Raw genomic sequence first — 115,343 nt, 5'->3', positions numbered from 1 at the left:
ATTAGGTGCAGAATATTGCTGTTTATCGAGAGGATCTGTCTTGGATGTTAATTTAACCAGCTCATCAGGTATGGTTGTAGAAACATAGGTGCCAGAGCCTTGACGAGTAACTAAATAACCCTCGTCGATTAATCGTTCAAAACCAGCAATGACTGAATTGCGAGATATCGACATCATTTCAGCAAAAGCACGACTCGAGGGCAGTTTGATCCCCGCAGATAATCGCCCATCAAGAATGGCATTTCTGATGGTGTGATAAACATTTTCTTTAATACAACCTGCTTCTAAGAGTAAATGAGGGAAGAGAGCTTGCGGTTTACGTTTCATTAGAAGTGGATCCTAAATAAATAGCAAAAGTGTATCTTATTTAGTACCAGATTGATATGTAATATAGCGCCATTGTTTTATATGTCGAATCGTTAAAGGATATATCATGAATAACAATATGTTACCTGTTACTGTTGAGTTTGTGTCACCTGAGCATTATCCGCAATGGCTAGTTTATTGGTTGCAGTATCAAGAATTTTATAAAGTGGATTTAAGCGAAGAAATCACATTAAAAACATGGGAGCGCTTTTTCGATGAAAATGAGCCTATGTATTGCGCCGTTGCACTTGAAGGTGAAAAAGTGGTTGGTTTTGTCAATTACCTCTACCATCGCTCCACATGGGCGGAAAATAATTTCTGCTATTTGGAAGATTTATTTGTTTCGCCAGACGTAAGGGGGCGTCAGGTAGGAAAACATCTGATTGAATTCGTGCATGAACAAGCAAAAAAACAAGCTTGTGGACGTCTGTATTGGCATACGCAGGAAACCAATTTACGAGGGCAGCGCTTATATGATTGGGTTGCTGAAAAACCAGGTGTGATTGAATATAGAATGCCGTTGTAATCTTTTAGTGATTTATTCATGAGATAGGTTACATACCCACTCATCATCCGAAGATTTTTTATCCTACTTGTGATCTCTTGGCGATTTCTGCCATCCCCACTGTTTTTGCGAGCGGTGGGGCTTTTATCTCCTTTGCTATGCTCATTGTTTTAATTTCAGACAAAGTTCAAAGTAGCTTTTTGTTAAGTTATATCCGACTGTTATTGAAAAATAACAGTAAACAATCACTACATGTGATATTCAAAGGAAAACACCTTGTTGACACCCGTCAACGAAGTAACTACAGTACGGATACAGGAGGGAAATGAAGAGACATCCAAACAAACACATTCAATCAGCGATTGAATATGCTGTCTCTAAAGGCTGGGTTTTGGTATCAGCGGGTCATAGTTCGCATGCCTTTTGCCGTTTACGCTGTGGTGACGCGAATGATGCACATCAAAACCATCAAATGAGCGTGTGGTCCACACCAAGCCGTCCTGAGGATCATGCTAAACAGATCAAACGGAAAGTTGATAGTTGTTATCGGTCTGGAAATTAATTTAAGGCGGCATTGCCGCCTGTTTCAAGCGAATAATCTAGGGGATGAGAAAGGTCACCTAGAACGGTATAGATAATAAAATGGTCTCAGTTAAAGGTATCTATTAACGAATCCATTAATGTATGGCGAGTATCAAGGAGAATACAGTGTCACTATACAATTTCACGTTGGTGCTTTCAGGTGTTAATGCTGATACCCCAGGACTCGAAGATGCGCTGTATGAAAGTGGTTGCGGTGATGCGCTAATCTGTTTTTATGGTAAATCGGTCTATCTAGAATTTGATAGAGAGGCTAAATCATTAGATGATGCAATTGAGTCAGCTATCCATCATGTTGAAACATCTGGGTTAGGGGCAAGAGTAGAATCGGTTGATTCAGTGCTCGTCGGCTTGAGTGATATTGCTGATTTAACACATCTATCAAGGCAAGCGGTTGCAATGCTGAAAGATGGTAAGCGGGGTGCAGGGGATTTTCCAAACCCAATACAGCGTATTAAAGGCCAATCCCCTTTATGGGATTGGGCTGAGGTTGCTAATTGGTTACAAATTAATGGCAGGTTAAATCACCATCCTGAATTAGTGACGAATGCGAAGGCATTAAGTAAATGGAACTTGGCATTACGATCAAGTGTATGTGATGATTTGCTTGAAGTTGAAGCGATAACGAAAAAAATCGTCGATAATAGGCAAAAAAGAGCAGCATACGCCGATAAAACGAATGTTAAATAACCAATCTTAAAATACTCCCTTATTGACATAAGGGGGTAATTTTAATGTTCATGATATCTAAGCCGCCAGCTACAACTCGAATACTCAATGCTTGTGGTAGCAGGGAAGCCAATTTTCTTGGTTCAATGTTAGAGTGAGTAAGGAATGTTTTAAGTTGCCAGTTGTTTACGTACTTCCATAAGCGCAAAACCTAATAAATTGAGCCCTTTCCAAGTGAGAGGGTTCTCGATATTTTCACTATCTTCAGCAAGGCCGATCCCCCATATTTTATCAACAGGGCTTGCCTCCACTAATATTCTTTCATTGGTATTTAATAAAAATGTTTTTAACTCTTCATTTTGTGAAAACTTAGCAAGATTTGCTGCGACAACAATATTAAATCTATGTTCATCCCATATGCTCTGTTGAAAGCCTCGTACCTCTCTACCGAATGCTTTTGCAGCGCCAGGATTTGGGGCATGGATAATTTTCTCGAAACTTTCATTGTCATCAAATAATCGTGCTTTTTCTGCCATCATAAAATGTTCAGCACTGGCAAAGCGATTGCCTTCAACCATAAAAGTAGCTGGATACCATTGGCTCAGGCAACTCTTGGTAACTTGTTTTTGTTTTGATTGATGACCCCAGAAAAAGAGGTATTTCAATTTTTTACCTGTTCGGTATTGTTTGCAAAGGGTTTGGATATCCATAATAAATTGTTCTAATAAATTTCTATTGGGGTAGCGTATCGATAAATTCTTCGAAATACCATAAGAAAGGCCTGTAGTTATAGCATAAATAGATTGATTAAAAAGTAACTGGCAAGTGTTGAAAATTAAATAAAACGTGAGGCATCAGACATTTTTTATAAATGATATAAAAAGTCGCATTTTCACGTGTGAATAGAGCCATTTTTACCTAACTATTACATTTTGTTAACGATACAGTAAGCCCTCTTATTGGGTAAGGTTATTAACGAAAGTAAAGTATAAAAATATGGAACAAATATTGTTAGTTTTATGGCCTTTATTTGCACTGATAGCAATGGGTTTTATATTACGTCGTTCATCGCTGTTTTCGGTTGATTTTTGGCCTAGCGCTGAAAAACTGAACTATTTTATTTTGTTTCCTGCTTTATTGATTAACAGTTTAGCGAGTGCCCCACTTGATAGCCCTAAACTGCCTTATCTCGCAGGTGCGATATTTTTTGTGCTTATTATTAGCAGTGTATTAGTTCTAATTTTTAAATTACTTTTTAAAATGCCAATACCACGGTTTGGTGCTCATATTCAAGGTATTACCCGCTTTAATACTTATTTAGGGCTTGCAATCATAGCCGATTTATTTGGTACTGATGGTATAGCGATTGCTGCCGTCATTATGGCGATACTGGTGCCAAGTTGTAATGTTATTGCGGTCTTAGCATTAACCGCTGGCTCTAAAGTTTCTATCAAACAGTTATTTTTACCGATCATTAAAAACCCGTTAATCCTCTCTTGTATTATTGGTATTTTGCTGAACTTATCTCCAATAGGATTACCTTTTGGTTCAGGACAACTATTAAAGCTACTTGCGGCAGCGAGTTTACCATTAGGGTTAATTTGTATTGGCGCGGCATTGCAAACATCGACGCTCAGGAAAGAATTTAAGCCGCTAATGACCTCTACGCTGTTACGTTTATTAGCGATGCCGGTATTAGCGCTTTTAACAGCAAAATTATTCTCATTACCGGAGTTTGAAACCGCGTTATTTGTGATTTTCTTTGCAATACCGACGGCGCCGACGGCTTATATTTTAACTCGTCAACTAAATGGTGATAGTCAGCTTATGGCAGGCATCATCACTTTGCAGACCGTAATTGCTGTCGTGACATTACCATTCATTCTTACCCAGATAATACATTAACTCATTGCTGCTATCGTTATTTAGCTTAAGTGAGGTAATGGGTTTGATAGAGAATCGCTTTGTTAAAATATGGGGTTAATTTTGGGGATAAAATGGTTGTAGGAATAACGCATTATGACAGTTTTAGATAAAATATGTCTAATGGCTATATCTACATTCAAAATTCTGTTTATTGAGAACGCTAATGCCATTTTGTATTAATCAACAACCCCAAATAAACCAAACACTCTCCATTCCCAGTTCACGCGCGATAGAGGCTATTTTTAGTTCACCCGAGAAGCTCACAACCAAAGAATCTGAGTTGATGGGGATAAAAATTAAAGGTATTAAAAATAATACGCTATTTGTCGTTGAAAGTAATACTGGGCAGCCATTAAGCCTCAGCAAAGCAGAATTTCAATGGTTTTTTGAAACCAAGGTTGTAAGGCGTTTACAACCTGAAAAGACGAATTTTTTATCCCCAACGCAAATGTATAAAGGCTTGTTTGAATAATATTAAAGACATACACTGCTGCTTGATAAGGTAATAACATCATTTGATGATAAGGGGTCATGTGTGTCTTTAGAAAAATGTCAAAATAATGAAAATCTATCTATTGATGAGGTATTAGATAAACTTTCATTGCTGTACACAAATGCCATTGATTCTTTAAGAAGTGCCATTGCAGCTTATGTGACTGATGGGCAATTACCTGATGCGGATGCCCGCAAAAAGGGATTATTTGCCTATCCTGAACTATGTGTTGAGTGGCATGGTCAAATTGATCATTGCGTAAAAACGAGGGCATATGCACGTTTTGTTAAGCCCGGACAGTATCGTATTACGGTGACCCAGCCGGATCTATTTCGTCAATATTTAACCGAGCAACTGAGTATTTTACAGCAAGATTATGATGTCACTTTTTCTGTTTATCCCTCACAAACTGAAGTGCCATACCCGTTTGTGATTGATGGTTCTGATTTAGCTTTAGATAGAAGTATGAGTAGCAGTCTAGCGGCTCATTTTCCTATTACAGATCTTGCAGATATTAGTGATGATATTACCGACGGTTTATTTCAATCCGCAGAGGAGATGCCCCTTTCTCACTTTGATGCTTTGCGTGTCGATTTTTCCTTAGCGAGACTGAAACATTATACGGGAACGCCGCCAGAACATGTGCAACCTTATATTTTGTTTACAAACTACAATCGTTATGTCGATGAGTTTGTAAGCTGGGCTTGCGAGCAAGTTAGGGATCCGAATAGTCGTTATGTTGCATTATCCTGTGTAGGGCACAATTATTTAACGGCTGAAAACGCTGACCCACAAATTGCCACGTCTGATCTCACATGGAAAAAATTCCAAATGCCAGCGTATCATCTGATCGCGAAAGAGGGTGTAGGAATAACATTAGTTAATATTGGTGTTGGTCCATCGAATGCAAAAAATATTTGTGATCACTTGGCGGTATTACGGCCACACGCATGGTTAATGATAGGCCATTGCGGCGGCTTACGTGAAAGTCAAAAAATTGGTGACTATGTATTAGCTCATGCCTACTTACGTGATGATCATATTTTAGATGATGTTTTACCCCCTGATATTCCCATCCCAAGTATCGCAGAGGTACAAAGGGCACTGTACGATGCAACGAAACAAGTCAGTAATATGCCAGGTGAATTAGTTAAGCAACGGCTAAGAACAGGTACGGTGGTGACAACGGATGATCGTAACTGGGAATTACGCTTTTTTGCAACGGCCCGCCGTTTCAGCTTAAGCCGTGCTGTTGCTGTAGATATGGAAAGTGCGACTATTGCGGCTCAAGGTTATCGTTTTAGGGTGCCATATGGGACGCTATTATGCGTTTCTGATAAACCGTTACATGGTGAAATCAAATTACCAGGGCAAGCAAATAGCTTTTATGAAGGGGCAATTTCAGAACATTTGCAGATTGGTATTCGAGCGATTGATCTTTTGCGACAAGAAGGCGATAAGCTGCATTCAAGAAAATTAAGAACCTTTGATGAGCCTCCTTTTAGGTAATAAAAAAGTATAGATACCGAATCAATGACATTTGCAGTGGCAAATGAAAAAATGAGGTATGGGTGAATTAAGCGAGTTATTAACGCCATGGTTGATGAACTAGATATTTCTGAGGTGAGTGAGCTATCGTGCTTACCGCCATCGACGTTGCGCTATTACGAAGAAAAGGGGTTAATTACCCCGATTGGTCGTAAAGGTTTGAAGCGTGTTTATCATGGTAAAGATGTGATGACTCGCTTATCACTTATTGCTTTAGGGAGAGAAGCAAAATTTTCACTTGATGAAATAAGCACCATGTTGAATCAAAGAAATGGACCAACGATTGATCGTGGCTATTTAATAACAAAAGCAGAGGAAATTCAAAAAGTCATTGATGATTTGTCGGCGTTAAAAAAAGGTATTTTGCATATCGTCAATTGCCCTGAAGAAAATCATTTAGCCTGCCCTAAATTTCAAAAAATAATGTCGATAGGCCTACGAAATAGCCGAAAATTCAGCCAATAAGGCATAATCTAGTGGGTATAACCGCGTGATTATCCCACTTTTGATAACAATTTATCCCATTTTCCTTCATAGAAAGCCTTTTAGATCTTAACTACACTTTAGGTATTGCTACACTGATTTAAAGGGTCCTATGTCTACTCACTTCTTAGCATTTGAAAAACCTATCGTCGAACTTAATGAAAGAATCGACGCCTTAGTGGCTTTTAAACAAAATAGCCAACAGCCTGATATTGATTTCGATGAAGAGATCAAGTTGCTGGAGAAAAAATGTTTAACACTGACAAAGAAAATTTTTTCTCAGCTTGGTGCTTGGGAAATAGTTCAACTTGCAAGGCATCCATTGAGGCCCTATACCCTAGATTATATTTCGCTGATTTTTACGGAATTTCAGGAGTTGGCTGGAGATAGGGTATTTGCGGATGATAAGGCGCTTGTTGGTGGTCTAGCACGCCTTGACGGGCAACCTGTTATGGTTATAGGTCAACAGAAAGGGCGTACCACAAAAGAAAAAGTGATGAGAAATTTCGGTATGCCTTCCCCGGAAGGTTACCGTAAGGCACTAAGGTTAATGAAGATGGCTGAGCGTTTTCATTTACCTGTGGTGATATTCATTGATTCTGCGGGGGCATATCCCGGTATTGGTGCAGAAGAGAGAGGGCAAGCTGAAGCGATAGCACGAAATATTATGGAGATGTCTTGCCTAAAAACACCTATCATTTGCGTGATAACAGGGGAAGGTTGCTCTGGTGGTGCACTGGCAATAGGGGTTGGCGACCGTATTAATATGTTGGAGTACAGCACATATGCGGCAATATCACCGGAAGGTTGTGCTTCAATCCTTTGGAAAGATGCACAAAAAGCACAAGTTGCTGCGGAAACAATGGGAATGACAGCCAAAAGGCTCAAGGAGCTAGGTATTATTGACACTATTATCCCTGAACCGCTCGGTGGCGCACATCGCGATTATGTATTAGCGAGTGAAAATTTAAAACGGCAGTTGCTTATTGATTTAGAGGCCCTCAAAAAACGGGATGTTGATCTATTATTGGCCGAAAGATATCAGAAAATTATGGCGTTTGGTTACTGTTAAGCATGATATAGTCATTTTTATCTGAAGTCGTTTGGTGATAGAAATGAATATAGAGCAATGGGCGAATGAGTTTGATAATTACCTGCTAAAAAACTGGGTTAATGATGATAATGCCCATGATATTTTTCATCTTAGGCGAGTTTGGCGTACGGCACAAAAAATTATGGAGCCAATAGAACAAGTTAATCCTTTGGTTGTATTGGCTGCCTGTTATTTTCACGATTTTGTCTCATTGCCGAAAAATCACCTCCAAAGACACCAAGCATCTTCTTTAAGTGCTGATAAAGCGGTGAGTGTTTTTCAGTCTCATTTTCCAAGCCTACCTGAACATTACTATGAACCGATTGCTCACTGTATTATCACCCATAGTTTTAGTGCTCAGCTCGAACCAAAAACGATTGAAGCGAAAATTGTTCAAGATGCGGATAGGTTAGAAGCACTTGGCGCAATTGGCTTAGCGCGTGTTTTTGCCGTTAGTGGCCAATTGAATAGGGCATTATTTGATGCAAATGATCCTTTTGCACAAAATAGGCCACTGGATGATACTCAATGGGCTTTAGATCACTTTCAGCAAAAATTACTTAAATTACCGAGTACTATGCAAACTTCAATGGGAAGATTGCTCGCCACTCAAAATGCGAATTATTTAGTACAGTTTATGGCGAAATTAAGTGCTGAATTAAAGGGGAATAGTGTCCAGTTTGATGATCATATCATCGAACAGTTTTGGCTCTAATTAAGGTAGTGGCTTGATGTATTCAATAGGGATAGGCGATAAATGTCGGTTGATCTGAATTTATTAAGAGTTTTTGTTTCTGTGGCATCTCAGGGCAATTTTGCTCGTGCCGCACAACAACTGTCTATGCCGACATCGAATGTTAGCCGGAGTATTAAGCAATTAGAAACTCAGCTCAATTGTCGGTTAATTGAGAGAACAACGCGGAATATGAGGCTGACAGAGCAAGGTGAAATATTATGGAAGCATAGTCAAAATCTCTATGCAGAGCTTGATGATATATTGAGCCAAATAAGCCATCGTGAGAGATTAACAGGAACATTACGGCTCACTATTCCTAGTGAGACGGGAAGCCTACTATTAGCCGACATAATCACCGATTTTGCTCTGTTGCATCCACAATTAACGCTTCATTGTGATACTCAGCTTATGCCTTTAGATGTGATTAATGATGATATCGATTTATTATTAACGTTCCATCGGGGTGAATTAGGCGATAGCAGCTATCATTCGAAATTAATAAAAGCTTGGCCGAGCGTTGTTGTGGCGGCTCCTCATCTTATTGAACAAACGGGCAAGCCGAAAAACCTCACGGAGCTAGCTAATATGCCTTGTATTTCAAGTTTAAGTGCAATAGCCGGTCAGCCATGGATATTTATCGACCAACAAGAACGCCCTCAAAAACTCAATATTAATAGTCGATACCGAGTTAATAGCGGTATTTTAGCTAAAGTTGCTGCATTAAAAGGGATTGGCTATGCCATTTTAGCGATGGAATCTTGCCAACCAGATATTGAGCAAGGTTTACTTGAAGTTATTGAGTTTGCTGAGCGACCCGCTCCGATTGAATTACGTGCAGTTTATGCGAGTCGACGTTCATTATCACCGAAGATTGATGCTTTTTTGCAATATTTAATCCCATTATTTGCCAATAAGAAGGTGTAATTGCCAGACTCAATCATGCTGAAGTATGGCGTAATTTCAGGGTGAGTCCTTTTAGAAAATAGCGCAGTAATTGGTCACCACATTCACGGTAGTTTTTATGTTCGGGGTGACGAAATAGGGCGTTAATTTCGGGTTTAGATACTCGAAAATCGGCTTTTTGGTAGATTTCTATCATATCGGTATCTTTTAATGCAAAAGCGATACGGAGTTTTTTAAGGATAATATTATTGTTGATATGTGTTTCAACTGTCGGAGCAGGGTGGTTATCGCTTTTACCTCGACGAAAATAGACTAAACCGTTAAGGAAGTGAACCAAGGTTTTATCATTACACTCCCTATATTCGGGGGAATCATCTTTCTTTAGCCAACTTACTATTTCTGCTTTGGTCACCGTTAAACCAGAGAGCTGCATAATTTCCACCATCTGGTTATCACTAAGGTCTAGTATGTAGCGAATACGACGTAAAACATAATTATTAAGCATGGCTATTGATTTTCCATAAATTAAGTTTTCTAAATCAATCACTAATGATAGTTATCAATGTTGAGATTCAAAAATATTGAGGCGTTTTAAGAAAGGCATACTAGAGAGTAATTTTGTTTTTATCAATATAAGAATGCGTAAAATAGACGATTTTAGCCTACCTTACGCATATTGTGTCTGACGTTGAATTAGCCGATAAAATAGATGAGACTATAAAAAAAGACTAAGGTTAACCCAACAGTTAATAGCATATTTTTCAGTAAAGCCGCGGTAACGACGCAAAATAAAGCTCCCCATAAATAGGGGTTATCAGGGAAATCCCGCAACGCATGATTATCTAACAGGATCACCGGAGCACAAATTGCGGTTAATAAGCAAGGCGCTGAATAACCGAGAGCCTGTTTAATAAACAGTGGCAACCTAACAGGAAGCTGTGGGATCAGAAAAACGTAACGTAAAGAGAAAACAATAACCGTCAGTGTCAGGATCAATACCCAAATCATTTTTCTTCCTTAAGTAATCGAGAAACCATAACTGAAACACACATCCCCCCAACACCCGCGATGACAATCGCACTACTTATTGAATATAGTGAGAGGGTAACGGCCACAACTAATGAAAATATCACGCCACAAATTGTGCTTATTTTCTTTGTCAGTGGAACAACAATCGCTAATAGTGTCGCAACCACAGAAAAGTCTAAATGTAAGCGGCTTAGGTCAGTAATGAAATTGGCCATCATAATGCCAAGAAGGCTGGTGATTAACCAAACAATATAAAAACTGAATCCAGCACCAAATAAATAAGGAAAACTGAGTGGCTGCCGTTTAGCAGCACTAATAGCAAATAGTTCGTCTGTTAATAAAAAGCCAATGCTTAAACGTTGAGTGGCAGTAAAATCCTTAACATGAGGCCGCATTGTTAGGCCGTATAGCAAATGCTGTGAAGTAATAAAGAAGACAGATATAATAATAGTGATATAACCCGCCCCAGAATTAAGTAAACCTAAAGTAACAAGTTGTGCTGCGCCAGCAAATATCATCGCTGACATAGAAATACTTTGCCAAAATGAAAGTCCGGCTTCAACAGCCATTGAACCTGCTAAAACACCCCATGGGATCACTGCTAAATTCAATGGAGTCATGTGCAGAGCCCCATGAGTAAAAGCACGTTGCCATTGGCTACGTTGTTGTGAATACATTGATTTAATACCTTTTTTGCTTCGTTATTTTTATCATACTGTCGAGTTGAGATGGCTGATAGAATAAAATTGCTCTTGATATGAGTGTATTATCACCAATGCCATGGCATAAAAGTAAATAACTAGCCTTTAATTTACACAATGTGGACAATTTGCACGCAATATCCCCAGCTATCTTTTAAGCAATAATAAAAGCGGTTATTCAGCCGATAACGGAAATAAGGGCTAGCATAAATGAATGCCGCCACTGGTAATATGCCGCGTATATTGGCTAGGTGTGACCCCAATGGATTTCTTAAAATGCCGTGTGAAATGGCTCTGATCAGAAAAACCACACTGGTTTGAAACATCAGCAGGTTTCTCCCCTTGTAATAGCAATTTTTTAGCTTTGTATAATCTTGCTTGGATTAAAAATGTATGGGGGGTTGTGCCTGTATGTAATTTAAACTGACGTAGAAAATGCCACTGACTTACCCCAGCAATTGCTGCTAACTCACTTAGGGAATGATCCTGCTCTGCGGTGCTCATGATTAGGTCACAAATATCCTGCATACGTTGTTTTGCAGGGGGAATATCATTGGGTTGTACTCGGCTTTTGTTGTATTTCAAAATAAGCCAGCTCATTGATGAGAGTAATAAGGTCTCTTTGAATAAGGTGTTATTGGGTTGTAATAATAAATTAAATAGTAAATTTAACTGAGCTGCTAAACCGGGATCTTGGATCACTGCGTTAGGGAACCAAGGGATCACTCCGTAGTTATCCGTTTTTAAATCTAAGGTTAAGCGTTGAAACATTTCAGGGGTAGGATAAATAGCTTTATAGGCCCAGCCGCCAGCTACAGCAGAAGAGCCTGTATGGATTTCATCCGCATTCACCACAATAATGTCGCCTTTAGGTGCATAATGGTTTTCACCAGTACGAAAAAATTGCTGAGCACCATCTTCAATCACACCAATACAAAAGCCTTCATGGCTATGGCGGGAAAATTTTTGTTGGTGGTACTGGGCTTCTATCATTTCTAAGCCACCCAGTTCTCGCAAATGAAAATAATTGGCACTTTCCATCCCAATACCTACTCTTTACCCATGATAAAAACGGAATATAAACACACAGTTATATTGCATTAAACGTATGCTATTTATACCCTTAATCTTAATTATTTTCACTATCACTACCCAATGACCTATTTTGGGTTATTATTTCAATGATTCTTAATATTGCGGAATAAAAACCTAAGATAAATGTTAGTGTCAATACGATTCTATTTTTAGTTTGTTTAGTGAATTATTGGTTCATAAAATTCAATATTTTTAGATTATTCAACCTGATTTTTGGTCTATATATGGCATATTTGCCCATATTTTTATTTGCGCGTAGTGATATCTTTTATAGTAAGATAACCCCGTGTATCATAGTCAATATTAACTGAATATGTTTATTTTTTGTTATAACTTTTATTAAGTTAGCGGGTTTCTTATGCTTGAAAATCTTGGTATCACAAATTTATGGACGTATTTAATCGGTGTCATTTTTATTACATTGGTGCCAGGCCCAAATTCTTTGTTTGTGTTAACGAGTAGTGCAAAGTATGGCATTAAAAATGGTTATAAAGCCGCGCTAGGCGTATTTACGGGTGACGCGATACTGATTTTTTTATCGTTTTTAGGGGTTGCTTCACTGGTTAAAACATCACCTATCTTTTTTAGTGTAATTAAGTATGTTGGCGCTACCTATTTAGTTTATTTAGGAATAAAAACGCTGTATAGCGTCTTTAATAAAAAAGAGCCGGTTGGGGATGTGGATGCAATAGTATTAGCAGCGAAAGGAACATACCAAAAAGCGGTGTTTTTAAGTTTGCTTAATCCTAAAATGATCATTTTTTATGTGTCATTTTTTATTCAGTTTATTGATCCTGCTTATCCTAATGCAGGCATACCGTTTTTTATTTTAGGCAGCATTCTTGAAGCATGCAGTATGATTTATCTATCAATGCTGATTTTTGGTGCTGTTGCTGTTACTAACATGGTAAAACATAACAAAAAACTGTCTAAATTATCTAATAGCTGCATTGGTGCTATCTTCTTAATGTTTGGGGCTAAATTAGCGTTAGCCGCCTAGTTTTTAGGGGTATATGATGATGCCGGCCATGAGCCGGCTTTTTTATCACTGTAATCTCGAAACAATTCTCAAGTCTCTAATACAACCCGTCGTCCAAAATTGTGCTCTGAATTTCAGTATCATGTGATTTGGAGTGGAATTATTGCGGTACAAATGTGTTCAGAAATAGTCTGGCTAATGGAACGGTGAAAGAGCACGTTTGGCTTCCAACATAGATAAACGACATAATAAAATTAAAATTATTCTGTGAGAAAAGGATGTATACCTGATGAAGCATTTAGTCAAAATTGCCAGCCGTTATGCAAAGCCATCTATTATCAATGATTATATTGAATGTGGTTATGTTGCTGCCGCGCTAGAAGCGGAAGATGGTGAAATTTATACAGGTATTAGCATTGATACGGCGTGCTCTCTGGGTTTTTGTGCAGAGCATGGCGCTGTTGCTGAATTACTCAAAGCAGGAAAGTCGGTCATTAAGTCGATGGTTGCCGTTGATTCCGCTGGAAATGTTGTACCGCCTTGTGGGCGTTGTCGAGAATTAGTCAGTCAATTATCCAATAAAAATAAGCAGACGCTCGTTGGGGTCGATAATGAAACTCAAGTCACCTTAGAGCAATTGATGCCTTATGATTGGAAAGCCACACAAAATAGAGAACAATAGAATGATGACGCAAGAGGATAAACATTTCACGGCAACGGCATTGCTGCGTAATCAAAAAGGGGAGTTTTTATTACATAAGCATCGCAAATTAGGGTGTTGGCTCCCACCGGGAGGGCATTTAGAAGATAATGAAGAGCCTCAAGATGCGGTAATGCGTGAAGTACGGGAAGAAACAGGGTTAGATTGCCGCGTGATTGATTGCGCCTATCCAACAGCAACCAAGGTAACGGGTTGTGAAAAAGTCACTGCTTTGCCCATGCCTTTAGCCATCTTAAAAGAGTTTATAACTGATAAAGAAAAAGGGGATCATTGGCATATTGATATGGTGTATTTATGTGAGCTTGTATCGCCAGATAAAACGCCTGATCCTGCATTTTGTTGGGTGCCTTTTGAAGAGCTAGCCAATCTCAATATCCCACATGATCTACTGCAATTGGCAAGCATGGTAAATGAAACTAACTTGTTGAAATAAAATTTATTTTATATTTAAAAACAACAATGAAACACCGAGCGCCATTAATAACAGACCAATTATTTTATCCACCACGAATTGGTAATTGAGAACTTGGTTGCGTATGACGGGCGCTGCGAAGAATAACGCGATCAAACTGAACCATAGCCAATGAACAAAAGAGATAAAAAACCCATAACTCAAATTAAGCATTAATGAGTGAGAATTTTGGAGCACTTGCGTATATACAGAAACGACAAATAGCATGGTTTTAGGATTTAATGCATTAGTTAAAAAGCCCATTTTAAAGGCGGAAAATCCTGTAGGTTTAGGTGTTTCACCGGTTTCTGTATTGATTTTTTGTTTATTGGTAAATGAGTTAAATCCAATATAAATTAAATATCCCACACCAAATAATTTCACAATAGTAAAAAGTGTCGGTGAGTTCATGATAAGCAGTGTTACACCGAATACAGTATAAAAAACATGAACCTGCACCCCAAAGGCTATACCTAATGCTGCAAGCAACCCAATTTTTGTGCCATAAGCATAACTACTACGTGTCACCATGGCAAAGTCGGGACCTGGACTAATTACCGCTAAAATAGTCATGGCTGCCATAGCAATAAGTTCATTCATGTTAACTGTCCTTAATAGGTAATAAAAACTGATATTAAAAATTGCTGATATAAATCATCTTGTTTATTAATTAACTGTATTATCAATAGATTGTATTTAGTTAAAAAGCGATTTATGCTGACGTAAATCTGTCAGTTTTTGTTACCTATATGATGAAATTACCACCATTATCCTCATTACGTTTCTTTGATGCCGCCGCGCGTCATGGCAGCTTTGTTAAAGCGGCGGATGAACTCCATGTCACGCATAGTGCTATCAGTCGCCAAATACGTTTGCTTGAAGAACAGATTGGTATTGCATTATTTGAGCGGCGTAACCGAGCGGTTTTTTTAACGTTGGCAGGCAAAAAGCTATATCAAACAACGAGTGAAATCTTTGCTCAATTGGATAAGACATTAGCAGAGCTTGGCAGTGTCGTTGATAGTAATGTGGTGAGTATTTCTTGTGAACCCACTATTGCTATGAAATGGCTTATTCCTCGATTAACGCAATTTTATCAGCAATTTCCTCATATTACGGTGCATTTGATTGCGGCAGGAGGGCCTATTGATTTCACTAAAGCAGGTGTTGATCTTGCTTTTAGGCGTAATGATTTTAAGTGGAATAGCCATATTTATGCTGAAGAAGTGTGTCGTGAAAGGATGGGGTTAGTGCAGCGGCCCGATTTACATTGGCACGATGGCTCCAGCGACATTGCGTTACTGTATCCAGCCTCTCGTCCCTCTGTTTGGGAGCAATGGCAACAGCAGATGGGCAATAGTCAGCAAGGTAATCGACAGGTTTCATATGAACATTTTTACCTTTGCATTCAGGCGGCCATTTCTGGTCAAGGGGTTGCGATTGCTTCATTTTTAATGGTTGAAGATGAGTTGCAATCAGGTCAATTAACCACGCCTTATGGTTTTATCGAAGATGGTTCAGCTTATTATTTGTTGGCGCCCAAGCCACCTGTTGTCGGAAGTGCTTTGCACCTATTTATTGAGTGGCTAAAAGATTGCCTTCAAGAAAGCTATACACTAACCCAAAAGGAGTAGCACAGATTTTACTTTACACTCGAATTGTTTATTTTTTCAGCAAAACCATGTGATAAATAAAGATTTTGTCACATAACTATTTTATAGCGTGTTATATTTCCAGACTTGGGTTTGTCGGTTTATTAAGTGGAGTGAGTAATGAGTAAATTACGGGTAGGTGTCATTTTTGGTGGTAAATCAACAGAGCATGAAGTGTCATTGCAGTCAGCGAAGAACATCATTAATGGTCTTGATCGCGATAGATTTGATGTATGCTTAATCGGCATTAACAAACAGGGGCATTGGCATGAATATGATGAAGCTGATTTTTTAATCCATGCAAATGATCCCGCTCGTATTGCACTAAGTACGCCAAAACGCAGTATCGCTATTATCCCTGGTAAAACAACCCAGCAATTTATTTCCCTTGAAGATGCTCAGCCACTCCCTCAAATTGATGTTATTTTCCCCATTGTGCACGGTAATTTGGGTGAAGACGGCTCTTTGCAAGGGTTATTGCGTATGGCTAATTTACCTTTTGTTGGCCCAGGTGTTTTAGGCTCTTCAGCCTGTATGGATAAAGATATCACTAAGCGATTACTACGCGATGCGGGGCTACATGTTGCACCTTTTATTACGCTGACAGCGTCGGATCGCACTGAAGCCAACTATGAAGCGGTTGTTAAACAATTAGGCCTCCCATTATTTATTAAACCGGCTAACCAAGGCTCTTCTGTTGGGATCAGTAAAGTGACTAATGAGTCTGAGTTTAAGGCAGCATTGGATTTCGCTTTCTTGTTCGATATGAAAGTCTTGATCGAAAGTGCAGTGAAAGGCCGTGAGATAGAATGTGCGGTATTAGGGAACGAACAGCCATTGGCAAGTCCATGTGGCGAAATTGTTCTACATGATAGCTTCTACGCTTATCACACCAAATATATCGATGAAAATGGTGCGTCTGTGGTAGCACCAGCGGATTTAGATGTTGAAGTGAGTGATAAAATACGGGAAATTGCATTACAGGCTTATCGTGCACTCAATTGCAGTGGTATGTCTCGCGTTGATGTTTTCTTGACCGAAGATAATCACGTTATTATCAATGAAATTAATACACTACCAGGGTTTACGAATATCAGTATGTACCCTAAATTGTGGCAACAGGGCGGAATGACATATCAAGCGTTGATCAGCCGCCTTATTGAACTAGGCATTGAAAAATATCAACAAACCATTGCTTTAAAAACAGCGTGTGATGTTAATTAATTGACTAATATCGCGGTATTTTATTAGCGTGCGATGTCACGCTAATAAAACATCGGTTAGTTTATGCCTTAATCTCGGTGATGCTGCGCAACATTTTTTTGCAGGTGCGTTAAGAATAACTGGGTTTCTTTTGGCGACGTTAATCGAATAAAACGTATATGTTGATACTGTTTATCCGCCATACTGGCTATCCTAGGCCATTTACTTTTGTGATAGGTCGTTATCATCCATATTAGGATGGAATCACGACTAAAAAAGACATTTTTCCACGACTCATAATTCCCTGTATCCGGCCAAAGCTCTTGTTTGCTTCTGATCCGTGAGAACACTCGACGCACCGATTGATAAAGCGTCCGTAAGAATGAGTAATCAAGCCAAATCACCAGCTCAACCTCTTTCCATTTAATGGGTTGTGTCCGGGTATAGTTACCATCAAGTACCCAGCCGTTTGGTGCATTTTGCAGGGCTTGCGATAATTTCTTATACAATTGCTCATCGGTTGCGGGTTGCCAATTTTTTTGCCAATGAAGAGCATCCATTTCTATATATGGAACAGCGTAAAGTGACGCTAATTGCCGGGCAAAGGTGCTTTTACCACTGCCACTACAGCCAATAACATTAATTTTCATGAGTTAAATCATTTTATGGTAGATATGCCGTTCAGTTTTACTGAAGGGTAAAGTTGCACAAAAACGTTCTGGAAAACGAAGCTTATCAGTGAATTATTCTATTTGATCAAACAAAAAATGCTCAATGTCTTGATGTCACTATTCAGGCAAAACATAAGCAGTACCAACTTATGGTTCAAGAAAAGCGGCATTGGTTTTAACGTAAGAGACTCACAAGGTGCATGGCGATAACGACACCCACACCTTGTTTATTGCGATAAGAGATCAAACTATGCGTGATGTTACTAGTACTTTTGCTGCCGTAGGGGCTAATTGCCAGCCTAATAAATTACTTGCACCAGACATAGTTAATATAACGGAATAAAGGTTCAAATCCGAACTTTTTGTATAGGTCGAAACCGGCTTCTGAGGCATCAAGGAAGCAGTGTTCAACACCTTGTTGATGACAAAATGCTAATGCATAAGCGATTAATTGTGTCGCGTAGCCTTTCCCTTGGTGTGCTGGCTCCGTACCAATATCATCAAAACGTGCAAGGCTACCTTCAATAGTGACGGTCATCGATGTTGCTGGCTCTCCAGCGACTAAGAGGACAAGATGAAATTGTGGCGCACCTTGCAATAAAGCATCTTCATGATAGCGGACATATTCATTGACAACCTTATCGTGTTCATCCGAAATATAAAACGCAGATACTAAAGGCTTAGCCCACAATGAAAGGTCATGGTTCGCAAACACAATATCCACTTGATTTTCAGGCAGTTCTACAGGGAGTTGTTTATCAAGTGATAATGCCATTGCTGTTGTGACGCTGTCACGTTTGTAGCCTAAGGCGAGTGCCTCATTGACAATATCTTGCTGCATTTCTTCAGGAACAACCAGTGTATGATTTTTCTTTTGTGCAACAAAAAGGTGATGAGCCTGCTTAAATGCTTGAATCGATGATTCAGGTTGAAGATAAATAAAGTTAAATACAGGCGAATTTAGAGGGGTAAGGTAACATATAGTATGTTGTTCGATCTGGATACTGTGCTCACAAATCGATGTCCAAAATGTTTTTTCGATGGACTGATAATGCCTTAAGTAGTAGAGCGGAATATTCATGTTTCAGTTACCTGACGCAAAGCGTGTTAATCGATAGGGGCTAAGTGCTGTCTGCTCTATGCCATGTATTATTTCATCTTGTGCCAAATGGCAAATTAATGGTGCAAGTGTGATAGCAGCGTGCATACTAATAATATATAAACCACTGAAATCAGCAACTTTACCGACAATTGGCATCTCATCCTGTGGCATAGGTCGCATTCCTATGAAAGCATTTTCTAAGCGTAATCTATTTGTACCTATAAATGAATTTTGAATAACGGATAGCGCATTTTGTGCGATATTCACTGCACTATGCTCGGGGCGCTCATCGATGTAATCCTCGGTACAACATAATTAGATTGAAATCATCGGATAGAATGATTTTGTATAAGCACCTTAATAGAGATTAAGGTGCATGTTTAATTATTGGGTTAGTCAGGGCGTTTTAAGGTGAAAATCTTATTTAATTGTCAGCTTTAGACTCTCACCAATTTAGAGACAAACGCAATAATGACTAATAATGCGGCGATCGTGAGTAGAGCGGTCGCTAATGTAAACTGAAAGGCAACAAAACCAATGGCGGCGGGGCCTGCTAAAATACCAAGATAACCCAGTGTGGATACAGCAGGAACAGCTAACGCTTCAGGCATCGTATTTTGCTTACCTATCGATGAAAACATCACAGGTACAATATTAGAACAGCCAGCACCAACCAGCGCATAACCTATAATTGCGATGGATAAGTAAGGTGATAATACCGCGATCATAAAGCCTATACAGGCTAAAAGAGCGCCCCAGAACACCACCCGCGCAGAGCCGACACGCATTACTATTTTATCTCCAGTTAAACGGCCAATTGTCATTGTTGTGGCGAAGGCTGCAAAGCCCAATCCACCAAGGGATTCTTCTAGACCGTGGTGCTCGATTAAAAATACGGCACTCCAATCTAGTACCGTACCTTCCGCGAGGAAAATAGCAAAGCAAATAATACCAATGACTAGAACAATACCTTTGGGTATCGCGATAAGAGGGCCGGTTGGTGCATTGGCATAACTTAAAAAACCTTTGAAGCTGATAGACAGCAACAGTAACGAAACCAATGAAATAATAATTGCAGCAGCAATTGGTGGTGTACCCATTAATAAAATGGCACTCATAGCACCAGCCCCTACAATTCCACCTACACTATAGTAACCATGAAAACCCGATATGATGGGCTTCTCAGAAGCTTTGTCTACAATCACTGCTTGTATGTTCATGGCACAATCTGTTAGCCCAATACCGACACCAAAAAGCAATAAGCCAACAATCAATATACCGATATGTGATATTGCAGGGAGTAAAGGGAGTAGCAAGCAAAAGGCGATGGTCGAGGCCACCATCAGTTTACGACAGCCAAATTTTGCAGCAATAGCCCCGGTTAAAGGCATCGCAATCAGCGCACCGACGCCAAAGCAGAGAAGTAATAATCCAAGTGTGGCGTCATTTGCACCCGTATTGGCTTTGACAAAAGGGACAATTGCTGCCCATGAAGCGGTTGCAAAACCTGCAATAAAAAAGATAATCCGTGTTGCCACTTGCTCTTTTTTGGCTGGTGGCGTAGTCGGTGTTGTTTCTAATAATTCAGGAGATAGAGTCATTTTATCAATATATTTAGTTTAGTTATTAAATTATCTATGATGAAGAGTATCTAAAAGTGGATCATCTAATATCGGGTGGCGTATTTCCCTTTTCTGTCCATTTCTTCTTATCAGTGCGATGGCCCATTTGTCAGTCTATATAATAATAAAGGTTAAAGGATCAATATGATAGGGTTCTCATGCGAAACCAAAAAAATATTATCTATGTTAGCTATATTGATTTTGAAAAATAGCACGGTATCTCGAATGAGATAGAGATAATTAGTATGGCATTGTGGTTATATGTATTAAATTTATGACTTAGGGAAGTATATTAGGTATTAATAGCGCCTAGTTAAACAAGATTAATCAATTAATGTGTTCGATTACTGTTAGATACAATACAAGTTGATCATTCAGCGTTAAGGCGTGTTTTTAGAAAAAATAGGACACGACCACTTGCAGCCGTGCCACGAAAATTGTTTCACAATAGAATATCAGAATGCAAAAGTCCCAAGTGCTGACAACAGAATTTAGTCAACAAAATAAAATAATAATATATGATAACGAGTATGCAATATTCAGCATACCTTTATACATTAGCGTTTTCTCAGCATAATGAAATATTAAATTTCATTATGCTTTTACCTAATTTTATTTAGTTGAACTTTATTCAGAAGACAGCATTTTTAGTCCATGTTTAGCGCACTCTGATGTCTATAATCATGTCGTTATATTTTATGATTATAAATACGGTAAAAAATGAAAATAGGCTCTGTTATTTTATTATTAGTGGCTTTTACACTCACGGCTCACGCAGAAAAGGGTCCTGAGTTACAAAAAATTCAGGATAAACAAGGGAAAGAGATACATTACTACATAATAAAGCAAAGCGATAAAACAGCAAAAAACGTATTAGTGTTGATCCAAGGCTCTGATTGCAAAAGTGTTATTAATAACACTAAGATGATAAAAAATTTTGGCGCGGCATTTCCTAATAATGATATTTTACTGGTTGAAAAAACGGGATTAGATAGCCAAGTTGGAAAAAATGAGGATGGAGCATTAGTCGAAAATTGTCCTGTTGATTATATGAAAAATGATTCTCCATTAGAAAGAGCAGAGAATTATTTATTTTTAATTGGGCATTTAAAAAACCATTATCAACATATTATTTTGCTTGGAGGAAGTGAAGGGGCGGTAGTGACAAATTTAATTGTTTCTAACACGGATATGATCCAAGCCTCCATCTCATTGAATGGTGGCGGTCAGTTTTTTATTAACGATGTTATTTATAATATTGAAAAAACATTGCCTAATGAAGAAGTCGCGCAATCTATTGAAGGTTTTAAACAATTCGCTAAATCTGTAATACAAAATAAATTAGATGATAACCAATTTCCGAGTGAACATGGGGAAAAGTGGTGGCGTGAAATGCTAACAGTGAATAACCAAAAACTGCTTCAATCGATAAAAACACCTCACTTAGTGATTCAAACAATGGATGATATCAATGTAGATCCCCATAGTGTTGTGCGAATGATGGGGAAAATTAATAATCCACAGGTATCGTTTAAAACATATCAGGGGTTAGATCACTTTTTCCTCGATCAAGAAGGAAAGTCACAAACAGAATTGATTGTGAAAGATATTAACGAGTGGTATCAAACCATAAACTAACTACTGTTTTAACGCCTCCTCCAAAAAACCTTCCGGGGAGGAGGTTCATTATCAATACGCTAATCAAGATAGTCTGTTAGGCGCTTGCAAAATAAACACCGCCAATCTAATACAGTTTTCACTATTTTTATTTTTTAGTGGCATTGAAACCATGGCAGTTGCTCTTTTCACAGATAAAAAACATAGAAACCTTGTTTTAAATAATGATTAAAAATGGTTGATGTAGGAATGAGTAGCCATCAATCCACTATTCAACAATAACGCTGTGGTAACGAAAAAGGGGGGTAAACCCTAATTTTTTGTAGATAGATAACCCATCGCTTGATGCCTCAAGAAAACAACGTTCGACCCCATTTAGCGTGCAGGTTTTTAAAGCATGTTTAATCAATAAGGTTGCCAACCCTTGACGCTGATATTGTGTATCTGTACCGATATCGTCTAGGCGAGCCATGCTACCGTTTAAGGTTAGAGTTAACGCACTGACAGGGGTATTGCCATGAAATAATACATAGTGTAGAAGTTGCCCCTTTCGCTGTATGGCTCTTTGGTGATAACGGATATATTCGTTGATGACTGTTGGATCATCCTCACTGTCAGGGGCTGCAAACGCAGTAATTAATGGCTGTGCCCATTCGGTCAGCTGTTCATTACTTAAGGCAATCCTATAGCCTTCAGGCAGTAAACAGTCAGTATGATCCACCATCTTTGATGAGGTTAGTACCATTGCCGTTATTTCCCCATCACTTTCATACTGGTTCTTAGTCATAATTGGCGCGAGCTGTGGCAACACTTTTTCATGTACGACAAGGACATAAGGTTTTTTTTGTTCAAAAAACAGTGCATTGCCTGCTTTAAAATCAGCGATTGATGCGCCGGAGTGTAAGTAGATAAAACTAAAGGCGGGAACAGGAAGTTCAGAGAAATATGCGATAGCTGTATCACTGATGCTTACGGTATTTTTGCAAATTCCTGACCAGAAATGACGCTCTTGTTGATAAAAACACAGCTCATTATTTTTCATTCAATTATCTCATTTATCAGTCTTATTATCCTAAAAGCCAGTCTACAAGAAGCGGATTTTCCTTAATAGCGTGCATCACCAATAGCGCATTTTTAGACCTATAATTTTGCTATTCTGTACAGTGGAACTGAAAAATACTATACTCCCCCTATGTATATGATGGATGACTAACGATGCCACATTCACCAAAAGAAAAAAAAGCGGTTCTGACTCGGGTCAGGAAATTAAAAGGACAACTGCTGGCACTGGAATCGGCTCTAGAAGATGAAGTGGAGTGCAGTGCTGTGTTGCAGCAAATTGCGGCAATTAGAGGAGCGGTCAATGGGTTGATGGCGGGGGTTTTAGAGAGCCATCTACGAGAAGGATTACAGGAGTCTGCAACTACGCAGAGCCAAAAAGAGTCAGTTGATGACGCTATTTCTCTTATTCGAACATACCTGCGTTAAAAATAAGGAATCAATATGAAATCACGTGCAGCGGTCGCATTTGGGCCTGGGGAACCACTGAAAATTGTTGAAATTGATGTGATGCCACCTAAGGCGGGAGAAGTATTAGTAAAAATTAGTCATACCGGTGTTTGTCATACTGACGCATTTACTTTATCAGGGGATGATCCTGAAGGCTTATTTCCTGTTGTGTTAGGCCATGAAGGGGCTGGTGTCGTGGTTGAGGTCGGGGAAGGTGTCACAAGTGTAAAACCGGGTGATCACGTGATCCCTTTATATACGGCAGAGTGTGGCGAATGTGTATTTTGTCAATCAGGTAAAACAAACTTGTGTGTATCCGTTCGCGCAACACAAGGTAAAGGTGTTATGCCAGATGGTACCACCCGCTTTTCTTATAATGGCCAACCGCTCTACCATTATATGGGATGCTCTACTTTCAGTGAATATACCGTGGTTGCAGAGGTGTCATTAGCGAAAATTAATCCAGAAGCCAATCACCAAGAGGTATGTCTATTGGGTTGCGGAGTCACAACGGGGATCGGCGCGGTACATAATACAGCTAAAGTTCAAGAAGGCGATTCTGTTGCAGTGTTTGGCCTAGGGGGTATTGGCCTTGCCGTTATCCAAGGAGCAAGGCAAGCAAAAGCAGGGCGTATTATTGCAATTGATACTAATCCTGCAAAATTTGAGTTAGCGCGCCAATTTGGTGCGACAGATTGTTTGAACCCTAACGATTTTGATAAGCCGATTCAGCAAGTCCTTATTGAAATGACAGAATGGGGTGTTGATCATACCTTTGAATGTATTGGTAATGTTAATGTGATGAGAGCGGCGCTAGAGAGTGCTCATCGTGGTTGGGGTCAATCCATTATCATTGGTGTTGCAGGGGCGGGACAAGAAATCTCGACGCGTCCGTTCCAACTGGTAACAGGGCGTTCATGGCGAGGAACGGCATTTGGCGGTGTAAAAGGTCGCAGCCAACTTCCAGGAATGGTCGAAGATGCCATGAAAGGGGATATTGAGTTAGCGCCTTTCGTGACTCATACACTGCCTCTGGAAAAGATTAATGAAGCCTTTGACTTAATGCATGAAGGTAAATCCATTCGTACAGTGATCCATTACGATTAATTGTCCGCAAGCCCGAGATGTCGGGCTTATCTTACATTCAAATTGATAAGGAGATTGTATGGAAAGGATTGAACGTCACGCCTGTTTTGGCGGCTGGCAAGATGTCTATCAGCACCATTCTACCGTATTGAATTGCGATATGAGGTTTGCGGCTTTTTTACCTTCTGAGGCAGCGAACAAACAATACCCGGTTATTTACTGGTTATCGGGTTTAACTTGTAATGAACAAAACTTTATTACAAAAGCTGGCGCACAGCAGTTTGCAGCAGAGCATGGTGTTATTTTGATCGCACCTGATACCAGCCCTCGAGGTGAACAGGTTGCTGATGATGAGGCATATGATTTAGGGCAAGGTGCAGGGTTCTATTTAAATGCAATAAGAGAACCCTGGGTTAGCCATTATAAAATGTATGACTATATTGTCTCCGAACTGCCCGCATTGGTCGAAGCGAACTTACCCGCCAATGGTAAACGTGCCATTTGTGGGCATTCTATGGGGGGACATGGTGCATTGATGATTGGCCTACGTAACTCAGACCGTTACTGTAGTTTATCGGCTTTTGCGCCAATCGTTGCTCCCACACAAGTACCATGGGGGCAAAAGGCATTTTCTGCTTATCTAGGTGAGGATAAATCGCTTTGGTCTCGCTATGATACCATCAATTTATTGAATGAGGCGCAATCGACACCACCGATGTTGGTTGATGTGGGAACGGCAGATCCTTTTTACCAAGAACAATTACAACCTGAATTATTTGATGAAGTGTGCAAGCGTAAACGCCATAATTTCACATTGAATTTACGTGAAGGCTATGACCACAGCTATTATTTTATTGCTAGCTTTATTGGTGATCATATTGCATTTCATGCACGTTATCTTAAGTCGTAATTATCGGTTGGTGATGAAATTGCCATCACCAACCCCTATTTTTTATACAGGGATTTGATGTGAATACAGTGCCAGACACAATCACGTTTTATGAGCGGCTGCTACCTTTGGTTATCTCAGGTAAAAAAGTCATTACTATTCGTGATCAACATGAAAGCCATTACGTACCGCACTCAGTTGTTAAGGTGTTTGCTCTTGAAACGGGGAAGTACTATACGGATATAGAAATCCTCTCTGTTGAACCGAGCGATTACGATGATATTTCGGAGTATCACGCAACACAGGAGGCGATGACGCTGGATAATTTAAAAAGCCTTATTCGTGAAATTTATCCAACAGAGCAATCACTGTTTGTTATCCATTACCGTTTAGTGGAATAGGATTAATTGAACGAAAAGATTGAGATAGCTTTATTTTTAAGCACATGTTTGGAGGGCAATTAAATGGTATCGAGGAGAGGCTATTTAAGGAAAAAGCCCCTCATACCGTGGTTAAAAATTATTTTTGGCGTGCGGCGACGCGTTTTTTCATATCATTGAGTCGCTGCATCAAGGCTTCGATTTCTTCGGAATAAACGTCAGTAAACTCTTTATCGAGTACAGTGATTTCATCATCATAGACTTCGACAAAGGCGCCATCTTTGCGAACACCCCATACATGATTACTGTCACCATAGATTGTGAGTAAAGGGAGAACATCTGTGATTTCAAAACGCTCAACAAGCTGTTTATAAGCTTCTAAAATACTTGCCCATTCAGGGAGATCATCGGTATCTATACCAAGGAGCACTACACCACAATGGAATGTCCATGCAGGAGCCACATCAAATAATTTTGCTTCAGGCCATACAGACTCTTTGGCCATAATGCATAGCCCATTGGTTTTCATTGAGAATGTGGCGAATTCTTCAGGAATTTTAATCCCCGTTGATGTCTCAATAAAAGAGACAGCTTCTGCCGTTGGTGGAACTGAGGCAACGGCGTGAAATTCTTCTTTATTGATGGGCTTTAATGCCTTCCAAATTTGCTCATGAAATTGTTCTGGCGTCATGACAAGCTACTCCTTTCTCTATGATTTGTCGCGCAAATTTTATTATATAAAAAACAGAAATCATGTAGGCAAGTTCCGAATGACCCATCGTCGCAATAAGCTCCCTTTTACTTGAGTGAAAATGTGGTTTTCATTATCGTCCACTAAGCAAACTAGATTACTTTCCCCATAATAAACTCAAGGCTTTGTTGAGTATGGCGGGTAAATATAACCTCTTTGAGTTTATGCATGCCATTTGCTTGATAAAAACTGAGCGCCGAGTGGTTATCAGCGAGAACATCTAACCATAATAGGGTATCACCATGCTGCTTAGTCAGAGCTTCAATCTGCTTAAATACGAGGGAGCCATTGCCTTGCTCCGTTTGGCTAGGTAAAAAGTAGAGCTTATTGAGTTGGGTTCCCTGAATTGTTTCATCAGGGATAGTGGAATGGTAAGTTAATTTGACTAACCCGATAGGTTGGGAATTCTCAATCACAAACCACTCAATATTCGATTGCTGCATGTCACTTATAATTTTAAAGGGAGAGTATTCATGATAAACATAGCTGGCTAGCTCATCTGCATTTTTCCATCGCTTTGCAAAGTGATAGAGGTAGCTTTCCATGCCTATCTTATAGAGTAATTGTGCGTCTTGTTCTGTCGCTTTTCGGAGTATGATTTTCATAAATATATTATTTTTCAGATTGTTAATATTATAAGTACATCATAGCAAGCATTTCTTCATCATCTTCATCTAACCCAATCTCTTGAAAACCAAATGATGAATAAAATGATTTTGCGACGCTATTTTTAGGGTTATAGCAAATTTCAATGGCTTGCAATGAATTATCTTGCTTAATTTCTGCTAGGGCTAACGCCATTGCTTGACGGCCAATACCATGATTTTGATGTGACTTATCAATCATAAAGCGCCAAATAGCAACGGTGTTATCCGATTTCGGCACCCACATAAAAAAGCCTACGGGGGTATCATCCAGATAAATGCCTCTAGTGACATACTCCTTATTATATGCTGCTTCAAGCAGAGACCATGTATTTGAAGCAACAAAATCTTCTTGTTCTTCAAACACCTCAAGTAATGATATTGCTTCGTAATTTTCTTTGGTTATTGTACGTAATTGAAGATTCATCTTTGCCTCCCATATCGAATAATTAGTCTATACAACTCATTATTCAATGCCTACAGAAACGTCCGTATAGCGCATTTTTGGCGCGAAAAAAGAGTGAGGAGATGAACAGGTTGGCTGATTGACGGTGTTTAACCATGGCGCTTATTATTTGTTTAAGAAGCGTAAATCTAGGTGAATACCGCTGATTTATAGATCAATTGATGTTGGGAGTGCTGTTTTGCATAGGAGATATGAAGGGGATTATCAGCCTAAGTTAATCGCGGTAAATGAGAAGACGGCTCACAATAGCATGAGCCGTTTTTAATTATTGATTAACTATTTTGTTGATTTCGGGATAAGCAAATAGGGCTGGTGCGCCCCCTGTATGCACAAACAGGACCGGCGTTTTTTCATTTGAGTTTTCTAAATAATCGATTAAACCAGCCATTGCTTTGCCTGTATAAACAGGATCTAACAAAATTCCCTCACTGCGAGCCAGTAGGGTGATAGCGTTTAGGCCTGCTTGATTTGGCATGCCATACATAGGTTCAAAGAATCCATCCCAGAGCGCTATTTCTGGCGTTTTTAAAATAGCGAGTAGTTCAGCTAATTCCCGCTGTATTTTTTCAACTTTTGGTGCCTGATCTTGCTTAAAACGTGACACTGTCACACCTATGACTTGAGAGTGAGGTAACAGCTCTTGTAGGCCGATAGCCAGACCTGCATGGGTGCCCGCGCTGCCCGAAGCCACAATGACTTTATCAAACTCCACTTCTAAAGGCTTTTGTTGAGCAATTTCGATGGCACATTGAACATAGCCAAGAGCGCCAAGGGCATTAGAGCCACCGACAGGAACAATATAAGCATCTTCTAATGCTAATGTTTGAATGAGTTCTTCCATTTGAGCTTGAGGGTCGGTTAAAGCCTCACACATGACAGATTCAGCCCCAAATAGATTGGTCAGCAATTTATTGCCGTTATGCAAAAAATTAGGGTCGTCACTTTGTATAGGGTTCTCCAGTAAAGCAATACATCTTAGCCCATACATAGCCGCAACTGCCGCCGTTTGGCGCACATGATTAGATTGAATTGCACCTGCGGTAACAATCACTTTTGCCTTTTTCTCTAATGCGTCAGCAATAAGAAACTCTAATTTTCGTAGTTTGTTTCCTCCCATCGCGAGAGGCGAAATGTCATCACGTTTAATAAAGATCTCACGACCATATACACGAGATAAGTTTTCAAGTCGTTCAAGGGGAGTCGAGCTTTTGTTCAAACTCAACTTGGTAAATTGGGCTAGTTTTTGTTGTAGTGACATGTCAACTTCCTCGGAAACTAATGTGAAAAACCTAAGTATAGATAAATAGCGAGTACCATACTTGCAGTGACTAATGCATAGGGCATTTGTGTTCGAATATGCTCAATATGATCACAATCTGTCGCCATTGACGCGACGATCGCATCAGCGGAAATGGGTGAGGTCATATCACCAAAGATTGATCCAGAAATGGCGGCACCTATCATATATTCAATAGGCATACCGACGGATATCCCTAGCTGCACGCCAATAGGGATCATAATGGCAAAGGTGCCCCATGAAGTTCCTGTTGCCAACGACATAATGGCGCTAATGATAAAAACAAAGCCAATAGAGAAGCCGGGAGCCATCACCCCTTGTGTGACGCTGGCAATATAAGTCCCTGTATTTAGCTCCGCTGAAACATTCCCCATTAAAAAGGCTAAGATCATAATTGAGCTGATTTTTAGCATATTGGCATAGCCAATGAATAATTCTTGAAAGAAATGCTCAATATTGAGCAATCGACGCCCAATAAACCAGCAAAAAGAGACAGCTGTACCAAACATGACTCCCCAATAAACGGACGTTGAGCCACTTCCTTTACTAAAATCACCATCACCAGTGATATACAAGGCAACGGGAACCATTAATACAGTTGAAAGGATAGGAATGAAAAAGTTCAAAACGGAGTGAGCATTGGGGTGATCAATAATATCCGTTTCGTCATCTGCGTCATGCTGCTGAGAATCGGCTTCCACGGTATGATTAGCCTGATATCGCATCTCAGCCTTTTTCATTGGGCCCCAAGATATATTCGTGAATACGTAGAATAAAATAGTGGCAAGCGACAACCAAGCCATCAAATTATAACCGATTGATTTAATCAAAATATCAAAAGGTTCACCAGTGATAAGCCCTTGTGAGATCTGGACGCCAATTAACCCCATAATCACTGCCCCCCAACCGTTGATAACCGCGGAAGAGCAAACAGAAACACAAGCGGTTTGGATGATATAAGACATTTTTTCCGGTGCGACGGCGTATTTGCGTGCGAGGTTTTTAGTCGAAGCGCCTGCGACTAGCTGATTAATGGAGCTTTCTATGAAAATTAATGAGGTGATCAAAATAGCCAAAAGTTGAGTGGTGACTCGGTTTTTGACTAGCTGTGTCCGATTGGAAAGTAGTTGGACTAATGCGCGAACGCCTCCCGTGACTACAACTAAGCGCATAATTCCACCAATCATCACCATAAAGACTATCGTGCGTGTATTTCCCGGTGATGCGAAGGTATCAATAACGCCATCGACAGTTCCTTTGATCCCAAGCAATATATTGTGGTCATGAATAACGGTAAAGCCGACCAAGATCCCTAGCATGAGCGAAAGCATGACTTGGCGGGTGAGGATCGCCAACAGAATAGTGACGATGGGAGTAATAACTGTCCAAATACCATAATCTTGCATGTGGTTACCTATTTGCAATGAATTTTTTATTTTAAAATTATAATTATCGAAAAATCATAGCACTGATAGGTAAGATTAATGAATAGATAACTGTTTATTCGCAGCGTTTTGTAACAAAAAAATCGGCCTGAATCGACCGGAAGTGTATAAAAATGATAGTTATAGGCAAAAGAGCCATTAGGCAATAGCTCTTTTACTGTTGTTTATGAACAAAGAAATTATGTGCGGTTTTTCCATTCTTGATAAGTGATCCGACTTATTTCTTCAATTTTCGTTTCACCTATTAATTCCATGTATTTGGGTTCGAGGGTGCCGTAATGGGTTAATCCGCATTTTTCTTGAACGGCTTTAGATTGCAGATTGCCTTGAAAATAACCACTCCATAAGTTCTCTAATTTTAAATCGGCAAATCCGTGGCGAATGATCTCGCGAACCGCTTCAGGGATTAAGCCTCGCCCCCAGAATGGCACTCCTATCCAATAACTGATTTCAGCATCGTTTTTTCCGATAGGTAATTGGCTATCAGCCTGCATGGACAGACCAATTAAACCAATAGCACGGTTATCTTCTTTTAAAGCGACAGCATAAACTTCGTCACGCATAAACATCGTTTTGATGATGGAGCGGCTTTCTTCCACACTTTTATGAGGGGGCCAACCCGCGATAGGTCCAACACGTTCATCTTTCGCGTATTCATACAAGTCGTTAGCATCGCTTTCTTGCCAAGGGCGCAAAATGAGCCTTTCAGTATAAAGTTTCATCGAGATTTTCCTTATTGTTTTCTAGATACTGCCTATTTTAGGTATTTTTGTGATAGAAATAAGCGCAAAACCTCGTTACTTTAGGTACTTTTGCCAACACATTATCCATATTGACGCTCACAGAGGGCCTGCATGCTGAACTCATTTAATCACCGATATTGTGTACCTCATGTTATAAGCACGGGGGAGACAACGTTGGTAAGATCACAGTTAACGCCACTTGTACCAACCTATGTCGCCGTATTGATTTGTAAAAGAGGAAGAGCCGTTTTTAATATTAATTTTAAAAAATATGTCGTAAAAGCAAATGACATCATTGTGTTGTATGACGATACGTTTTTCATGGTGCAACAGTGTTCAGGGGCTTCTCTGTTTGATTATTTTTTACTTGAAAAGGATTTTGCAGTTGATGTCGCTTTTCAGTTACCAAATCCACTGTTTGCATTTTTTAATGCGTCGCCGGTGCTATCTGTGGAGCAAGCTGATTTGGCTGCGTTACAGCAATGGCAAGCGTTATTCGATTTTATTATTCAACAACAGGGCGAATACGTAACGACCATGTTATGCCATCATGTGCAAAATTTCTTTCTATTGATAGCCAATAAAATGCCACCAACACCCCTTAAACAAAAAGCACAACAAAGCCGTAAAGAACAGTTGTGCTGGCGTTTTTGGGATATGATCACACAGTATTGTAAAGAGCATCGAGACGTCCAATTTTATGCACGGAAATTAGCCGTCACACCATTTTATTTGTCTCAAATCACCAGCGATTTTTTTAATGATACCCCAAAGGCGTTGATTGATAGGCAAGTTGTGCTCGAAATCAAAGCGTTGTTAGGTGGTGGAGATAAATCAATCAAAGAAGTGGCGGCGCAACTCAACTTTGAGGACACCTCTTATCTCTGTCGATATTTTAAACGGCATACAGGGCTAACCTTATCTAATTTTAAAAAAGGTCATCGTCGTGATGTTACTGACTAATCAGCTTGTCTCAATCTGCGTGCCATGCTTTTTCACAAAATCAATAAAACAGCGTAACCTAGGTGAAACCGCTTGGTTGCGATAGTAAACAGCATGAATAGGTTGTTTTACCTCATCGGTCTGTTCAGTTAGAACCTGCACTAATTGGCCATTTGCGAGTGCCTCATAGCTAACGAAATCAGAAGAAAGTAAGATCCCACAGCCTTGAACCGCTAAGTGGAATAACACTTCACCGCTGGCTGCGGCAATATCTGGCGTTATTTTAAGTGGTGTGCCATCTGCCATTTTTATCGGCCAAATATTTAATGTTTCCGGAGCAGTAAAACCTAGCAAACGATGGTGAATTAAATCATCAACGCAGCTGGGAACACCATATTTTTTGAGATAAGCAGGGCTAGCAAGTAGCCGTTTTTGACTATAACCAATTAATGTTGCATTTAATGATGAATCTTTTAGAGAGCCGATCCGAAAGGCGACATCTGTTTTTTTCTCTAATAGGTTAGTAAACCCTTCAAAATTAGTAATTTCTAACTCAATTTGTGGGTACTGCTCACTAAATAATGGGAGCAAAGGTGCTATTACACGGGTTAAAAAAGGCGTCGACGCATCAATACGCAACTTCCCAGATGGAATGGTTTGACGTGCTGATAACATCTCTTCGGCTTCTTGAGCAAGCTGGACTATCTCTCGCACCTTTTGCAAAAATGCTCCCCCTTCATCGCTGAGTTTAATTTTACGTGTTGTGCGATAAATCAGGGTTGTTTGTATTTTTTCTTCAAGCCTAAGGAGGGTACGACTAACTGTTGATATTGTCATATTCAACTGTTCTGCCGCTGCGGTAATAGAGCCGCAGTCAACCACGCTAATAAATACTTGCAACTCTTCAAAGGTCATTTTCATTTTTGCAATTCCGGCAAAAGTTTTTCTCACCTTAACGGCTTTTTCATGACACATCAATATGAAAAGATCACGCCACTTTAGTGTACTCAATAAAAAATAAGCATTTATTAGCAAGGTCTATTTATGAGAATCAATGTCGCACTTTTTGCATTATCGATAGGTGCATTCGCTATCGGCGTAACTGAATTTTCCCCGATGGGGATGTTGCCTTATATTGCCAGCAACTTGGATGTGGCTATTCCTTCTGTCGGATCAATTGTGATTATTTACGCGTTAGGTGTCATGATTGGTGCTCCTATAATGACATTGGTATTAGTCAAATATCGCCCTAAATACGCACTGATCTTACTTATGTCTATATTTACCATAGGCAATTTATTATCTGCGATGTCACCTGATTTAGTGACGCTGTCACTTTCTCGATTGGTGACTAGCTTAAATCATGGTGCATTTTTCGGGTTAGGGGCAATGGTTGCCGCGAGTGTTGTTCCTCCTGGTAAGCAAGCTAGTGCAATCGCTGCGATGTTTATGGGGTTAACGATCGCCAATATAGGTGGAGTACCTTTGATGACAAAACTGACCCAAGTCATAGGGTGGCGACAGGCTTTTTTGGTCATTTCAGGGTTAGGCGTTATCACACTCATTAGTTTAGTCTTGGCGTTGCCTCGCCATTTAAAGGGCCAAGTTGTCAACGTTCGGGCTGAATTGCGTATTTTACGAAAACCCCAAGTGATGTTAGGCATGTTAAGTACGGTGTTAGGAGCTAGTGCGATGTTTACCTTGTATACTTATGTCGCACCGATGTTAATGCAATTTATTGATGCTTCTGACTCAATGATCACACTAATGCTGGTGATTATCGGTGTCGGTTTTTCTATCGGTAACTATCTTGGTGGGCGATTTGCGGATCGCACTTTATATGGAACATTGTTTGTGTTCTTTGGCATGTTGGCCTTAAGTATGGTTATTTTCCCAATGATAGGTACGACAACAATAGGTGCCGGACTAGGGTTAGCCCTGTGGAGTATTTTTAGTTTTGGCATTGTTCCCCCTTTGCAAATTTTAGTCATGAAAGCCGCGGTTGGGGCGCAAGCGTTAGCATCTTCGGTGAATGTAGGCGCTTTTAACCTCGGTAATGCGATTGGTGCAGCGATTGGGGCTAGCGTATTATCATTCGGCTACAGTTACTCAACGGTGAGTTATATGGGAACGTTAGTCGCATTATTAGGTATTGTGGTTTTATGGTTGAAAGTACGTCAAAACTTACGAAAAGAAAGTACTCAGCCAGCGGTCTGCATCTGTGACTAATGCGACTAAAAAGCAAGAGATGGAGTTTGTTGCTGCCTTATTTAACGAATAATGGCGGCAACACACGATAGAAATGGAGTATGACTATGGCAACAGTAAACAAATGGTTAAGTGATGAAGCACGTTGGCAAGCGATTGTTGCCCGCGATAAAGCCGCGGATGGTCATTTTGTTTATGGTGTCCGTACTTCACGCATTTACTGCCATCCGTCAGCCGCGGGGCGTTTACCGAAACGAGAGAATATCGAGTTTTTTGATAACGAACAACAGGCGTTAGATAAAGGCTACCGGCCCGGTAAACGTAGCACGAAAGAGGCTGCTCAACTTGAACAATTTTACCAAGAAAAAATTGCACAAGCCTGCCGCTATATAGAACAAAGCGGTACGTCAGTGAAACTCGATGATATTGCCGCTTTTGTGGGGATCAGTCGCTATCACTTTCATCGCTTATTCAAAGCTCAAACAGGGCTTACCCCAAAAGCTTATGCTGATGCTTACCGGCATGGGAAGCTGCGTCAGCAATTACAGCAGCAATCGCGTATTACTGATGCGATTTATGATGCTGGATTTAGTTCAGATAGCCGTTTTTATGAAACCTCGGCGGAGCGCTTAGGCATGACGCCAACAGCATGGAAAACTGGTGGTGAGGGAGCAAAAATCTACTTTGCATTAGCCATGTGCTCATTAGGCGATATTTTAGTGGCGCAAAGTTCAGTCGGGGTCTGTGCTATTTTGTTGGGCGACGCTCCTGAAAAACTGCTCAAAGACTTACAAGATAAGTTTCCTCATGCTGAATTAATCGGGGGAGATAGTGAGTTTGAAACGTTGGTTGCACAAGTAATCGGTTTTGTTGAAGCCCCCGAAATTGGATTAAATTTACCCTTAGATATTCGCGGTACAGCATTTCAGCAACGTGTTTGGCAAGCATTGCGCACTATCCCTGTTGGCACAACGGTCAGTTACAGTGATATTGCTAAACAGATAGGTCATCCAAAAGCAGTAAGAGCGGTTGCCGGCGCTTGTGCGGCAAATATGCTGGCTGTGGCAATTCCTTGCCATCGAGTGGTGCGAAATGATGGCGCTTTGTCCGGTTATCGCTGGGGTATTGCACGTAAACGTCAGTTGTTGGATAAAGAAGCGGTGAATAAATGATTCGTTTAACAAATAATCACAACGCAAAATTGTTTGCCATAATTATATCTCGTTAACACTTTTTCAACCTAATATGGGCAAATGACCTATTGTGACTATCGTTCGTTTTGTATGTTTTGCTTCATTCTAAGCAACATATTGAAAGGAATTTAAGATGGTCACAAGTATCTATAAAGATTTATCTCTAGCGCCGGCTGGCGAACAAAAAATTGCTTGGGTGCGTGCTCATATGCCGCTATTGCGTGCTTTAGAAGCTCGCTTTAGTAAAGAGAAGCCTTTTGCGGGCAAACGCATTGCATTATCTATCCATTTAGAAGCGAAAACCGCTTATCTTGCTCAAGTTTTTGCCGCTGGCGGTGCGAAAGTATCGGTGACTGGCAGTAACCCTATGTCGACTAAGGACGATATCGTAGCGGCATTAGTGAAAAGTGGTATCAATACATTTGCAATTCATGGTGCTAGCGCCGAAGAATACCAACAATTTGTAAAAGAGACACTGGCATGTGAGCCTCATATCGTTATCGATGATGGTGGCGATTTAGTGCATGAATTACACAGTGTTTATCCTGAATATGCAGGTCATGTTATTGGCGCTTGTGAAGAAACAACTACTGGCGTGTTAAGGGCGATGGCTCGTGAAAAAAGCCATGAGCTAAATTTCCCGGTGATCTCCATTAATGGGGCGCAGTCTAAGCATCTCTTTGATAACCGTTATGGTACAGGGCAATCTACGTTTGATGGCATTATGCGCACAACTAACCTAGTGATTGCGGGTAAAAAAGTGGTTGTTGCGGGTTATGGCTGGTGTGGTAAAGGCTGTGCGATGCGTGCAAAAGGCCTTGGTGCTGAAGTCATTATTACTGAAATCGACCCAATCAAAGCGCTTGAAGCGAAGATGGATGGTTTTGAAGTCATGACGATGGAAGCCGCAGCACCACTAGGTGATATTTTTGTGACCGCAACGGGTTGCTGTGATGTGCTGACTGAGGTGCATTTCAGTTTAATGAAAGAAGGGGCGATCATTAGTAATACCGGACATTTTGAAGACGAAATTAACCTTAATGCGTTGCAAGAATTGTGTGTGAGTACCTATGAAGCACGTCAAAATATTGAAGCCTACTGCTTGAAAAATGGTCGTACCGTTTATTTGTTGGGGCGTGGAGCACTGGTCAATATCGCTTGTGCCGATGGTCATCCAGCAGAAATTATGGATATGAGTTTCGCTTTACAAGCCTTAGGCGCAGAATATCTACTCAAACATGCGCTGGATAAAAAAGTGTATGCTGTTTCCGATGAAATCGACAGTGAAGTGGCGCGATTAAAATTACAAGATATGGGTGTTTCCTTCGATACTCTCAGTGATAGGCAGTACCAGTATTTAAATGCCTTTGAACTGAAATAAAAGTTAAAAGTAGGCGGAGGACGCTGATGTCGATACTGAATAGCCTTTTAGGTATTGCTGTCATATTATTGGTTGCATACCTTTGTTCTAACAACCGCCGTAGGATAAGCCTACGGCTCGTTTCCATCGCACTATTAATGCAATTTACTTTTGCATTTTGTATGTTATATCTGCCAGCTGGCAAGCGCGTTATGATGTGGATGGCGGATAAAGTCACCGCATTATTAGACTATACACAAACAGGCACACAATTTTTGTTAGGGGGCTTAGCCACTGACAAAATGTTTGATCTGCTTGGTGCCGATGGGTTTATTTTTGTATTTAAAGTACTACCTGTGCTGGTGTTTTTATCTGCATTATCGGCCTTACTGTTTCATGTAGGTATTATGCAGAAACTGATCATCTTGATTGGTGGAGCATTACACCGTTTGCTTGGAACATCACGAGCGGAATCAATGTCTTCAGCTGCAAATATTTTTTTAGGGGTGACGGAAGCGCCGTTAGTGATCCGCCCTTATTTAAAATATTTATCCTCTTCAGAATTTTTCACCATTTTGGTTGGGGGAATAGCCTCAATTGCGGGAACAGTGTTACTTGGTTACGCCCAGTATGGCGTGAAAATTGAGTATTTACTGGCGGCTTCCTTTATGTCGGCCCCAGCAGGATTACTGTTTGCGAAATTGTTTTACCCTGAAACTAAAGAGAACAGTGATAAATATACAACGGTCAGCTCCATGAAAGGCGAAAAATCTGAATACCGTAATAGCATTGATGCGGTAACTCAGGGGGCTAGCGTCGGGGTTAGTATGGCGCTGAATATTGCGGGTATGCTCTTGGCTTTGTTAGCTATTATTGCAATGTTCGATGGCATAATGATGTGGGCAACTAGCTTTACTGGTTATGAAATTTCGCTCACCCAGTTGATTGGTTGGCTATTTTCACCGATAGCATGGCTGTTAGGCGTTGATTGGAATGAAGCTCAGTTCGCAGGGCAGTTATTAGGCCAGAAAGTATTATTCAATGAATTTATTGCATATGCTAATCTACAGCCTTATTTAGATGGTTCTATTTTGCCAGCGACAGGCGAAGCATTGAGCGTTAAGACACAAGTGATCCTCTCGTTTGCTCTGTGTGGTTTTACTAACATAGGTACAATAGGGATTGCGATAGGTGGCATCGGTGCGATGTGTCCTGAACGTCGTGGTGAATTGACGAGTATTGCATTCAAAGCATTTGGTGCGGCTATTTTGGCGAACTTAATGAACGGTGCTATAGCAGGGCTAATTTTAGGTTAATCATAGTTATGGGTGGCAGGTATGATGGATGAAACTCCTTTTCGCGAGTTGTGGCTAAAGTTCAGTGAACAAGAGCTACTTCCCGATGTTGATTGGTTATTTCGTCATGTGCCACCCTCAGTCAAAAATACCTTTTGTACCATTCATTTACAAGAAGGGTACAAACTGATCCATCAAGGCACAGAAAACCAATACACCTATATTATTATTGAAGGTGAATTTGTGGTGAACAAACTCGCTGATAGCGGTAAAGAGCTCGCTTTAACATTCTGTTATAAAGGTGAATTTCTTGGTGAGATGGAAGCATTGTGCCAGCAAAAACATTATCGCTATGATGTGATTGCATTAACGGACGCACGAGTGATCCGTATCCCATCTGATAGTTTTTTAGTTTGGTTATCTCAAGACCACCGCTTATCCATTCTTTTAAATCGACAATTGGCGAAACGCTCATTAATTAATGGAGAACAACGATTGATGACCGCCGTTGATTCCATTGAAAAGAACTTGCTGTACATTTTAACGCAACTATCGAGCCACCAAATTCGTTTACCGAGAGAGACGTTAGCCGCAATTTTAGGTACTTCACGTCGCCATTTGGATAAAGTTTTATTTAAGTTGAAAGAACAAGGTATTATACAGCAAGAAGGCCACATCATTTTATTAGCTCCGCGTTAATTAAGGAAAGCTATCACTATTTCATGACTGAAAATAACATCATGAATTAAAAGGATAGCTTCTTATAACATAGCGTAATCGCTCGTTTTATTTATCGAGTATAGGAAAAATAAAAATAATTTAAGCTTTTTACACTTAGGGTTAACTATAATTAAGAATCAATAAACTTTTATAGATAACATTAATATGAAAATGCTTTTTTGTTTACCCTATTGATAATTATTGATTTTTATATTTTTTGATTTTTATATTTTTCAAATTTCTTTCTGGTTTTAAAGTGATAATAAATCGCTTTTATTGGATTGGTTAATTTTTTCAATATCCAAACGATAGGCTCTATTAAAATTAATTTAGAATAAGGTTTACCACCTTTGTTATGTTCATATTCCATATAACCCCCTTGTACCTTTAAATTTATAATTAGGTTTGCATAGAGAATAATCATAAAAAAGTGACAGATAGCGTTTTTTGCATAATACAGATCAAATATGGATAGTTTTGTATTACATTAATGCGATATGCAAACGGTTAAGGGCTGAATGGTGTTACTGTACAAACAGATCGCGCAGACATTACAGGAAAAAATTCATCGAGGAGACTTTTTAAGTGGTGAAAAACTTCCTTCAGTGAGGGAGATAGGGCGTGAACACGAGGTCAGCTTAACAACAGCGCAGCTTGCTTATCGTGAGCTAGAAAAAATGCAACTGATCTATGCGGTACCTAAATCAGGCTATTTTGTTATTCCAAACAAAACCGAGGCTCTACTGCCTAAGGCGGTAAACTACATACAAAAACCAGTACATATCGCTCAATGGAACCCAACTATTGATTTTTTACGCGTAGAAGAGCGCGATAATATCACTTCATTATCTTGCGCGGTTCCGAATATCGATAACAAAACATTAGAGCCGCTGTGGCAAGAAATGAATATGCTCAGCCGTCGTAAAAATCGCTTAATGTTAGAGTATGATTGCTTACAAGGATTGCCAGCATTGCGTGAGCAAATTCATCATATTTCTGATCATAAAACCCTGTTTACGCCTGACGATATCGTGACGACGACAAGTGGTCATCAAGCATTATCGCTGTCTATTCAAGCATCGACGCAAGGCGATGATGTGATAGCGGTAGAATCACCGACATTTCCTGGTTTATTGCAGACACTGTATGGATTAGGCAGAAGAATTATTGAAATCCCAACAGATCCACAGACAGGGATCAAATTAGAACGGGTACAAGAGGCTTTTCATCGTTGGTCAGTAAAAGCTATTGTGGTAACACCGACTTGCAATAACCCTATGGGCTGCTCCATGCCTGAAACACATAAGCAGCAGCTATTGCAACTGGCAACTCAATATGGCGTGACGATCATTGAAAATGACATTCTTGCGGGATTAGCGTATGAATATCCGCGCCCATCGACGATCCAATCATTGGATAGTGATGGGCAGGTGATCCTTTGTAGTTCATTTTCTAAAACAATCGCCCCAGGGGTGCGAACAGGATGGGTGATACCCGGAAAATATAAAGAAAAAGTCATGCACTTAAAATATTTGTCTCACTGTTCGGGAGAAATATTTATGCAGCAAGTTATGGCTAACTTTTTACGTGATGGGCACTATTTCCCACATCTACGCGCTATGCGCCAACATTATAGTGAGCTGCAATGCCAGTATCGAGAACTAGTGGAAAGTCACTTTCCGCCAATGACACGGATTTCTCGACCACAAGGGGGCTTTTCATTATGGGTTGAGCATCCTCCGGTGGATAACCGTAAATTAATGGATGTTTTACAGCGCAATAAAGTGATTGTGCTAACAGGAGAGCACTTTTCATCTGATGGATGCTTTACACATCATTTACGTATTAACTACGCATTGCCGTTGATCCCAAGGCGTCTTAATGGAATAAAGATATTGGGGGAAACATTAAAATTAACCCGTTTATAATTAAAGGTATTATGGTGTTTTTATTGATGAAAGGGCACCATAATGCCTCTTGACGAGCGCATCGATGTTTTATAAGATCTAAACATCTAGTTAGCTTCAAACATTCATATCTTATTTCCTGATACCCCTTTTTAACTTCTTGTTTTAATCCATTTTAATTTTATTCCCCATCGCCCTTAACACCTATCTGTGACCTTGTGTTCACGGAAGGGCTGTCTATTATTCAAGAGAATTATTATGCAACCATATCGTTACTTATTATGGGTACTTGCTACGGCGGTTTACCTAGTGGGTACTACTGAATTTATGTTATCTGCAACATTAACACCGCTGGCTGAGGTTTTTTCGGTCAGTAGCGCACAAGCATCATGGCTAATTTCAGCTTATGCGCTGACTTATGCGGTGACAGCACCAGTGATAGGTTATTTTTCTGATCGCATCGATCGGCGAAAGTTATTGTTAGTAGCCATGTTTCTATTTGCGATAGATAGCCTAGCTATCATTGTTTCTCCGAACTTCACTATCGCAATGTTCTTCCGTATTTGTGGTGGCTTAGCGTCGGCGGCGATAGTACCCACCATTTTTGCTTTAATTGCAGATATCTTCCCAGCGCGTCAGCAATCCACAGCGATGGGGATGGTGATGGTTGGTATGACGATAGGGATCGTATCAGGGCCTGTGTTAGCAGGCGTATTAACAGAGTATTTAACATGGTACGCGCCCTTTATTATGACAACAGTAGGAAGTCTTATCGTATGGTTTTGTGCCTGTAAAATATTGCCACCTTCAAAGCCTCATCAAGACGTGAGAAAACAAAGGGGATTCCAGTGGCTACAGGATATAAAAATAGTTCGTTTTATTAGTGCTAAAGCAATATGGAACGGCACTGCGGTCAGTGTTTTCTTATTGTCAGGAGAAGTACTCAGACTGAAATTTTCAATTGATAGCGCGCTAATCGGTGTTGTCGTTGCTGCGTTTGGAGTGGGGTTATTTATCGGAAATCTATTAGTTGGTCGGCTCAATCATTTTTTATCAAATGATAGCCAACGATTGTTATTAGTCATCTCTCTGATGGCAGTGGCGGTACTCACATTTGTTTTAGCGTATGTTCCACTGGTGGTACACACAGCATGTTTAGTTATTTGGGGCGGTTTTTTGGGGATGGCTGCGCCATTGAGTACCACCATGGTTGCGATGCGCAGTGGCGAAAACAAAGGTCAAGTATTAGCCGTTTCGGAAAGTTTTAATAACATTGTACTGTTTTCTATGCTGCCACTTTTATCATGGGTATTGAGCTACCATGGGCTGGTTACCATGAGTGTGATCATTATGCTAATGCTGACCATTGCCATTGTGTTGAGTGTATTAGATATTCGGTCGAGTCAATAATGGGGAAGCGCGAGTTGGTTTCCCCCTTCGTACCTACTGAGTTTGTAAGATTTGTCGTTGTTTGCTGACGTTCATACCTTTGAGCATGCTCATCCAAGCCAATACCGTGAAGAACATTAAAATAATAAAAATGGCTTTAGGGGGAAGCTCTGTGAGCACGACACCTGTAAGCATCGGGTTGAATGCACCGCCAAGCAAGCCAAGGGCTTGAGCCGAAAAATAGCTCGATTTCATGCCTTCCGGCGCAATATTATCAATCAACATGTACTCACCGGGCGCATAGATCAGCTCACCGAGAGTAAAAATAAAGGATCCTAGCGCCCATAAGTATAGGTTTTCGTCAGCTTCCATAAATGTGGCAAGGCCACCGACAAAAAAGAGAGTACCTAACGTCATATAACGCTTAAGGTTATCTGGTGTAAGGCGTTTACCTACCATATATTGCAAAGTAACCACAACCACTGCATTCATGGGAAGCACGACCCCGATGACGGCTTGTGCAAACTCGCTGTTGGATACGGTAATAACATATTGAGATATCCACGTTGTGAAGGTGCCAAATACCAGCGAGCCAAGAAAAGTGGACAAAATAAACCATGCTAATGCTCTGTCATGTAGCATCGCAGCGGGGTTCCATAAGCGCTTTTGGCCTTCTTGGTGGGGAGCAGGTTTCACACTTTGTACAAAGTGTTGAATAAAGAAAACGGGTATTGACGCTGAAATTGCCGCTAACCAAAATGGCAGATTGATGTTATACATCAATAACCATGTTCCAAGAGGCGGGCCGATGGTCCAACCGATATTCAAAAATGTGTAATTAAGGGAAAATACCTTTGCTTTAATAGAAAGAGGAAGAGTATCTGAAAAATAACCTTTTAGTACGGTTGAAAAGACGGAATAAGAGCAATTTATTAACGAGAAGAAAATAACCACAAGCACGGCATGACTTGAGAGTGGAATTGCAATAAAGCCCAAAATAAACGCAATAATAGCGATTAGCATACAGCGTTTCTTATCGACTTTATCTGCCAAAATACCAAAGCCCATACTAAATAAGACACCGATAGTTAAGGCAAGAGACATTGCAATCCCCACAATATCAATAGCCATTTGGTATTCTCGTGTCAGGTAAATCGCCATAAATGGCAAGGTTGCTCCACGTCCAATGGTTAATAGCAATGAAGAGCAGAGTAAAGCGCTATTTGAAATATTTGATTTAGACAACATGACCCACGACCTAACGTTATAATTGTTATTGAGTTGTAGCACTCTCTGTTAAATAGATAAATTACCGAATTTTGTGATAACAGGGAATGGCTGAGTCAGTACAAAGGCTGAAAAAGATAAAAACAAGATATTGGATAACTCTTATCTAGGATTAGGGTTTTTTAAATAGGCAATAGAAGGAATAGCAGTACCTTTATAGAGGATTACACTATTATTTTTGGCTTTAAGCCTATGTTACAGTATCGCCCAGCGTCATCACTGACATGATACAGAAAAGCGGCTTCAATAATTTCACAACAATCAGGTTATTTCGGAATGTAGACTAATAACCGATTACCTTTTTCAATATCAAATGTCAAAGAAGAGTAATCATAATTTTCCACTTTACCTTGATAAGCAATTTCACGAATACCTGTACAAGGTTGGTAAATTTCATGCTTATGCCAAAGTTGGCTAAATAAAGTTGATTGTTCCAGCAGGGCGTTAATCATTTTTTTAATATTGGGGTTATTCTTGGTGCGAGCATAATCACGGCGAAAACTGGCCAGTAGTTGTTGGGCAACAAGTTGCCAATTAACGAAGCGTTCTTGGTAGCGAGGATCCATAAATAGAAGATAGAGGAAATTGCAATAATACGGTTGCGCATCCGAAAAATGAAAATAGTGATCGGCACGAGTATTATAAGCAAGCACATCCCAGTGCAAGTTGAGCACATAGCAGAGATAATGATCAGGAAAATCGCTGATCATGCGGGAAATAGCCGAAGGAACACGATGCTCGGTATTACCTGTTGCTATCGGCTCGCGGTTATGGGTTAACAAATAAAGGTGTTGACGCTCAGCGCTATTTAAATGTAACGCGGCTGATAAATTATCAAGGAATTGTGTCGAAACACCAATATCACGACCTTGTTCAAGCCATGTGTACCAAGTCAAACCAACCCCAGCTAAAGCAGCAACTTCTTCACGACGAAGCCCCGGAGTCCTGCGCCTTGTCGTTCGCGGTAGGCCGACTTCTTCTGGTGAAATACTTTCCCGTTTTTGCTTTAAAAACTCAGCCAGCTCAGGGCGCATTCGTTGCATCGCTTTCATAGCCTATTGCCTTTAGTAATAGTATAAATGGTTAAATTGTACCATGATAACGGATTCTTTATAGTCCTCATTTTATTCGGCTAGATAAATGAGAACATCATGAATCGACATCAGCATATCGCTCTTTTTGTATTAATATTGGCGGGGTTCGTAACAATTTTTGATCTATTTGTGGTTAATGTTGCCATTGTGACTATTCAGCATTCGTTAAATGCCAATTTGACTGAGCTAACATTAATTATAGTCGGTTATGAATTAGCCTTTGGTTTATTACTCATTACAGGAGGTCGGTTAGGAGACATTTACGGTAAAAAATGCTTATACCGCGTGGGTATGGCATGCTTTACGCTCACATCTTTATTTTGTGCATTCGCACCGACAGCAACCTTGCTGGTGGTCGCAAGATTTTTTCAAGGGCTATCTGCTGCATTACTGTTTCCCCAAGTGTATGCCAGTCTCCGTGTCAATTTTAATCCGTTACAGGCGAAAAAAGCATTTGGCTATTTGGGAATGAGCTTAGGACTCGCTGCTATTGCTGGGCAAGCTTTAGGAGGGTGGCTGATCACGTTAGATCTATTTAACTTGAGTTGGCGGACAATTTTTTTAGTGAATTTACCGATAGGCATACTGGCTATCGCATTATCGCGTTTTTTACTCGAAGGAGAAAAATGCCGCATTAATCTTGATTGGTGTGGCGTCATATTATCAGGTTTAGGGATCTGCTGTGTTTTATTGCCATTGCTTATGTTACCCGTATGGGGTTGGTTAAATACAAGTAGCCTATTACTCAGCAGTGGGGTCTTACTGTTGGCCATCTTTGCTTATTATGAAATCCGATTAGAGAAACAAGGAAAAGCGCCATTATTCAGTATGCAAATTCTGCGTAATCGCCCCTTTGTTATTGGATTACTGGTAGTAATGAGTGTTTATGCAACATCTTCCGCTTTCCCTTTAATGTTATCTCTATTACTGCAAAAAGGGATCGGCTTAAGCGCGTTTTTGTCAGGTATGATTTTTGTACCTTCTAGCATTGGATTTGTAATTTCATCGGTAATCACCCCTCTTTGGGTTAATCGCTATGGTGAAAGAACAATATTTTGGGGCGCGCTATTTTATGGCTTAAGCTATATGCTGTTACTTGTGATGCTATATTGGTTTTCATCGAATAGCTCAGCACTATGGTTGACGCCGGTTTTATTCCTTGTGGGGTTTACACAAGGTATGATCATGACACCGATGCTAAATTTAGTTCTTGCTAAAGTGAGTGTTCAGATAGCGGGGCAAGCTTCAGGCTTTACTGCAACATTGCAGCAAGTCGGAGCCGCGATAGGTGCCACTATGGTTTCTGTGATGATGCAGTACGGATTAACTCACTTTTCGGCTCAATTTCCCTTTGAACAACTTAAAAATGCGGTCAGTTTCGGGTTAGGTTTTAACTTTTGCATGGCGATATGCTCTGCAATTTTATTGCTAATGATCACTCGCCGAACGCCCACGCTGACCATTTCATCCTGCATATAAATAAAAGAGCCTTATACAAATCGCATAAGGCTCTTAATAAAGTCATACAGGTTAAAGCGCGCTATCGAAGATCACTTGCATCATGGCGTTCGCGGACTTGTTGTGCGGGGTCGCCATGTAAACGGTTAACTCGACGCCCTCGTTGTACCGCTGGGCGTGCATAAATTTCGTCAGCCCAACGGTTTAGGTGTTGATATTCGTGAGTACTGAGGAATTCATCAGCATCATATAACCAACCTTTGACTAACGCGCCATACCATGGCCAGATTGCCATATCCGCAATAGAGTAGTGTTCGCCTGCAATATAGTGGTTATTGGCTAAACGCTGGTCTAATACATCAAGTTGACGCTTGGTTTCCATCGCAAATCGATTGATGGGGTATTCAAATTTTTCTGGTGCATAGGTGTAAAAATGACCAAATCCACCGCCAACAAAAGGCGCTGAACCCATTTGCCAAAAGAGCCAAGAGAGGGTTTCTGCTCTTTCCGGTTGGGTGGTTGGTAGGAATGCTGAAAATTTTTCAGCTAAATAAGTCAAAATTGAACCGGACTCAAAAACACGGATAGGTTTTTCGCCACTTCGGTCAACTAATGCTGGAATTTTAGAGTTAGGGTTAATTTCGACAAAACCTGAGCTAAATTGATCACCTTCTCTGATATTGATCAGCCAAGCATCATATTCGGCTTCTTTTATACCCAGCTCGAGTAATTCCTCTAACATGATGGTGACTTTTTGCCCGTTAGGTGTTCCTAAAGAGTAAAGCTGTAGGGGATGTTTACCAATCGGTAGCTCTTTTTCATGCGTCGCACCTGATACTGGTCGATTGATATTTGCAAACTGTCCACCATTACCTTGTTCCCATTGCCAGACTTTCGGTGGGGTATAAGTTGAATTATCCATTTTTACCTCCAGTTAGTGATCCCACCACAAGGGTGGGAGCGGGGTTTATTATAGAGATGCTACATAAACTCGGCGACTGACTTCAGGCGTAATATCATGATGCTCACCCAGTGCCGTCATTCCATTTTGGGTCAAACTTTCGATAAGAGGATCAATCACGTCTTCATTGAGGTTATAATCGCTAAAACGCGTTTTGACATCCATGCGCTCAAAAAACGCTCTTGTTAGCTCAATAGCTTGCAGAGCTTTTTGCTCCTCAGACCCTTCGTTGATCCCCCATACTTGCTGAGCATATTGAACCAGTTTAGCTTGTTTCTGCGGTAATTTTTCCTTCAACATAGAAGGTAAGACTATCGCTAGCGTTTGAGCATGATCTAAGCCGTATAGCGCTGTAATCTCATGGCCTAACATATGTGTCGACCAGTCTTGTGGTACACCCGCGCCGATAAGGCCATTTAGTGCCAAAGTGGCGGTCCACATTAAGCTTGCACGTAAATCATAGTCATGCGGAGTAGCTAACGCTTTTGGCCCAATATCAATTAGCGTTTTTAATAAACCTTCTGCAAATGCATCTTGTACATAAGCATGAGTAGGATAAGTTAAATATTGTTCCATTACATGAACAAACGCGTCAACAACACCATTGCTGATTTGACGTGGTGGCAGCGTAAAGGTTTTTACAGGATCTAAAATAGAAAATTGTGGATAGAGGCTGTCATGCATAAAGGCGCGTTTAGATTGCGTCGCTTCACGGGTGATCACTGAGCCTTTATTCATTTCGGAGCCTGTGGCAGGGAGCGTCAATACGGTGCCAAAGGGTAAGGCGGATGTTACTTTGGTTCCACCACTGGTCAAAATTTCCCAGAGGTCACCCTCAAAATTAACTGCCGCAGCAACAAATTTGGTGCCATCAATGACTGAGCCACCACCAACTGCGAGCAGATAGTTGTAGCCTTCTTGGTGAATTTTATCTACCGCTTTGATTAAAGTTTCATAGCGAGGGTTCGCCTCAATACCGCCGAATAGACCAACTTCACGCTCACCCAATGCTTGTTCTACTTCGTCTAATGTTCCTGTTTTACGTGCGCTTTCACCACCAAAAAGAATTAGAACTTTAGCCTCTTTGGGGACCAATCTATTCAATTCAGCAATTTTCCCTTTACCAAATACAATACATGTTGGGTTATAAAATTCGAAATTGTTCATATATAGACCTTATTTCAGAATTGAAAGAGACGTTCTTTGCTTGTCATATCGTGCTGACAAGCGCGGTAAAGGACGACGAGATAATGAGAATACATTAACTAACATAACTATATTATACATGCATAATTTGGCTTTGTATTATCTCTATATGTCATTTTAAACAATTAAATAATTGATTTTGAAATCAAATGTCAAGCATTGTTTTATTAAAGAAATGAGGTGAAAAGTTTGATAGAAGGGAGGGAATTAGGAATAAATAAGTAAGGAAAAGTAATGATACAAACACATAAGAGCTACAACAAAATCGGTTATGAGCCTCTTCAAGCTGCAAATGAGTCTACCGAGCAAAAAACAACGCATTCTATAGCGCAGTTAACCGAGTGTATTAGCCAAAATACTGGATTGGTATCAAGCCATTTGCTCCCATTGCAACAAGTTGCTAAGGAGCAAGATAGCATTATAGGCGTTCGGCCTGTAGACCGCTTTGCGACAGATTTAATTGCGGCGGGCTACCCGACAAAAAACTTTCATATCAAAGGTAAAAGTGCTTCATGGGGGGCTCAGGCAGGGTTGATTTGTGTCGATCAGCGTTTTAGTAAATTAGAAAACAAATCTGAAGATCTCATTGATAAATATAACGGTTTTATTCGTCGTTGTATTGAAAAAGGTCATGCTCGGCCGATTCCTCTTGAAATAACAGAGGAGCGATTACACACCTTACTGCAAATGGGAGCGATTGATAACCTTAGTTTAGAAAATTCACAAGGGGTCAAACAATTTACCGCGAAAGGGCCTAGTTTGAAAAGTTATCAATTTGAGGCCAAATGGGAGCCTCAGCAACAAAAGTACCGAATTTATTTTGAGAAAAAATATCTTCAAGTATTAGCACCTATTGATAGTTGCCTACCTATCACTGCTGATTATGATTTATTGTTAATTGGCCCACACATGAGAGATTTTGGTCATCAAGATATGCTCCCTGTACCCGATGTTGCCCATTCGGTATATCGCCAACGTGTTGAAAAGTATCAACGCTTACCAACAGATGCAAATTTGAGCCAAGCTTATAGAGATGAAAACCATTTTTATCAAAATGAAGACAGTGAAATTGGTAATGCATCACCACGAGTGAGAGAGATGATTTCTTTAATTAATCGCGCATTAGTGGGTGAGGCAGAGAAAGTCGTACATCACAGTGTTGATGCAACAAGTCCAGTGACGGATTTAGATGCTAATTTTCCAGCAACGTTTGCTTTACCCAAAAAGATAGGGCGTTTTGATGAGTTATGCATCATAACGAATAAAGAAGAATTAGTTGAGTTGATAACAACGTCTAAAGCGGAGGGTTATCACATTAAAACTAACCCGTTATGGGAAAAAGAGTTACCCACGATCAGGCGGCCAAGTTTTGAATATGCGAAACGGAGGTTGTCGACAGTCAGTTTAAACTCAAAAATAACACATTTTTAAATGTTAATTTAAGTTAGTTTAAACAGAAAGTTAGAGTCATTTATCTCGTTCCTGGTAATGCTTTTGATGTCAATTTAAATAACGCAAGTAATCAAGCTGCTGCGTATGTAAAATTATTTGTGCACCACAATGGGGCTAAATTACCAATACGTTTAGACCAGACTATAGTCGAGCGTAATGCTAATGTCTAATAATAGGAACCATTCTTTATGCAATAAATCCGCTAAAATAGCTGACGATTGACCTATATCTTGCTTATCAAATTGATGAATAACTCTATGCATGCATTCCGCTTTTTAGCTATTACTAGGAGCACTGGTTAAACTACCAGTAGCTATTTCGCATAGTAAATCAGGAGGTAATGATAGTGATAATGAGGCTATTTATAAAGTTATTAGCTCCCCACACTCTATTTAACATAATACACATTATGCGAACCTAAATGTGAAATGAAGAAATCCCGCGTTCTGGCTGGTTAATCTTCTAAATCGATGTTATTTTCATCATCTGCTACTATTAGCTCAATCTTAGATCTTCATGGTAAGTTAAAATGAAAATGTATAACCCGCCACATGTTGGCGAACTCATCAGCGAAACCTTAATTGAATCAAATATTGTTATGGCTACATTCGCTAACATGCTAAATGCTGAACTGTCTTTTGCTCAACAACTCATTAATGGCCGCATCAATATTGATGTCGAGCTGGCTGAAAAGTTATCGGCAGTACTTGGAAGCTCCCCAAGGTTTTGGTTGAACATTCAAAATAACCACAGAGATTATTAACCCTGTCTTCTGGAAAAATTATATGTTTACATATCCTGTTAAATTAGAAAAAGATAAAGCTACTGGTATGTATGTCGCATCATGTCGTGATTTGCCTTTGATGAATTCAGTTGGAGACAGTATTCAATGTACACTTCAAGAATCAATTCATGGGCTCGTTACGGCTGTTTCTATTGAAATAGATGAAGGTAGAACTATTCCATCAGGTTCAAAAATAAAAAATGGCGAATATGCTATTCCATTGCCTGAATGGGTGGCTACAAAAGCGTCATTGCATAACGCTATGATTGAATCTGGTCTGCAAAACACTGAATAATGTTTTCACTATAAGTCGCTTTATCTTCCTTTTGTCTCCGACCATTTAGCTTTCTTATCGCTGCATTCTCCGTTAAAAATGGTCTAACAGGAGGCGCAAGCGCAGTGTCTTGCTACTCGATAAATCCCCCCTTTTTATCGGCGAATTAGTGACAGCGTAACATGATACTGTAGTGTGTCGCCTTACATGCCCGAAATGGGCATAAAAAACATCATATTATCGAATCCTTAAACTTAGGGTCAAATAGATTATAAATATATGATAAATTATCCATCAACTTTTCTAAAGCTAATGCATCAACTGTTTCTGGTGTTGAATCTCGTAGTAACCTGAATTGCTGCCGTGCATTATTTATCAAATAGCGTTGTACGCCTTCTGGCAAGTTCAAAAATAATATAAGCGCTGCAAATAGCACATAATACCTAGGTGTTTTTAATTCCTTAGATAATTCAGCAAATTTATTCGCATAATGACTAGGGATTTGGTGTGCAATAATGCGCTCACCACAGATGTAATTAGACTTATTTTGATTTGCTTGATAGCGAAGAACTTCTTCATGCAAGTGTTTTAATGCTTTATTAATACGTTCATCGTTGAACATTTCATCAGTGAGATCTTGATCCATAATTTCCTCATGTTGTTATTGGATAGATAAAATATCGTCCTCGTATCCGTGCAGTTCCTCGCAGGAGCTGCGGTACGCACGGATACTCAGCGATTGACCTTTTTCACCTGTAACATCACTAAAATATCGGTTTTACTGTGTTCATCTGATGAGCCTGTAAACCAATCTTTCGGTAAAAAGGAAAAGCCTGTTTCGGCTTCTGAGACCTTATTTTCAGCAAGTCCGCCCAATAAAATAATATCGCCATCCGCAACGCTGACTTGGGTATTAACTTGCCGTTTTATCAGTGTTGGTCTGTTATTAACACCTGTTTCCGTTTTAGCAAAATTGGAAATTTGTTGATCGATGCTAAGTTCAATAAGGTCTTGACGAATTTCAGGTTGAACACTCAAAATGACACCACTGGAACGGTACTCGATGGATTGAACGGGTTTATTATCTGAATAGCTGACTTGCCCCAAAACGGGTACTTCTGATCCGACAGAGAATGCGGCTTTTGCTCCGTTGCTCACTCGTAACCGTGGCGAACTGACGACATGGAAACGGCTATCAGTACGGAATAATTCATATAATGCATCCAGTGAACCTGTTTTAAAACGTACAAAATTATCAAAACCGCTTTCAGAACCGATGCCGACATTGAATTTACCGGAGACCAGTTTAGCCGCTAATGCTAAGCCTGAACCGTTACGTTCGGCAGTTTGAACTTCAAAAACATAGGCAGAAACAATGACTTCTTCCGTGGCGGTATCGATTAACGGTAAGATAGTTTTCATTCTTTCAATCTCATTTTTCGTGCCGTAATAAACCAACACATCACCATGTCGATTGATAAAATCGGTCGCACTGTTTGGCTGTGCATCAGCAAGCTGAGAGGTTGAATAACTCCCTATCCCACCTTGTTGATTAAAACGCCCTTCAAATTGCCCACGTAAAATATCGGAAAGATACCCCACACTGCGAAATCGAGGTTGATAAATAAAAGATTCACGTTTAATTTCAGGTGCTTTTGGCGTAAACGGTGTAATGTAGTCCACACCGTTTTTTGCCAAATACGGATATTCATGTTGGAAAAATAGCGATTAATAAATGCTCGTTCATCAATATCGGGTGTGATATGAAAATAGACTTTGCGGTCATCATTGATTAACTCCGGTGCAAGCATGAACGGTTTATTAAACACTTCGCCATAGAGCAACCCGATTGCTTCGGGCAACGGAACTCCACGTAATTCAAAATCTGTTCCTTTTGCAAAACTATTGACGATAGAAACACCAAAAAGTAATACGCCATTGCTCTGATATCGATGGCGGTGCAGGTGTGGGGATTGATGGCGAAATAAGGTTTTTATTGGGTGTCTGGTTTATACGTTGCAATGCTATTTGTTCTTCGAGCACATCAACCTCATTTTTGGTGTCAAATCGCGTAAAAAACTGATAAAGAAAACTCAGACTGATGAGGAGTAAAATGGGGAAAGCGCAAAGCATAAGAATAACTTTGGGGGAACTAAAGACGTTTTGTCGCTTATCCACGACCTGTTCAACACCCTGTCCATTTACATGTGATTGATAAAGGGGGAAAATCTTTTTATCGTATTTGCACTGATAAGCACTGACTTTATTGGATTTGAATAACTTAATTCCTGTTTTCCCAAATGCGCCAAATTTCATCGAGGCAAATTAAATCCCCTGAGCGACAAAATGTATTTTCTGCCAGCGCATCATTTTCCATATACGGGAAAAAATTATCGTCCATCACCTGCTCGTTATCGACATAAACAATTTCACCGAGGGAATCTGCATCTGCTTTACGATGAGCCAAACAGTAAGCCGTAATTTTGTCTTGTGATATGCCGTACAAGTTGGTCACAACACGTCGCCCTTTCATGAACGCAGGAATAATGACGTTACTCACGACCTCATACGATTTTCCACTGCCAGGCACACCCACATACGCTGAAATTGCCATATTCTTACCCTATCAATTAACCAATCAGTGGGATACGACGAATAATAAAGCGCGTAAAGTGAGCACTTAGCAGCAACGTAATCCCATAAGGCACTAAAAAGAGGTTCATAAAATACCAAACGCTATCAGGGAGTTGAGAAAATAACTGCGGTAAATCTGAGCCGCTGGGTAACCATGTCATCATGACGGAAACCAGTTCATGCACAGCAAAATATAGCCCAAAAAAAAGGACAAATTTAATAATCAGTGTGCGAAACACGAATTTTAAGGACGAATTAAAAACCGATAAGAGTAATTTAAACATAGCTTATGCACTCAAAATGATACGTAAAGATAAAAATGCCCACAGAATTCCTGCAATTAATTGAAATAAGATTTTATTTTGTTCGAGTAATGGGCAATGAGAATCGATTTTATATTGCGTGTCGAATACGTTAAATTCGGCAACAGGACAACTCGCTTCTTTACTAGGAAGTTGGATGTTTTTAACAAACGGCATTAAATTTTCAATCGGCTCTAATATTTCTTTTCCCGTTGGCGGTTCTTCTAAATCGGGTTCATCTATTTCGGGATATTCCCCTAAATCTAATTCTACTTTTCCCGATTGCCCCGTTTCGGTAGAAATCCCCGGAGTTTTAATGACTAAATCCCCATCAGGTTTTACTTGAGCTGGATATAACAAATCAAAGTCGATTAATTTTCCATAATCGGGATATACGGATTTTATTTCATTCGCCGTAATGGGATTCGATGAAGTAATTGGAATGCCATCATAGCCAGGTTGAGTTGCTGATTGATAAAATAAATTATTCATCATTGACGCTAATTTATCTAAATCAAGTTGGTATTCTTTTAGTTTTTCTAATGCCTCAAATCCATCCACATCATTGGCGAGGATAAATTGCTTATCAATAGCGTTATTATCTGGAATATATTGTTTGTTGTAGAAAACTTGAATAGCTTGAATTGGAGTATAAACTTGACTCGCTTCATTACCTAATGAGTCGGTATAAAAAGTGGTATATTGATATTTAACATATGATGTAGTTCCTTGATTAATTTCTATTCCTTTAGCTTGAAATTCATAAGTACATAATCCTTTCCCCGCAGGGCAATTTAGGGAGCCCTTATCTGCTTCATAACGAAAATATCCCTGAGCGACACTTTCGATTGAGCCCACAATATACTGCTTCGGCATTGAATAAATAACTTGATACCATTGCATATTGGATGTTAATTCAGGAACTGTATAGCTTGGTATATTTCCATTAATAACGGGTGTTGCAATAAATGGATTCGATTCAGAGGGCAAAAAATCGGTGATATAGGTTTTTCCTCCAACATCAACTTCATAACGCCCATTGCCTATCGATTTTCCCGTTGTCGCAACTATCACATCGCCTTTATTAGCGAAATATTCAGAAGAAATATCGCCAACCGAATAACCGACACCCGCCCATGTTAGCGCACCACTTGATGAACGAAAGAAAGATTTTGTACCAACAGATGCAGCATTAGCGCGTGTTGTTGCAGAAATAGCTCGGGTTGTATTATTCACTAAACTCAAATACACAGCATCATTTGCCGCTGTCTGCATGGCGCGTTTCACGACTATTCGCCCTAGAATAGCCGGAATGACAGCGCGTGCTGCCAATAGCGGTAATGCCGCCTGAGCGCGATAAATCGGGTAAAATGTTCCCATTAAAATAAGAAAAATGAGCATTAGCCCCTTAAACCGAGTATGACTGCCCATGCGCATAATAATCCCCAAATGAATATAACCAAGTACCAAAGTTCTGTTATCATAAGTGATTAGGGAGCCGTTAAACTCCCTATCCTTTTTAACTGTTACGCCCCTTTCACCATTCGCAAGATCCAGCGTACTCCTGCAAAACCTGCATAAAGCACAATGATTGATGATGCAACAGCCATAATTCCAACAAGTACAGAATCAAAATTGATTGAATTCGTCAGCGATGATAAATCTGCTCCTGAATTTGTCTCTCCCGCAGCAAAAGCGGCAGCTGATGATAAAAAAGTAATTAGAGCTAAACCTAATTTTGTTTTATTCATTTTGAAAATTTTCATGTTTATCCTTATGCATGTTTAACTAATTTAATAATTGTGCCAATTCTCAATGAAAATAAATAAAGAGAAATGACAGTAGTAAAAGCCAATCCCCAATATTGAGAAGCAATAATGTAATCAATATGTGGCATTGACTCTTGAACCGTTGAATTAATCGTAAGGTTAATAGTTTGACACTCTGCTCCTGATTCAGAGCAAAGCGTTCCTATTATCGAATTGTTATTCGACTGTTCTGACATAGTGAATTTTATTTATTGCTGATAGGAATAAGTTTAATTGACTTAATCTTTAATGAACCAAAATCCCCCACAGTAAATGAACTATCATCTAAAGTATAAAAACCTGCAGCATAAGGTGATGCATCTTTATCAAGTTGGACAATAAATTTTTCAGGGTATACACCGCCATTATAAATATATGCAACTTGCTCTCGGAAAGTTAATACTTCCCCTGTTGATTTGGATATAACCTGTTTATTATTAACTTTGCCGTCAACATCATTAATTTCAATTTTAATCACAGTTAATTACCTTATTTAAAATGGACATGAACTCGTTTGTAATTTCTCATTGAGCAACTTTTGATATAGTGGTGGTATATCAAATCGTAATTTCAAATCGCTAATATGTTCTTCACGAATAATCATCGATAAAATGGATAGCGCATCCCCTTCATAGAAATGAAAGACTTTTGCTAACGTTGCCGAGGCTTGCTTACGCAGCCATTGTACGTTTGCTTCTATAGAGTCAATTGCTTTTCGCATCATCGATTTTGGTAATCGATTTCCTTTACACGGATTGATTTGAGCCGCATAGGGGCATAACCCCACATAAATGCCAGCAAGGTCGAGCAATACATCGATTGATATTTTTTTTAATTCAACTTCTGAGCGATACCAACTTCCCGTCACTTTTTGTTCTAAGGCTTTATCATAGACGCGCCAAAACACACGTGATTGACGTGACCCCACACGTATCATATCTATCGTAAGATTGCCTTCGCCATCATGTTCAAACTCAACTCTGCATTTAAGCTTAGGTCCTTTCCCACCATAAAACGCATCGTCTGCAAAGGCTTTTTTAGCAGCATCGACCGTAAACACACCATCATAATCATCGGTAGCTAAGTCAATTCGATTGATTTGCGTAATATCGAGATGCTTTAACCAACTGTAAACCTCTAATGGCGTGGTTGAACTAAACACATATTGGCAGCCTTTTCCGGGGATTTGGACAAAAAAGGTCTCGTTATTACCGCCCAAATAAACTAGTCCTAATTGGTCATATCCCCCGTCTTCACTATAAAGTGGGAACGCATCAGAATAGCCGTTCCCTCCCTTTCCTCTTGGCGCTCCCATGCTTAATCCAAATACCGTGGCAATCCATGTTTTTAGCCGAGACAGATAACAAGAATAGAGATCCACAAAATACTGTGACTGTTGTTTTTCAGAGATAGCTAATTGAGGAACATCCGAGAAATTGGCTGTTTGATCATCCGTATAGTGATTCGCTTTTGCATAATTTTGTAGTGAGGGTAAATACTCAAATTTATGAAAAAGCGCTCCTAAATTCGGATACGTATCCACATATTTCATTGTGGAAAGCGGCGCGGAAAAAGCAATCCAATCAATAAATACGGGACGCATCGCGGAGGTAACTTTTGACATTTGGTTGTTATGATTGATTTTCGCAGTTGCCACAAAATCATGATAGCCATAATTTTTACGTGCAATCGATGATAAATCCGTAAACCCCACTTTAGCCGCCATGATAAAACTCCCCATAGCTGATAAATTTCCCTGATTTAGCCGTCGTTGGCGCAAGCAAGAAATCACTTTTGAATTGATATAAACATTCTTTGACTAAATCATCGAAAGAGCCGTAAAAATCCCATTCAATCCCAACATTGGCATTGATACCGTAACCTTCAATGTAATCAAAATAAATAATGTTCATTATCAATCACTTATTTTAGGTAAAAGGAATCTCATCTAGAAATTAATAAATTTCAAGATTAGGAATAACAAAAAATATTTACTGAAGAATTAACTAATTAATTTTAAAAATCAAATTCCCATGAATCGAATTAAATTTAACAAAACCATAACATTTATTGGTCAACTTATTGTTTTTAAGGATGTTTTCATCAAAATTACATTTTGCGTATGGTAGTATGAAAATACAAAAAAATAATCTGCAAATATATCAATAGGTTATTTTTTTTCTCTTTTCATTGTGAGTTAACAATAAATTAACATAATGTAATTATTTATTTATTATCAATCTGTTAAGTAATTTTTGTTATTTGATTAAAAAGTAGACGGAATAATTTTCAATTAAGATTATTCTTATCATTTTGTTGCCAAATAATAATTATTGCAACTGTGCACATGTGCAATACACATTATATAAAACTAAAAAAGTATGCAAGTACAAATGTGCACACGTGTAATATTAAACTATTGCATTACAATACATGTGCAAAAGGAGACAGGTTTATGAGCAGAAAAAGCATTGGTATAAATAACGACCGTTATTTGAAAATTGAACGAGCTGCTGTAGATATCACAGCCAAAACTGGAAAGATCACAAAATGGTCTGACATTGTAAACTTCTTGATTGATGAATATTTAGCGGAAGCTAAACAAGATATGATTGCAAGAGACGAACAAGGATCAAAAAAATAAGAACCCAGAAGCCTGTTATCCCGTAGTTATCCTGAAACTACCCCCGTTCTACAGCACGGGGGTTTTAACTATCACACTTCAAGTACCGATATTTTTATTAAGTAATAATCATTTTTAAACAAAAAGGAACAAATTATGAGTACTAGTATTCCATTAAGTTTATGCGTTTATAGTAACCCTACTCAAACAAAATATGATATCGATACAGGATTTAATGCAGAACAAGAGTACAAAAACTTAAAGTCAGCATATATTGTAGGTATACGTGATAAGACAGGAAAAATAATGACTGAAAGCGTTTTTTTATCTGATATAAATGATAAAAAAGATGCGAAGTTAGCAGATGTTTCAGCAGAAATCTTTAAGCAGCATAAGCCAACAAAACATCTTGTACCTAAAATTCACACAATGCCAATCAGTAAATTAAGATTCAATCTTACAAATGGCACAATTAAAGATGCATTTTCCGAAAATGAAATTGATATGCTATATGCTGATTTTTATATGAAAAATAGTATTGATGGTAGAGGTTAATAATTTAATTTAAAAATCAAACTGACATGAAAAAATGGAACTAAGCACAGGAATTACTTGGATATTTTTACTCGTTATGGTATGTGCTTATTTTGGATTGTTGGAAATAAATATGAGGCTTAACTATGAATTTAAATTATATGGCAGGTGTTCTACATTTAGAGAATAGACAAAATGAACAAATATCCGCGGAAGCTGAGCATATATTAAAAGAATTAAATGACATAAAAGATAAATATAAACTTAACGATCATGAATTTTATATTGTAAAAGAATATATGAATGTACTTGAACAATATAATAACACTACATCTTGGAATTTAAGAAGAGCACTTGCCTATGCATCAGATTATTTTATTTCTGAAATAAAAAAAATAGCACAAGATGCAGAACTAGCTATCAGATATAAAGCATTTTTATGATTCGCGCCATACATGCTCTATGTGTAAAAGTGAGCCTTCCCGATTGCGGTAACCCAAAAACATTCTACTCTACCGCAATCGCTCAGAACCATTTTGTAACTACATTATTTTGGAGAAAAAATGATACTTTTAACGTCAACATTCAGTGACTACTTAACACCCGATAATGAAGTCGACACTCCTTATTATAATAAATTTATTAAACAATTTAGTAAGATGACTGTTTCTTGCATGGTTTCACAATGTAATTTAATGCCCGAAATGTTTCAAGAAGATAAAAATATATTAGATAAACACATAGATACTTTTATTAAAGATATGCCCGAGGCAGCAGAACATATTAGAAAAAACTATAAGATGTATTGCCTAGCCGCCAGTGTTTCTCCTGGTGAAATACAGCAAGAAAAGGAAAAAAGAACATTTTCCTCAGACTATTTTCGCAAAGAAGCTGAAGAAAATAAAATTTCATGTAGAGAACTTGTTATTAGAACAATGAATGCAAGTGCCTTCCTGAACTATTTTTTTCTTTTAGAAGAGTCTATAAAAAACATTTACTTAGATATAAATTCAAGCAATGAATACTTAACTGCAAAAAATACAATCAAAAAATGCTTGAAAGGTAAAATAAAACATGAAGACATCGTTGATGAATTCAATAATGAATTATATAAAAGAAGTAAATTTTTCTTAACATTTGAATCTCTGATTGAATTATGGAAATTATTAAATCTAATCAGAAATAGATATGTTCACAACAATAATATTTATGATGACTCAGCTAAATCCCAATTCACAAAACTAGTTGAGAACATTATTAAAGAATTAGAAGGTGATGAGTTGCTCCCCACAGTGAATTACTTCATTGATGCTATGGAAACATTTGAAAATCAATTAAAGAACAGTGACTCCATTATATTTAATGATACATTGGAAAATATAATAAGAAATACGAGTATATTTATTATGGAATCCTTATATATTTGCGAAAAAAACAAAAAATTATAATTTATATTGATTCGCACAATGCACGCTATGTGTAAAGATGAACCTTCGCCATTGCGGTAAAAGCCAAAGACCAGTATACCGCAATGGCTCAGAACCCTTTTGTAACATAGCGTCATACATTATGCGAACCTTGGTATGAAATGAGGAAATCCAGCGCTCTGGCTGGTTAATTGTGTTGGGTTAAATGAGGTGAATAAATATGGATAAACAAAATGGTATGACCTATCTAGAAAAAATTGCTAATGGCAATGCTGGTGAATTTTATTTCGCGTATTGGGTTTCAAATAAGTTCGTCTGGCCTTGTCGAATTCTAGATATAGATATGGGGTTAGATGCACAAGTTGAAATTTATGATGATGAAAATAATTCGACTGGAATGTTCATAGGAGTTCAAGTTAAAACAACAGCTAAAACGTTAGCTGAAACTCCTTCTGTTAGTGTTCCTATAAAAAATGTAGTGTACTGGGAAAGTATTAGTGACCCTATTATTCTTGTTCGTGTCTGCTTTAATAATGGAAATGAACCTCCTTGCTTGTATTGGCAACATTTAAATAAAGAAGAATTAACTAGTCATATAAATAATGGAGCTGACAGTGTCTCTTTTAGATTCACAGAAGAAAATATTTTAAGTGAGGAAGATAAAATAGAATGGATTAAATTATTTTTAAAACCTAATGATCTAGAGTTTATTGAGCAAATTGAAAATATTAATAATAATCTTATTAACTATGCAGAAATGTTTAAAAATAATTTCCCTAACGGTTGGGACTCTTTCAGCCCAGGAGATGAGCTCAATGACTTACTTAATAAACATGATGAGTTTCAACATATTATAAACATTAACCCGCGAATATTATTTTTATCCGATGAAGCAAAAGAACTTCAAGAAAATTATGATGAATATATTTATTTAATTAAAAGCAAGCTAAAAATGCTAATTGATGATTACATACTCTCTAGTAATGACTTTAGATCATCTGTTCCTTTAAACCCATTCATTCAATCTTGCTTTCGCTATTCAATATAGTTCGTTTTACCTTTCTTTTATCTCCGACCGTCAAATTTATACGTTGCTTTAAGATAGCTAAAAATAACCCGTCGGGCAGCACGAAATAATGTTTCGTGCTACACGATAAATCTCCCGTTTTATCGGTGAATTAATACCAGCGTATTAAGCTTTGATCAACCATTCTGCAGATGGTTTATCGCCATTTTCAATAGCCATATCATAATAATCGGTGATAGCAGAAACGGCTTGATGTAAAGCGTAAGCTTTATCATCTCCCCATTGGCGACTTGGCCGATAAGGTCCTGCTTGTTGCGGCGTGTTTATATAGTGGCTAAGTTTAAAATTATAGCCATCAAGCCCTGCCATTTTACCCTTTGAGAGTGTTACTGTTATAGTTGTTGGTATATTTTTCAAAGAAAACCAATATGTGTTTTCATCGTTTGACCCGTGTTCTAAAATACCTTCAGAATCAAATGCATCTTCAATTTTATGTGCCACTATATACGCTCCTTTATTCTGTAACCACACCCGCTATGTGATTACGACCAAACTATATATTGGGTATATTTCCGGCTTTTCAAGCCATATGTAGTTAAATTTTTATCCAATCACCCAAAACCGCTTTAACACAGTGTTGGCATAAATCTAATTTTAACTGCTGCCCATCACCGAAAACTGAACCATAACCGGCTTGACGGTCGATGGATAAAAACTCATGAAACTCAGCATCATAAACGTCTGCATGCCGTTTACAACGGTCACATGACTTCGCTGATACTATAAGAGATTGATAAGTAGAAAAATATTGCATTTTAACCTCATCGCTTCAGCGTTCTTTTGTCTCCGACCATCTTACACCTTAACTGCTGTTAATTCCGTGGATATGAAAAACACGCTGTTCAGGGCGCTGGCGCGGTTTCCTGCTACCCGATAAGCCCCCTCGTTTTATCGGCGAATTCGTGACAGCGTAACATGATACTGTTGAGTGTCGCCTTACATGCCCTGACGGGCATCTGTTGATAATTATGATTGATGTAGGCATACTGAGCTCTGGGAAAGGATGTATTGACGTATGCCTTTTCTCTTGACTCGAGATTAAATTGCGATTAATGAAAACCCCGTTCCGTTAAACTGGTTCGGGGTTTTTATTATTTGTCTTTCAATACGTTAAATCACGGATAATACGCACCGCTCCTCGTAACACTGCGGTGCGGCACGCCTTATCCGCAATTTAATCAGCTTACAAATCACTATTTCTTAACCTGATCCAGTAAAGACGCTAACTTTAAATAATCAAACGCATTATCTATACCTGAATGAAGTAACTGATTGATTTTTTCACTTAATAATAAAAAACGTTCACGTTCTTTTTTCTTTCATTACAAAGTGTTAGCAACCCAGTAATGATAATAATATCATGAGGTAGAAAACTAAAGCCAGTTTCACCTTCTTCGACCTTATTTTCAGCCAGACCGCCCAGCACAATCACATCACCACTTTTTACGGTCACATCGGTTACTATATCCCGTTTAATCAGTGTCGGAGACTGATTAACGCCAGTATCCGTTTTGACGAAGTTAGACAATTGCTGTTGGATTTTCAAATCAATCGCTTGGCTTTTTATCGTCGGCTGAATATCAAAAATGACCCCGCTTGAACGATACTCGACGGACTGAACCGGACGACCATCCTGATACGTCACGCTTGATAAAATCGGCACATCAGAGCCAACACTAAAATTGCCCTTTGAACCGGATTTAACCCGCAAAGTCGGACTGCTGATCACATGAAAGCGCTGGTCAGTACGGAACAACTCAATCATCGCATCCAGATTGCCTGTATTAATGGTAATGAAGTTTTCATAATTCTGCTTTGTGCCGATATTAATCCCCAGCTTGCCGGATAATAACTTAGCTAACAGATTGATCCCGCTGCCTTCTTTCTCAATATCCTGCACTTCAAACACATAGCCTGTCACTACCACTTCACGGGATGGTGTATCAACAGCACTCAGCACACTTTCAACCCGTGATATTTCATCTTTTGTGCCATAAAAAACCAGTTTATCGCCACTGGCAGCAACTTCGCCTTCGGTTTTAAGAAAGCCCTGTAAATACTCAACATCACGATGGATCGGATTATAAACAAAACTCTGTTTAATCACTTTCGGCTCTGGCGGTTTAACTTTAACCAGATAAACAACGTCTTTTTTCTCATAAATACGGATATTCATATTCTGAAAATAACGGATAATAAATTGATTAAAATCTTGTTTTTCAGTCGAATGAAAACTAATCAGGCTGGTATCGTTAGCTAAATTCGGGTCAAGCATGTAAGGCTTTTGCAATACTTCATCATAAATTAGTGAAATCGCTTTCGGCAACGGCACGGCTTCCAGCTTGAAATCCACATTTTTCGCTACTGCGGGTAATGCCAAGAAAATTAATACGCCAAGCCATCTGATCACTGCAAACCTCCTGAATAGTAATTGACTAATTTTCCATCTATTTCGCCCTGTAATAGTCTGCCGTTAAACTGAAACTGACTGCGGGGCTCAAGCCGTAATAGCCCTTGTTTATCCGCCAAAATAACGTATGCCTTCCCTGACTAATTCGCCTGTAATACGCCATTTTGTCGATAAAACAGGTTTAGATGAAACGACAGGCAAGCTGATTGATTGATTAACACCGGAAGAAATCGTGTTAACAGGTTGCACCTGACCGGATTGTTCTAAATTGAGATATTGATTGAAATAGTCGTAAACAAAATATGCTGAAACAGCAATCCCTATAGGGACAAGTACAATTATCATCAATACTTTAGTAGATGAAAAAATCGACTGACGTTTATCAGTTTTGACCGTATTCGGGTTATTACCTTCAACTGATTTATAAAGCTCAAAAATAGCCTTATCATATTTTTCCTGATAGTAATTCATCCGGTTAGATTTGGTAATTTTTGCGCCCTGAAATACATCAACCCGATAACGGTTACTCAACCCTAAAGAAACATGTTTTTGCATTCGATAAGTTGTTTCTATTCGGGCTTTAATAAATCGAGGAATGTCAGTTACTGTCTGATTAATCACCACCAAATCAGACATCACACCTGTTTCTTCATGGACAAAATGCCCGTGTTCAGCAATAAAAGAACGGTGATTTTTCGGGATATCTTTATCACTACCCCAGACGCGCCAAACTTCATCAATCACTACCAAATCGCCTGCCTGACAGAACGTTGCCTGATTTTCAATTGATGGTAAAAAATCCTCATCAATACATTGGCTGTTCTCAACATGCACCAGTGAACCCAATTTATCCGGTGATAGTTTCCTGTTTTGTTTCAGACAGAAATGTTTAATTTTTTCCTCATTCAGCCCGTAGATATTGGAAATGACACGACGACCGGACGCTATCGCCGGCACAATCACAGATTTCACAACTTCATAAGATTTACCTGAACGGGGAACCCCCACATATGCAGTAATCGGCATACAAATCCCCTTACCCGATTATCGGCAGTCTGCGGATAATAAAGCGTGTCAGCATTGCTGATATCACCAGAGGCACACCCAGCGGAAATTGTAATAAATTCAAAAAATACCAGATAGCATCCGGCAAAGAGCCGAAAAGCTCCGCCAAATTGGTTGACTTGGGCAAAAACCAGTCAATAAAAACAGCCCTCTCATCAGCTTCGGCTGAAAGCTCAGGGAATGGTTGTTTCTTATTCACTGCAAACCTCCCTGTAACCAATAAAATCCCCTGATATTGCCGTTGTTGGTGCTAAAACGAAGTGGAATAAACACTCTTTTACCAGTTCATCAAATGACCGGAAAAAATCCCAATTAGTACCAATATTGGCATTGATCCCGTATCCGTCGATGAAGTGAAAGTAGATGATATTCATTAGCTCCTCCATTTGTGCACATTTACATAGTTGCAAAAAGTATAAATGACAAAACAAATGTGCACAAGAGTAAATGTGCACATTTGTAAACATGGAATATTCCAATACAATACAAAAAAAGTGACGGGAGGAGCTATGTCCAGAAAAAGCATAGGGATCAGCAATGATCGCTACCTTAAGATTGAAAGAGCCGCAGTTGACATTACGGCAAAGACGGGAAAAGTGACCAAGTGGTCTGAAATTGTTAACTTTCTGATTGATGAATACCTTCAGGAAGCCAAACTCGATATGATTTCCAAGGATGACAAAGAGAAAAAGTGATTTTCCTTTGGCATAAAAAGAAGTTAGATAAGTTGTCTGAATGCCCCCTGTTCTCCTGAGACTACCCCCGTAGTACCCCCGTAGTACAGGACGGGGGTTTGCCGTGGGTAAAAAGTTACTTTTTCATTTTCAGCACAAAACATGACAGCGTTTTCCCATAGAAGTAATGGGAAAATGGTATCAAGTTAAAAAAGTATTTTTCGGCAGTAAGGACGTCAAAACGTACTCATTTAATTTGGACAAGCAAACGAGGATGTTATGCAAGATTTCATTCAAAAAATCGATTCAACTACGATAGCTGCCATTATAGGTGCTTTCGGAGCCTTGTTAGTTGCTGTAATTACTTTTATCAGTACATTAGTTATTTCACATTTTACAAAAAAGCAACGATTAGGTATTGAAGTAAAATCGAAACACAGGCAAGACTGGATAAACGCTTTAAGAAAGGATATTTCATTAATTTGCACAAAATCAAATTATATAACTTATGATATCCGTGAAATACTCAGAATAGAGCACATACAAAACCAAGATAATAAAAAAACATTCAGCGAATATATTTATGAATATGGTGCAATTAATTCTTCGTATTTTAATGTGAAACTATTCCTGAACCCTAAAGAAGATAAGCACATAAAACTTGATAATGAAATCAATAATTTAAAAGAAAATCTCATGTCATTCATTAATGAAAACCTAAAACCAGACAATCAACTTTCAGAGGATAATACTCTGAAAAATAGAACAAAGATAGAGAAAAATATAGATGAAATAACTTCATTATCACAAAGTATCTTTAAAGAAGAATGGGAACGCATCAAAAAAGGAAACTAATATATGTTTAATATAGGCGATATTGTTCTTCTGAAATCAGAAGAAAAAGAAATGACTGTCTGTGGGGGGAATAATGATGCTTTGGGAAATCCAATGATATTTTGCCAATGGTTTAATAAGGATGGAAATTTACAAGGTGCTAATTTTTATCCCGTATGTCTAATGAAAACAATAAGAACATACAACCAATAAACATACTGATTCGCACAATGCACTCTATGTGTAAAGACGAACCTTCCCGATTGCGGTAAATCCCAAAACCATTCTACCGCAATCGCTCAGAACCCTTTTGTAACATAGCGTCAAACATTGTGCGAACCTAAATGTGAAATGAAGAAATCCAGCGTTCTGGCTGGTTAATCATGTTGGTTCTTCATATTGTTATCCCGTTATTTATTGAGCAGTATTTTTTATCATGCTATCTTTGTTTCTCCATTAATCATGAATGGAGGTTTTATGTTTCAACTATTACTTATACTTTCAGAATTGCTAGTTGCTTCTTATGCGCACAGTTATTGCGAAGAAAAACTAGATGAATTAAAAAAGAAATAAATTAATAAGCAGAATCATGCTGTTGTGGTTCTGCTTTTTTATGTGATTCAAATATTTAACCTTTCGACCATTATGCGAACCTATATTGTAATAGCAAAGTTGTAATGTCCGCTCTGGGCTAAGTTAAGATGTCCGTCACGTAGGCTCACCATTAAGGGGTTCACATGACGGCTTATAGAGCGGAGTTTTTTACCTTGGAAGATGTTAAACGACTAAAAGTGATCCAGGATGTGATTGACCAGCGCCTGCCAACCAAAATGGCAGCACAACGATTAGGCATATCCGCTCGCCAATGCCGACGGCTATTAGTTCGCTATCCTTTTTTTATGTGGGTCATAAGCTAACCTTTTAATTCTTTCTAAATCAAGCGATTCTTGTATTTTAATAGTCCGAATCCCATTTTTCATATAAGAAATATATATCTTAGCGATAAGGTATTGAACGAGTTTTGTTTCACTTGTTGGAATTCCACTCGTTACAATTTCTGCTGCTGTTTTCGCATCTAATGGTTTATTTTCCATTATAATATTTAAAGGAATTCCAACCATATTCCCCCAAGCAAGAACAAATTGCTTGGCTGGGTCCATACTCTCTGAATGGAAACCTTTTAATGCTCTCGCCATTGCATCAACAAGGTCTTCACCTTCCAGTCCTGACTTCATAGATAAAGACTCGAGTGCAATGAGGTTATCTCCGCCATTCATCATCCAACGTATATAATGTTGCTGATTGTATTTGGTCACTATTTCAGCTGAGTTTGTACCACTATAAACACCCCCTGCTTCACCAGTAAATATTGCGCCAGCAAAACCACCGAACACTTTATTTAACTGGACATCTCTATCTAAAGCTTCTTTCCAATCTTTTTCTTTTGAAAAACTTACGCCCATAGCCATCATACATTTCAGGTTGTAAATAAGAACACCGAGGCTGATTTCAGTGTTCTTATTTTTGAGGTTTTAGTCAATAAAAATAGCTGGTTACGGCCAGTCAATCTTAATTTTGACCGACCCGCTAGCATTCCCAAGATACCGTTCCTGCCCAGTTGGAAAAGAGTAGAGAGTCCACGTAATTGGTGTGGAAAGATCCTCCCAGCTACTACCCGTTAACTTATATGTTATATTGCCATGCACATTAATCACGCCAGGAAATGTAGCACCAGACAGATCTTGGAGAGTAGTTTGATTAGCCCTAACTGCGCCAACGGGTTTGTTCTGATCATTCACAAGGCTGATCAACCCTGTCTGTGTAGCAGTAGTCCCCGCACTAGAGGCACGGGTGAAACTAACGTTAACAGAGGGGCTCATACTTTTGTCTCCGCCCGTACAACTTACTTTAAGTTGAGAGGTAGCTGTGCCTAGCACTGTTTCGGTGTTTTGTTGTTCAACTGCGCCATAATTGATTGTTGATGGGGTAACAGCAATAGTACATGTACGGGGAATGTCAACCGTTACGATCCCCGATGCCACTCTAGCCTGAGTTGCATTACAGGCAACTCCAGCTGAGCAATTCAGTAAATAATACGGGTAATTGCCTGGTGCAGCATTAGGGCCTGCAGTCACCTTAAATTGCCCATTGAATGCAGATTTCTGAACCTTATAACTACGACTATTCCCCCACGAAGAGTAGGATGCCCCATAATTGAATGAAGGACAGTTATAAATATGAATAGGATTCGAAACTGTCAAAACTCCATCTAGCGTGATGGATATGGATCCTTTAAGCAAAGTATAAATCTCTGGATTACCTATTGGTTGTACTTCGGATACTATTGTTCCTTGAACAGAGAGAACGAGATCGTTAGCAATCAGAAAACCTTTAGCTGCGCCATTAGAAAGTACTCCAACCTTAGCGACCCCATTGGCTAATGAATTTTGAGCGCACGATTTATCACTATTAGTCGCTCCTTCAAGTGTCGTGACAGAAAGATACCCTGCGGTCATAACTCCAACACCGTTGCCATCAGCAGCCCCTATTGCGTCGCCAGATGCTGAAAAAAGTTGTGAACTTTCTCCAGGCTTTAGCGAAATATCCATACCATTTGAAATAGTTGGAAAGACTATCATTGGTAGCATTAAGGCAACACGATAGGCCCATTGATATCTCTGTATTATTTTTTTATATTTATTCTCACTTTTGCTTTGAGCGAGATAAGATAAGCTGAGAGCTTGCCCATATAATTGTTGAGAGTCATCTTGATTATAGACTTGTTTATCACCATGGAATTTTATCATTTTAATTCTCCTGTCGACCGTTGCAGTCAACGTTTTCTATTCGGGCCATTACTTAACGTAGCTGTATCAACTTTTTGAACTCTGTGATAACTGGTTTCTCAGCCATCGCTTTCTCTTGATCCGTAGGTTACGGTTGTACTTGTTTTGGCTTACTCATGCAGCGATAAGACACTTGCCGAATGGGCATGTCTGCAGACATGGTGAGATTACGTAAATCAAAACTCACTTGGCATTGTTGTGCAGCATCTTCACCCCACTTTACTAACAATTTGCCATTTTCTGGCAACCCCGTGAGGTACACTTGCCCTGAATCGCCCACAATACTGTTGATAGTTTCTGCTCCATCATCAGACACTAATGTTGCAATCGCCCCAAAAGGCACATATTTTGTTTCTTGTTTTAGAGTCATCAGTACTTGATAACCAATACGCGTGGTAAAACTAGCTTTGACTACCGCCCCTTTTGTTGGGTAGACGTTAACGTTTGATTGCACTAAATCCACATCCATCGGTAAGGTACTTGGGTCTAAACCAATGCTATTTTTGTTGTAATCCAATAAATAAGGGGAAACTGCATAACCCCGCCAATCTGTCACGGCCACTCCACCATTCACACTGACACCACTGGCACCGGGAGCACTCACTAACGCTACCGAATCCCCCATTGTACGAGAAAAAGTGACCCCTTCTGAGTGCACTAATACCCCACCGCTGGCATTCATGTTGATATTCTGGCTGGTGTTGCTATAACTATAACCCCCACTAATGCTGCCCTTGTTTCCTTGGTAACCCACATTCACGTTACTGTTAGCCGTTTGCTCTTGATTTCCCCAACTTTGAGAAACGCTGTAAGACAGCTTACCGTCCATCACACTACCGCTTAGCCCTGTATTATTCTGAGTTCGTCCATTATTATCATGGGTCATTGAATAGGTGGCATAAATCGATTGCAGATTTTTATCCTGTGCAAATAGGCTAAATGGCACATTAACATTGAATGATAACTGTCGGTTTTCTGGCCAATTTCCTCGTGGGTCTTTCACACGGTCAATGTTATAGTTCACACCATAGCCGATCCCCTTAATGCTGTTACTATAGCCCAATGAAAGCCCAGTTAAGGTTCGGTTACTTCCCCAGTAATCATCGCGATTTGCCCGAAAATGCAGTGAACCATATTCCGCCATTTGTTGACTCAATTGTGTCTGGAAACTGCTGCGACGACGCTGTAAAGTCCACGGGATCAGCCCTTCTTCAAGTCGATAACCTTGACTATTAAATTCACTAAAGCTGTAAAAATGCTCGGTTGAGTAACGCAATGCGGTAAGATCGACAGATGTGCCCGTCGACATCAAACTTTTTGAATAACGAATACGGTAAGATTGACCAGTTTGACGATCACTGCCTTGCTGCGCTGCACCACTAAATTTGGCTGATGAATGGGTCACATCCGTTGACAGTGCCCCGAAGTTCCCTAAAGAGAATCCACTTCCCAAACTCAAGGATTGATAATCTTTCGCCAATAACGTTCCACCGTACAAAGTGACATTATTGTGTAAACCGTATACCGCGGTGCCTAATACAAAATCTGAACGGCGAGAGTCTGTAGTCAAATTCCCATCATAACGGCCGGAGGCGAGTTCATATTTCCAGCCCCCTGGCCGTAGCATCACTGGCAATGAGGAATAAGGCACTACAAATTGACGTTCGCTACCATCCGCTTCGGTGATAGTCACATCATAGTCACCCGACAATCCTGCTTGTTGTATGTCATTAATATAAAATGCACCGGGAGCCACGTAGGTCTCATAAATAACGTTACCATTTTGGCGCACCGTGATACGTGCATTACTGTTAGCCACACCGCTTATCGTCGGTGCATAACCCCGCAGTTGAGTGGGCAACATTTGCTCGCTAGAGGTCAGCTGTACCCCTTTGAAAGGAACGCCATCGAAAACATCGCTATACGTGCTGGTTTCGCCAATCACCAAAATTGAACGTAATGCGCGAATATCGCGGGATAGCGTGGTGCTTGAAAAGCGGGTTTGCGTGTCTGTGGAAGAGGATTGGTTAAGCCCCCCACTGTATTCAAATCGCGTATGCGTCAAGGTGCTGCGTAAACGCCAAGGCCCCGCATTTGCCCCTGCACGTACCGACGCAAACAGGTTATTGTTGTGGGTTTTTAGTCCTTGACTATAGCTATTTGTCGAGCGCCCAGCACTGAAATTATAGTTAGCCATCAGCGCGGGGATCCCCTCATCCCACAGTGAGGGATCTGTATTGCGGTACACACTCGGTTTCATGGCAACCTGTGGCACACTGATGTCCAATCGCAGCCGCGCCAGATCTAATGTTGTCGTCGCTTGAGGGATCAGCGAACCAATATTTAAAATGGGCTCTTCTGCTGGTAAATTTTTGAGATCGGGAATCTGTGGCACATTCACGCCAAAGGACTCAAGTTGAGCAGGAGTGATTTCAGGAACCACATTCCCCTGCTCTGTTTTCACAAAGTTCATCGTATATTGCCCGGTATCTTGTTGGTTCACAAACACCGATACCGTATATTCTCCCTCGGCCACACCCCCTACTTGTGAAAAAGCCGACAAATCCACATCCGTACTTTCGCCAACCACTCCCAAAAAACTGGGGTCAAAGTAATCATCTGCCAAGGTAGGAAACGTGGCAACAACGAGTAACCAGACTAGTGGATGATAGTGATAAATTGACTTTAAATTGTTATTATAAATTGCTTTATTTGATATTTTCATAATTTCACTCTATCTCGCTTGTGCAAGGAACCCCCCGTTGCTAATTGGCATCAGGTAATTTTTTTGTCAATTTCCGATTATTGTGTTAGATGACGGCTGTTTGCTTCATAAGTACCACCTTTGTCATCAATCAGTTGCCAACGCACTTCATTATTGGTGGCACGATTATCCAGTGGCCAATATTGCTCACTGAACGGAGCTATCATGCGAGCATTGCTTATATCTACCGCTTTTCCCCCCAATGAGAGGGAACTAAAAGTGACATAAAATGGTGTCGGATTTTTAACGATGAGCTGGGTTTTCGTCTGTGAAAACTGTAATTGTTCTTCGACTTTCTCAATCTGATAATCAGGTATCCCCGCAGGACGATAAAACAGTTTTAGGTTATTTTGCAGCACCATCGAAAGTTGGGCAGCATTGTTATTCGTTAACGTTTTCGGATCTGCTTGCGCAGGGATTGCCGTAAGTGATAAGACCTCGATTGTTTCTTTGTCCTGTGCTAGCAAATTATGTTTCTGGCGGATACGCAATGTTACCGTTTCTCCCGGTTCGAAACGCTGCAACGGGGGCAACACGATAAAAGAGCCAATACCTTGGGTTTCGTCTGAGTTTAAGCTTGGTGATTTGCCTTCATCTTCGGGCGAGCTAGGTGCTTGTCCTTCCCACGGCAAAATTAACGCCTGTAATAAATACGCCGACGACGTATTGTTCGTCACACTATAAGTCACACCATTTTTGGCATCATGAGGATAAATCACCCGCGTGGTACTGAGCGTGATGCCATTCATCTGATTAGAAATATTATCTGCCTGTACAGGAGCCACGAAGGCCACTAATAATAGCATGAGCCCCACGAAGCCCTCCCGACGGATGATAATGCTTTGCTTATGGATTAACATCTTCCGCTCCTGTTTGCACGGTAGCCTGATACATCTGGCTCATGTTGCCAAAATCACCGATCACCGCCCATTGCGCTTGGGTCACTTTGCCATGGACTGAGTAATGACGGGTTGAAAATGGGGCGAGCATGGGCTCGGCATTACGAAGATCGACCCCATACTGATCTGTTTTTAATTGTGCAAGCGTCAGGTAATAAGGCGTTGGGTTAGTGACCTTTAATTGTTGGCCTTTCTGGCTGAAAGTTAATTTACGCGCCGCCTGCTCCACGGTGATGGGTAAATTAGCGGGGCGATAAAACAGCTTGATTACATTACGAACGCCAACGGAAACTTGTGCGCTGGTCATGTTTTCATCGCTATTAGCCCATTTTTTCGTGGAAGGGATCGCCAAAAAGCTGAGATAAAAGACAGATTCACGGTCATTTGGTAGCTTTTCTGCACCATTGCGCACAACCAGTGAGGTATTTTGGCTCAAGGCTTCTAACCGCGACAACGGTGGCGTTACTAAAAATGGAGGGGCTGGCATATCTGCATTCCCTTCCTGAGTGTTCATCACATCCACTTTTACCAAATAAACTTGCTCGCTATTATTTTTAATAGCCACTTTGGCACTATTATCGCCACCATTAAACACGACTCGAGTTTGTGTTAAACGCAATCCCCCTTCGGCTGCCAATGAAGTGACAGTAAATACCGCAGACATCAAGATGACCTGCAATTGGACACAACGGAAAAAACGATGGGTTAACATATCTACCTCGAGGCTAGTTATAAGCGAAAGTAAAGGTCACGGTCGATGTTAAAATACCGCCATTTAAATTGGCATTTGATGCACAGGCACCACAACTTAATTTGGCATTAAACGTTAAATTCCCATTCAAACCGATGACGCTATTTGTACCACCAGAAGGCCAATTTTTGGCATCCACTACCCCACTTTCAGCAAGGTTAGTATTCTCAGACCACCCTGAATTCCCTGCTGTTGACAGTAAAATGCCGTAGCCTTTCGCACTACTTGAAGCATCTGCAAACAATTGTGTTCCTTGCATTGAACTTGATGTACCAGATACCATAATTTTAGGCTTCATAAAGTAGCCATCACACTTCGATATCGTTAATGGTATTTCAAGGGATTCATTCCCCGCGGCAACGGAGTCCCGCATCACTGGGTCACCATTGTTAAATTTAAAATTTGGTGGAACAGAGATATCACAACCGCCTCCGTAAAAGGTAGCGAGAAATTTGACATCTTGAGATGCTGTGCCTGCATGAAGCTCAGCCATTGGCAATAACAGCCCAGTCATGAAAGTGAGTAACGAAAATTTTAATGTTATTGTCATAGGGTGCCTCAAAATCAGCCTAATCTTGTCTTAACTCGATAGCGCCTATTACCCTATCGAGAATTTGTATTCTACTGATATAAAAAATTAAAAGTGATCGAGGCGTTCAATGCGCCACCTTTCAGTTTAGTATCCACACATCCCCCGCAACTTAGAGTGGCTTTCATTGGGATTGTACCGTCCAAAACTGAGGCAAATTTGGTATTCCAATCGTTACCTTTGGCACTAATGGTGTCATTTTTGGCAAGATTGTCATTTTGAGCAAAATAGGTATTTCCCGCAGTTGATAGCAACACGCCATAGCCTTGGCTGGTGCTTGTCGGGGTGATAAAAAGGTCTTCACCTGAACTCGAGTCGATATCACCGGTCACTTTAATGGATGGGGTTAAACCATATCCATTACAGGCATCTAGCTTAATATCAAACATTTCAGAAATACCATTTTCATTGATAATATCGACAGCTTGTACTTCTCCAAAAGGCACAGACGGCGGTACTGAAATATCACAGGCGCCACCCACAATGCTTGCGGTGATGGTGGTGGTGGTAGTTTGTGCAGCTATCGCTGGATACCCCGTGAGCGAGATACCTAACACACTTGTAAGCAATAACATGGAGGTTATTTTTTTCATGTGTTGCATATTCTTGTCCTATTTGTTGTTACTGAAAAATAAGATTAAAAGTTAATGCTGCAGAGAACTTTCCGGGCACTGCATTGCCGTCAATAGGTCCGACTAACCCCACTAAAAAAATTTCTTCAACTTGATGATGGTTGGCTAAATTTAATGGCGTCAGGAACACTGGCTCACCTCGTTTAATAGCCTTATCTAATTGGAAAAAATCTCCCAATGATATTGGTGTGCCATCACTCACGCGCAACATAAAACCCACACTGTTCGGTATACCATCAAGAAAGATGCTGTTTTCGCTATAAGGAGTATTGCCGTCCAATGTTAATTTAGGGGTCAGCTCTGCTGTTTTATCAACACACAATAATTGTGCTCTTAATGGTTTAATTTCATAGGTCGTCGTTCCCCCTTGAAAAGCGGATGTTCGCTGAGGGGTAAACTCCAATGAGCTGGGTAAGCGTATCTCGCATCCTATATCATCGTTAATCATGGCACTGATTTCTGTTTCATTTCCTTTAGCAAAAGCCCCCCCACATAAGAAGAGGAAGAGAAAGCCAAGGTGTTTATTGTACTTGCCCATGTGATACCTCCGCTCCACCGTAATCATTAATGGATATCCACTCGACGGCGCCTTGTTGAGGTACTTGGTGGTAGGTATAATCACTGAAAGGTGCAATCATGTTGTTATTAAGTTTCACACTTAATGGCACATTTTTATCGCCAATTTTGAGGCCTGTTAACGTGATATAATAAGGCGTTGGATTTGAAACTTTGACCCCCCCATTCGCGCGGGTAAATTTTAGTAATTTAGTCGCTTGCTGCTGGGTCATCCCCAGATTATTAGGGCGATAAAACAGTTTAATTACATTCCCTGTTGATACCTGTACTGTGCCACCGATATTGTTTTGTGGCTGCTCTAAATTATTTTCACTGGTTGGAATCGCTACCGTGCGTAAATAAAAGACTGACTCTTTATCTTGTGGTAAAACGGTGGCTTTTTTCATGACGCGCACTTGATTCGTAGTACCAGGCTCTAAACGAAATAAAGAAGGTGATACCAAAAATGGTGTTTCTCCTTTATCACCGAATGGGTTGTTTAGCACTTGAGCTTTAACAAGATAAGGGGTTAGTGATTGACTTGAGCTAGTAACACCGACGCTGACTCCTCTCGTATTGTCATTTGCAGTGAAAATCACTCGAGTGGTATCGATGGCAATGCCTGCCAACGAGGTTGTAGATAACCATAGCAGCGTACTGCATAACCCTTGCACTAATCGAATGTTTCGCATTTACGGATCCTCAACTCTTTCACGAGAAGAAGGCAAGGCAGCTATGCCGCCTTACCCAGTTATGCTCTGTCGACTTAATAGTATTAGTCAACGATGTAAGCGATCAGAACTGGCGCGCTATATGCACCTACATCTGGAGTTGCTGTGGTTGTTGCCATACCTACTTTAAATGTATATTGACCTTCAGTATTGCCCGCACCAATATCAACTACAGGACCTTTACCATTAGTGATGATGGTATTGGCATCATCTTGAATCATAAAACCAACAGTTTGTGAATCATTAGCAACGAACACATTTTGCTCGTTATTACCCGTAGAGGTAATACCTTGAATAATCAATTCACCGTTTTCACCGTCAGCACAGCCAACTAGTGTCACAGGCATATCGACAGCTTTAGTGATGGCATTAATTGCAGGGAAGCTTGCGTCTGCGCCACCAACTTTATTATTGAAAACACCGACGTTTAATATTGATTTGCCTCCGTTGATAGTGACATCACAGGTAGTTTTAGTCAGGATCCCTTGCAGTGTCACTTCTGCAGAAGGTGCTGCCATTGCATTCAAGCTAGCGACAGAAAAACCAGCTAATAGAGCAGCAGAAAGCAGGTTAGTTTTAAACGACATAATTAAATTCCTATTGAATCAGGTTAAATAATAAATTGAGATAAACATTCAATTTTAAGAGTCATTGATTAATACCTCTTTATTTCAGTCCATAGAAATAAAGGTCATGCTCTTTTACCTTTAGTCCAAAAGAGCATTGCCTTTACCTCAGTGTAGTTTTAAATAAACATCAGATTTGTTGAATTTAATCAAAATTAAAATATATTTTCTCTATAATTCTAAGTGCATTTAGGTAACAAAAAATCAATCAAAAAAGGTCATACGTACACTTAAGTTACTGTAATATAAAAATACACTTAAGCATGTGCTTTATTTAAGCTAATTATAAATGAATAGGTCTATTTAAATGTTGCTATCAATATCAGAGTATCCCATATAGAATTGGCCATATAAAAAATAAAACATATGAATTAATTGTTAGATTACAGAAAAGCTCTTTATTATAGGGAGTCATGGCATTGCTATTTTCAGTTTATAGCACCTTGTAATTCTTTTAATTCAATAAAGCACTGCTATCAGCATAATTTTTTAAATCTTAAATAGGAGAATCGATTTAACATCCGACTAATAAATTTTTCTATAGGTACAGCAAATATATTCAATATCAATATAAGAAAATCTAAAATCATACGAGATACATTACGTTCACACGTGAAACTTGCTATTGAAAAATATCAAGTCACTCAGTTACCCCCCTTTCCTATCATTAAACGCTGAATAAATTTCGTCACTGATAGCCTTAGAGTATATTTGACGCTGTGTTAAGTTAAGAAATTTTTGTGAATGTAACAGCTTCATATTATACCAATCCTAATCCCCCTAACTCCAACCTACATCAGCATCAGCATCACTTAAAAATACACGTTTTCTGTGTTTTCTTATTACTAACCTACGTGAGATTGCCTACAAAATCAAATTTCTAAAAAACACAAAGCCAATAATTTACTACAACGAGTAAACGAATTTTTGTGTACAAAAAATTACAAATGGCCTGAATATGGCATTAACAGGCAATCTCACGGAACAGTCTATTATGAATCATCTTTAAGTGACGAAATATAACACCAAAAATGAACATGTCAGGTTAAGAGAAAAGTTATTAATTTTTAAATTAGAATATTTTAATACTTTTAAATAAAATATATAGCATATCCAAATTAGATAATTTGATAATGATTTTTAAAAAAACACAATATTCTTATTTATCATAATGATAAATAAATTACCTCAGTGATATACACAAAAAAAACTATATCCAACTGTGTCTATATGTAAAAAATATCATGCTTGATTGTATTTTTAAATTTTTTTGCATTATCAGTTTTATGAAAACTACAGCGGCAATAATAAAAATGGATATTAAGGTCAAAGACATTTTTTATGATGACTTAAATATTTTTTATATAAAAATTATTTAGCGAGCTATCATATATTTCACTAGAGCGTGTTGATATTTCCGGTATAAAAATCAGTAAATGGGTTGTTATAATGGTTTCACCAAAATTCAAAATACAGAAAATGACTATGCCTAAAACCATGTAAACAGAGCAACAGGGCCGTAGACCATTTCAACTTATGCTAATATGGAGGCATTTGAACACCGAATGACCTTTGAAAGAATATTATATTGCGTGCAAATAGATTGCCTCTGGAGAGCGGTTTATAAAGAACTTGGGGATTGGAGAAAATATTTTGATTTTTTAACCTCTCCCCTCAAGAAAGTATCATTTTTCGGATCGACAATAAAAATTTTACTTCATTGTCACATTTCGCACGAACTCCTTGCGGAAGAGCATACTATAGTCTTTCCCATAGAATTTCACGTCTGACACCTGATTAGCAGTAGCCATTTTAGTCATGGGGGAAGTGCCAAAGGTCTCTTTCAGCGCTTGCTGAGTTTTAGGTTGAATCAACCAGTTAATAAAAACAGCGGAGGCATTTGGGTGTTGACTATTTGCAGCGATGGTTACAACATTCCCTCCCCCTGGCATACCAAATTTGGGGACATAAAATTTTAATCTTGAAGTTATTGCTCCATTGTGTTGCAAGCCTAGCATATGATCTTCCCAAGCTGGAACCAACATCAACTCTCCATCATTTAAACGTGTGAGACTATCGGCGCCAGATGCGGTTTGCGTAATACTAGATTTGTTTTTAGTAAACCACGCCCAGCCAGAAGACCAACCTTTAATCACCTTTGGATCAATCTTCGTTGCACTGCTATCAAACTCACCGCTTTTGAGTGTGACAATACGCTGAATGAAGGCTTCACCAGCGCCTCCGTTATTGGGATCGTTATATCCAAAACGATTGGGATTTGCATCGATAAACGCCTGAAGGTCATCGAGTGTTTGAGGAAGAGCTTGATCGCCAAATTGTTTGGGATCATAGGCGAATCCAGTTTGATTTCCCCAAAAAGCGACGGCATACCCCTGTGTATCGATGTTTTGTATTGTATGAACTCCATTCTCATAGCCTGGGAGCCAGTCAACTTTACTGATTGCATTAGCTTTTAAAGTAATAGGCAGTTGAGCAATGGATAAGGCCATTACATCAATTTTACCACTCTGTTTTTTTGATTCGGCTAAAAGTTTATTCATATTTCCATCAATGGTTCCTTCTGAGATTTGTACTTTTATTCCATATTCATCTTCGAATCCCTTCACAAAATTACGCCACTGCGGCTGCAAGTACCAAATGTTAAATGTAACCTCTCCTTCTTGTTTTGCTTGCTTTATCACCTCATCCCAGTTAGGAAAGGAATTTTTATCTACATCTTGAGCGTAAGAGGTTGATATAACTGCGACTCCCAGTAAGAGCGCCAATGATATTTTTTTCATAATTTGACTACCTCTAGTGAATGTTATGCTTTTCCTGTGGATTGAGACAAATAATTGCCTTTTAACAGGCGCTCAATAATTATCATCAATATAACGTTGGGTATCACCAAGATCATTGAAACAACAGCGGCATCTGGACGTACAAAGGAATACCCTAAGAATGAATACAGTATCGTGGGAACAGTGATAAAATCTGGCGAGCCCAGTACAAATGAAATACTAAACTCTTCTAAACTTCGAACCAGACAAAATATTAATGAAGCCAGTAGACTTGGCTTTAGCATGGGTAAAAAAGCATTGCAGAACGTCCCCCAAAAACTAGCTCCCATGTCACGCGACGCGTCGATTATGTCTTGTGGTATCGACTTGAACCCCGCTGACATTATGCGAATTGAGTAAGGGAGCGTAAGAACGGTATGGCCAATTACAATGCTCATAAAAGTATTACTGATATTTAAACTTATTAACATTGAACTGAAGAAGATACCGATAATCATGCCCGGCATAACCAGTGGAATGAGCGTTAGCATTTCCGCAACTGCTTTGCCTTTAAATGTCATTCTTCCGAAAGCATAGGCTGTAGGTGTCGCAAGCAATAAGCTCAAAATAGCAACAGCAGGAGCGATGGTATAACTATTGAAAAGCGCGGTTGCTAGCGATGTTTGTTCCCAAACAATTTTCCACCGCGCTAAAGATAATTTTTGAGGAAAAAGGTCTGGATAACTCCATGGGTGTTGTGGGTCAACCAAGGACCACAAGATTGCCATAGTAAAAGGCAAACCTAACCAAACAACATTAATGAAGATGAAAAAAATCAATGAAATTTTTACAACTTTCCGTCCATTATTGGTCTTTATGGTGTTCATTTAACCTCCCCCTTCTTGGTAGCCAACGGGGTTAACACAGTCGCAATGAGCAGCGTTCCAATCGCGGAAATTAACATTATTATGACGGCAATAACGGCTGAGTTATTCCATTCACCGTATTCCATTGCGGTAGCTTGCATCAGGCGTGCAAGGGAGTAAGTGTTACGGGGGCCGGCCACAGAGAAGAATGCAAAATCCCCCACCGCACCAATAAAGATAAGTATTAGAGAAACTTGTACCGCGGGGAGTGTTAGAGGGAAGACGACATCTACGAATCTCCGCCATCTATTAGCACCGAAATTACTTGCCGCATCAAGTATCTCATCTCTAATCGAATTGACAGCACCGCCAACTAAAATCAATGCAAAAGGAAGGTTTTTCCATATTTGAAGAATGATAACCCCCCATCCAAAATCATCATTTTGCATACGCAATGGGGAGTCTGTTATTCCCAACAGTTGAAGTAAACTGTTTATCACTCCATGATAGGCGATGATATTTACAAACAAAAATGCAGCCACTAAACCTGGAATGAACATGGGTGCTCGAAGCACTCCGATCACAACCTCTTTTCCGTACATGGGTTGTCTTAGCCAGAGTGCGATAGGATATGAAAGCAGAACTGCACCAAACGCACCAAGCACCGAAACTTTTACGGTGTAATACAACGCACTAAGTAAGACGGAGTCACCTATGATGTTTGCCCAAAACGCCAGTGAAAATTCACTTTCCCCCGTCATGTTAAATAAACCGAAGCTTTGGGTAATAACGACATAAAAAGTTGATCCCATCAGAAGAAGGATCGTTCCAAGCCCTGTGCTCATTAATAGCCATGCCTTTACCTCATTTTTCCAATTCATCTCTTCCCCTCCGTAACCGGCTCTAAAAAGTGAATTGCATCCTCTGGCAAGTAAAATTCGGCACGCTCTCCGATGGCAATAGGCGGTTTCTTCACAAGCTGCAAACGAACTGAGAGTGATTTATTATCGTTGGAACCCCACGCTTCAGTGAGATTGCCCATGAATGCCATTTTTTCTATGACCAAAGAAAATCTATTTTGGATAGAAGATGGGGCTTGAACAAATTTCGCATCCTCAGGACGCCAACAAATATAGCAATGTTTTGCTGAGGGAGGATTTGCGGATTTAACATAGAAGTTACCAAGCTTGCAGGCGATACGGTAGTATTCTGGCTGCTCAGCGGGTTCAACATGTGCCTCATCAATATTCGCTGCACCAATAAAATCCGCAACAAAGCGGCTGTTTGGGCGGTAATAAACATCCTCTGGCGAGCCCACTTGCGCAATACTCCCTCCATTTAGCACAACGATTTTATCTGATATAGACAAGGCCTCAGCCTGATCGTGCGTGACATAAATCGAAGTTAGTTGATAGAGGCGTTGTAGCTCTTTAATTTCAAACCTCACACTTTCACGTAATTTCGCATCTAAGTTAGATAGTGGTTCGTCAAACAAAACCAAATCCGGCCTAGTGATCATCGCTCTAGCCAAAGCTACACGCTGTTGCTGTCCTCCTGATAGTTGTGATGGCATCTTCAAACGCTGCTCTACTAAACCGACTTGTTTTAGGGATTCTTCTAATCTTTCTTGTTGGTTGCTAATGGAGACTTTTTTTTGCTTCAAGCCAAAACAGATATTGTGTGAAACGTTGAGATGCGGAAACAAAGCATAAGATTGAAAACACATGGCCGTGTTTCTTTTTTCTGGTGGAAGGTTTGTTATAGGCTTGCCATTTAAAATGATCTCTCCACTATCTGGTTGGTGAAAGCCACTTATCATTTTTAACAAAGTGGTTTTTCCACAACCACTCGGCCCGAGCAAAGTGACAAACTCCCCCTCTTCAGCGGTAAGACTGATATCGCGGGCGGCATAAAAATCGCCAAATTGCTTTGTAACACCTTTTAATATCAGGGTAGACATTATCGGCCTTCCTTAATCGAAATAATTTCTTATTAAATTTACATATTAAATGTTATATTAATGTGATTTAGCTCATCAAAATAAAACAAAAGTAGAAATTTAATTTTAACCATATTGAAATCAACTATATACATGGCACATATAAAGTTAAAGACTTAAATGTTATTTTACATATTAAATTTAAATGATAAACTTAATCGAAAATAAATTGAGGGTTTTATCATGGATTTTGAATTTCATAGAGCAAAAGAAGGTGTTGTTTTAGCAAACAGTCACCGAGGGTATGCCAGCAAATACCCTGAAAACACCATGCCTGCATTCATTGGTGCATTGGAAGCTGGTACACATTGCATTGAGATAGATATTCACTTAACCGTAGATAATCAAATCGTGGTTACTCATGACCATCGTATAGATAGAGTCTCAACAGGAACGGGTTTTGTTGAGGAGATGACGTACACACAACTGTCTCGGTATGATTTCGGCGTAAAATTTAATAACAAGTTTGAAGGCACAAAAATACCGCTACTGAAAGATGTTATAAAATGGGCTGTGGCCAATCAGGTTGGATTGATTGTTGAAGTTAAGCAGCGGCGTAGAGTTGATGAATTTATTGAACATCTAGTCGACGTCTTAAGTTCAGTTCCGAATGCGATATCACACATTCAATTACTTGGATTTAATCACGTATTAATCAACAAAGTAAAAGAAAAGATACCGCAATTAGCATTGCAGGTTGTCACTATTGAGCGATACAATGACCAATTAGCTGCCGTTTCTGCCTCAAATGCAAGTTGTGTTTGTGTGGAATATGAGTATACACATATCGACGATTTGAGAGCATATAAGGCGGCGGGGTTGGGTGTACGGCTGTACTTGCATGAAAATAAAAACGGCATCGCCCCTTTAGAGCAATATCTACTTAAATTTGGCTGTGACTGTCGTGCTGAAATCATTGAATGGCTTCAAGAAGGCCTTATTGACATTCTCAGTCATGATGATATTCCGTATTTACAATCTTTAATTGAGGATGCAGGGCTACAATGGAATTAATTTATAGTATCGGAAGTTGTCAATGACAGATAAACCAGAAGTATTGGACCTAAAGCCAACTCAACGGTTACTACTGGAATTAATTCGCAGGTACGGACCGATTTCCCGGGCCGAGTTAGCTAAATTATCCAACTTAACACCTGGCGCGATAACACAACAATGTCGTGAGCTCATTTTTTCTGGGTTAATTGTTGAAGGTGAGAAGAATATTGGACAAAGAGGCCAGCCTTCTCTTCCTCTAAAACTAAATCCCGGAGGAGCTTGCTCAATTGGCGTCTCCTTTAGTTCTGGTTTTATTGATCTTGCGCTTGTTGATTTTTGTGGAAAAAAAATTTTCAGCACATCAGAAGTACATCTAGAAAACCAACCTCTCATAGCCACTCTTGACCAAATTAAGAAAATGGTTAATAGCACGCTAAAAAAATTGAAGCTTCAACATGCCAGGATCCTTGGCGTAGGATATGCTGTACCCGGCTTCGTGAAATCAGATGGAAAAAAAAGACAATGCGTTACTTGGCTAAAAAGCTGGCGCGATGCCGATCTGCAAGCTGAATTTCAGGCTAACCTCCCTTGGCCGACTTGGGTTGAGAATAACGCTAATGCTGCTGCTATTGGAGAATTGTACTCAGGTCAGTGGAATCAATACCGAGACTTAACCGTATTAGAACTAGGATATGGTATAGGTGCAGGGATTATTGCAGATCATAAATTACTGACGGGCGGCTTTAGAAATGCTGGCGAAGTTGGTATGGCCTTTCCTACTGGAACCCATCGGCCATCTTATAAAGATTTGCTCGGCACTCTCAGTGCTGCGGGTTACGATGAAAAGGAATTGCTTGGTCTTATAAAGAAAAAAGATATAGTTATAGAGACTTGGTATCAACGGTCATTAAAACAACTTGAAGACACTGTTTTAGGATGCCTTCAATGGTTAGACCCACAACTTATCATAATTGGCGGAGCAATGCCGAAAGAGATAACTTCTCGCTTTGCAGAGGATATCACGGATTGGTTGCAGTATCGTCTTGATCCGGAAAGACCTATGGTTAAAGTAGTTCATTCATCAATAGGTTCAGAGAGTGCCTCGCTTGGTGCTGCCATGCTATCTCTATATCAAATAATTAACCAATGATTGAAGTGCCCCAATGTGTAAAAACGAGCATCTAATCTATATAGGCAAGGTTTTATAGACTTTATACGGGGTATCAGTTTAGCGACAAATCGCTGATTACCACAGTGCCTTTTGAATCACTGACGCACGACAGAATAATCTGGCAGGTACCAGTATAAATAACCGGTAACTACCAGAGCAGCTTAAGCACAAATTAATTATTACTTGGTGCAAGTTCGATTAGCCATTTGTTCCAATTATTTTCATCTAATTGTTGAGTTGTACGTATTTTCCCATAAAACAAATCATAGTAAATTGAGTGGTTAAATAAATACAAATATTCATTTGGTTGATTTGGTGATAGCGGATTATCAACGTAGTACATTGCTTGTAAATGACCTTTCATATCCTGTTTAAATAATGTGGCTTTATTTTCTGGGTCGCAATCAGTTCCCCAACTTGCATCGTTGTAAAAACCACTTATTTGTAAGCAATGTGGTGTGTCTGAAATAGGAGAATATTGAGCTGAATATATTTGTATTAAGCTGCCATAGCGAGGCGAATCAACTACCTTTGTGATCAAACTATCTATAAAAATATTTTTGGTGGTTACTTATTATTGTGTATTTTTCTTATTTTACAAATTAAAAGGTCAAAAAAAATTATTCGTTGAATATTAGCTATTAATTGATGATTACTTTTTTAAAAGCAATCTTAATTTGAAAGAAATAAAGCCAATTAAACCATTTAATAATGAACATTCCATAACGATATAGGTTTAATTGCTCAATGGAACTAAAATTCGCTATGTATTCAATGTGTGGTTTTTCATGATAAGGGAGTATAAACGGGAAGCCCAAAAATTTTATGGACGGTTTATGGTAACTTTACTCCTGTGAAAATATCATTCTAAGTTATTGCAACTTAAAGCAACTACCGTCAATCGCTTAGAGTATGAAGTTGCAGTCAATATTCCTATTTCAATAAATATCACAAAATAAGCGTTTGTAAATAATTCTGTTTATTTATCCTTCAACAAATGAAACCGTTTAGATAGCCTCATGAATACATGTTTTGCTTTCCCTAATGTTTTGATTATTTATTATTCGTCACAAAATAAATTTGTCTGAATACCGATAAGGTCTTCTCATCGGTACTCTTTCCTGCATTATCGGGGGGATGCAAAGTAGGAAGGCACTGTAGCATTTTACTTGTTCTTTCATGTTTACTGGCAGGGTGTAATGCCATTCAGCATAACTATAAACTTCTCATGTTACTCAATGCTCAGCGCCCTTCTTTAAATGAAAGAACTAGTTTTTCCAGCCTAAACTCTTTTTCTTCATTCTTTTAAATTCGTTCCGCACATTTTCAATTATATTTATTTGCCCTTTTGTCGGCTCACCCTCTAACATGATGACTTTCTCCAATAATGATAGGAATGTCTCAACCATTGCGGGCGTAAACTGAGTAATACTTAATTTCAGTATATGAGGGATACTTTGATCAAAGTTTATTTCATTATGTACAAGGTGTGATGATGAAGAAAACAAATCCACCGCATCTTGAGTTTCTAGATTAAAATTCTCTATAAACAGGTTAATAACCGTTTGTTTTTGTTCACGGGATATTTCACCTTCCTGCTTCAATGCACCAACAATAATGACCGCAGCGGCTTCCGTTGCCGTCGACAAATTATAGATTGGTTTTACCCCATATTGTTTTTGCCACTTTCTCCGTCGGGCCCAAGTAAATGGATTAAAGGAATTAAGGTCTACACCTGAGTTTTGTAATGAATGTAGCGCCCATACAAGCGCAGCTAATGCTGAAATTGCTGCTATAATAATATGCATACTAAGACCTATCCGATATCCTTATGACTTTGTTGTTCAATTTATCTTAAATTAGATGCAATAAAAAAGGGATGATGCTTAATGGAATGGGTTCACAAGTTAAGCTCTTTTTCTTCATAAGTCAAATTATTATGGGCAGAAAAATGTGAGGTAAAAGTAACGAAATAAAATCAAAAAATATACACAATATTCACACACTGTTTGTTAATCGATTTTTTAGACCAAATTTTGTCTACATGTGAAGTGTACGTTCTTCGTCTGTATGTCCAGACTAGCTTGACTGCAGTTCGACACAACCTGCCTTGTTGAAGATTTACTTGCGGCTACTTTAGTACTAGTAGCCGGTATTTATTTCATGGAAAACAATTGTGCTGTCTTTGTTTTCGATAAAATAATATATGTACTGCTCAATACCGTTATCATAAGTTATCGTTAATCTGAGTTTATTAGGTGGTAACTACTTGTAAATTACCTCGACATTTTCAGTCTGATACTCAACATTATTTTTAGGTAACTGGTTTTTAAGTCGCTCTTGACGATATAGATTAGCTTTGTACGTTGTATAAATCTGTGCAATTTTTTGGCCTTTAAACTCGCAGAGATATTGATAACTTCCGTTAAAGACCAAATCTTCACTCATATTTAGGCAGGATTCATAGAAATTTTTTGATTCAGTGCTTAATTCAAGATTTGAGGCATACCCATTACTTATTACGGCTAACGACACTAACACCCCTACTTGGATGATCAACTTCTGCATCATTATCTCCTTATTTTCCTTCTTAATTATCTCGTAGTTTAACCATGTTAAGAAATGCAGAATTAAATGTTTACAAAGCGAAGAGCTTTACTTTTTTGTTATGATAAAGATGAATAAATTACATTGATCTACAGATGACAGCTTTTACGCTCTCTAATCTACCCACTGTATGGTGATGGTATGCTGAAAGCCATACAGGGGCGAACAAATTAAATATTGGCTATCAATTATCAAAATTATTAGAGATTAACTTTGTAATATCATTAGGATATATTATTTCGTTGCTCCGGATTAGCTCATCTAACTCCCACCAATAGTAGCGACTAATAACAGATTTTTCGTTATTAGACCACCCATTAGTGTGGATCTCTTCTTCATTGGAAAAGACGATAAAAAAGCGCTCTTTTGCTAGCACCGTTTCGCCACTGGGAAGTGTCATTTCAAAAGTTCTTTGTGCAACACATTTTCCAATATTATCCCTGATAATGCCGGTTTCTTCTTTCAGCTCTCTGATAGCCGCTTGTTCAAAAGATTCACCATGCTCAACACCACCACCTGGCGTTGCCCAGTATGATCTGCCAGCTAAAGCATCGTTCGTATGAACAAAGCGAAATAGTAATACTTGTCTAGACGAATTAATAATCAGTAATCGGGATGAACACCGAACACGCATAGCTGATATGACCATAGTGAGTTAATAAGATATCACAGCTTAAACAAATAGTTATGAATGTAAAGCGAAATCAATCGAGATAACGGAATGGTTTGTTTATAAAAAATAACTATCATTTTAGCTTTATTAACGAGTGGGCTTGACATAAGAAAAGCGACATTAGTCATAATACTACTAAACAAGCCTGAGATTTCAATAATACATCTCTATGTGGTTCTTTAAGTGCTCTATTGTGACATTATGGATTCATTCGCATTGATGTAATGCTAAAAAATGAGATACTGACAAATAGAAAAACTTTCACTGATTTAACTATTTTATTTTTCAGGAAGCTACTATATGCATCGTAACATCATTTATATTGCAACGAGCCTAGATGGTTATATAGCAGATGCAAATAACCAATTAGATTGGTTATTCTTTATCCCTAACCCAGATCAAAACGATATGGGCTTTTCGGATTTTATGCAAAGAATTGATGCTGTTGTTATGGGTCGAACGACTTTTGAAACTGTATGTGGTTTTGATGGAGAGTGGCCATATGATAAACCAGTGTTTGTCTTGTCGAACTCAATCAGAGAAATACCAGTAAAACTCATAGGGAAAGCTGTTCATTTAGTGCGTGGCGAGATTAAAGATGTAATAAGCTCAATACACTGCGCTGGGTTTAAAACGCTTTATATTGACGGAGGTTCTGTTGCGAAACAGTGTTTGGCAGAAGATTTAATTGATGAAATGATAATCACTATTGTCCCAATTCTGTTAGGTGATGGAATACCTTTATTTGGTAATATGAAAAAACCGCTACAGTTTATTCATGTTAAATCAGAGCGTTATTTTGACTATATGGTTAAGAATACTTGGCACCGCCAGAGAAAATAATTTTGTCAATGTCGCTTTACATATTCGAATTAGAACTATCTTTATTTTTCTGTCGAATACTCGATGTGTACGGCAAAGTCCTCATCATTTATGAAAAATGAAAACAGTGAATTTGTCTGTATGTCTGTTATGCGCCACTTCTTGGTTTGTTGAGGATGTGATTAAATATCATAGAACATTAGAAAGTTATATCTCAGTGCTTTTTGACGCAAAATTTACCCTTGATGCCTTAAAAGAGCCAAAAGTCATAGACTCAGCTCTGACAGAAAAGCGGGAAATAGCTATTTTTAACTGCGAGTGCCCGCTTAATTTTAAGTGCATATCATTAATTTTGAATGCCATACCTTTCACTTGAAAACTCGAGAGTTTCTAATTTTTAAGGCGAAAATAAGCCTCTCATCAGAGGCTTTTCTATTTCTCGGAAACAACAGCGCTTTAGCACATGATAATCACGCTAAATAAACTGAACCATAAGAACTAGAGCAATGGCAGCATGATCACAAAAGCAATTTCAAGCACTGTATTAAAAATAGCGAGTTGTAAAACTAATCGAAGAAACAAGGGGTAGCTTCATTTTTTATTTAATATTACTAGTCGTACAAACTATCCTTTGTTACTGTTTTATTCCAATTTAATATATAAAAAAATTTTTTATATTGAAAGTGACATTTTTAAATTGGAATTATAGGAAAGGCAACACATTAAGTAATATTCTTTTTTACAACGCGAGTCATTACCCCCCTACTTTCTTGATAGAATAATAACATCAAGAAAAATAATAGCTTTCCATAATACACACCTATACGAAAGACAGTTTTTTGAAGCGCAGTAAACTATAACCCCATCCGAAATATCAAAAATTACATATCGTAATTATTCACTTAATGTATCCGTTTATTTTCTAGCTATATGCTGATTTTGATATAATATAACTATATATAAACAATCAATCATTTATTTAATCATTAATATGAAAATGAAAATTCGAGTAATATAATAAATATCGAAAGATTATTTATTATAAAAATAATTATATCTTTCATATGTATACTAAATTTAATGAATAAAAATATATAAAAAACAATCGATTGATAGAATAAGTGTTTATACCTATTAAGATTTTTCTTATTCCAGCAATGATTCACTTATTTAATTATTAACGCGGTTAAATTGTGCATTAAAATTTAACTAAGCAGAAAATGAGTTTTTAAAGTATTAAAGATTCATATTTCATTTTAACTTTACAAATAATATGAGAGGATTTTATGAAAGTATTAACACTAAAAGAAGTTAAGTTAGTTTCTGGTGGTACTTTTAATATCTGCAAACCATCTATTAGTAATGTTCAACCTATAACTCAACCTACTGTTTCGGCTACTACAGTGCCATCAGTAAGTGTTTCAGTGCCAAAAGTAACAGGCTCTTCAATATCAACGAGTAAAATTAGTTGGTCCTATAATATTGATGCTTCTGGTAGCACTGTTAACTCTATCAGTATCACGTTTTAAACCTAAGTGAAATAAAGCAACTATCCAACTTGCTTTATTTAAAAAAGAATGAGATGTGGCTAAATAATGGACAAAAATTTAGCTAACAAATCATAAATTTTAATTTTATATCAATATGAGAGAAATATCATGAAAGAATTAACATTGAAAGAAGTTAAATTAGTATCTGGCGGCACTTTTAATCTCTGCAAGCCACCTGTTACAACTACACCAAAAGTTAGTGTTCAACCCTCTGTTCCAGCTCCAGCCCCAACTCCAGTGGTAAAAGGGGTAACAGTAACCACCACTGTCATTAAAGATTCCTATAATTTTAATGCTATTGGTAACAATGGTAGTACTTTTAACGTTACTTACTAAGTATTAGTTATTAAGTATTAAATACTAATAGAGCGGCTATATCAGTCGCTCTATTTTAAATAGAGGGTGATTATGAATGGTATATTTAGAGAAGAAGCATTAGAGTATAAAAAAAGTCGATGGACAGGTAAAGCTCTAATTATCTCAAAAATCCCATTGTTATTTTATATTGTAATATCAGTTTTTTTTATTTCTATAGCATTATTTATGTTTTTGTTCCTAGATATTACTAGGAAAGAAACGGTTATTGGTGAGGTAATATCAAAGAAACAACCTGTAAATATATCCGTAACGCAACAAAGTATTGTTATTAAAAAATTTGTTAATGTCGGTGATTATGTAAAAAAAGGACAAAAAATATATCAACTAGATATTAGCAAGGTAACAAAAAATGGGAATCTAGGTGTTAACACAGTTAACTCCATTAATTATCAAGTGGAAAAAATTGATGATATAATTAAAAAGACAATAGATAGCAAAGAAATGACAAAAAAGAATATAGAAACACAAATAAATTTATATAAGAAGTCTAATATTCAAAATAAAGACATGGAACTCGCTATTTTAAAAAGTCTCAATGAAGCTAAATTGAGTTTAGATAATTATAGGATTTATTTGAAAAAAGGAATGATTAATAAAGAACAATTAACAAATCAAAGTAACATATTTTATCAGCAGCAAGTGGCTTATCAGGGTATAAGAAACCAAATAAATCAAGACTCTTTAATGATATCAAACTTAGAAAATGACTTAAAGATAAAGATGGCTGATTTTGATACTCAAATATATAAGTATGAATCTCAAAAAATAGATCTTCAAAAGCAGTTATCTGAAGCAAATGCAAATAATACTTTATTTATTCTGTCACCAATTGATGGTTTTATTGATACTTTAAATGTTAATGAGGGGCAGCTTATTGACCCTGGAGAAAATATCATAAAAATAATTAGAAGCGATGAATCAGGGTATCAATTGATTTTATGGGTTCCAAGTAGTAGCGTCCCCTATTTAAATGTAAAGGACAAAATAAAAATACGCTATGACTCTTTTCCTTACCAAAAATTTGGACAGTTTTCAGGAAGTATATCTATGATATCAAAATTACCCATTTCAAAAAATGAAATGTTATTATATTCCAGCTCACCAGTAAATTTACAAAGCTCTTTTAATACATCTTTTTACAAAGTAATAGTTGAATTAGATAATCAAAGCATAAAATATAAAAATAAAAAATTGTATTTATCCAACGGTTTAAAGGCTGAAGCTATATTATTTTTAGAAAAACGGCCTCTTTATCAATGGGTGACATCATCGTATTATGACTCTAGCGTTTCTGAAGGTAAATAGCATGGTAGATATTAATTTTGTTTTAGATAGATTAGATCTTAAATTCAAACGGAGAATACCTAATATTATTCAATCTGAATCATCAGAGTGTGGCTTGGCCTGTATAGCCATGATCTGCAGATACTATGGAATGGAAATAGATTTGGTTAATCTAAGAAGAGAATTTGGGATTTCATCTCAAGGAGCAACACTTCAAAGCTTAATTGAAGCTTTGATAAATTTAAATTTAAAAACAAGAGCATTATCAATTGATATTGATGAATTAAACTTAATGAAGAAACCCTGTATACTGCATTGGAATATGAATCATTTTGTTGTATTAATCGCAATTAGGAATAACAAATTCATTATTCAAGATCCAGCGATAGGTAAAAGAACAATCAATATTAATGAGTTTTCAAATAGTTTTTCCGGTGTAGCCATGGAAGTGTGGCCTGACAGTAACTTTAAGAAAGTAAAAAAGATTTCCAGGTTAAATATAAGGACATTGTTAAACAACATAACGAACTTTCCTTCATCACTATTAAAAGTATTGTGCTTATCATTTTTAATTGAGGGACTAAATATTGCATTTCCTATAGGAACCCAGTTAATTATGGACCATGTTGTAATATCTAGTGACTATAGCCTACTGACACTAGTGATACTTGGTTTGTTTGTTTTCACATTGCTCAATGCTGCGTTGAGATTTGTTCGGGCATGGGTTTCTTTATTTATAGATACATTGGTCAATGTTCAATGGAAAATAAGCTTTTTTGATTACTTAATGAAATTGCCCCTTGACTTTTTCGAAAAAAGAAAAGTTGGGGATATCCAGTCACGATTAGAATCATTAGATTCATTACGTAATACTCTAATAAACAATATTATTAATGGAATAGTTGATGGAGTAATGGTCATAGGGCTTTTTATAATGATGACCTTGTATGGCTCAAAGCTAGTCTTAATTGTTATGGGATTTACCCTATTATACATTGCACTAAGAGTTTTAATGTATAATAAATATATTAGATACGCTGAAGAATATATTGTTAAGAGTGCAGAAGCGAATTCCCATTTTACAGAGACAATTTATGGTATTGCCTCTATAAAATCATTAGGTCTAAGTCTATCCAGATCAAAGAATTGGTTAAACTTAAATATTGAAGCCATTAATTCGAATATTAAAAATACAAAACTAAGCATGTTTTTTTATGGGGCGAACTCACTAATATCATCTATAGATCATATCATTATCTTATGGATTGGTTCACTAATGGTAATGGATAACTTAATATCATTAGGGATGTTTGTTGCTTTTAATATTTATCGAAGTCAGTTTTCAGAGAGAGCTGCGAACTTAATAAATATGCTATTGGAAATAAAGATGCTAACTCTTCACTGTGATAGAGTATCAGATGTAATTTTTACAGATACTGAAAATTACCAGCCCAAAAACGCGTTGATTTTACCCAATAAAAGCATGGATATCCGCATTGATAAGATATCATTTAAGTATGATGTTCACTCAATGGAAATTTTCTCTAATTTAAGTTTTTCAGTAAAGGCTGGTGAGAGTGTGGCCATTGTAGGCCCTTCCGGTATGGGGAAAACAACTTTAATGAAGGTTATGTCTGGATTGCTAAGCCCTACAAGTGGAAATATTTATATAAACGATATAAATGTAGATACGATAGGATTAAATAATTATAGAGACAGAATAGCATGTGTTTTGCAAGATGATAAGCTATTTTCTGGCACTATAGCAGAAAACATATCCAGTTTTGAGAGTGTTAAAGATGATAAAAGAATAGTTGAATGCGCTATTTTATCTAATATACATGAAGAAATCATGAAAATGCCGATGGGATATGAAACGATGTTAAGCGAATTAGGTGGTAGTTTATCTGGAGGACAAAAGCAAAGACTAATGATAGCTAGAGCATTATATAAACAACCGAGCATATTATTTTTAGATGAGGCGACAAGTCATTTAGATTTAAAAAATGAAGCTTATATCAATCAATCTATCTCATCATTAAAAATAACTAGAATTATAATTGCTCATCGGGAATCAACAATCGCTAGTGTAGATCGGGTACTTAACCCCTGGGAGGCTATAGCAAAGTTAGAAAGAAGGAGTCAAAGAGACGTTTCGAAAATTAATGATTGATTTTATCCGTTGAACGGGAGAGATAACGTCTCAAAAAATCTCATAACTGCGTTATTAGTTATGATGATTAATTAATCGAATATAATCTTCATTGGGTTGAAAAATGAGCTCTAGCTATGATTTTCTAAAATATTATTGATATGAATTGTTATCTAAGTGATTGATAAACATGGCAATTTATCACCAATAATAGGCTTAATGACTGACTTTTATTTTCAGCTCATCCAGTGGCAATTTTTTATCAAAAAACCGAATATTTAAAAAATGAAAATTTGTATTATTGGCCCTTCAGGGGCAGGAAAAACAACGGTAGCAACTCAATTAGCAAAAGAACTCTCTTTGCCAGTGTATGAATTTGATGCTATTTATTGGGATATGACAGGAAATGAATACCGTAAAAACTCAGAAGAATTCATTAAATCTCAGATTGAAATGATTTTAAGTACTGATAGATGGATTATTGAGGGAGCGTATGATAAGCGTCTTTACCCTTTTCTTCTCGAATGTTCCATTATTTTTAGGATGAATGTGCCTTATTACTTACGTGCTATTCGTTTAGCCAACCGATTTTTAATCAGTACAATTATGCGAAAAAAGCCTAAAGAAACACTCTTAAATACAGTTGAGTTATTGCGTTTTTCGAAAAAATATGATCAACGTTTAAATGAGTTTTTAGCTTCACACAATGCGTTATCTTCTAAGGTCATCCCTATCAAGAATATTTCTTTATGTAGGAAAATTTTAAAAAGTGAGCTATAAAATTCATTATATTATAAATTATGTAGTATGGTTTGCTTGATTAACTGAGTTTAGCTTAAATTAAAAGCCAAACCTGCCAATTTTTTATCGAAATTGTTGGTTTCAATATATTGATATGTAATACCATCGTATCAGTTAAAAATGTTCTCTTTTTTAAAGAAGCATATGAAATCTACTTTATCTGGAAGCTCTGTAGCGCCTATCCTTGTTTGTTGTTACGAGTTGTGTTTATGGTTAATTGGCTGACTTAAGGTAACTTGATTTATATTACTGTGCGTTTATTTGTTTAAGTTTAGCTTCAACAAATTGCCGTAAGCGACTATTTGCTTTTGTAGCAATGTCACCTCTTTTTCTGCATCAGATTTATTATTTTTATTGCTACAGTGCCAATATGCACTCTAAAGCTGTTTTGACTGTATTCTTTTTAGTCCGGAAACTAATCTCATACCATTGGGATTTACTGGGAGATGTAAATTCATTAATGACCATTTTTTCAGTTTTTATGGCACATAATGCCCATATAGTTTGTAGTAGAGACCAGAGAATTGCGAAGCTAGCGAGAACCGATACAAGCTGAATATAAATGTTATCGACAACTAATGTTTGTTTAAAAATCAGCCCAATGAAGAAAATTTGAATAAATAGCTTAATAGATAATGCTTTGAAAATAAAACTAACTCCCTGATTTTTAATCGCAAAATAGGGATTTTTCAAGTGTTGACGTTGCTCTTGAACTGGGATCCCTCTTATATAAACCATCCATGTTGACGTCTCACTATTTCTAAGGATAAGGCCTTTTTCTTTTAATCCGTGAATTTTAATAGAGAGCAATACAGCCCAAATTAACCCTAAGAATATTAGGTATAAAATAAAGCCAGTCACGTTATAAAAAGAAATAACTAACGCAATAATAATCAACAAAGTTAATTTACTTGAGTACAGCCAAAATGGTGCAACTTGATAGTTCATTTGATGTCATCCTAATGTCGAATTACTTTCTTGGCCTGATTTTTTATTCATCACTAGTTATAACTAAGAATATTCATTAATGCATCACTTTATGAATATTTTATGTTGTTAGCACAAGCATTGTGCGGATGCGCTCTATTTTCTCTATCATGACAAGAAGATTTTTGTAGGTTAGAGTTACAAGCGCTAGAATAGCCACATAATATGAAGCAATAATAAAATGACAGGGGAAAATATGATCATATTAGTCACAGGAGCAACTTCAGGTTTTGGCGAAGCAATTACGCGTCGCTTTATTCAGCAAGGAGCAACCGTTATTGGAACGGGTCGTCGTACAGAGCGACTAACAGCACTACAAAAAGAATTAGGCTCGCACTTTCACCCTATTACTCTTGATGTAAGAGACCGGAAAGCAATTCAAAATGCCATTGCAGGATTACCAACAGCACTAAAAAATATTGATGTTTTAGTGAATAATGCGGGCTTAGCGCTAGGTATAGAACCCGCATTCGAGGCTAACCCTGACGATTGGGCAACAATGATTGATACGAATACGAAAGGTTTAGTCAATATGACCTACGAAGTATTGCAAACTATGGTTGCCAATAATCATGGTCATATTATTAATATCGGCTCAACAGCGGCTAACTGGCCATATAAAGGTGGTAATGTTTATGGCGCCACTAAGGCGTTTGTTAAGCAATTCTCATTAGGACTACGGGCTGACCTCCAAGGCAAAAAAGTCCGAGTAACTGATATCGAACCTGGATTAGTTGGCGGAACAGAATTCTCTAATGTTCGTCTTAAAGGTGATGATGATAAAGCAGCGAATATCTATAAAGGCGCGGATGCACTTACACCTGAAGATATTGCTGAAACGGTTTACTGGGTAGCGACATTGCCTGCTCGTATGAACGTCAATACACTTGAATTGATGCCGGTTTGTCAAACCTTTGCTGGTTTAACTGTTTATAAAGAGGCGTGATTTTTCGTACTTTTCTAAAGGAATTTGCGCTATATTTGTGTTTATATTGTCGAATAGAACTAACTTTGTAAGGAATTATAATGAGCTCATCACTAAAGTTTGTTAAGCAAGGTCTAGCGGCGGTAGTGTTTTGCCTTCCTTTGTTGGGGCTTTCTTCAGCAGCGCATGCAGGGAATGTTAACTGCTCAGCAGGAAGCACTTGTGTTACATCGGGAAATGTTGATAGTGTTTTGACAAAAGAGCAGGCACGCCAAGAAAAGGAACAGTGGGATCAAACACGGAGTTTACGTACAAAAGTAAATTCCCGTACTGAAAAAGAGTTTGATAAGGTTGACGCTGCATTTGATGCAAAAGATGCCTGCGAGAAAAGTCTTAATTTAAATGCTTATTGGGAGCCGAATACACAACGCTGCCTAGATGTAAATACAGGACGCCCATTAGCTCGCCCATAACTCATTAAACCCATTAAGGAGTTATTATGAAGAAAAGACTTATATTTCCAGCTCTATGCTTACTCGTTGCTCCAGTGTTAGCACAAGCATCATGTGAAAGTGTTATTGAAGAAATTAAGCAGAAAATTATTAACAACGGCGTTCCTGCCGATAATTTTAGCTTAGTTGCTGTTCCAAATGATGAGGCTGAACAAGCGCAAGGGCAAGTTGTTGGCCATTGCCAAAATGAAACATATAAGATCATTTATACTCGTCATTAATCAATAAAACTCAGGGCGCTATTATCAGCGCCCTTTTCAATCATCCTCGATAAGCTATGCATATTCGCACATAAATGCTTTGATCTTATCTTGATCTAAATAGTGACATAGCGTTTTTTCTTCCGGTCGTAATAAATACGGAATTTCGCCTAACAACGGTGCCTTTAAGTGTTTTTGTAAGCGATTAATGATCTGGGCATAATGTGCCAACCCTGGATTGATACGGTTTGCTATCCAACCGATAAGCGGCAAACCATCGGCACGTATTGCATCTGCAGTCAGTAATGTATGGTTTACACAGCCATGCTGGATGCCAACGACAAGTATAACGCCGACTTTTTGTCCTTTTAGCCAATCAGTATAAAATGTGTTGTCATCCAATAAATAGCGCCATCCCCCATTACCTTCGATAACAACGGTGTCGCATTGGCTATTTAAGTTTTCTAGTCCTTGTTTAATCTTATTGAAATCAATACAGTTTTCTTGGCTGTAATTATCTTTGATTTTAATTGGATTAACATCGTCGTAGGATACAAGTTGTTGTGATGCCCCATGTATTAACAAAGCATCTTTATTCCGCATACCTTCCGGTGTATCAATACACTTATCAGCGATAGGCTTATAGCCTACAGCTTTAATTCCTTGGCCATTAAGAGCCTGCAGTATTGCTAACGTGGAGACTGTCTTCCCGACATCCGTATCTGTCCCGGTAACAAATAGATTCATCATAGTTATTTTCTATCCTGAAGTGACAGACGACTGCATACATGTTGCAGTGAAAAATGATATGGAATCAGTTTATGGGAATGGGTAACTCTTAAGTTTGCGTTAGCTCAATTTTCTGTTTAATAGCAAAAATTTTATTAACTACTGTTAACCTTGCAGTAACTGAAGTAATAAAGAACCATCATATAATGCTTGTTGAACTAATGCAGTTTCACTCTCTTTTTTAGTAACTTCAGATTGTTCAATGCGTAATTCACCACGATATAGAGGAATAGACTGCGAATGGCAATATTGATGTAAAAGTGAATAAAATACAGAGGAAATCCGATTTAGCGGAGAATTGATTAAAATTAATTCGGTGCCGAAGATATTAATGAGTTGACCAAGCTGTTTGGCAAGTATTTGCGCTATATCATTGAGTACATGTAAACAGAGTGGATCTTGGTCTTCCACAGCTAAACAAAAACTATCGATAGTCATGTCATGATTGAAAAATGAGGATGATGGGTATAAATGTTGTAATTCCACGGCATGTTTTAAGATAGCCGGAATAGCGATTGCCCCTTCTAAGCAACCAATACCACCACAATAACAAGTTTCCCCCGTGTTTTGTGTTTGTACATGCCCAAAATGTATCGCTCGTCGCGTATGACTATCTAATGCAATGCCGTTATTGATAATTGCAGCGCTAACAACACAATCAATTTGTAAATAAATGATATTTTTTGCTGTTCTTTTTTCGTACAAAGAAAAATAATCGGCTAGTGCTAACGCATTAACATAAGGCTGTATATAAGTCGGTAGCCCAGTTTGTTCCGTTAAAAAATGACCAAGTGGTAAATTATCAATGTCGTAATAAGGCAAAGCATAAATTACACCAGAGAAAGGCTCCACCAAACCATCTAAAACAATACTAATGGCCGTAACACGCTCTAAATGGCGTGAATATGTCGCAAAAAAATGGCTAATTAATGATGAGAGCGTATTGGAAAATTGCTCATTACCTTTAACGTCAAATGGATAGTCTTGTTCTACGATAGTTTGTGTATTGATCTCTTTTAATGAAAGGCTAATAGAGTTACAGGCAAGGCGGATAGATAAAAACTGCCACCCTTCACTTTCAATGACTAATCCAATCGCGGGCCTACCTCGCAAGCCGAGAACGGGAAACTCAATTTCTTTAACTAAATGGGCATCAATGAGCTCGCGCGTAATTTTTGTGATACTTGCGGGTGCCAATTGTGATTGTTTAGATAATGCAATCCGAGAAATTGGCCCATATTGATCAATCACACGGTAGACAATACCTGTGTTTAGTTGTTTGATTTGATCAATATGACCCGTTTGGTTTTCCATAATTCAGTGTTAAATCCCGTTATAAAGCAGTCAGTTATTATGCGTAATATAGAATGCAATTACTCCGACATACATGTTATTTGTGATTTGAATCACGTTATTTAGCCAACAATATTTTCAATCAGTAATTCCGTTAATTTTTTTGCAGCGGCAGGCAATGCTCTACGCGTATTGTAGACTAACCAGACTTCCGATGCGGCTTCAATATTTGAAAATCTGATGTATTTTACACCGTCAATTTTCATACGGGTAAAAGATTCTGTGATAATCGAAATTCCCATACCTGCAGAGACTAAACCTAATATTGTCATTGCTTCCCCTGCCTCTTGAGATATTTTGGGTGTCACGCCAGCGGAAGTAAGCAGATTATGGATCTCATCATAGAGAGCTGTACCTACCTCTCGTTCGAAAAATACTAATGGATACTCCGCCAATAGATGAATGTCGACACCTGTTTTTTCATATTTTAATAAGGGATGGCCTTCATACACAGCAACCATAAACGGCTCTTTAAATAGAAGTTGGTAGTTTAGCTGCTCAGGGAGTTCGGTATTACGCATGATCCCAATATCAATACGCCCTGTAAGTAAGGGGGCAAGTTGCTGTTTTGTATTCATCTGATGCATATGGATAGCCACTTCGGGATATGATTCACGATATTGACGTAAACTCATGGTCACTTTATTCATAAACGGCGTCGTTGATGTAAAACCAATAGAAAGTTCCCCTAATTCCCCTTTTTCCATCCGTGCTGCTTTTGTAGCCGCTGCATCGACCTGGGCTAAAATTTGATAAGCCTCTTTGAGAAACATATTACCAGCAGGGGTTAATGAAACATTTCTATTGTTTCGTTCAAGTAATTTTGCGTTTATCTGTTCTTCAAGTGATTGAATTTGCTGACTCAATGGTGGCTGAGAAATGTGCAATCGATCCGCAGCTCGCCCAAAATGTAACTCTTCTGCAACAGCAATAAAATACCGTAAGTGTCTTAATTCAATAGCCATTTTTTCTTTGATATGTTTAAAGTATTATTGGTAATAATTAATATATTAGACAAAATAGTCTGAGATTTCTATTCTTTGATCGAAATCAATTGGGTTGTTATGGCAAGGAATTCTTTATGGAAAATTCATCAAATAGTCTTACGACTGAAAATACGGCTAACGGAACGCTAGATAACTCAAGCCCCCATAACTTACCGAAGAAACATTATATTCAACGTGATGATGCGTTGTATTTACGCGTCACTCTTTCTTTTTTCACTGTCGGTTTAGCAACGTTTGCGTTGCTCTATTTTGTACAGCCTATTTTGCCAATGTTGTCAGAGGATTTTAATGTTTCTCCCGCAACGGCTAGTCTTTCCTTATCATTAAGTACCGGCTTGATGGCGCTAGGGCTGCTTATTACGGGGCCAATATCAGATGCAATTGGGCGAAAAAATGTGATGGTAGTAGCGTTAACAAGCGCCGCACTATTTACTTTGTTGAGTGCTTTTATGCAAAGTTGGCAAGGTATTTTAATTGCAAGAGCACTTGTGGGTTTATCTCTAAGTGGCGTCGCAGCGGTTGCCATGACCTATCTCAGTGAAGAAATTCACCCGAGTTATGTCGCATTATCAATGGGCCTCTATATTAGTGGTAACTCTATCGGTGGAATGAGTGGCCGTCTTGTTACAGGGGTGATTGCTGATTTCTATTCATGGCGCGTTGCTGTAATACTATTAGGGGCACTCGCTTTAATTGCCGCGATCAGCTTTTGGCGCCTATTACCACCATCGCAACATTTTCGAGCAAGCTCTTTAAAACCAAAAAGTTTATGGGTCAATCTGCGTCTTCATTTTCGAGACAAAGGTCTACCATGGCTGTTTATTGAAGGCTTTGTTTTGATGGGCGGGTTTGTCACTATGTATAACTATATTGGTTATCGTTTACTGGAAGCCCCCTATCATTTCAGTCAGGCAACAGTAGGCATGCTATCAATAATTTATTTAACAGGAACTTATAGCGCATCTAAATCGGGAAGCTTAACTAACAAGTTTGGGTTAGGTAAAGTTTTAATCGCTGCTTTAGTTTTAATGTTAGCGGGTATATTGTTAACACTCTTTTCTAGTTTTTGGATCATTCTGTTTGGCATGACGGTGCTAACAACGGGCTTCTTTGCTGCCCACTCGGTCGCGAGTAGTTGGGTTGGTCATCGTGCTAAACGAGCAAGAGGTCAAGCATCTTCACTTTACCTATTCAGTTATTATGCAGGCTCAAGTATAGCCGGGACTGTAGGCGGGATCTTTTGGTTTCAGTTTGGTTGGTCTGGTGTAGCTTGGTTTATTGCAGGATTACTCATTATTGGTATGTTAATCGCTTACAAGTTGAAAGTTAGCTGTTAGGGTTTGGTAATACTTACCAAATGATGGAATTTATTTTGCACTTTTGTTTAAGTGAAAATGTTGTCCTCAACAATTATGAGGACAACAAATGAAAAAACGACTTTTATTACTTCCCTTCTTATTCTGCTTTTCTGCTATCGCATTGGGACATGGTTATGTAGAAGAGCCTAAAAGCCGAGCCTTTTTGTGTAAAAAAAATCTAAATAGCAATTGTGGTGCAATACAATACGAGCCACAATCGCTAGAAGGTCCTAAAGGTTTTCCCCTTTCAGGGCCACAAAATGGACAGATTGCAAGTGCAGGTATTCCCCGTTTTGCTGCTTTGGATGAACAGACGTCAGCTCGATGGGTAAAAAATATTATCACAGAGCCTCAGCAAACCTTTAAATGGTATTTAACAGCAAGGCATGCGACAGCTAATTGGCAATACTTTATTACTAAGCCTGACTGGAACCCCAACTTACCAATAACGCGTGAACAATTAATCTTAATACCCTTTTGTCAATATGCTACCCCTTCACGACCAGAAACCATTGTTGAGCACCAATGCGTATTGCCAAAAGAAAATCGTGGATACCAAATAGTACTTGCTGTATGGAGTATCGCTGACACTGAGAATGCTTTTTATCAGGTGATTGATCTCGATATCAAATAAAACATATGCAATAAAGGGGGGATGTCGCCTCTCCCTTTTCTTCCTAGTTAACTTATTTATTTGCACAATGCTTGATGTTTGTTATGATTAATTCAAATACAGTATGTTGTAACTAATTAGGGATGTTGCATAATGAATAATGCCAAATATGACCTTATTGAAGGCTTTAACCGGTTAGAAAGTAAAATAACGGAACTTAGCCTATTGATTGCTGAGCAACCTTCTATCTCTGCGACCGTTTTTCGTCTTCCGGATGTCATGAAAGGAGAAGAAAATAATGAGATTAAACAAATCGATGTTGAAAAAATAACAGGTAAACTCGCCATCCAACATGCTATCGAACATTATAACCTATTATTTATTCATGATAAATCAGAACTCACCAGTAATAAATCAGCCGTTAGGTTACCTGGCGCGATCTGTATTGATATCCCCTATTCTACTTATCAAACTTTTCGGGTCTTGCTAGATGAGATCAATGAATTAAAAATACAGATAAAACAAATAGTCACTCAAAAATCAGGGGTTGATGAATCGCAACGTTTTGAATTTATTCATGATACACTGCATGGTTTACTGACATTAAATACCTATCGAACTCTAACCTACCTTACTGATATCGATACCATAAGGTTTGGTTGGGCAAATAAAAAAGTCATAAATAAAATGACAAAAGAACAGGTGTTGAGCAAGCTGCAAGGCTCATTGGAAAGTGGGCGCCAACCATTGGGAGTTGCAAAGGAAGAGTGGTTGAAACAATTAGAGCAAGAAATTCTATTGATCAGCCAATTAAATAATGACGTAGTACTTAAAACACAACGCCCCGTTAAAGTGCAACCTATTGCTCGTGTTTGGGATAGCGCCCAACAAAAACAAACTCAGTTCGCTTGTGCCAACCCTTTGCTCATTTTTGCGGTTGAAAAATCACTGACTGATATTGTGATAGGTAACCTACCCGATTACCATGTTGATAACATTGCGATCCGTAATCGACCAAGGTCTAAGCCTGTTGAGCTACTGATACCCCGCTTAAATTTATATATGGAAATATAAAAAAACACCTGCCATTGATGAGCAGGTGTTTAAATATTCAGTTAATAAATTAACTGATTAGCTTTTCATGCTGCCAACCATATCTTCTGGGCGAACCCACTCATCGAACTGTTCAGCAGTCAGATAATTTAGTTTTAATGCTGACTCTTTCAACGTTAAGCCTTCTTTATGTGCTTTCTTAGCAATTTCAGCGGCTTTATCGTAACCAATATGTGTATTAAGAGCAGTAACCAGCATCAATGACTCATGAAGTAGCTTCTCAATTCTTTCACGGTTTGGTTCAATACCAATCGCACAGTGTTCGTTGAAACTACGCATACCGTCAGCCAGTAGGCGGATAGATTGCAGGAAGTTATCAATCACCATTGGGCGGAACACGTTCAGTTCAAAGTTACCTGAAGCACCACCGATATTGATAGCAACGTCATTACCCATCACTTGTGCACATAGCATCGTTAAAGCTTCACACTGTGTAGGGTTAACTTTACCTGGCATGATTGAGCTACCTGGCTCGTTTTCAGGGATTGCAATTTCGCCAATACCACAACGAGGACCTGACGCCAACCAACGAACGTCGTTAGCAATTTTCATCAGGGACGCAGCTAAGCCTTTTAGTGCACCATGAGCGTGAACTAAAGCATCACATGTTGCGAGTGCTTCAAATTTGTTAGGTGCAGTAACAAATGGTTGGCCAGTCAGTTCCGCAATTTTTTTAGCAACACGAACCGCATACTCAGGGTGAGTGTTTAGACCGGTACCAACAGCCGTACCTCCCAGCGCTAACTCACATACGTGTGGTACAGAGTTTTCAATGTGTTTTTCGCTATGCGCTAACATCGCTACCCAGCCAGAAATTTCTTGGCCTAAAGTCAATGGCGTTGCATCTTGTAGGTGGGTACGACCAATTTTTACGATGTCTTTAAATTCTTTTGCTTTAGCATCTAATACTTTGTGTAACGCTTTTAATTCAGGTAGCAAGTGCTCGCGAATAGCAACAACGGCCGCAACGTGCATTGCAGTTGGGAATACGTCGTTTGAACTTTGGCTCTTGTTAACATCATCGTTAGGGTGAATAAGACGCTCATTACCTCTTTGTCCACCTAAGATCTCGCTACCACGGTTCGCCAGTACTTCGTTCATGTTCATATTACTTTGAGTACCAGACCCCGTTTGCCAGATAGCAAGAGGGAATTCAGTAGGATGCTTGCCAGCTAATACTTCGTCAGCCGCAGCGATAATCGCATCACCGCGATCTTTAGGCAGTAAACCTAAATCCATATTCACGCTTGCAGCAGCTTTTTTAGTCACTGCTAATGCATGGATCAACGCAACAGGCATTTTTTCTACAGATATACGGAAATGTTCTAAAGAACGCTGAGTTTGCGCGCCCCACAACTGGTCAGCAGGTACTTCAATTGGTCCCATTGAGTCTTTTTCAATGCGAGTGGCTGCCATTACTATCTCCTTAAGTACATACACAGAATAATCGGTTTTGGAATCATCAGCTTGCAGGTAAGCCGATAACACCCCCCTATAATGCCACATATTTAATTTCAATAATGCGACTTAACCGTGTTTATTGTATTGTAGTAAAAAGGAAATAAGTTGATTTTTAGAAAAAGAGAGTTTTGGCTATGCTAAAAATGATTAATAAGATTCAAAATTACGACTGGGGGAGTACCACTGCACTCACACAGTTGTACGCTATCCCTAACCCAGAACATCTACCCATGGCTGAGTTATGGATGGGAGCACACCCAAAAGCGAGCTCTTGTGTCGTGAATACCAAAACAGGCCAAACGCTCCCACTGATTGATTATATTGCGAGTAACCCAGAAGAAATTCTAGGTAAAAAAGTAGCAGACACTTTTTCCTCCCGCTTACCTTTTTTATTTAAAGTGTTATGTGCCGCAACTCCTCTTTCGGTACAAGTCCATCCTAATAAGGTTTATGCTGAAGTTGGTTTTGCAAAAGAGAATGCTGCGGGGATCCCCTTAGATTCGCCAATCCGCAACTATAAAGATGATAATCATAAACCTGAGCTAATTTATGCTTTAACACCTTTTAAAGCAATGAACGCATTTCGCCCACTCAATGAAATTGCTGAACTGCTTGATTTTGTCTCTGCGGCTCACCCTGAAATTCAATTCTTTGTTCAATCACCAACTGAAGAAAAATTAGCGAAATTATTTGCACAAATTCTGAGTCTCACAGGTGAACAAAAAGAGTTAGCACTAGGTGTATTGAAAGCCGCATTAAACAGTCGCCAAGGCGAACCATGGAACACCATAAAACAAATGGTTAGCCTCTATCCTGAAGATACAGGTTTATTTGTCCCACTGTTGCTTAATGTTGTTGAGTTGCAGCCTGGCGAGGCAATGTTCTTATATGCAAGGACGCCACATGCTTATATTGAAGGCGTTGGGCTAGAAATCATGGCTAATTCCGATAATGTCCTACGAGCTGGACTGACCAATAAGCATATTGATGTTCCAGAATTGATAGCAAATGTAGATTTTATCCCCAAAACAAGCCAAAGTTTACTTAGTGAACCAGAAAAAACAGGAAATATCTGTAAATATCATATACCAGTAGAAGATTTTGCATTTAATATATATTCTATTGATGACACAGAGATAAACATAACTAATGAAACGGCTTCTATCTTTTTCTGCATAGATGGCGAGTTAGTTTTGAAGTCAGGCGATGATGAATTAAAAATCTGTTCAGGAGAATCTGTTTTTCTGGCGGCCTTTGAAAAAGAAGTTTACGCCACAGGCGTGGGTAAGCTCGCTCGTGTCTATAACCTTTAATGTATTTTTGTGTTTTGTTCGTCTTGATTGCACGCAAAAGACGGTTAGATAAAACTTGTACAATTTTTATAGCGCGTTAAGACAACGCGCTGAAAGGATGGATGTTCATAATGAAAAAGTCATTAGTTGCAGTTGGTGTAATAGTTGCTATTGGTGCTGTATGGTGTGGTGCATCATGGTACACAGGCTCTAAAGTTGAGTCTGAATTAAATTATATGATTGAGGATACCAACTCATTTATTAAGGTAAATGCTCCAAGTTCAGGTTTACAGTTCAAAGTGGAAAACTTTAAACGTGGTCTATTCTCCTCGCAAGCTAATATCGTTATCTCATCCGTATATTCTACTGGCCCAGAGGAAAGTCTTGTATTTAATACTGATATTGAGCACGGCCCTTTCCCTCTATCACAACTCTCTAAATTCAATTTAATGCCTAAACTGGGCGCGGCACATATTGAATTAGCAAATAATGAATCAACCAAAGAGCTATTCGAAATAACAAAAGGTAAACCATTTATTTCAGGTACTGCTGTTGTTGGTTATGGCCAAAGTGTTGATGCAAATCTAGATTTGTTACCCGTTGAATTTACCAAAGAAAAGTCAAACATTTCCTTTAATGGATTAAAACTATTATTTAATGCCTCTTCTGACTTTAACGAGATTGAAGCCACACTGAATACTGACAACTTATTGATTCAGAATACAGATAAATCAGAAGAAATGATGTTAAAAGGGCTAAAACTAACTTCTAACCTGACTAAGTCCGAACATGATTTCTATATCGGTAAACAAGATTTTGTTATAGAAAATGCAAATGTTAATATCCCTGAGGTTAAATTTTCTTTCAAAAACTTAGTGATGACTTCAGACTCTGCACTGGAAAAAGAAAATATTAAAGGTAGCTTCACTTACAGCATTGATGATTTAGTCGCATTAGATCAAAACTTAGGCTCCGGTAAGGTAGTTATTTCGATTGATAAGCTAGATGCAAAAGCGTTGGGTAAATTTGTTAAACAATATAATAGTGCATTAGCAGAAGGAGTTGCGTCAGGCAATCCAACAGCAGCAGGTGAAAAAATCGCAATGAAGATGATGAAGGAAACATTGCCTGAAATGCTGAAAAACCAACCGACCTTCTCTATCAGCCCTCTTTACTGGAAAAACTCTGCAGGTCAAACAACGACAGACTTAAGTATGACCTTTAATAAGTGGGACCAAAAAGAGCTTACTGAATTAGCAATGACAAACAAAGTTGATGAAGCAGTTAAGAGCTTATTTAAGTCATTTGACTTTAACCTCACGCTGAACAAACCAATGGCTATTGAGTTAATGTCTCAAATCGCTATTTTAGACCAAGGTCAAGTTGTTGATGCAGAAACTAAGAAAATGTATGTTGAGCAAGCAACAAATGAGTTTGATCAAGCACAAATGCTCCTAACTTCAGATATGTTCAGCTCACCGTTTGAAGAAATGTTCATGACTGACGAAGAGCGTGCAGAAAAAGCGAAACAGAAAAAATCACCATGGATGATAGAGAAAGGTAACGATCTGACCATGACTATCAAATATGCAGGTAATGATATTACGTTTAACGCGGATAGCTATACCCTTGCAGACTTCTTAACTAAGATGAAGTTGATGGCAGGCCCAGAAAGCTCTATGGAATATGAAGAAGAAGAGTTAGTTGTACCAGAAACCGAAGATGCGCCGGCTGACGGTGCTGAAGTAGCACAACCAGCTAACTAATCTGCATTAATATTAATCTTAAACGCCAGTCAATATTTTTTGACTGGCGTTTTCACATCTATACTAGGATATATTGGCTAATCCATACACATAAAGGGACTCAATTCAGTGATAAACAGACAACTGCCACTTACAGACATACATCGCCATCTAGATGGTAATATCCGCCCCGAAACAATCCTTTCCCTTGCCCAACAACACGGTATTACGCTACCTGCTAATGAGATTGAAGCTTTACGTCCTCATGTGCAAGTAATGACACAAGAGGCTGACTTAGTCGGTTTTCTGCAAAAACTAGATTGGGGAGTTGCTGTATTAGCCGATCTCGATGCCTGTAAACGTGTTGCTCAAGAAAACGTCGAAGATGCTTATAAGGCGGGTATTGACTATGCAGAATTGCGTTTTTCTCCTTATTACATGGCAATGAACCATCGCCTCCCTATTGAAGGTGTTGTTGAAGCTGTCATTGATGGTATTACGGCTGGTTGCAAACAGTATGATATTAAAATTAATTTAATAGGGATCCTTAGTCGAACCTTTGGTCAAGACGCTTGTGCAAAAGAGTTAGCAGGCCTACTCGCTCACCGCGACAAACTTTGCGCATTGGATTTGGCTGGAGATGAGCTTGGCTTTCCAGGCTCCCTTTTCCACTCTCACTTTACCCAAGCGCGCGATGCCGGTTTACAAATAACTGTTCATGCAGGGGAAGCCGCGGGTGCAGAAAGTATTTGGCATGCAATTAAAGAATTAGGGGCACAACGAATTGTCCATGGTGTTAAAGCTTGTGAAGACCCTAAGCTGATCGAATACTTAGCAAAACATAAAATTGGTATTGAAAGCTGCTTAACCTCGAATATCCAGACCAGCACTGTACCGTCATTAGCGAAACATCCATTGAAAATGTTTTTAAACCATGGTGTGTTAGCGTCGATTAATACTGATGACCCTGCCGTAGAAGGCATTGAATTAGCTTATGAATATGAAGTTGCCGCCCCTAAAGCTGGGTTGACACCATCTGAAATAGAGCAGGCTCAAATCAATGGGTTAAGTATCGCCTTTCTCAGCGAAAATGAAAAACAGCAACTCAAACAAAAAGCAGCCCTTCGCTAACCTGCTATAAAGCTAAAATCATTCACGTTTTGGGCAGTTAATCTCCTTTTCTGCCCTGTTTAGCTTTTTTCTCTGAAGGTTAAGTTTGCCTATTATTGATAACACTATAGTATGTTGTAACTAAATGGTGATTATGGATTGAGTAAGTCGGGTTATTATCCCCCCGACTTTACTATTAATTATTTAGTTAAACGTTTTGCGTAACGCTGGGCTAAAACCGCGCATACCATTAATTGGATTTGATGAAATATCATTAGTGGCAATAAGATTATCCCTACAACGGAGGCTGGAAATAGCACATTTGCCATAGGAACGCCGTTCGCTAAGCTCTTTTTTGAACCACAGAATACGATTGTGATTTCATCTTCTTTACTGAATTTAAATAAGCGTGCCGCAAGTGTATTTAGGATCATAACGACAAATAAAATAAGGCAGCTGATCACAGCAATCATAAATAGAGAGTATCCATCAATACGCTGCCAAATTCCTTCAACAACCGCTTCACTGAAAGCGACATATACGACTAATAATATAGAAGAACGGTCAGTGATATTAATTAATTTACGATTACGGTTAATCCAATTCGCTAACAATGGACGAGACAGGTGCCCTACTACAAATGGCAGCATTAATTGCAATAAAATAGAGCCAATTGCATTCAACGTATCCATTGCTTGGCTGCCATCTTCATCCATTAGTAACCCCACCAATATCGGCGATAAAAAGACGCCGAGAATACTGGATGCTGACGCACTGCAAATCGCTGCGGCCACATTTCCTCCGGCAACAGAGGTAAAGGCAATGGCCGATTGTACCGTTGCTGGCAATGCACAAAGATAAAGAAACCCCATGTATACCGTCGGTGACATCCATGACGGCACCATAAAATGCAAAGCTAATCCAATAATAGGAAACAGAATAAATGTGCTTGAAAATACTAATAAGTGTAGTCGCCAGTGCCCAATACCTGCCATGATTGATTCACGAGAAAGCTTTGCACCATGCATAAAGAACAAAAGCGCAATAGCTGCCGTTGTTAGATACTGAAAGCCAACTTTGATTTCCCCTTCACAAGGAAATAGGCTTGCAATCACAACAACGCCAATCATAATCAATAAAAAAGGGTCAATTTTTAATTTTGCTAACAAATTCATGTTATTACCTAACAAAAAGCCAGCTAAAAATGCTGGCTCATCTATTTAAACATTAACAATCAAGAGTAACGGTGCGTTTTTGTTTATCTGAAAGTATACCAGCCTCAATTAATTTCATAATTTCAATAGCGTCTTGTGGCTGTACTGGATTTGCGGCACCATGACGGATTGCCTCATGAATGGCAAGATAGTAACCACCATAATTTCCTTTTTCATTTTGCCATTCTTGGGAAATAAGCGCATCGCCTTGTGACAGCGTCACAACGCCATTACGTTGGTCTATTCCCCAATTTTCATGAGTCGGTAACAGACCATTTTTTAAATTTTCTTCTTGTGAATCAAGACCATATTTGACATAACTTCCCTTCATGCCATGAATAACATAGAGAGGCGATTCAGCGGCAGCTACTGTTGTTGCGTGAAGAACGACTTTTTTATCTGGATAGTGAAGAAGAACATGGAAATAATCAACGGCTTCAGCGCCTGGGCGGATCATCCCTAAATCTGCGGTAATACTTGCTGGTTTTCCAAAAAATTGTAACGCTTGATCTAATAAATGAGGACCAAGATCATACCAAATTCCACCGCCTGCGACTGCTGCCTCTCGCCATCTTTGTCGTGTGACTGGGCGATAACGGTCAAAATGTGACTCATAATATTTAATGTCGCCTAGGCAACCATCAGCAAACAGTTTCTTCAGTGTTAAATAGCCTGCATCCCAACGGCGATTATGATAAACCGATAAAAGCTTTCCTGCTTGTTGTGCCTGTTGTTGTAGTGATTGAGCCTCTTCTACAGTGACAGTAAAAGGCTTATCGACAACGACATGCTTGCCTGCCGCTAACGCTTGGCTTGCCAGTGGATAATGAGTGTCATTGGGGGTCGGGATAATGACTAATTCAATTTCAGGATTTGCAAACAGTTGCTCAGGTGAAGAGACGACTTCAACATCAGGCCAATCAGCGGTTACCTTATCTGAATTGCTACTGGAGATAGCTGTCAATTCATACCCTGGCAATGTAGCGATAAAAGGGGCATGAAATGTTTTACTTGCATAACCATAACCTACAATACCGACTTTTATTGGTGCGGACATAATGACCTCATTTTATTAATTTTCACTGAATCCATAAAAAGTATCACCATAACGAATTAATTAGCAAATAAAACTATGGTAGGATAGCCTCGAATTGATGCTACTTAAAAAGTCATTCATGATTCAGCAACGTGATAAAAGAGATGCGTTCACTAGTCGCGAGTGTAAGCAAAGACAGTTCTTGATACTGCTGCTTAGTGTATGATTTAGCTTATAATATGGATTAAATTGATATGACGCCTGTTTATGACCACCATCGTATTACTGGTTGGCTCCTTGCCCCCGCAGCTTTCATCTTATTAACGTGTTTTGCTGTATGCTCTATGGTGGTCATGTATTTTATTACGTTATATCGAATTATCACTACAATTGATGATTGGACTCACTATATCCCATTCGACTGGTATTTATCTTTTCTGATCACTATCGTTATGATGGTATTCACTATTCATATCTTAAAACTTATGTTTATGCGTTCTCGGCATTTTCCTCGCCGTTTTATTATTTGGATGTTAGTCCTGTTATTGCTTGGACTAAAAACCTTTTATTTTGCAAATATTGATTCCCTAACGGCGCTAAAAACACTCGCCTGGCCACTTATCGGTGCTGCTATTTTTGTTCCTTACATCAAAAATTCTGCTCGTGTGAAGATGACTTTCACACAAGATCGATAAGCATCACAAAAATAGCTTGTTATCATACAGCCTGTTTAACTGACGCTCGTCAGTTTTTGTTCTTTTAATTTTGTTTTCAGGCAATAAAATGACTGATTATCTTTTGCTATTCATTGGAACCGTACTGGTTAATAACTTTGTACTGGTAAAATTCCTTGGTCTGTGCCCTTTTATGGGTGTATCAAAAAAACTCGAAACAGCCATCGGAATGGGTTTTGCTACCACTTTTGTTATGACACTCGCCGCAATCAGCTCTTGGTTGATGGATACGTTAATTTTAGTGCCCCTCGACCTGCTCTATCTGCGCACCCTAAGTTTTATCTTAGTGATTGCCGTGGTTGTGCAATTCACTGAAATGGTTGTTAGAAAAACCAGTCCAACGCTCTATCGCCTGTTAGGGATCTTTCTCCCACTTATTACGACTAACTGTGCAGTTTTAGGGGTTGCTTTATTAAATATCAATCAATCGCATGGTTTCTTACAGTCTGCTGTTTATGGTTTTGCAGCCGCCGTTGGTTTCTCATTGGTAATGGTGCTGTTTGCCGCTATTCGCGAACGGTTGGCGGTCGCTGATGTTCCTGCACCTTTTCGTGGCTCATCTATCGGCCTTATCACTGCTGGACTAATGTCTTTAGCATTTATGGGTTTTAGTGGTTTGGTGAAGTTCTAATGATATCGTTATGGATTGCTATTGGCATTTTAGCCGTTTTTGGGCTGATCTTTGGTTTGATCCTTGGCTATGCCTCATTACGCTTTAAAGTTGAAGAAGACCCCATTGTTGAAAAAATTGATGCTATTTTGCCCCAAAGTCAATGTGGTCAATGCAGCTATCCGGGGTGTCGCCCCTACGCAGAAGCTGTAGCCAATAACGGAGAGATGATCAACAAGTGCGCGCCGGGTGGCGAGCAAGTCATGTTGAAAATGGCTGAACTTCTTAACGTAGACCCTCAGCCAATTGATGGTGATGAAAGCGCACAGAATCCTGTTCGAAAAGTCGCTATTATTGATGAAGAAAACTGTATCGGCTGCACCAAATGTATTCAAGCATGTCCTGTTGATGCCATTGTTGGCGCAACGCGCGCTATGCATACCGTAATTGAAGATCTCTGCACAGGTTGTGATCTGTGCGTAGCCCCTTGCCCAACTGATTGTATCGAACTTGTTCCTGTGAAAACGACCACTGCAAACTGGAAATGGGATTTAAACAGTATTCCTGTCAAAAATATTCCTGTATCACCTGATGAACAACAACCGAAATCTCCTTTCGCCACGGTAAAAGGAGATGCGCATGTTTAAGTTGTTTAATTGGTCAAAAAAAGACAATATCTGGGATTTCTCTGGTGGGATACACCCGCCAGAAATGAAATTACAGTCAAGCCAAACGCCAATGCGTGTGGCATCAATTCCCGATGAACTGATTATCCCGTTACAGCAGCATTTAGGCCCTGAAGGGGAATTGATCGTCAAAGTGGGTGAACATGTGCTCAAGGGGCAACCCTTAACCCGTGGTGTCGGTCGTACAGTGCCTGTTCATGCCTCAACTTCAGGCACTATCACCGCAATAAAACCGATGGTCACGGCACACCCTTCTGGCTTAAAAGAGCTATCAGTTTGCCTCAAATCCGATGGGTTAGATTCTTGGTGTGAGTTATTCCCTGAGCCTGACTATTTACAGCTCACTCCTCAACAATTATTACAAAAAATTGAGCAAGCAGGCATCGCTGGGCTTGGTGGTGCAGGTTTTCCTACCGCGTCTAAATTAGCGGGAGGGAAAGATGCTATCAAGACATTGATCGTTAATGCAGCCGAATGTGAACCTTATATCACAGCAGATGATCGCTTAATGCAAGAGCATGCCGATGAGGTTATCGAGGGTTGTCGTGTCTTGCAACATTTACTCAACCCTGATCAAATACTTATTGGCATTGAAGATAATAAACCTGAAGCCATTGCTGCACTGAAGAAAGCCATTACTGCCCATGATAAGCAGATTTTTGTGCGGGTGATCCCCACCAAATATCCTTCAGGTGGTGCTAAGCAGCTTACTAAGATCCTGACGGGTAAAGAGGTTCCTTCTGGTGCCCGCTCCTCACAGATTGGCGTATTGATGCAAAACGTCGGTACGGTTGTTGCCATAAAACGTGCCGTCATTGATGGGCAACCTTTGATTGAACGTGTTGTCACCGTTACAGGTGAATCTATTACCTCCCCAGGAAACTTTTGGACTCGCTTAGGTACTCCTGTTCATCATCTATTACAACAAACGGGTTTTACCCCTGCATCTGAGCAAATGGTGATTATGGGGGGGCCATTAATGGGCTTTACTTTGCCAGATCTCAAGGTACCTGTAGTTAAAATATGCAACTGCTTATTAGTTCCTAGTGTTGAAGAAGTTGGGCAAAAACCGATTGAAGAAGCTTGTATCCGCTGTGGTTTATGCGTTGAAGCATGCCCTGCGGCCCTACTGCCTCAACAATTATATTGGTTCAGTAAAGGCAAAGAGCACGAAAAAGCGCAAAAACATAACCTATTTGATTGTATCGAGTGCGGTGCTTGTGCCTATGTTTGTCCAAGTAATATTCCGTTAGTGCAATATTATCGACAAGAAAAAGCAGAAATTCGCGAAATCAAACAAGAAGAGCGCCGTGCTGCAGAAGCAAAACTACGATTTGAAGCGAAGCAGCAGCGTATGGAACGCGAAAAATTAGCCCGTGAAGAGCGTCATAAAAAAGCCGCTGTACAAGTGGAATCATCAGACAAAGATGCTGTTGCTGCTGCGCTCGCTCGTGTAAAAGCTAAACAAGCAACAGCAACTTCAGATATTCATGTGATAGCGGGTGCGGCGCCGGATAACAGTGCTGTTATTGCCGCAAGAGCCGCACGTAAAGAACAAGCGAGAGCCAAACAAGCAGAAAAACAAGCTGCAGCCTCGGCTGTTGATGAAACTTCTAGTGATCCTCGTAAAGCTGCTGTGGCTGCTGCACTTGCAAGAGCTAAAGCAAGAAAAGCATCTCAAGAAAATAACGGTGACAGCGTCACGCCAACCGAGGCCCCTGCTGTTTCGGCTAATGGAGATGACCCACGTAAAGCTGCTGTCGCTGCCGCTATTGCCCGTGCTAAAGCGAAAAAGGCAGCGCAACAAGCAGAAGCTGAATCTA

Annotated in this window: 127 protein-coding genes and 1 pseudogene (1 of these 128 running past the window's edge); 62 read left to right on the top strand and 66 right to left on the bottom strand. The window is 38.9% G+C overall.

The window, feature by feature from the left end:
* On the bottom strand, positions 1-327 hold the 5' end (the start) of the coding sequence (locus PR699_RS10450) for a PLP-dependent aminotransferase family protein (protein WP_014658331.1). Its footprint begins 1,155 nt before the window's first position; 327 of the gene's 1,482 nt are visible here — the first part of the coding sequence; its start codon is at positions 325-327; the stop codon falls past the left edge of the window.
* Between the two features lie 106 nt (positions 328-433).
* Between PR699_RS10450 and PR699_RS10445 the strand changes: the two genes are divergently transcribed.
* The 3 genes from PR699_RS10445 to PR699_RS10435 all read left to right on the top strand — a co-directional run bounded on the left by PR699_RS10445 (position 434) and on the right by PR699_RS10435 (position 2,161).
* A complete protein-coding gene (locus PR699_RS10445; protein WP_004919706.1) occupies positions 434-892 on the top strand; it encodes a GNAT family N-acetyltransferase in 459 nt (152 codons plus the stop codon).
* 304 nt (positions 893-1,196) lie between these two features.
* On the top strand, positions 1,197-1,433 hold the full coding sequence (locus tag PR699_RS10440) for a hypothetical protein (RefSeq protein WP_004919708.1): 237 nt from the start codon (positions 1,197-1,199) through the stop codon (positions 1,431-1,433).
* 146 nt (positions 1,434-1,579) lie between these two features.
* Complete coding sequence (locus PR699_RS10435) at positions 1,580-2,161, top strand: AlpA family transcriptional regulator (protein WP_014658333.1); 582 nt, start codon at positions 1,580-1,582, stop codon at positions 2,159-2,161.
* 149 nt (positions 2,162-2,310) lie between these two features.
* Here the strand turns inward: PR699_RS10435 and PR699_RS10430 are convergent, their stop codons facing one another.
* Positions 2,311-2,850: an NADAR family protein gene (locus tag PR699_RS10430; protein WP_004919711.1), complete on the bottom strand. Its 540-nt coding sequence runs from the start codon at positions 2,848-2,850 to the stop codon at positions 2,311-2,313.
* 286 nt (positions 2,851-3,136) lie between these two features.
* On the opposite strand from PR699_RS10430, the gene PR699_RS10425 reads away from it, so the two are divergent.
* From PR699_RS10425 to PR699_RS10395, 7 genes are all read left to right on the top strand, one after another.
* On the top strand, positions 3,137-4,045 hold the full coding sequence (locus PR699_RS10425) for an AEC family transporter (protein WP_004919713.1): 909 nt from the start codon (positions 3,137-3,139) through the stop codon (positions 4,043-4,045).
* Positions 4,046-4,229: 184 nt separating this feature from the next.
* The gene (locus tag PR699_RS10420; RefSeq protein WP_014658334.1) at positions 4,230-4,538 is read left to right on the top strand and encodes a hypothetical protein; all 309 of its coding nucleotides are present in this window, start codon (positions 4,230-4,232) and stop codon (positions 4,536-4,538) included.
* A gap of 63 nt (positions 4,539-4,601) precedes the next feature.
* Positions 4,602-6,068, top strand: coding sequence for an AMP nucleosidase (locus tag PR699_RS10415; protein WP_004919716.1), 1,467 nt, complete (start codon positions 4,602-4,604; stop codon positions 6,066-6,068).
* A gap of 87 nt (positions 6,069-6,155) precedes the next feature.
* Positions 6,156-6,572, top strand: a complete 417-nt coding sequence (locus tag PR699_RS10410) for a helix-turn-helix domain-containing protein (RefSeq protein WP_014658335.1) — start codon at positions 6,156-6,158, stop codon at positions 6,570-6,572.
* A gap of 130 nt (positions 6,573-6,702) precedes the next feature.
* Positions 6,703-7,662: an acetyl-CoA carboxylase carboxyl transferase subunit alpha gene (gene accA, locus PR699_RS10405; protein WP_014658336.1), complete on the top strand. Its 960-nt coding sequence runs from the start codon at positions 6,703-6,705 to the stop codon at positions 7,660-7,662.
* A gap of 43 nt (positions 7,663-7,705) precedes the next feature.
* Positions 7,706-8,398: a phosphohydrolase gene (locus PR699_RS10400; RefSeq protein ID WP_014658337.1), complete on the top strand. Its 693-nt coding sequence runs from the start codon at positions 7,706-7,708 to the stop codon at positions 8,396-8,398.
* A gap of 42 nt (positions 8,399-8,440) precedes the next feature.
* Positions 8,441-9,343, top strand: coding sequence for a LysR family transcriptional regulator (locus PR699_RS10395; RefSeq protein ID WP_014658338.1), 903 nt, complete (start codon positions 8,441-8,443; stop codon positions 9,341-9,343).
* A gap of 13 nt (positions 9,344-9,356) precedes the next feature.
* Here the strand turns inward: PR699_RS10395 and PR699_RS10390 are convergent, their stop codons facing one another.
* The 4 genes from PR699_RS10390 to PR699_RS10375 all read right to left on the bottom strand — a co-directional run bounded on the left by PR699_RS10390 (position 9,357) and on the right by PR699_RS10375 (position 12,093).
* Positions 9,357-9,827 carry a DUF1456 family protein gene (locus PR699_RS10390; RefSeq protein ID WP_014658339.1) on the bottom strand — a complete coding sequence of 157 codons (471 nt, stop codon included), beginning with the start codon at positions 9,825-9,827 and terminating at the stop codon, positions 9,357-9,359.
* A gap of 188 nt (positions 9,828-10,015) precedes the next feature.
* Entirely contained in the window at positions 10,016-10,330 is a 315-nt protein-coding gene (locus tag PR699_RS10385; RefSeq protein WP_014658340.1) for an AzlD domain-containing protein, read from the bottom strand.
* Positions 10,327-11,028: an AzlC family ABC transporter permease gene (locus tag PR699_RS10380; RefSeq protein WP_004919733.1), complete on the bottom strand. Its 702-nt coding sequence runs from the start codon at positions 11,026-11,028 to the stop codon at positions 10,327-10,329. Before PR699_RS10380 ends, PR699_RS10385 begins: the two co-directional genes overlap by 4 nt.
* 225 nt (positions 11,029-11,253) lie before the next feature.
* Positions 11,254-12,093 carry an AraC family transcriptional regulator gene (locus PR699_RS10375; protein ID WP_004919737.1) on the bottom strand — a complete coding sequence of 280 codons (840 nt, stop codon included), beginning with the start codon at positions 12,091-12,093 and terminating at the stop codon, positions 11,254-11,256.
* A 412-nt stretch (positions 12,094-12,505) separates the two neighbouring features.
* Here PR699_RS10375 and leuE point away from each other — a divergent pair, with 412 nt between their 5' ends.
* The 3 genes from leuE (at position 12,506) to PR699_RS10360 (ending at position 14,280) form a co-directional block, all read left to right on the top strand.
* Positions 12,506-13,147 (top strand): leucine efflux protein LeuE, encoded by a 642-nt coding sequence (gene leuE / locus PR699_RS10370; RefSeq protein WP_014658341.1) that lies wholly within the window; start codon positions 12,506-12,508, stop codon positions 13,145-13,147.
* Between the two features lie 268 nt (positions 13,148-13,415).
* Positions 13,416-13,808 (top strand): cytidine deaminase, encoded by a 393-nt coding sequence (locus tag PR699_RS10365; RefSeq protein ID WP_014658342.1) that lies wholly within the window; start codon positions 13,416-13,418, stop codon positions 13,806-13,808.
* A 1-nt stretch (position 13,809) separates the two neighbouring features.
* Positions 13,810-14,280, top strand: coding sequence for an NUDIX hydrolase (locus PR699_RS10360; RefSeq protein ID WP_014658343.1), 471 nt, complete (start codon positions 13,810-13,812; stop codon positions 14,278-14,280).
* Between the two features lie 3 nt (positions 14,281-14,283).
* Here the strand turns inward: PR699_RS10360 and PR699_RS10355 are convergent, their stop codons facing one another.
* Entirely contained in the window at positions 14,284-14,898 is a 615-nt protein-coding gene (locus PR699_RS10355; protein WP_004919745.1) for a LysE family translocator, read from the bottom strand.
* A 149-nt stretch (positions 14,899-15,047) separates the two neighbouring features.
* Here PR699_RS10355 and PR699_RS10350 point away from each other — a divergent pair, with 149 nt between their 5' ends.
* Entirely contained in the window at positions 15,048-15,932 is an 885-nt protein-coding gene (locus PR699_RS10350; RefSeq protein WP_272577841.1) for a LysR substrate-binding domain-containing protein, read from the top strand.
* Between the two features lie 138 nt (positions 15,933-16,070).
* The gene (gene ddlA, locus PR699_RS10345; RefSeq protein WP_004919748.1) at positions 16,071-17,174 is read left to right on the top strand and encodes a D-alanine--D-alanine ligase; all 1,104 of its coding nucleotides are present in this window, start codon (positions 16,071-16,073) and stop codon (positions 17,172-17,174) included.
* 68 nt (positions 17,175-17,242) lie between these two features.
* Here ddlA and PR699_RS10340 read toward each other — a convergent pair whose 3' ends face one another.
* The 4 genes from PR699_RS10340 to PR699_RS10325 all read right to left on the bottom strand — a co-directional run bounded on the left by PR699_RS10340 (position 17,243) and on the right by PR699_RS10325 (position 20,527).
* On the bottom strand, positions 17,243-17,803 hold the full coding sequence (locus PR699_RS10340) for an adenylate kinase (RefSeq protein ID WP_014658346.1): 561 nt from the start codon (positions 17,801-17,803) through the stop codon (positions 17,243-17,245).
* Positions 17,804-18,131: 328 nt separating this feature from the next.
* Positions 18,132-18,905 (bottom strand): GNAT family N-acetyltransferase, encoded by a 774-nt coding sequence (locus PR699_RS10335; protein ID WP_004919757.1) that lies wholly within the window; start codon positions 18,903-18,905, stop codon positions 18,132-18,134.
* 3 nt (positions 18,906-18,908) lie between these two features.
* Positions 18,909-19,097, bottom strand: coding sequence for an FAD-binding oxidoreductase (locus PR699_RS10330; protein WP_014658347.1), 189 nt, complete (start codon positions 19,095-19,097; stop codon positions 18,909-18,911).
* Positions 19,098-19,363: 266 nt separating this feature from the next.
* On the bottom strand, positions 19,364-20,527 hold the full coding sequence (locus PR699_RS10325) for an MFS transporter (protein WP_004919762.1): 1,164 nt from the start codon (positions 20,525-20,527) through the stop codon (positions 19,364-19,366).
* Positions 20,528-21,268: 741 nt separating this feature from the next.
* Here PR699_RS10325 and PR699_RS10320 point away from each other — a divergent pair.
* Positions 21,269-22,186: an acyl-CoA thioester hydrolase/BAAT C-terminal domain-containing protein gene (locus tag PR699_RS10320; RefSeq protein WP_014658348.1), complete on the top strand. Its 918-nt coding sequence runs from the start codon at positions 21,269-21,271 to the stop codon at positions 22,184-22,186.
* Positions 22,187-22,433: 247 nt separating this feature from the next.
* Here PR699_RS10320 and PR699_RS10315 read toward each other — a convergent pair whose 3' ends face one another.
* Positions 22,434-23,207, bottom strand: coding sequence for a GNAT family N-acetyltransferase (locus PR699_RS10315; protein WP_272572857.1), 774 nt, complete (start codon positions 23,205-23,207; stop codon positions 22,434-22,436).
* 173 nt (positions 23,208-23,380) lie between these two features.
* On the opposite strand from PR699_RS10315, the gene frmR reads away from it, so the two are divergent.
* Genes frmR through yqfB form a run of 4 tightly spaced genes read left to right on the top strand, consistent with a single transcriptional unit; the run spans position 23,381 to position 26,050 of the window.
* Positions 23,381-23,653 (top strand): formaldehyde-responsive transcriptional repressor FrmR, encoded by a 273-nt coding sequence (gene frmR, locus PR699_RS10310; RefSeq protein WP_004919776.1) that lies wholly within the window; start codon positions 23,381-23,383, stop codon positions 23,651-23,653.
* 15 nt (positions 23,654-23,668) lie between these two features.
* A complete protein-coding gene (locus PR699_RS10305; RefSeq protein ID WP_004919779.1) occupies positions 23,669-24,781 on the top strand; it encodes an S-(hydroxymethyl)glutathione dehydrogenase/class III alcohol dehydrogenase in 1,113 nt (370 codons plus the stop codon).
* Between the two features lie 58 nt (positions 24,782-24,839).
* The gene (fghA, locus tag PR699_RS10300; RefSeq protein WP_004919781.1) at positions 24,840-25,670 is read left to right on the top strand and encodes an S-formylglutathione hydrolase; all 831 of its coding nucleotides are present in this window, start codon (positions 24,840-24,842) and stop codon (positions 25,668-25,670) included.
* Between the two features lie 59 nt (positions 25,671-25,729).
* Positions 25,730-26,050 carry a N(4)-acetylcytidine aminohydrolase gene (gene yqfB, locus PR699_RS10295; RefSeq protein ID WP_014658352.1) on the top strand — a complete coding sequence of 107 codons (321 nt, stop codon included), beginning with the start codon at positions 25,730-25,732 and terminating at the stop codon, positions 26,048-26,050.
* 118 nt (positions 26,051-26,168) lie between these two features.
* On the opposite strand, the gene PR699_RS10290 is transcribed toward yqfB, so the two are convergent.
* The 6 genes from PR699_RS10290 to PR699_RS10265 all read right to left on the bottom strand — a co-directional run bounded on the left by PR699_RS10290 (position 26,169) and on the right by PR699_RS10265 (position 31,354).
* Complete coding sequence (locus tag PR699_RS10290) at positions 26,169-26,720, bottom strand: hypothetical protein (protein ID WP_014658353.1); 552 nt, start codon at positions 26,718-26,720, stop codon at positions 26,169-26,171.
* Between the two features lie 152 nt (positions 26,721-26,872).
* Complete coding sequence (locus tag PR699_RS10285; protein WP_014658354.1) at positions 26,873-27,385, bottom strand: GNAT family N-acetyltransferase; 513 nt, start codon at positions 27,383-27,385, stop codon at positions 26,873-26,875.
* A gap of 28 nt (positions 27,386-27,413) precedes the next feature.
* Positions 27,414-27,851, bottom strand: a complete 438-nt coding sequence (locus PR699_RS10280; RefSeq protein ID WP_014658355.1) for an N-acetyltransferase — start codon at positions 27,849-27,851, stop codon at positions 27,414-27,416.
* Positions 27,852-28,155: 304 nt separating this feature from the next.
* On the bottom strand, positions 28,156-29,148 hold the full coding sequence (locus PR699_RS10275) for a D-cysteine desulfhydrase (RefSeq protein ID WP_004919792.1): 993 nt from the start codon (positions 29,146-29,148) through the stop codon (positions 28,156-28,158).
* A gap of 17 nt (positions 29,149-29,165) precedes the next feature.
* A complete protein-coding gene (locus tag PR699_RS10270) occupies positions 29,166-30,593 on the bottom strand; it encodes a Na+/H+ antiporter NhaC family protein (protein ID WP_004919795.1) in 1,428 nt (475 codons plus the stop codon).
* A gap of 218 nt (positions 30,594-30,811) precedes the next feature.
* Positions 30,812-31,354 (bottom strand): GNAT family N-acetyltransferase, encoded by a 543-nt coding sequence (locus PR699_RS10265; RefSeq protein WP_004919796.1) that lies wholly within the window; start codon positions 31,352-31,354, stop codon positions 30,812-30,814.
* Between the two features lie 195 nt (positions 31,355-31,549).
* On the opposite strand from PR699_RS10265, the gene PR699_RS10260 reads away from it, so the two are divergent.
* Positions 31,550-32,338, top strand: coding sequence for an AraC family transcriptional regulator (locus PR699_RS10260; protein ID WP_014658356.1), 789 nt, complete (start codon positions 31,550-31,552; stop codon positions 32,336-32,338).
* On the opposite strand, the gene PR699_RS10255 is transcribed toward PR699_RS10260, so the two are convergent.
* Positions 32,339-33,238: a LysR family transcriptional regulator gene (locus PR699_RS10255; RefSeq protein WP_193372040.1), complete on the bottom strand. Its 900-nt coding sequence runs from the start codon at positions 33,236-33,238 to the stop codon at positions 32,339-32,341.
* 123 nt (positions 33,239-33,361) lie between these two features.
* On the opposite strand from PR699_RS10255, the gene PR699_RS10250 reads away from it, so the two are divergent.
* From PR699_RS10250 to PR699_RS10230, 5 genes are all read left to right on the top strand, one after another.
* Entirely contained in the window at positions 33,362-34,546 is a 1,185-nt protein-coding gene (locus tag PR699_RS10250; RefSeq protein WP_014658358.1) for an MFS transporter, read from the top strand.
* Between the two features lie 86 nt (positions 34,547-34,632).
* Positions 34,633-35,697 (top strand): bifunctional DNA-binding transcriptional regulator/O6-methylguanine-DNA methyltransferase Ada, encoded by a 1,065-nt coding sequence (gene ada / locus PR699_RS10245; protein ID WP_014658359.1) that lies wholly within the window; start codon positions 34,633-34,635, stop codon positions 35,695-35,697.
* A 154-nt stretch (positions 35,698-35,851) separates the two neighbouring features.
* Positions 35,852-37,099, top strand: coding sequence for an adenosylhomocysteinase (locus tag PR699_RS10240; RefSeq protein WP_004919812.1), 1,248 nt, complete (start codon positions 35,852-35,854; stop codon positions 37,097-37,099).
* Positions 37,100-37,125: 26 nt separating this feature from the next.
* Complete coding sequence (locus PR699_RS10235; protein ID WP_014658360.1) at positions 37,126-38,394, top strand: NupC/NupG family nucleoside CNT transporter; 1,269 nt, start codon at positions 37,126-37,128, stop codon at positions 38,392-38,394.
* A 21-nt stretch (positions 38,395-38,415) separates the two neighbouring features.
* On the top strand, positions 38,416-39,072 hold the full coding sequence (locus PR699_RS10230) for a Crp/Fnr family transcriptional regulator (protein ID WP_272572855.1): 657 nt from the start codon (positions 38,416-38,418) through the stop codon (positions 39,070-39,072).
* A gap of 229 nt (positions 39,073-39,301) precedes the next feature.
* On the opposite strand, the gene PR699_RS10225 is transcribed toward PR699_RS10230, so the two are convergent.
* On the bottom strand, positions 39,302-39,463 hold the full coding sequence (locus tag PR699_RS10225; protein ID WP_154598661.1) for a hypothetical protein: 162 nt from the start codon (positions 39,461-39,463) through the stop codon (positions 39,302-39,304).
* 148 nt (positions 39,464-39,611) lie between these two features.
* Between PR699_RS10225 and PR699_RS10220 the strand changes: the two genes are divergently transcribed.
* Entirely contained in the window at positions 39,612-41,021 is a 1,410-nt protein-coding gene (locus tag PR699_RS10220; RefSeq protein ID WP_014658364.1) for a PLP-dependent aminotransferase family protein, read from the top strand.
* A gap of 237 nt (positions 41,022-41,258) precedes the next feature.
* Complete coding sequence (locus PR699_RS10215; protein ID WP_014658365.1) at positions 41,259-42,410, top strand: MFS transporter; 1,152 nt, start codon at positions 41,259-41,261, stop codon at positions 42,408-42,410.
* A gap of 33 nt (positions 42,411-42,443) precedes the next feature.
* Here PR699_RS10215 and ydeE read toward each other — a convergent pair whose 3' ends face one another.
* Together ydeE and PR699_RS10205 are read right to left on the bottom strand one after the other, a co-directional pair.
* The gene (gene ydeE / locus PR699_RS10210; protein ID WP_014658366.1) at positions 42,444-43,637 is read right to left on the bottom strand and encodes an efflux MFS transporter YdeE; all 1,194 of its coding nucleotides are present in this window, start codon (positions 43,635-43,637) and stop codon (positions 42,444-42,446) included.
* 305 nt (positions 43,638-43,942) lie between these two features.
* Positions 43,943-44,728: a helix-turn-helix transcriptional regulator gene (locus PR699_RS10205; protein ID WP_014658367.1), complete on the bottom strand. Its 786-nt coding sequence runs from the start codon at positions 44,726-44,728 to the stop codon at positions 43,943-43,945.
* Between the two features lie 99 nt (positions 44,729-44,827).
* Here PR699_RS10205 and PR699_RS10200 point away from each other — a divergent pair, with 99 nt between their 5' ends.
* Positions 44,828-46,249, top strand: coding sequence for an MFS transporter (locus PR699_RS10200; RefSeq protein ID WP_004919838.1), 1,422 nt, complete (start codon positions 44,828-44,830; stop codon positions 46,247-46,249).
* A gap of 61 nt (positions 46,250-46,310) precedes the next feature.
* On the opposite strand, the gene yghU is transcribed toward PR699_RS10200, so the two are convergent.
* A complete protein-coding gene (gene yghU, locus PR699_RS10195) occupies positions 46,311-47,150 on the bottom strand; it encodes a glutathione-dependent disulfide-bond oxidoreductase (protein ID WP_004919841.1) in 840 nt (279 codons plus the stop codon).
* 48 nt (positions 47,151-47,198) lie between these two features.
* Entirely contained in the window at positions 47,199-48,356 is a 1,158-nt protein-coding gene (locus PR699_RS10190) for an iron-containing alcohol dehydrogenase (RefSeq protein WP_014658368.1), read from the bottom strand.
* Between the two features lie 273 nt (positions 48,357-48,629).
* On the opposite strand from PR699_RS10190, the gene PR699_RS10185 reads away from it, so the two are divergent.
* On the top strand, positions 48,630-49,826 hold the full coding sequence (locus PR699_RS10185; RefSeq protein ID WP_014658369.1) for an anthrax toxin-like adenylyl cyclase domain-containing protein: 1,197 nt from the start codon (positions 48,630-48,632) through the stop codon (positions 49,824-49,826).
* Between the two features lie 152 nt (positions 49,827-49,978).
* Here the strand turns inward: PR699_RS10185 and PR699_RS10180 are convergent, their stop codons facing one another.
* Entirely contained in the window at positions 49,979-50,110 is a 132-nt protein-coding gene (locus tag PR699_RS10180; RefSeq protein ID WP_272577840.1) for a hypothetical protein, read from the bottom strand.
* Positions 50,111-50,376: 266 nt separating this feature from the next.
* Between PR699_RS10180 and PR699_RS10175 the strand changes: the two genes are divergently transcribed.
* A complete protein-coding gene (locus PR699_RS10175) occupies positions 50,377-50,610 on the top strand; it encodes a HigA family addiction module antitoxin (protein WP_014655983.1) in 234 nt (77 codons plus the stop codon).
* Between the two features lie 22 nt (positions 50,611-50,632).
* On the top strand, positions 50,633-50,926 hold the full coding sequence (locus tag PR699_RS10170; protein WP_014655984.1) for a hypothetical protein: 294 nt from the start codon (positions 50,633-50,635) through the stop codon (positions 50,924-50,926).
* 211 nt (positions 50,927-51,137) lie between these two features.
* On the opposite strand, the gene PR699_RS10165 is transcribed toward PR699_RS10170, so the two are convergent.
* The 10 genes from PR699_RS10165 to PR699_RS10120 form a co-directional block, all read right to left on the bottom strand.
* Positions 51,138-51,551, bottom strand: a complete 414-nt coding sequence (locus PR699_RS10165) for a hypothetical protein (protein WP_014655985.1) — start codon at positions 51,549-51,551, stop codon at positions 51,138-51,140.
* 86 nt (positions 51,552-51,637) lie between these two features.
* Entirely contained in the window at positions 51,638-52,588 is a 951-nt protein-coding gene (locus PR699_RS10160; protein WP_237713164.1) for a type II secretion system protein GspD, read from the bottom strand.
* Positions 52,589-52,807: 219 nt separating this feature from the next.
* Complete coding sequence (locus PR699_RS10155; protein WP_272572849.1) at positions 52,808-53,221, bottom strand: hypothetical protein; 414 nt, start codon at positions 53,219-53,221, stop codon at positions 52,808-52,810.
* A complete protein-coding gene (locus PR699_RS10150) occupies positions 53,187-53,519 on the bottom strand; it encodes a zonular occludens toxin domain-containing protein (RefSeq protein ID WP_272572848.1) in 333 nt (110 codons plus the stop codon). The genes PR699_RS10155 and PR699_RS10150 overlap by 35 nt, the downstream gene beginning before the upstream one ends.
* A gap of 16 nt (positions 53,520-53,535) precedes the next feature.
* A complete protein-coding gene (locus PR699_RS10145; protein WP_014655988.1) occupies positions 53,536-53,823 on the bottom strand; it encodes a DUF2523 family protein in 288 nt (95 codons plus the stop codon).
* Positions 53,824-53,826: 3 nt separating this feature from the next.
* A complete protein-coding gene (locus PR699_RS10140; RefSeq protein ID WP_050979575.1) occupies positions 53,827-55,278 on the bottom strand; it encodes a hypothetical protein in 1,452 nt (483 codons plus the stop codon).
* An 89-nt stretch (positions 55,279-55,367) separates the two neighbouring features.
* Complete coding sequence (locus PR699_RS10135) at positions 55,368-55,607, bottom strand: major capsid protein (RefSeq protein ID WP_014655990.1); 240 nt, start codon at positions 55,605-55,607, stop codon at positions 55,368-55,370.
* Positions 55,608-55,854: 247 nt separating this feature from the next.
* On the bottom strand, positions 55,855-56,127 hold the full coding sequence (locus PR699_RS10130) for a single-stranded DNA-binding protein (protein WP_014655991.1): 273 nt from the start codon (positions 56,125-56,127) through the stop codon (positions 55,855-55,857).
* A 15-nt stretch (positions 56,128-56,142) separates the two neighbouring features.
* Positions 56,143-57,375: a replication initiation factor domain-containing protein gene (locus tag PR699_RS10125; RefSeq protein WP_272572847.1), complete on the bottom strand. Its 1,233-nt coding sequence runs from the start codon at positions 57,373-57,375 to the stop codon at positions 56,143-56,145.
* Positions 57,365-57,562 (bottom strand): hypothetical protein, encoded by a 198-nt coding sequence (locus tag PR699_RS10120; protein ID WP_014655994.1) that lies wholly within the window; start codon positions 57,560-57,562, stop codon positions 57,365-57,367. The genes PR699_RS10125 and PR699_RS10120 overlap by 11 nt, the downstream gene beginning before the upstream one ends.
* Positions 57,563-58,104: 542 nt before the next feature.
* On the opposite strand from PR699_RS10120, the gene PR699_RS10115 reads away from it, so the two are divergent.
* From PR699_RS10115 to PR699_RS10095, 5 genes are all read left to right on the top strand, one after another.
* Positions 58,105-58,293: a hypothetical protein gene (locus PR699_RS10115; RefSeq protein WP_014655995.1), complete on the top strand. Its 189-nt coding sequence runs from the start codon at positions 58,105-58,107 to the stop codon at positions 58,291-58,293.
* A 135-nt stretch (positions 58,294-58,428) separates the two neighbouring features.
* Positions 58,429-58,827, top strand: a complete 399-nt coding sequence (locus tag PR699_RS10110) for a hypothetical protein (RefSeq protein ID WP_014655996.1) — start codon at positions 58,429-58,431, stop codon at positions 58,825-58,827.
* Positions 58,828-58,952: 125 nt separating this feature from the next.
* Positions 58,953-59,249, top strand: a complete 297-nt coding sequence (locus tag PR699_RS10105; protein ID WP_014655997.1) for a hypothetical protein — start codon at positions 58,953-58,955, stop codon at positions 59,247-59,249.
* Positions 59,250-59,369: 120 nt separating this feature from the next.
* Complete coding sequence (locus tag PR699_RS10100) at positions 59,370-60,254, top strand: hypothetical protein (protein WP_272572846.1); 885 nt, start codon at positions 59,370-59,372, stop codon at positions 60,252-60,254.
* Positions 60,255-60,453: 199 nt separating this feature from the next.
* Entirely contained in the window at positions 60,454-61,281 is an 828-nt protein-coding gene (locus PR699_RS10095) for a DUF4365 domain-containing protein (protein WP_014655999.1), read from the top strand.
* A gap of 144 nt (positions 61,282-61,425) precedes the next feature.
* Here the strand turns inward: PR699_RS10095 and PR699_RS10090 are convergent, their stop codons facing one another.
* The 6 genes from PR699_RS10090 to PR699_RS10065 form a co-directional block, all read right to left on the bottom strand.
* On the bottom strand, positions 61,426-61,761 hold the full coding sequence (locus PR699_RS10090) for a hypothetical protein (protein WP_014656000.1): 336 nt from the start codon (positions 61,759-61,761) through the stop codon (positions 61,426-61,428).
* Positions 61,762-61,855: 94 nt separating this feature from the next.
* Positions 61,856-62,074 carry a hypothetical protein gene (locus PR699_RS10085; protein WP_014656001.1) on the bottom strand — a complete coding sequence of 73 codons (219 nt, stop codon included), beginning with the start codon at positions 62,072-62,074 and terminating at the stop codon, positions 61,856-61,858.
* A gap of 531 nt (positions 62,075-62,605) precedes the next feature.
* Positions 62,606-63,730, bottom strand: coding sequence for a type II secretion system protein GspD (locus tag PR699_RS10080; RefSeq protein WP_272572845.1), 1,125 nt, complete (start codon positions 63,728-63,730; stop codon positions 62,606-62,608).
* 108 nt (positions 63,731-63,838) lie between these two features.
* Complete coding sequence (locus PR699_RS10075) at positions 63,839-64,756, bottom strand: zonular occludens toxin family protein (protein ID WP_014656002.1); 918 nt, start codon at positions 64,754-64,756, stop codon at positions 63,839-63,841.
* 10 nt (positions 64,757-64,766) lie between these two features.
* Positions 64,767-64,994 (bottom strand): DUF2523 family protein, encoded by a 228-nt coding sequence (locus PR699_RS10070; protein ID WP_014656003.1) that lies wholly within the window; start codon positions 64,992-64,994, stop codon positions 64,767-64,769.
* The gene (locus tag PR699_RS10065) at positions 64,987-65,169 is read right to left on the bottom strand and encodes a hypothetical protein (RefSeq protein ID WP_014656004.1); all 183 of its coding nucleotides are present in this window, start codon (positions 65,167-65,169) and stop codon (positions 64,987-64,989) included. Before PR699_RS10065 ends, PR699_RS10070 begins: the two co-directional genes overlap by 8 nt.
* 135 nt (positions 65,170-65,304) lie before the next feature.
* On the opposite strand from PR699_RS10065, the gene PR699_RS10060 reads away from it, so the two are divergent.
* The 4 genes and pseudogenes from PR699_RS10060 to PR699_RS10045 form a co-directional block, all read left to right on the top strand.
* Positions 65,305-65,490, top strand: a complete 186-nt coding sequence (locus PR699_RS10060) for a hypothetical protein (protein WP_041705353.1) — start codon at positions 65,305-65,307, stop codon at positions 65,488-65,490.
* 258 nt (positions 65,491-65,748) lie between these two features.
* Positions 65,749-66,324: a hypothetical protein gene (locus PR699_RS10055; RefSeq protein ID WP_014656006.1), complete on the top strand. Its 576-nt coding sequence runs from the start codon at positions 65,749-65,751 to the stop codon at positions 66,322-66,324.
* 3 nt (positions 66,325-66,327) lie between these two features.
* Positions 66,328-66,516: a YodC family protein gene (locus PR699_RS10050; protein WP_014656007.1), complete on the top strand. Its 189-nt coding sequence runs from the start codon at positions 66,328-66,330 to the stop codon at positions 66,514-66,516.
* 524 nt (positions 66,517-67,040) lie between these two features.
* Positions 67,041-67,193 (top strand): annotated as a pseudogene (locus PR699_RS10045) (helix-turn-helix domain-containing protein); the annotation flags it as partial.
* On the opposite strand, the gene PR699_RS10040 reads toward PR699_RS10045, so the two are convergent.
* The 14 genes from PR699_RS10040 to PR699_RS09975 all read right to left on the bottom strand — a co-directional run bounded on the left by PR699_RS10040 (position 67,182) and on the right by PR699_RS09975 (position 82,302).
* Positions 67,182-67,775, bottom strand: a complete 594-nt coding sequence (locus tag PR699_RS10040) for a hypothetical protein (RefSeq protein ID WP_148271180.1) — start codon at positions 67,773-67,775, stop codon at positions 67,182-67,184. The pseudogene PR699_RS10045 and the gene PR699_RS10040 sit on opposite strands and share 12 nt — an antisense overlap.
* An 81-nt stretch (positions 67,776-67,856) precedes the next feature.
* Entirely contained in the window at positions 67,857-69,110 is a 1,254-nt protein-coding gene (locus PR699_RS10035; protein WP_014656009.1) for a hypothetical protein, read from the bottom strand.
* Between the two features lie 127 nt (positions 69,111-69,237).
* Positions 69,238-71,874, bottom strand: a complete 2,637-nt coding sequence (locus tag PR699_RS10030; RefSeq protein ID WP_272572844.1) for a fimbria/pilus outer membrane usher protein — start codon at positions 71,872-71,874, stop codon at positions 69,238-69,240.
* A gap of 77 nt (positions 71,875-71,951) precedes the next feature.
* The gene (locus tag PR699_RS10025; protein ID WP_014656011.1) at positions 71,952-72,773 is read right to left on the bottom strand and encodes a molecular chaperone; all 822 of its coding nucleotides are present in this window, start codon (positions 72,771-72,773) and stop codon (positions 71,952-71,954) included.
* A complete protein-coding gene (locus PR699_RS10020; RefSeq protein WP_014656012.1) occupies positions 72,760-73,524 on the bottom strand; it encodes a molecular chaperone in 765 nt (254 codons plus the stop codon). Before PR699_RS10020 ends, PR699_RS10025 begins: the two co-directional genes overlap by 14 nt.
* Positions 73,525-73,537: 13 nt before the next feature.
* Positions 73,538-74,113: a fimbrial protein gene (locus PR699_RS10015; RefSeq protein ID WP_014656013.1), complete on the bottom strand. Its 576-nt coding sequence runs from the start codon at positions 74,111-74,113 to the stop codon at positions 73,538-73,540.
* Between the two features lie 71 nt (positions 74,114-74,184).
* Positions 74,185-74,754 carry a fimbrial protein gene (locus PR699_RS10010; RefSeq protein WP_053110176.1) on the bottom strand — a complete coding sequence of 190 codons (570 nt, stop codon included), beginning with the start codon at positions 74,752-74,754 and terminating at the stop codon, positions 74,185-74,187.
* Positions 74,755-74,773: 19 nt separating this feature from the next.
* Positions 74,774-75,322: a fimbrial protein gene (locus PR699_RS10005; RefSeq protein ID WP_014656015.1), complete on the bottom strand. Its 549-nt coding sequence runs from the start codon at positions 75,320-75,322 to the stop codon at positions 74,774-74,776.
* Complete coding sequence (locus PR699_RS10000; protein WP_014656016.1) at positions 75,306-76,031, bottom strand: molecular chaperone; 726 nt, start codon at positions 76,029-76,031, stop codon at positions 75,306-75,308. Before PR699_RS10000 ends, PR699_RS10005 begins: the two co-directional genes overlap by 17 nt.
* Before the next feature lie 83 nt (positions 76,032-76,114).
* Complete coding sequence (locus PR699_RS09995; RefSeq protein WP_014656017.1) at positions 76,115-76,657, bottom strand: fimbrial protein; 543 nt, start codon at positions 76,655-76,657, stop codon at positions 76,115-76,117.
* 1,751 nt (positions 76,658-78,408) lie between these two features.
* Positions 78,409-79,497 carry an extracellular solute-binding protein gene (locus tag PR699_RS09990; protein ID WP_014656018.1) on the bottom strand — a complete coding sequence of 363 codons (1,089 nt, stop codon included), beginning with the start codon at positions 79,495-79,497 and terminating at the stop codon, positions 78,409-78,411.
* Positions 79,498-79,520: 23 nt separating this feature from the next.
* Positions 79,521-80,363 (bottom strand): ABC transporter permease, encoded by an 843-nt coding sequence (locus PR699_RS09985; protein WP_014656019.1) that lies wholly within the window; start codon positions 80,361-80,363, stop codon positions 79,521-79,523.
* A complete protein-coding gene (locus PR699_RS09980; RefSeq protein ID WP_004919984.1) occupies positions 80,360-81,223 on the bottom strand; it encodes an ABC transporter permease in 864 nt (287 codons plus the stop codon). The genes PR699_RS09985 and PR699_RS09980 overlap by 4 nt, the downstream gene beginning before the upstream one ends.
* Positions 81,220-82,302: an ABC transporter ATP-binding protein gene (locus PR699_RS09975; RefSeq protein WP_014656020.1), complete on the bottom strand. Its 1,083-nt coding sequence runs from the start codon at positions 82,300-82,302 to the stop codon at positions 81,220-81,222. The genes PR699_RS09980 and PR699_RS09975 overlap by 4 nt, the downstream gene beginning before the upstream one ends.
* Before the next feature lie 222 nt (positions 82,303-82,524).
* Between PR699_RS09975 and PR699_RS09970 the strand changes: the two genes are divergently transcribed.
* Together PR699_RS09970 and PR699_RS09965 are read left to right on the top strand one after the other, a co-directional pair.
* The gene (locus tag PR699_RS09970) at positions 82,525-83,355 is read left to right on the top strand and encodes a glycerophosphodiester phosphodiesterase family protein (RefSeq protein ID WP_004919992.1); all 831 of its coding nucleotides are present in this window, start codon (positions 82,525-82,527) and stop codon (positions 83,353-83,355) included.
* A gap of 22 nt (positions 83,356-83,377) precedes the next feature.
* Positions 83,378-84,487: an ROK family transcriptional regulator gene (locus PR699_RS09965; RefSeq protein WP_004919995.1), complete on the top strand. Its 1,110-nt coding sequence runs from the start codon at positions 83,378-83,380 to the stop codon at positions 84,485-84,487.
* Positions 84,488-84,680: 193 nt separating this feature from the next.
* Here the strand turns inward: PR699_RS09965 and PR699_RS09960 are convergent, their stop codons facing one another.
* The 4 genes from PR699_RS09960 to PR699_RS09945 all read right to left on the bottom strand — a co-directional run bounded on the left by PR699_RS09960 (position 84,681) and on the right by PR699_RS09945 (position 87,749).
* Positions 84,681-85,049 (bottom strand): hypothetical protein, encoded by a 369-nt coding sequence (locus tag PR699_RS09960; protein ID WP_004919998.1) that lies wholly within the window; start codon positions 85,047-85,049, stop codon positions 84,681-84,683.
* Positions 85,050-85,776: 727 nt separating this feature from the next.
* A complete protein-coding gene (locus PR699_RS09955; protein ID WP_004920003.1) occupies positions 85,777-86,316 on the bottom strand; it encodes a hypothetical protein in 540 nt (179 codons plus the stop codon).
* A gap of 457 nt (positions 86,317-86,773) precedes the next feature.
* A complete protein-coding gene (locus tag PR699_RS09950; RefSeq protein WP_014656021.1) occupies positions 86,774-87,076 on the bottom strand; it encodes a hypothetical protein in 303 nt (100 codons plus the stop codon).
* A 223-nt stretch (positions 87,077-87,299) separates the two neighbouring features.
* Positions 87,300-87,749, bottom strand: a complete 450-nt coding sequence (locus PR699_RS09945; RefSeq protein WP_014656022.1) for an NUDIX hydrolase — start codon at positions 87,747-87,749, stop codon at positions 87,300-87,302.
* A 339-nt stretch (positions 87,750-88,088) separates the two neighbouring features.
* On the opposite strand from PR699_RS09945, the gene PR699_RS09940 reads away from it, so the two are divergent.
* The 6 genes from PR699_RS09940 (at position 88,089) to PR699_RS09915 (ending at position 94,754) form a co-directional block, all read left to right on the top strand.
* The gene (locus tag PR699_RS09940) at positions 88,089-88,631 is read left to right on the top strand and encodes a dihydrofolate reductase family protein (protein WP_014656023.1); all 543 of its coding nucleotides are present in this window, start codon (positions 88,089-88,091) and stop codon (positions 88,629-88,631) included.
* Positions 88,632-89,896: 1,265 nt separating this feature from the next.
* Positions 89,897-90,139 carry a hypothetical protein gene (locus PR699_RS09935; RefSeq protein WP_004920016.1) on the top strand — a complete coding sequence of 81 codons (243 nt, stop codon included), beginning with the start codon at positions 89,897-89,899 and terminating at the stop codon, positions 90,137-90,139.
* 129 nt (positions 90,140-90,268) lie between these two features.
* A complete protein-coding gene (locus PR699_RS09930) occupies positions 90,269-90,496 on the top strand; it encodes a hypothetical protein (protein ID WP_014656024.1) in 228 nt (75 codons plus the stop codon).
* 72 nt (positions 90,497-90,568) lie between these two features.
* Positions 90,569-91,843 carry an HlyD family secretion protein gene (locus tag PR699_RS09925; protein WP_040133182.1) on the top strand — a complete coding sequence of 425 codons (1,275 nt, stop codon included), beginning with the start codon at positions 90,569-90,571 and terminating at the stop codon, positions 91,841-91,843.
* A gap of 1 nt (position 91,844) precedes the next feature.
* On the top strand, positions 91,845-93,995 hold the full coding sequence (locus PR699_RS09920) for a peptidase domain-containing ABC transporter (RefSeq protein ID WP_014656026.1): 2,151 nt from the start codon (positions 91,845-91,847) through the stop codon (positions 93,993-93,995).
* A gap of 264 nt (positions 93,996-94,259) precedes the next feature.
* Positions 94,260-94,754, top strand: coding sequence for an AAA family ATPase (locus PR699_RS09915; RefSeq protein ID WP_004920037.1), 495 nt, complete (start codon positions 94,260-94,262; stop codon positions 94,752-94,754).
* Positions 94,755-95,132: 378 nt separating this feature from the next.
* Here PR699_RS09915 and PR699_RS09910 read toward each other — a convergent pair whose 3' ends face one another.
* On the bottom strand, positions 95,133-95,723 hold the full coding sequence (locus tag PR699_RS09910) for a hypothetical protein (protein WP_014656027.1): 591 nt from the start codon (positions 95,721-95,723) through the stop codon (positions 95,133-95,135).
* Between the two features lie 235 nt (positions 95,724-95,958).
* Between PR699_RS09910 and ydfG the strand changes: the two genes are divergently transcribed.
* The 3 genes from ydfG (at position 95,959) to PR699_RS09895 (ending at position 97,420) form a co-directional block, all read left to right on the top strand.
* On the top strand, positions 95,959-96,708 hold the full coding sequence (ydfG, locus tag PR699_RS09905; protein ID WP_014656028.1) for a bifunctional NADP-dependent 3-hydroxy acid dehydrogenase/3-hydroxypropionate dehydrogenase YdfG: 750 nt from the start codon (positions 95,959-95,961) through the stop codon (positions 96,706-96,708).
* Positions 96,709-96,788: 80 nt separating this feature from the next.
* A complete protein-coding gene (locus tag PR699_RS09900; protein WP_004920044.1) occupies positions 96,789-97,160 on the top strand; it encodes a DUF1283 family protein in 372 nt (123 codons plus the stop codon).
* A 26-nt stretch (positions 97,161-97,186) separates the two neighbouring features.
* Positions 97,187-97,420 carry a DUF1161 domain-containing protein gene (locus tag PR699_RS09895; protein ID WP_004920046.1) on the top strand — a complete coding sequence of 78 codons (234 nt, stop codon included), beginning with the start codon at positions 97,187-97,189 and terminating at the stop codon, positions 97,418-97,420.
* A 54-nt stretch (positions 97,421-97,474) separates the two neighbouring features.
* Here PR699_RS09895 and bioD read toward each other — a convergent pair whose 3' ends face one another.
* From bioD to PR699_RS09880, 3 genes are all read right to left on the bottom strand, one after another.
* Entirely contained in the window at positions 97,475-98,149 is a 675-nt protein-coding gene (gene bioD, locus PR699_RS09890; protein WP_004920048.1) for a dethiobiotin synthase, read from the bottom strand.
* 144 nt (positions 98,150-98,293) lie between these two features.
* Entirely contained in the window at positions 98,294-99,502 is a 1,209-nt protein-coding gene (locus PR699_RS09885; protein ID WP_014656029.1) for an ROK family protein, read from the bottom strand.
* Between the two features lie 101 nt (positions 99,503-99,603).
* A complete protein-coding gene (locus tag PR699_RS09880; RefSeq protein WP_036940318.1) occupies positions 99,604-100,506 on the bottom strand; it encodes a LysR family transcriptional regulator in 903 nt (300 codons plus the stop codon).
* A 116-nt stretch (positions 100,507-100,622) separates the two neighbouring features.
* Between PR699_RS09880 and PR699_RS09875 the strand changes: the two genes are divergently transcribed.
* The 3 genes from PR699_RS09875 (at position 100,623) to tus (ending at position 103,593) form a co-directional block, all read left to right on the top strand.
* Positions 100,623-101,885, top strand: a complete 1,263-nt coding sequence (locus tag PR699_RS09875; RefSeq protein ID WP_004920058.1) for an MFS transporter — start codon at positions 100,623-100,625, stop codon at positions 101,883-101,885.
* Positions 101,886-101,973: 88 nt separating this feature from the next.
* Positions 101,974-102,540, top strand: a complete 567-nt coding sequence (locus tag PR699_RS09870) for a lytic polysaccharide monooxygenase (protein ID WP_014656031.1) — start codon at positions 101,974-101,976, stop codon at positions 102,538-102,540.
* A 132-nt stretch (positions 102,541-102,672) separates the two neighbouring features.
* Positions 102,673-103,593, top strand: coding sequence for a DNA replication terminus site-binding protein (gene tus, locus PR699_RS09865; protein WP_014656032.1), 921 nt, complete (start codon positions 102,673-102,675; stop codon positions 103,591-103,593).
* Positions 103,594-103,650: 57 nt separating this feature from the next.
* Here tus and fumC read toward each other — a convergent pair whose 3' ends face one another.
* A complete protein-coding gene (gene fumC / locus PR699_RS09860; RefSeq protein WP_014656033.1) occupies positions 103,651-105,048 on the bottom strand; it encodes a class II fumarate hydratase in 1,398 nt (465 codons plus the stop codon).
* A 179-nt stretch (positions 105,049-105,227) separates the two neighbouring features.
* On the opposite strand from fumC, the gene manA reads away from it, so the two are divergent.
* From manA to add, 3 genes are all read left to right on the top strand, one after another.
* Complete coding sequence (gene manA / locus PR699_RS09855) at positions 105,228-106,406, top strand: mannose-6-phosphate isomerase (protein WP_014656034.1); 1,179 nt, start codon at positions 105,228-105,230, stop codon at positions 106,404-106,406.
* Between the two features lie 110 nt (positions 106,407-106,516).
* Positions 106,517-108,151 carry a YdgA family protein gene (locus tag PR699_RS09850; protein WP_014656035.1) on the top strand — a complete coding sequence of 545 codons (1,635 nt, stop codon included), beginning with the start codon at positions 106,517-106,519 and terminating at the stop codon, positions 108,149-108,151.
* Between the two features lie 108 nt (positions 108,152-108,259).
* Positions 108,260-109,261, top strand: a complete 1,002-nt coding sequence (gene add, locus PR699_RS09845; protein ID WP_272577839.1) for an adenosine deaminase — start codon at positions 108,260-108,262, stop codon at positions 109,259-109,261.
* Positions 109,262-109,440: 179 nt separating this feature from the next.
* Here the strand turns inward: add and PR699_RS09840 are convergent, their stop codons facing one another.
* Together PR699_RS09840 and PR699_RS09835 are read right to left on the bottom strand one after the other, a co-directional pair.
* Positions 109,441-110,415 (bottom strand): bile acid:sodium symporter family protein, encoded by a 975-nt coding sequence (locus tag PR699_RS09840; RefSeq protein ID WP_004920081.1) that lies wholly within the window; start codon positions 110,413-110,415, stop codon positions 109,441-109,443.
* Positions 110,416-110,467: 52 nt separating this feature from the next.
* On the bottom strand, positions 110,468-111,511 hold the full coding sequence (locus PR699_RS09835; protein ID WP_014656037.1) for an oxidoreductase: 1,044 nt from the start codon (positions 111,509-111,511) through the stop codon (positions 110,468-110,470).
* Between the two features lie 233 nt (positions 111,512-111,744).
* Between PR699_RS09835 and PR699_RS09830 the strand changes: the two genes are divergently transcribed.
* From PR699_RS09830 to rsxC, 4 genes are all read left to right on the top strand, one after another.
* Entirely contained in the window at positions 111,745-112,185 is a 441-nt protein-coding gene (locus tag PR699_RS09830; protein ID WP_014656038.1) for a DUF2569 domain-containing protein, read from the top strand.
* Between the two features lie 88 nt (positions 112,186-112,273).
* Complete coding sequence (gene rsxA / locus PR699_RS09825) at positions 112,274-112,855, top strand: electron transport complex subunit RsxA (RefSeq protein WP_004920088.1); 582 nt, start codon at positions 112,274-112,276, stop codon at positions 112,853-112,855.
* Positions 112,855-113,481: an electron transport complex subunit RsxB gene (rsxB, locus tag PR699_RS09820; protein WP_014656039.1), complete on the top strand. Its 627-nt coding sequence runs from the start codon at positions 112,855-112,857 to the stop codon at positions 113,479-113,481. Before rsxA ends, rsxB begins: the two co-directional genes overlap by 1 nt.
* Positions 113,474-115,343: electron transport complex subunit RsxC (rsxC, locus tag PR699_RS09815; RefSeq protein ID WP_272577838.1), on the top strand; the 1,870-nt coding region annotated here is incomplete at its 3' end. The genes rsxB and rsxC, both read left to right, overlap by 8 nt.

This window comes from Providencia sp. PROV268, from assembly GCF_028477805.1.
Lineage (GTDB): Bacteria > Pseudomonadota > Gammaproteobacteria > Enterobacterales > Enterobacteriaceae > Providencia > Providencia stuartii.
The sequence above is the reverse complement of the archived record's forward strand: the minus strand, read 5'-3'. Positions and strand labels throughout refer to the sequence as shown.

Bases quoted from the DNA above. Each gene is read 5' to 3' on its own strand.
- PR699_RS09920 (WP_014656026.1), top strand. From the start codon at position 91,845: ATGGTAGATATTAATTTTGTTTTAGATAGATTAGATCTTAAATTCAAA.
- PR699_RS10230 (WP_272572855.1), top strand. From the start codon at position 38,416: ATGATGGATGAAACTCCTTTTCGCGAGTTGTGGCTAAAGTTCAGTGAA.
- PR699_RS10055 (WP_014656006.1), top strand. From the start codon at position 65,749: ATGCAAGATTTCATTCAAAAAATCGATTCAACTACGATAGCTGCCATT.
- PR699_RS09985 (WP_014656019.1), bottom strand. From the start codon at position 80,363: ATGAACACCATAAAGACCAATAATGGACGGAAAGTTGTAAAAATTTCA.
- PR699_RS10320 (WP_014658348.1), top strand. From the start codon at position 21,269: ATGAAAATAGGCTCTGTTATTTTATTATTAGTGGCTTTTACACTCACG.
- PR699_RS10040 (WP_148271180.1), bottom strand. From the start codon at position 67,775: ATGATGGCTATGGGCGTAAGTTTTTCAAAAGAAAAAGATTGGAAAGAA.
- PR699_RS10075 (WP_014656002.1), bottom strand. From the start codon at position 64,756: ATGCCGATTACTGCATATGTGGGGGTTCCCCGTTCAGGTAAATCTTAT.
- PR699_RS09955 (WP_004920003.1), bottom strand. From the start codon at position 86,316: ATGCATATTATTATAGCAGCAATTTCAGCATTAGCTGCGCTTGTATGG.
- PR699_RS10165 (WP_014655985.1), bottom strand. From the start codon at position 51,551: ATGGATCAAGATCTCACTGATGAAATGTTCAACGATGAACGTATTAAT.
- rsxA (WP_004920088.1), top strand. From the start codon at position 112,274: ATGACTGATTATCTTTTGCTATTCATTGGAACCGTACTGGTTAATAAC.
- PR699_RS09870 (WP_014656031.1), top strand. From the start codon at position 101,974: ATGAAAAAACGACTTTTATTACTTCCCTTCTTATTCTGCTTTTCTGCT.
- PR699_RS09910 (WP_014656027.1), bottom strand. From the start codon at position 95,723: ATGAACTATCAAGTTGCACCATTTTGGCTGTACTCAAGTAAATTAACT.
- PR699_RS09990 (WP_014656018.1), bottom strand. From the start codon at position 79,497: ATGAAAAAAATATCATTGGCGCTCTTACTGGGAGTCGCAGTTATATCA.
- PR699_RS10095 (WP_014655999.1), top strand. From the start codon at position 60,454: ATGGATAAACAAAATGGTATGACCTATCTAGAAAAAATTGCTAATGGC.
- rsxB (WP_014656039.1), top strand. From the start codon at position 112,855: ATGATATCGTTATGGATTGCTATTGGCATTTTAGCCGTTTTTGGGCTG.
- PR699_RS10220 (WP_014658364.1), top strand. From the start codon at position 39,612: ATGGTGTTACTGTACAAACAGATCGCGCAGACATTACAGGAAAAAATT.
- fghA (WP_004919781.1), top strand. From the start codon at position 24,840: ATGGAAAGGATTGAACGTCACGCCTGTTTTGGCGGCTGGCAAGATGTC.
- PR699_RS10240 (WP_004919812.1), top strand. From the start codon at position 35,852: ATGGTCACAAGTATCTATAAAGATTTATCTCTAGCGCCGGCTGGCGAA.
- PR699_RS10315 (WP_272572857.1), bottom strand. From the start codon at position 23,207: ATGAAAAATAATGAGCTGTGTTTTTATCAACAAGAGCGTCATTTCTGG.
- PR699_RS10065 (WP_014656004.1), bottom strand. From the start codon at position 65,169: ATGAATATCATCTACTTTCACTTCATCGACGGATACGGGATCAATGCC.
- PR699_RS09980 (WP_004919984.1), bottom strand. From the start codon at position 81,223: ATGAATTGGAAAAATGAGGTAAAGGCATGGCTATTAATGAGCACAGGG.
- PR699_RS10010 (WP_053110176.1), bottom strand. From the start codon at position 74,754: ATGCAACACATGAAAAAAATAACCTCCATGTTATTGCTTACAAGTGTG.
- PR699_RS09875 (WP_004920058.1), top strand. From the start codon at position 100,623: ATGGAAAATTCATCAAATAGTCTTACGACTGAAAATACGGCTAACGGA.
- PR699_RS09975 (WP_014656020.1), bottom strand. From the start codon at position 82,302: ATGTCTACCCTGATATTAAAAGGTGTTACAAAGCAATTTGGCGATTTT.
- PR699_RS10250 (WP_014658358.1), top strand. From the start codon at position 33,362: ATGAGAATCAATGTCGCACTTTTTGCATTATCGATAGGTGCATTCGCT.
- PR699_RS10100 (WP_272572846.1), top strand. From the start codon at position 59,370: ATGATACTTTTAACGTCAACATTCAGTGACTACTTAACACCCGATAAT.
- PR699_RS10265 (WP_004919796.1), bottom strand. From the start codon at position 31,354: ATGAAACTTTATACTGAAAGGCTCATTTTGCGCCCTTGGCAAGAAAGC.
- PR699_RS09830 (WP_014656038.1), top strand. From the start codon at position 111,745: ATGACGCCTGTTTATGACCACCATCGTATTACTGGTTGGCTCCTTGCC.
- PR699_RS10335 (WP_004919757.1), bottom strand. From the start codon at position 18,905: ATGAATATTCCGCTCTACTACTTAAGGCATTATCAGTCCATCGAAAAA.
- PR699_RS10050 (WP_014656007.1), top strand. From the start codon at position 66,328: ATGTTTAATATAGGCGATATTGTTCTTCTGAAATCAGAAGAAAAAGAA.
- PR699_RS10180 (WP_272577840.1), bottom strand. From the start codon at position 50,110: ATGCATAGAGTTATTCATCAATTTGATAAGCAAGATATAGGTCAATCG.
- tus (WP_014656032.1), top strand. From the start codon at position 102,673: ATGAATAATGCCAAATATGACCTTATTGAAGGCTTTAACCGGTTAGAA.
- frmR (WP_004919776.1), top strand. From the start codon at position 23,381: ATGCCACATTCACCAAAAGAAAAAAAAGCGGTTCTGACTCGGGTCAGG.
- PR699_RS10340 (WP_014658346.1), bottom strand. From the start codon at position 17,803: ATGAAAATTAATGTTATTGGCTGTAGTGGCAGTGGTAAAAGCACCTTT.
- yghU (WP_004919841.1), bottom strand. From the start codon at position 47,150: ATGGATAATTCAACTTATACCCCACCGAAAGTCTGGCAATGGGAACAA.
- PR699_RS10125 (WP_272572847.1), bottom strand. From the start codon at position 57,375: ATGGCGGCTAAAGTGGGGTTTACGGATTTATCATCGATTGCACGTAAA.
- PR699_RS10380 (WP_004919733.1), bottom strand. From the start codon at position 11,028: ATGTATTCACAACAACGTAGCCAATGGCAACGTGCTTTTACTCATGGG.
- PR699_RS10175 (WP_014655983.1), top strand. From the start codon at position 50,377: ATGAAAATGTATAACCCGCCACATGTTGGCGAACTCATCAGCGAAACC.
- PR699_RS10275 (WP_004919792.1), bottom strand. From the start codon at position 29,148: ATGTCACTACAACAAAAACTAGCCCAATTTACCAAGTTGAGTTTGAAC.
- PR699_RS09900 (WP_004920044.1), top strand. From the start codon at position 96,789: ATGAGCTCATCACTAAAGTTTGTTAAGCAAGGTCTAGCGGCGGTAGTG.
- PR699_RS09935 (WP_004920016.1), top strand. From the start codon at position 89,897: ATGAAAGTATTAACACTAAAAGAAGTTAAGTTAGTTTCTGGTGGTACT.
- ddlA (WP_004919748.1), top strand. From the start codon at position 16,071: ATGAGTAAATTACGGGTAGGTGTCATTTTTGGTGGTAAATCAACAGAG.
- PR699_RS10305 (WP_004919779.1), top strand. From the start codon at position 23,669: ATGAAATCACGTGCAGCGGTCGCATTTGGGCCTGGGGAACCACTGAAA.
- PR699_RS09970 (WP_004919992.1), top strand. From the start codon at position 82,525: ATGGATTTTGAATTTCATAGAGCAAAAGAAGGTGTTGTTTTAGCAAAC.
- PR699_RS10255 (WP_193372040.1), bottom strand. From the start codon at position 33,238: ATGAAAATGACCTTTGAAGAGTTGCAAGTATTTATTAGCGTGGTTGAC.
- PR699_RS09930 (WP_014656024.1), top strand. From the start codon at position 90,269: ATGAAAGAATTAACATTGAAAGAAGTTAAATTAGTATCTGGCGGCACT.
- PR699_RS10105 (WP_014655997.1), top strand. From the start codon at position 58,953: ATGAATTTAAATTATATGGCAGGTGTTCTACATTTAGAGAATAGACAA.
- PR699_RS10375 (WP_004919737.1), bottom strand. From the start codon at position 12,093: ATGGAAAGTGCCAATTATTTTCATTTGCGAGAACTGGGTGGCTTAGAA.
- PR699_RS10330 (WP_014658347.1), bottom strand. From the start codon at position 19,097: ATGCCACAGGATGAGATGCCAATTGTCGGTAAAGTTGCTGATTTCAGT.
- PR699_RS10360 (WP_014658343.1), top strand. From the start codon at position 13,810: ATGATGACGCAAGAGGATAAACATTTCACGGCAACGGCATTGCTGCGT.
- PR699_RS10215 (WP_014658365.1), top strand. From the start codon at position 41,259: ATGCAACCATATCGTTACTTATTATGGGTACTTGCTACGGCGGTTTAC.
- PR699_RS09880 (WP_036940318.1), bottom strand. From the start codon at position 100,506: ATGGCTATTGAATTAAGACACTTACGGTATTTTATTGCTGTTGCAGAA.
- PR699_RS09940 (WP_014656023.1), top strand. From the start codon at position 88,089: ATGCATCGTAACATCATTTATATTGCAACGAGCCTAGATGGTTATATA.
- PR699_RS10135 (WP_014655990.1), bottom strand. From the start codon at position 55,607: ATGAAAATTTTCAAAATGAATAAAACAAAATTAGGTTTAGCTCTAATT.
- PR699_RS10280 (WP_014658355.1), bottom strand. From the start codon at position 27,851: ATGAATCTTCAATTACGTACAATAACCAAAGAAAATTACGAAGCAATA.
- PR699_RS10285 (WP_014658354.1), bottom strand. From the start codon at position 27,385: ATGAAAATCATACTCCGAAAAGCGACAGAACAAGACGCACAATTACTC.
- PR699_RS10140 (WP_050979575.1), bottom strand. From the start codon at position 55,278: ATGCGCATGGGCAGTCATACTCGGTTTAAGGGGCTAATGCTCATTTTT.
- PR699_RS09950 (WP_014656021.1), bottom strand. From the start codon at position 87,076: ATGCAGAAGTTGATCATCCAAGTAGGGGTGTTAGTGTCGTTAGCCGTA.
- bioD (WP_004920048.1), bottom strand. From the start codon at position 98,149: ATGATGAATCTATTTGTTACCGGGACAGATACGGATGTCGGGAAGACA.
- PR699_RS09850 (WP_014656035.1), top strand. From the start codon at position 106,517: ATGAAAAAGTCATTAGTTGCAGTTGGTGTAATAGTTGCTATTGGTGCT.
- PR699_RS10425 (WP_004919713.1), top strand. From the start codon at position 3,137: ATGGAACAAATATTGTTAGTTTTATGGCCTTTATTTGCACTGATAGCA.
- PR699_RS10000 (WP_014656016.1), bottom strand. From the start codon at position 76,031: ATGCGAAACATTCGATTAGTGCAAGGGTTATGCAGTACGCTGCTATGG.
- PR699_RS10350 (WP_272577841.1), top strand. From the start codon at position 15,048: ATGATGAAATTACCACCATTATCCTCATTACGTTTCTTTGATGCCGCC.
- PR699_RS10205 (WP_014658367.1), bottom strand. From the start codon at position 44,728: ATGAAAGCGATGCAACGAATGCGCCCTGAGCTGGCTGAGTTTTTAAAG.
- PR699_RS10400 (WP_014658337.1), top strand. From the start codon at position 7,706: ATGAATATAGAGCAATGGGCGAATGAGTTTGATAATTACCTGCTAAAA.
- PR699_RS10395 (WP_014658338.1), top strand. From the start codon at position 8,441: ATGTCGGTTGATCTGAATTTATTAAGAGTTTTTGTTTCTGTGGCATCT.
- accA (WP_014658336.1), top strand. From the start codon at position 6,703: ATGTCTACTCACTTCTTAGCATTTGAAAAACCTATCGTCGAACTTAAT.
- PR699_RS09835 (WP_014656037.1), bottom strand. From the start codon at position 111,511: ATGTCCGCACCAATAAAAGTCGGTATTGTAGGTTATGGTTATGCAAGT.
- ydfG (WP_014656028.1), top strand. From the start codon at position 95,959: ATGATCATATTAGTCACAGGAGCAACTTCAGGTTTTGGCGAAGCAATT.
- PR699_RS10190 (WP_014658368.1), bottom strand. From the start codon at position 48,356: ATGAACAATTTCGAATTTTATAACCCAACATGTATTGTATTTGGTAAA.
- ada (WP_014658359.1), top strand. From the start codon at position 34,633: ATGGCAACAGTAAACAAATGGTTAAGTGATGAAGCACGTTGGCAAGCG.
- PR699_RS10060 (WP_041705353.1), top strand. From the start codon at position 65,305: ATGTCCAGAAAAAGCATAGGGATCAGCAATGATCGCTACCTTAAGATT.
- PR699_RS10270 (WP_004919795.1), bottom strand. From the start codon at position 30,593: ATGCAAGATTATGGTATTTGGACAGTTATTACTCCCATCGTCACTATT.
- PR699_RS10385 (WP_014658340.1), bottom strand. From the start codon at position 10,330: ATGATTTGGGTATTGATCCTGACACTGACGGTTATTGTTTTCTCTTTA.
- PR699_RS09995 (WP_014656017.1), bottom strand. From the start codon at position 76,657: ATGTCGTTTAAAACTAACCTGCTTTCTGCTGCTCTATTAGCTGGTTTT.
- PR699_RS10430 (WP_004919711.1), bottom strand. From the start codon at position 2,850: ATGGATATCCAAACCCTTTGCAAACAATACCGAACAGGTAAAAAATTG.
- PR699_RS10225 (WP_154598661.1), bottom strand. From the start codon at position 39,463: ATGGAATATGAACATAACAAAGGTGGTAAACCTTATTCTAAATTAATT.
- PR699_RS10115 (WP_014655995.1), top strand. From the start codon at position 58,105: ATGAGCAGAAAAAGCATTGGTATAAATAACGACCGTTATTTGAAAATT.
- PR699_RS09915 (WP_004920037.1), top strand. From the start codon at position 94,260: ATGAAAATTTGTATTATTGGCCCTTCAGGGGCAGGAAAAACAACGGTA.
- PR699_RS09840 (WP_004920081.1), bottom strand. From the start codon at position 110,415: ATGAATTTGTTAGCAAAATTAAAAATTGACCCTTTTTTATTGATTATG.
- PR699_RS10170 (WP_014655984.1), top strand. From the start codon at position 50,633: ATGTTTACATATCCTGTTAAATTAGAAAAAGATAAAGCTACTGGTATG.
- PR699_RS10355 (WP_004919745.1), bottom strand. From the start codon at position 14,898: ATGAATGAACTTATTGCTATGGCAGCCATGACTATTTTAGCGGTAATT.
- PR699_RS09965 (WP_004919995.1), top strand. From the start codon at position 83,378: ATGACAGATAAACCAGAAGTATTGGACCTAAAGCCAACTCAACGGTTA.
- PR699_RS10235 (WP_014658360.1), top strand. From the start codon at position 37,126: ATGTCGATACTGAATAGCCTTTTAGGTATTGCTGTCATATTATTGGTT.
- PR699_RS10085 (WP_014656001.1), bottom strand. From the start codon at position 62,074: ATGCAATATTTTTCTACTTATCAATCTCTTATAGTATCAGCGAAGTCA.
- PR699_RS10015 (WP_014656013.1), bottom strand. From the start codon at position 74,113: ATGACAATAACATTAAAATTTTCGTTACTCACTTTCATGACTGGGCTG.
- PR699_RS10410 (WP_014658335.1), top strand. From the start codon at position 6,156: ATGGTTGATGAACTAGATATTTCTGAGGTGAGTGAGCTATCGTGCTTA.
- PR699_RS09945 (WP_014656022.1), bottom strand. From the start codon at position 87,749: ATGCGTGTTCGGTGTTCATCCCGATTACTGATTATTAATTCGTCTAGA.
- PR699_RS10365 (WP_014658342.1), top strand. From the start codon at position 13,416: ATGAAGCATTTAGTCAAAATTGCCAGCCGTTATGCAAAGCCATCTATT.
- PR699_RS10325 (WP_004919762.1), bottom strand. From the start codon at position 20,527: ATGACTCTATCTCCTGAATTATTAGAAACAACACCGACTACGCCACCA.
- PR699_RS10005 (WP_014656015.1), bottom strand. From the start codon at position 75,322: ATGGGCAAGTACAATAAACACCTTGGCTTTCTCTTCCTCTTCTTATGT.
- PR699_RS10290 (WP_014658353.1), bottom strand. From the start codon at position 26,720: ATGACGCCAGAACAATTTCATGAGCAAATTTGGAAGGCATTAAAGCCC.
- PR699_RS10035 (WP_014656009.1), bottom strand. From the start codon at position 69,110: ATGATAAAATTCCATGGTGATAAACAAGTCTATAATCAAGATGACTCT.
- PR699_RS10445 (WP_004919706.1), top strand. From the start codon at position 434: ATGAATAACAATATGTTACCTGTTACTGTTGAGTTTGTGTCACCTGAG.
- PR699_RS10120 (WP_014655994.1), bottom strand. From the start codon at position 57,562: ATGAACATTATTTATTTTGATTACATTGAAGGTTACGGTATCAATGCC.
- ydeE (WP_014658366.1), bottom strand. From the start codon at position 43,637: ATGTTGTCTAAATCAAATATTTCAAATAGCGCTTTACTCTGCTCTTCA.
- PR699_RS10440 (WP_004919708.1), top strand. From the start codon at position 1,197: ATGAAGAGACATCCAAACAAACACATTCAATCAGCGATTGAATATGCT.
- PR699_RS10420 (WP_014658334.1), top strand. From the start codon at position 4,230: ATGCCATTTTGTATTAATCAACAACCCCAAATAAACCAAACACTCTCC.
- manA (WP_014656034.1), top strand. From the start codon at position 105,228: ATGCTAAAAATGATTAATAAGATTCAAAATTACGACTGGGGGAGTACC.
- PR699_RS10155 (WP_272572849.1), bottom strand. From the start codon at position 53,221: ATGAAATTTGGCGCATTTGGGAAAACAGGAATTAAGTTATTCAAATCC.
- PR699_RS09895 (WP_004920046.1), top strand. From the start codon at position 97,187: ATGAAGAAAAGACTTATATTTCCAGCTCTATGCTTACTCGTTGCTCCA.
- PR699_RS10110 (WP_014655996.1), top strand. From the start codon at position 58,429: ATGAGTACTAGTATTCCATTAAGTTTATGCGTTTATAGTAACCCTACT.
- PR699_RS10150 (WP_272572848.1), bottom strand. From the start codon at position 53,519: ATGGCAATTTCAGCGTATGTGGGTGTGCCTGGCAGTGGAAAATCGTAT.
- PR699_RS10020 (WP_014656012.1), bottom strand. From the start codon at position 73,524: ATGTTAACCCATCGTTTTTTCCGTTGTGTCCAATTGCAGGTCATCTTG.
- PR699_RS10145 (WP_014655988.1), bottom strand. From the start codon at position 53,823: ATGTTTAAATTACTCTTATCGGTTTTTAATTCGTCCTTAAAATTCGTG.
- PR699_RS09885 (WP_014656029.1), bottom strand. From the start codon at position 99,502: ATGGAAAACCAAACGGGTCATATTGATCAAATCAAACAACTAAACACA.
- PR699_RS10185 (WP_014658369.1), top strand. From the start codon at position 48,630: ATGATACAAACACATAAGAGCTACAACAAAATCGGTTATGAGCCTCTT.
- PR699_RS10200 (WP_004919838.1), top strand. From the start codon at position 44,828: ATGAATCGACATCAGCATATCGCTCTTTTTGTATTAATATTGGCGGGG.
- PR699_RS10390 (WP_014658339.1), bottom strand. From the start codon at position 9,827: ATGCTTAATAATTATGTTTTACGTCGTATTCGCTACATACTAGACCTT.
- PR699_RS10030 (WP_272572844.1), bottom strand. From the start codon at position 71,874: ATGAAAATATCAAATAAAGCAATTTATAATAACAATTTAAAGTCAATT.
- leuE (WP_014658341.1), top strand. From the start codon at position 12,506: ATGCTTGAAAATCTTGGTATCACAAATTTATGGACGTATTTAATCGGT.
- fumC (WP_014656033.1), bottom strand. From the start codon at position 105,048: ATGGCAGCCACTCGCATTGAAAAAGACTCAATGGGACCAATTGAAGTA.
- PR699_RS10025 (WP_014656011.1), bottom strand. From the start codon at position 72,773: ATGTTAATCCATAAGCAAAGCATTATCATCCGTCGGGAGGGCTTCGTG.
- PR699_RS09925 (WP_040133182.1), top strand. From the start codon at position 90,569: ATGAATGGTATATTTAGAGAAGAAGCATTAGAGTATAAAAAAAGTCGA.